The organism is Microbacterium zouquanmingi (genome assembly GCF_052266695.1).
Taxonomy (GTDB): domain Bacteria; phylum Actinomycetota; class Actinomycetes; order Actinomycetales; family Microbacteriaceae; genus Microbacterium.
This window is the reverse complement of record NZ_JBQPQZ010000002.1, coordinates 453,126-567,938: the sequence shown is the minus strand read 5'-3', so window position 1 is coordinate 567,938 and position 114,813 is coordinate 453,126. Positions and strand designations below refer to the sequence as shown.

The following is a 114,813-nucleotide window of genomic DNA, read 5'->3' as shown; positions in this document are numbered from 1 at the left end:
CAGCTCGTGCGTCATGCTGACATCGCCCGTATCGCGCGCCTCGGTCTTGCCGCGAGCATTCAGCCTCAGCACGCTCTGGATGACCGAGATCTCGTCGACGGATACTGGGCGGATCAGACCGCAGTGGGCTACCCGATGGCCGCTCTCGCGCGCGCAGGCGTCGAGCTTCGGCTGGGGTCGGATGCTCCGGTGGCACCGCTTGACCCGTGGCAGGCGATCTCGGCCGCCGTGCACCGCACAGATGGCGACCATGCTCCCTGGCATCCCGAAGAGCGGTTGAGCGTCGACGAAGCACTTTCGGCGAGCGTCCGAAGCGAGGTGCGTCCGGGGGACCGCGCAGATCTCGTCATCTGCTCGGCCGACCCGCGTACGACTTCAGCTGCGACTCTGCGTCGGATGCCTGTTCTCGCTACGCTGCTCGACGGACGTGTGACGCACCTGGAGTGACCCGCAGTCGGTGTGGGTTCACGGCTTCGGCGGCACAGAAGGTACCGTCATAAGGTGACATCTGCCCCAGAGACTCCCTTGCCTTCTCGCGCCCAATTGCGCCGTGAGCGGTCACCGGAGCACGCCACTGCCACACGATTCATTCCGCACGTGCAGGGACTGCGTGCGATCGCCGTCCTCTTCGTGGTGCTGTATCACTTCTGGCCGGGTCGCCTGAGCGGCGGCTACGTCGGTGTCGACATCTTCTTCGTGATCTCCGGCTTCCTGATCACGGGACACCTCGCTCGCGAGCTGTCGTCGACGGGGCGCGTGAATCTTGGTCAGTTCTGGGCCCGACGCGCACGGCGACTCCTGCCGGCATCGCTGCTCGTGCTGCTGTTCTGCGCGATCGTCTCGGCGCTGCCCTTCCTCACACCGACCTCGGCTCTGCCCGCGGAGATGCGTGAGATCATCGCCGCCACGTTCTATGTCGAGAACTGGTATCTCGCCTTCAACTCTGCTGACTATCTCGCTCTCGCGGGCGATCCGACCACCGTGCAGCACTACTGGTCGCTGTCGCTCGAAGAGCAGTTCTACGTCATCTGGCCGCTGCTCATGCTGCTTGCGGCATGGGTCGCCGTGAAGTGGTTCCGTGGATCGCGCCTGCGCGCCGCGGCCATTGCGATCGGCATCGTCTCGGTCGCCTCATTCATCTTCTGCGTCGTCTACACGATGACCGACCCCGCACCCGCGTACTTCGTGACGTTCGGCCGAATGTGGCAGTTCGGCGTCGGTGCACTCATCGCTCTGGTTCCAAGGCTGCGTGTGAGCAATGCCGCGCTGAGCTTCCTGCTCGGCTGGGCGGGCATCCTGGTGCTGCTCTACACCGCGGTGTCCTTCGGCCGCGAGACCGTGTTCCCCGGCTACATGGCGCTCCTGCCGACGCTGGGGGCCGCGGCGATCATCGCAGCGTCCAACACCGAGCGCTGGTGGTATCCGACCCGACTCCTGTCGATCCGTCCGATGCGGTTCACCGGTGACATCTCGTACAGCCTCTACCTCTGGCACTGGCCGCTGATCGTCATCGCACCGTCGGTGCCGTTCTGGGGACTCACGATCTACCACCGCGTGGCGCTGCTGTGCATCTGCTTCATCCTCGCGTGGCTGACGAAGAAGTTCGTCGAAGACCCGATGAGGGCGTGGAAGCCGTTGACCTCACGTCGACCGCGGGTGACGCTGTGGGCGTCGTTGGGCGCGATGGTCCTGGTCGCCGCCACAGCTCTTGGCGGATGGGCCGCGAATGCGCCGGCGTACCAGCAGGGTGTTCAGGCGATCCAAGACGTGCGTGAGAACCCGCCGGCCTGCTTCGGAGCGGCGAGCATTCTCGAGGAGGCGTGTGCAGGCCAGGCGCCCGACACCATCCTCCCCGCCCCCGGATTCGCCGGCGCGGACAGTCCTGACGAGCCGCAGTGCTTCATTCAGCTGAACGACTCGCGCCCGGTCTCGTGCGATTTCGGCTCTGATGCCCCGGACGCTCCGCGCGTCGCCCTGGTCGGAGACAGCCACGCGTACCAGTACCTCGCGACGTTCGCGGCGATCGCCGATCGAGAAGGCTGGAACCTGACGACGTATTTCAAGGGCGCGTGCCCGTGGAACACCACGCCTCTTGCCACAGCCGGATCATTCGGCGAGGCCTGCACCGACTGGCGAGAGGGCATCTCGGCTGCGCTGGCCGACAACGAGTTCGATGTCGTCTTCACCTCTGCGATCTCGAACACTCCGTACGCCTCGGCTGGATACGACTCGTCCTTCGATGCTGCAGTTGCGGGGTACCGTGACGCGTGGTCGACGATGACGGACCGAGGCATCCCCGTCGTGACTGTGGTGGACAACCCGGGGTGGGAGACCGACCCGAACAAGTGCCTGCGTACACGCGATGCGTCCGAATGTGTGAGCCCGCGCTCCGAGCGACTGCCGGAAAACGATGCGATTCAGGAAGCTGCGGAGGGTGTTTCCGGGGTGACACTGCTCGACTTCACTGACGTGTACTGCGACGCCGACACCTGCTTCCCGGTGATCGGCGGAGCGAACGCCTACCGCGATCAGGATCATCTGACGGTGACCTTCGCCAACACGCTGACACCTCAGATCACCGAAGCGCTGCAGAACGCGATCACCAGCGGCGTCGGCTGATTCTGTCGCACGCACGACGAAGGGCGCCGGGATGACCCCGGCGCCCTTCGTCGTGTCTGAGTGTCTTACTCGGCGATGTGCGCGAGCAGGAACCAGCGGTCCTTCTCAAGACCACGCATGATCTCGATTGCGACGTCCTGGCTCGTGAGGTCGACTTCATCGAGTCCGTCGATCGCGGCCTTGGTGTCGACGAGGATTGCGTCGATGTCGGCGATCACGTTGCGGATGAGATCGCGCGACTGCGCGAATCCCGCAGGGACGTCAGAGGCTGCGCCCTTCTCCGCAACAGCCTTCACGCGTGCATCGATGGGGAGTCCGAGAGCGACGATGCGCTCCGCGGCCGAATCGGCGAAGGCGCCGGCGTTCGCGACGATTGCGTCGAAGAGTTCGTGCACACCGACGAAGTTCGCACCGCGCACGTGCCAGTGCGCCTGCTTTCCGCTGATCGTCAGTGCCTGAAGACCCAGGACGACGGGGGAGAGGAACTGTGCGGTGGCTGCGGCAACGGTCGGGTCGCTCGCGGTGGTGGAAACGGTCTGCGATTTGCTCATTTTTCTTCCTCCAGAACGGCTTTCGGTGCCTGTCGAGTACAACGCTACTCAGCATCGAACATTCCGCAAGCAAGCTGAGGCTGGGCTTATCAGGCTGAATATCCGCGGAATCATGCGGAAGTCAGGATAGTCTCACCTCATGAGCATCTCGTCTTCTGCATCCGTCCTCGCCCTTGCAGGCAAGACTCCGAAGATCTCCGATGACGCATTCATCGCCGATGGTGCGCGCGTCATCGGCGAGGTCGTTCTGCAGTCGGGTTCGAGCGTCTGGTACAACGCGGTTCTCCGCGGGGATTCTGCGGGAATCGTGCTGGGCAAGGGCAGCAACGTGCAGGACAATGTGTCGGTCCACGTCGACAGTGGGCACAGCGTGCTCATCGGAGCGAACGTCTCGATCGGGCACAACGCTGTCGTCCACGGCTGCACGATCGGCGATGGATCACTGATCGGCATGGGCTCGGTGATTCTCAGCGGCGCGGTGATCGGCAAGGGTTGCCTGATCGCTGGCGGCGCCGTCGTTCTCGGCGGAACAGAGATTCCCGACGGCTCGCTGGTGGCAGGTGTGCCTGCGAAGGTGCGGCGTGCCCTTGACGATCAGGAGCGCGCGGACCTCATTCGTAACGCAGAGATCTACCACCAGCATCTGAAGACGCACGAGGATGCCGCATCGCTCCGATAGAGTTGAAGGCCTACGGGGCGGTGGCCAAGCTGGTGAAGGCAGTGGGCTCATAACCCAACGATCGCGGGTTCAAGTCCCGCCCGCCCTACCGTGATCCGCTAGAGCGGACGTGCCGTGATGGCCTCGTTGCCGAGGTCCTTCCGGGCGGTGCGCAGGCACTTGGTGCACAGAAGCTCGACCGTGCGCGGGTGATCCTCGCCGCACGTGCAATCGATCGTCACGCGCCACTTCGCACGACGACCGCACGGAGCGTACGCCTCTTCATCGCCGTGGTCGCATTCGCATTCCACGGGGGAGTCTTCACTCCACCCGAGGGTCAGCTCGTCGAATCTCAGGTCCACAGGAGCATTCTGCCGCATCACATCACATTCCCGATGTACGAGTACTTCACGAACACTTCCGCAGAGATGCCGGATTCGGCCAGGACACCCTGCACAGCGTTCATCATGTAGTTGGAGTCCCATCCCATATACAGGAAGTTGTCCTGGTCCAGCGCATCCCACTGGCCCTTCCACGCCATCTCCGAGTAGATCGGTCCGCCGTGGGCGGCGCAGTAGGCGAGTGCTGCAGGGCGATCATCTGTCCATGCCCGGCGAAAGACGCGGTTGAACAGCGCGCGGACGTCCTTGACCTCCCAGTGCTCCCCGCGGTACTCGACATAGTCGAACTCGCGATCCCAGCCCACGGGCCAGCCGCGGCGACGCACCGCATCGAGCACAGGAGTCAGTCCGTCATCGTCGATCTCGGGGAGCGCAGGACGGGCCCAGATCTGCAGGAGGGATGCTGCAAGGCGCACAGTACGCGTGGTGATCGCGGCGGTGTTCCAGACCGGCAGTTCGGCGAGCATCCTGGTCTCAGCAACATCGCTTCGCGCGTACGCCTGCGTCTGCTTGTCGGGGAAGGGCGCGCCGAACACGCGTTCTGTGAGCGGCGCTTCGAGTAGCGTGAGGTTTCCGAGCGTGGGGGCGAGCGCGCGGTGGCTGTTCTGCTTGTCCTCGGAGTACTCGCTCCATGGCCTCGTGCCGTCACCAGACCAGGTTTCGCTCGGCATCAGCGGCACGATGTGCTCGATGTCGTAGTCGCGCGGGTTGCTGACATCCTCGAGACGACCGAGCACGTACGCGGCGTGCGGAAGCTCTACGTACTTCAGTACGGCACTCACCCGTTCGTCAGACGGAGTGATCCGCGCGAAGGCTCGCATGAGCGACTCGCGTCCTTCGGAGCGCGCACGGCACAGCCGCGCGATGAGGCGTTCGATCGGGAGTCCCACCAGAGCGCGGCGCAGGAACAGCGCCTGCGTCCACTCGAGAGTCTCGATGAATTCGGTGCGTGAAATGCGCCCACGAGCATGATCGCTGTAGGCGCTCATCGCGAGTGGATAGGCCGCACGGCCGAAAGTGTTGAGGTATTCGAGCTGTCGACGAACCTCGGCATCATTCTCTGCCGAGGGGTCGAGCAGGACGCCGTAGATCTCGGCGTAGTGACGCCAGGTCTCAGCGTCGGACTGAAGGTGCTGCGCATCGACATTCGGGAACGACCGGCGGAATGCGGCGTAGACGCCGTGCTCACCGTCGACCGTGACCTCGCGGCCAGTCGTCATCACCAAGAAATGGCGCCAGAACGCTCCGATCATCTCGCCGGTGTGGCGCTCGATCGGCAGCCAGAAGCGAGCTTCGACGTCGAGCTGCTCGGCGTGCGTGAGCCCCATCAGGATGTAGTTGTGGATCAATTCATGGTCGCGCAGGGGCTCGCCGGTGGAGTTCAGGCTCTCGAAGATCTGCTGTGCATTCGCCGCCGCACCCAGAGTGATCGAGACGTGCTCGAGCCGCTGAAGCCCGCGCCAGATCGAGGACGCCTCGTCAGCGTGCACCTGGCTGCGGAAGAACGCGTAGTTGTCATCGAACCGCGACTCGCGGTCGGAAGCATCCGGATGGTCCAGCACGACAGACTCGTACAGATGAGCCCACGCATCGTGGGGGCGCAGCTTCGTGCGCGTCGCGTCGTCATCCCGGACGAGCACCCGCGCGAGCTCGGCGGCCATCACCGGATCGCTTTCACGCACTGCGTGGTGGAGAGCTGCGACCAGCAGCATGATCGTCGTGATGCGCTGCTGACCGTCGATGAGGATCAGATCGGTTTCGGACGAGTCCTGGGCGGAGAGGATCGACCCGATGAAGTGCCGGTGGCTGTCGTCCTCATCAGTGACGGCGCGGATGTCGGCGAGGAGGCGCTCGCATCCGCCGATGTCCCACCGGTACTGCCGCTGATAGACAGGAACAACAATCGTGGTGCCGGGAGTCGACAGCCAATCGATCGTATTGACAGCCTTGGCGTCGACGTTCGTGGCGATTGCCATGGTGTTCGCTTCTGCTCCTCACACGGGGGCGGCACCGAAATTTCCGCCTGCTACGAGTCTAATGGGCGAGCGATTTTCACGGCCGCGTCCCGGGGCGGGTGCAGGGCGCGCTGTTAGGCTTGCCTTATCAGGGCCTGTTAAAACGTGCTGGCCCCCGATGAGAGGATCTGGCTCAGATCATGGCATACATCAAATCCGCTGCCCTCGAGGAAAAGGGATTCGTCGTCCTCGACAGCTACAACCAGGCGCTCGACCCCAGGGAATGGCTCGACATCGAGTACAACGACTGGAAGTCGTCTGGTGACACGCGCTTCGCGCCGCTGGCCAGCGCCAAGGGCGAGATCGAGTGCAACGGCTTCTGGAACCACAAGCCGCCGCGCACCGACAAAGACGGTGTGTGGATCCCCTCGCAGACCGAAAAAGCCCCGATCCTCACGCGTCGCGCACAGGAGCCCGGTGCGAACGTTGGCCGCTGCCGCGTCATCGAGCTGCAGCCGACTCCGTATGGCGAGTGCCTCTACAACCTCCACCAGGACGACAACAACCGTCTGAACCCGGACGGAACCGGCTGGGTCGTGCGCGGCTTCTTCAACCTCACCGACGACAAGGACAGCTTCTTCGTCCTCCGCGAGAACCGCACTGACCCCGCAGGCGAGGTGCGCATCGCTCTTCCGGCCGGCGCGCAGCTCATCGTGGACACGCAGCGTCTGTGGCACGCAGCAACCCACACGGGTTCTGAGCCGCGCTACAACCTGATCACGTCGTGGACCTCTGGTCCTGAGCTCGATGCCTACATCGAGAAGTACCACGGCACCGATGACATCGAGAACTACGAAGTCCCGCAGGACGTTCTCGAGGCCGGCTACGCCGAGCAGGCGCGAAAGGATGCTGCCCGCGCGGCGTACTACGCAGCCAAGGGGCAGCAGGCCAAGATCGCAATGAGCGAGGCCTGAGCCCCAAAGAAATGCCCCGGCTTCGGCCGGGGCATTTCTTGTCTGAATCACACGCTTGTCATTTCGCTCGAAGTCAGCGATAATCGCCGTATAACCGCATAGAAGCGCCACTCTCGTGGAACAGGTCGTTGGGGAAGACGCACCTGATGAAACGGAGAGATCATGGCAACGGCTTACGCACGCGGAGTGGTGTACATCCACTCTGCACCTCGCGCGCTCTGCCCGCACCTCGAATGGGCGGTGGGACGTGCTATCGGTCGTGCAGTGAACTTCGACTGGGCAGATCAGCCCGTGCTCGAAGGGTCTCGTCGCGCCGAGTTCTACTGGGATGGTCCGGTCGGCACCGGGGCTGCTCTCGCCACGGCGATCCGCGGGTGGGAGCACTTGCGCTTCGAGGTCACCGAAGACCCGACGCCGCGCAGCGACGGCGGACGCTGGCTGCACACTCCCGACCTCGGCATCCACTATGCCCAGACGGATGCCGCCGGCAACATCGTCATCGGCGAAGACCGAATCCGCTACGCGATGGAGATCGCAGCTGGCAGCGCACTTGAGCTGCAGCGCGAACTCGACATCGCACTCGGCTCCAGCTGGGATGAGGAGCTCGAGCCCTTCCGTCACGCCAGCGACGACTCCAGCGTCGTCTGGCTCCACAAGGTGGGTTAGCCCGAACGGCGACCACAACGAATCGGGGCGTCGGGAGGCGTCGGTATCGGAAGCCGGTGATGATCCCGGCGGCTGAGAACGCGAATCCCGCGCCCTGGAGGACGAAAGCCTCGCTCCGAGAGAATCGGAGACGAGGCCTTCGTCACGTGCGGGTTCCTGAATCGTGCTCAGTCGTGGAAGACGAGTTCGAATCGTTCGCACACCACTGGCATGTCCGCAGCGAAGCCCGGCTCTGAGTACTCTCCCCAGAAGCGCTCATGCACCTCGCGCCAGTCCTTCAGCGTGCGGTCGCCCTCACCTTCTGCGAAGGCGTGCTCCGCTGATACCTGGTCGAACGGCACGATCTGGATCTCGGTCGTTCGCAGCACTGCACGCGGGGCTTCCGCGCCATCCAGGATGATGCTGAGGTCTCCCACGGCCGGCACTGGTTCCTGCTCGTTCTCGTAGTCCCGGAGGGATGACGCCGTGCCGGTCTTGGTGCCCGCCAGCACGAGCGCGAGGAGACCGTCCGCATGCTCTGGTGTGGCGCCGAACGCCCAGCCCTCGGGAGGGGTCTCAGGCAGCTCCGGGTGCTCCGCTCGGGCAGCGCTCCAGAAGGCATCGATCGCGGTGACCATCTGAACCGATCTCAGTCGTCGTACGACGTGAACGCGACGACGGCGTTGTGGCCGCCGAACCCGAACGAGTTGCTGATCGCGAGTTGAGGGCCGTCGCCGAGGGGCTGCGCGTCGCCCGACACCAGCAGGGGGATCTCGGGATCCTGTGTCGTGATGTTGATCGTCGGGGGAGCGATGCGATCGCGGATCGCGAGCACCGTGAACATCGCCTCGAGCGCGCCGGTTCCACCGAGCAGGTGCCCTGTGGATGCTTTCGTCGCCGACACCGGGATCTCGTGAACGCGATCGCCGATGACGCTGCGCAGCGCTGCGTACTCGTTGGGGTCGCCGACAGGAGTGGATGTGGCGTGTGCGTTGACGTGTGTGATTTCGTCCGGCGTACGGCCGGCGGACTCCAGCGCGAGCTTCACGGCACGAGCCGCACCTTCTGGCGCGTTGGCGGTGATGTGGTACGCGTCTGCTGTGACGCCACCGCCGACGAGCTCGGCGTAGATCTTCGCCCCGCGTGCCTTGGCGTGCTCCTCGGTCTCGAGGATGAGAACGGCCGCTCCTTCGCCCATGACGAAGCCGTCGCGGTCTTCGGAGTAGGGACGAGAAGCGGTCGCAGGGTCGTCGTTGCGGCGAGAGAGTGCCTGCATCGATGCGAACGAAGCAATGGTGATCGGGTGGATGGCTGATTCGGTGCCACCTGCGATCACGACGTCTGCGAGGCCGGCCTGCAGGTGCTCGTAGGCGTTCACGAGCGACTCTGTGCTCGAGGCGCACGCGGACGCAACCGTCCGGGCGAACGCGCGGGCGGTGAAGTGAAGTGAGAGGTTGCCGGCAGCAGAGTTCGGCATGAGCATGGGAACCGTCATCGGCATGACGCGACGAGGACCCTTCTCGCGCAGGGTGTCCCACGCATCCAGCAGCGTCCAGACGCCACCGATACCTGTCGCGAAGTCGACGCCGAGACGCTCGGGATCTACATCCGGGGCTCCCGCGTCTTCCCATGCCTCCATCGCGGCGATGAGCGCGAACTGCGACGAAGGGTCGAGGCGCTTGGCGACGGGGCGTGCCAGCACCTCTTCTGGGCGAACGATGGCCTCCGCCGCGAAGGTGACGGGAAGCTCGAGTTCTGCGACCCAGTCTTGCTCAAGGGAGCGGCCGCCGGACATCCCGGCCAGCAGGTTGGTCCAGTTCTCCGGTGCCGTGCCGCCGATGGCGGAGGTGGCACCGATACCGGTGACGACGATGCGCTTGGTCATATCCTGGGGTTCCTTGCTGGGACGGGATCGGGGGAGCCGGACAACACCGACAGAGGATGCCACGCCCTGCAGGTGGCAGGGGTGGCATCCGTCAGATCTGTTACTCCTGGCCTGCGACGATGAAGTTCACAGCGTCGCCGACGGTCTTGAGGTTCTTGACCTCGTCGTCGGGGATGGTGACGCCGAACTTCTCCTCGGCGTTGACGACGATCGTCATCATGGAGATCGAGTCGATGTCGAGGTCGTCGGTGAAGGACTTCTCGAGTGCGACCTCGGAGCTGTCGATGCCGGTCTCGTCGGTGATGAGCTCAGCGAGGCCGGAAAGGACCTCATCGTTGGTGAAAGCCATGTGGTTTTCCTCTTTCTTGCGGGTTGTGTTCGGAACCGTTGCCCATTCTAGAGAACGGTGTGCGGAGTTCAGGGCAGGACGACGACCTGCGCGGCAAAGACAAGACCGGCGCCGAAGCCGATCTGCAGTGCCAGGCCGCCGGAGAGCTCGGGGTGTTCCTCGAGCAGTCGGTGCGTTGCGAGCGGGATCGATGCGGCTGAGGTGTTGCCGGTGGTCTCGATATCGCGAGCGATGACCGTCGTCTCGGGGAGCTTCAGCTGCTTGGCGAACTCATCGATGATGCGCATGTTCGCCTGATGCGGAATGAATGCTGCGAGATCGGATGCTTCGATACCCGCCACCTCAAGCGCCTCACGGGCGACCTTCGCCATCTCCCACACCGCCCAGCGGAAGACTGCAGGGCCTTCCTGGCGGAGGGTCGGCCACGGTATGTCGCCGTTGCCATCGCGGTACTCGACGAGCGTGTGGTTCATGCTGACCACATCGGCCTTGGAGCCGTCAGAACCCCAGACGACAGGTGAGATCGCCGGAGTGTCGCTGGGGCCGATGACGGCTGCTCCTGCGCCGTCGCCGAGTAGGAACGAGATGCTGCGATCGGTGGGATCGACGACGTTCGAGAGCTTCTCCGCGCCGATCACGAGGGCGTAGCGGGCAGCTCCCGCACGAATCAGCGCGTCCGCCTGAGCGATGCTGTAGGCGTACCCAGCGCAGGCAGCGTTCGAATCGTAGGCGGCAGCCGGGTTCGCGCCGACTCGATCTGCGACGACAGCGGCAGCCGATGGCGTCTGGCGCATGTTGCTGATGGTGGCGACGATGACGAGGTCGATCTCGGATGCCGGGATACCGGACTTCTCGATGGCCTCAGCCCCGGCGATCGCGGCGAGGTCCACCGCGCTGGTCTCGCTGTTCGCACGAGTGCGCGTGATGATCCCGGTGCGCTGGCGGATCCACTCGTCGCTGGAATCGATCGGGCCGACGAGATCGTCGTTGGGAACCGGATTCTCGCCGCGTGCCGCGCCGAAGGCGAGGATGCGGGTGTATTGCGGGCCGGTCGCCTGCTTGAGGGTTGCGGGCATCATGCGGCTCCGTTCAGCAGCGCGGCGGCTGCATCGAGATCATCTGGCGTTTTGACTGCGACGACGGGTGTTCCGCGCAGTCCTCGTTTGGCAAGGCCCGCGAGTGCACCTGCGGGCGTGAGCTCGATCATGCCAGTGATGCCCGCCTCAGCGAAGGCCGACATGCACAGATCCCAGCGCACGGGCGAGGAGACCTGATTGACGATGAGATCGAGAGCCTGCGCTCCGGAGGAGACGACGGAACCGTCGTGATTGGTCCAGAGGGTCAGATCCGGGTCGTTCGGTGCAAGATCCGCGACGGAGGCGCGCAGTGCGTCGACGGCAGGTGACATGTAGGAGGTGTGGAAGGCGCCAGCAACCTGCAGCGGGATGACGCGCGTGCCGCGCAGCGGCATCTCGGCGAGCGAAGCCAGTGCAGGCAGAGCGCCTGCGGCGACGATCTGGCCGCCACCGTTGTAGTTGGCCGGCGTCAGATCGAGTTCCGCAAGACGGTCGAGGACTGCCTGCTCGTCTCCCCCGATGACCGCGCTCATGCCGGTGGGAGCCTGAGCGGCGGCATCCGCCATCGCCCGCCCGCGGATGCCGACAAGGCGCATCGTCTGTTCTGCGGAGATCACTCCGGTGCCGACGATGGCTGCGAGCTCGCCCACAGAGTGGCCGGCGACGCCATCGGGGCGCCGACCCGCACGCTCGGCGAGCGCGTGCGCTGCGATCAACGATGCGGCAACAATGAGGGGCTGAGCAATGCGCGTGTCGCGGATCGTTTCAGCATCCGACTCGGTGCCGTGCGCGATGAGATCGACCTCGGCGGCTTCGGAATACCGAGCGAGGCGGTCAGCCACGCCGTCGAGTTCGAGCCAAGGGGCAAGGAAGCCCGGGGTCTGTGAGCCCTGTCCCGGGCAAGCGACGACAATCACCCGTCTAGTCTGCCAACGATCATCGCCAAACGGTGGATGTACCCTCACAAGATTCGCGAGATCGTTTGTGCGTGGCGCACAGTCCGGCGCTATCGCGGGCGGCGAGTGGCCGTTCGACGGCGCCCAGGTTCTGCCGTGCCGACGGATCCGAGGATCAGAGCGGTCTGCAGGATCAGCGCTTCGCGAGGACCAGTGGCATCCCAGCCGATGACTTCGCTGACGCGCTTCAAGCGGTATCGGACGGTATTCGGGTGCACGAAGAGCTCACGCGCTGTTGCTTCAAGCGAGCGCCCGTTGTCGAGATAGCTCCAGAGCGTCGTGACCAAGTCGGTCGAGTGCGCGTGCAGAGGCCGATAGATGCGGTCGATCAGCGTCTGCTTCGCCAGCGGGTCGCCAGCGAGCGCGCGTTCGGGGAGCAGGTCGTCGGCCTCGACAGGGCGAGGGGCGGTGCGCCACGCGCGCGCGACAGCGAATCCTGCCAATGCGGCCCGTGCGCTCTGTCCGGCATCTACCAGTGCGGTCACGGGAGGGCCGAGGACCACATAGCCAGGGCCGAAGAAGGGCTCGAGCCGCGTGGCGATCTCATCGAAGGCGAGCTCGTCGCCTTCTTCTTCGCGGCCGGGCACCTGGGCGCGACCGAGAACGAGCACCAGCCGTGAACCCTGTACGCCGATGAGCACGTCGACTGCGAGCTTGCGGGCCGTACGGCGAACGTGATCGACGTCGAACTGCGGCGGCGTCGTTCCGACGAGTACGCACACCTCGCCGTGGCCGTGCCAGCCGAGTGCCGCGATACGACTGGGGAGCTCCTCGTCGGCCTCGCCGGTGAGGATGGAATCCACCACGAGCGCTTCGAGCCGGGCATCCCACAGCCCGCGCGCCTCGGCGGCGCGAGCGTAGACGTCCGCCGCGGCGAACGCGACATCACGGGAGTACAGCAGGATCGCCTCGCGCAGCATCTCGCCCTTGCCGGCGATGCGCTCTTCAGTGATCTCGACCGTGACGCGGATGAGCTGAAGCGTCTGTGTGAGGCTCACGCTGCGCAGCAGCTCTCGAGGCGCGGCTGCGAAGATATCGGCGGCGATCCACGGAGTGGAGGTCGGATCATCGAACCACTGGATGAACGAAGTGATGCCCGCCTGGGCCACCAGCCCCACCGCAGAGCGGCGGGCTGGTGGCATGTCGGCGTACCAGGGGAGCGTATCTTCGAGGCGCTGGATCGTCGCGGTTGCGAGGTCGCCGGATATCCGACGCAGCCAGGCGAGCGTCGACGCCTTATCCATGGCGGCGGGAGACGATGCGGTCACACGCGACTCAGCTTTCGCCGCCGGCGCTTCCGCTTGCACCCGCGTTGACGTTGTGCAGGTCGTACTTCGCGATCGCCTGTGCAATCACGGCGCGGTCGACCTTGCCCTGGTCAGCGAGGCCCTGGAGCGCACGAACCACCATCGACGGACCGTCGATCTTGAAGAAGCGACGTGCTGCGGCACGAGTATCGGCGAACCCGAATCCGTCGGCGCCGAGCGTGTAGTAGTCGCCCGGAACCCACTGGCGGATCTGGTCCTGTACCGCGTGCATGAAGTCGCTCGTGGCGATGAACGGACCAGTTGTGCCCTGCAGCTTCTGCGTCAGGTACGGCACCTTGGGCTCTTCTTCAGGGTGCAGGAAGTTGTGCTCGTCGGCGGCGAGGCCGTCGCGACGCAGTTCGTTCCAGCTCGTGACCGACCAGACATCCGAAGCGATGCCCCAGTCGTTCGCAAGCAGCTCCTGTGCCTCGATCGCCCACGGCACGCCGACACCGGATGCGAGCAGCTGGACGCGGGGTCCATCACCTGAGCCTTCGGAGACACGGTGCAGACCCTTGAGGATGCCCTCGACGTCGACGTTCTCCGGCTCAGCGGGCTGCTTGAGCGGCTCGTTGTAGACCGTGAGGTAGTACATGACGTCGGGATCCGGGTGCGTACCGCCGTACATGCGGTCGATACCGGCCTGCACGATGTGCGCGACCTCATAGCCGTAGGCCGGGTCGTAGCTGATCGTGGCGGGGTTGGTCGAAGCGAGCAGCGGCGAGTGGCCGTCTGCGTGCTGCGTGCCCTCGCCCGCAAGCGTCGTGCGTCCAGCGGTCGCACCGATCACGAATCCGCGGACCATCTGGTCGCCGGCGGCCCAGAAGGCGTCACCCGTGCGCTGGTATCCGAACATCGAGTAGAAGATGTAGATCGGGATCAGCGGCTCGCCGTGCGTCGAGTACGAGCTTCCCGTTGCCGTGAGTGCTGCCGTTGCGCCGGCCTCGTTGATGCCGACGTGCATGATCTGGCCCTGCGGACTCTCCTTGTAGGCGAGGAGAAGCTCACGGTCGACCGCGGTGTAGTTCTGGCCGTTCGGGTTGTAGATCTTGGCGGTCGGGAAGTACGCGTCGATACCGAACGTGCGCGCCTCATCCGGGATGATCGGCACGATGCGCTCGCCGAAGCCCTTGACCCGCATGAGGTCTTTGAGCATGCGGACGAACGCCATGGTCGTGGCGACTTCCTGGTTGCCGGAGCCCTTCTTCGGGAAGGCGTAGTCCTTGTCCTCCGGCAGGTTGAGAGCAACGTGAGTGGTACGGCGCTCTGGGAGGAAACCACCGAGATCGCGGCGGCGGTCCAGCATGTACTGGATCGTCTCGTCCTGAGCGCCCGGGTGGTAGTACGGCGGACGGTACGGGTCAGCCTCGAGCTGCGCGTCCGTGATCGGGATCTGCATCGTGTCGCGGAACAGCTTGAGGTCGTCAAGCGTCATCTTCTTCATCTGGTGGGTCGCGTTGCGGCCTTCGAAGTGCGGTCCGAGACCGTAACCCTTGACGGTCTTGGCGAGGATGACAGTCGGCTGGCCCTTGTGCTCCATGGCCGCCTTGTAGGCCGCGTACACCTTGCGGTAGTCGTGGCCGCCGCGACGGAGCTTCCAGATCTGGTCGTCGGTGTAGTCCTTGACCAGAGCGGCTGCACGCTCGTCGCGACCGAAGAAGTTCTCGCGCACGAACGCGCCGCTCTCGGCCTTGTAGGTCTGGTAGTCGCCATCGGGGGTGACATTCATGAGGTTCAGCAGAGCGCCCTCAGAGTCATGTGCGAGCAGGTCGTCCCACTCACGGCCCCAGACGACCTTGATGACGTTCCAGCCCGCGCCGCGGAAGTAGGACTCGAGTTCCTGAATGATCTTTCCGTTACCGCGCACAGGCCCGTCGAGGCGCTGCAGGTTGCAGTTGATCACGAAAGTGAGGTTGTCCAGACCCTCGTTGGCTGCGACCTGCAGCTGTCCGCGGGACTCGACCTCGTCCATCTCGCCATCGCCGAGGAACGCCCACACGTGCGAGTCGGCGACGTCCTTGATGCCACGGTTGGCGAGATACTTGTTCGTCATCGCCTGATAGATGGCGTTGATCGGGCCGAGACCCATCGACACGGTCGGGAACTGCCAGAAGTCCGACATCATGCGCGGGTGCGGGTACGAGGGGATGCCGTTCGGCGCGCCGGACTTCTCCTGACGGAATGCGTCGAGCTGGCTTTCGCTCAGGCGGCCCTCGAGGAAGGCACGTGCGTACATTCCGGGGGAGGCGTGACCCTGGTAGAAGATCTGGTCGCCACCAGAAGCGTGATCCTGGCCGCGGAAGAAGTGGTTGTGGCCGACCTCGTACAGTGATGCTGCCGAGGCATAGGTGGAGATGTGACCGCCGACACCGATGCCGGGGCGCTGTGCGCGGTGCACCGTGATCGCTGCGTTCCAGCGGATCCAGTGGCGGTAGCGGCGCTCGAGCTCTTCATCGCCCGGGAATGCTGCCTCGTTCTCCGCGGCGATCGTGTTGATGTAGTCGGTGGTCGGAACCATCGGCACGTTCAGATGCAGCTCTTTGGAGCGCTTAAGCATGCTGAGCATGATCTCGCGGCCACGGCCGGGGCCCTTGACGTCGACGAGCTCGTCGAGCGACTGCTGCCATTCGCCTGTCTCGTCCGGATCACTGTCGAGGGGGCCCTGAGAGTACGGATCCTGGTCGTGAACGGTCACGTGGAACCTTTCGTCATGCTGGCAGGTCATGCCAAGGAAACGGGAAGCGACGCGGGAAGCCTTGTCGGCTTTGCACAACGCGCGCCGTATTCAGCCTAGCCGTCTTCCGCGATTACGTCGCGCATCCGAGAGGTCGTTAGAATAGATCCACCAGGGCCTTTAGCTCAGCTGGTAGAGCGCCACGTTTACACCGTGGATGTCATCGGTTCGATCCCGGTAGGGCCCACCAAGCAGTCGGGGCTTCACGGGACGTGCGCGGCTCGCATTCTGGGCGGTCCGCTCCGTCGGCTCATGTGTTCCGGATGAATCGGTCATGGACTCCGCATCTCCAGCGTGTTACGCGCGAGTATGGACGAGGTTCGCACGTCGCGCACCGGATGGAGCATGAACCGGCAAGACGCTCGGGTGCTGCTGCATCGCTACCTCAGACGTTTCGGAGACCGGCGCACGATGGGCTCCGATCTCAAAGCCGGGGTCGTCCTCGGCATGCACAGACGATGATTGAACAGCATCCCAGAATCGAAGGGCCTCCCATGACCGACAACTCCACCGTCGTCACATTCCTGAACTTCGCGCGCATCGAGACGCTTCGAATGTTCACGGCGATCAGCGCGAGCGCAGGCGGCGCCAACCGCTGGAACCACTACCGGGTCCCGACTCCCATCGACCAGCAGACCGTGATCCGCATGAACCGGGACACCCTCTACAGCGCTGCCATCATCGACGTATCCCAAGGCGCGACAATCACGGTGCCCGACACCGGCGGCCGATATCTGTCGGTGATGCTCGTCAACGAGGACCACTTCATCAACCGTGTGCTCCATGAGCCCGGTGAACACCGTCTCACGGCGGAAGAGCTGGGCTCCGAGTTCGTGCTCGCGGCCGTGCGCATCCTTGTCGACTCGGAGGACGAGAACGACGTCGCGATCGTCAACGCACTGCAGGCCCAGCTGGCGCTGTCCTCCGTCGCCGGGCGCGAACTTCCCGCTCTCGAGTACGACGCCGAATCCTTCGCCCAGACGCGTGACGCCGTGCTCACACTGGCGAAAGGGATGCCCGACTTCGATCGGGCCTTCGGGCGTGCGGACGCGGTCGATCCGATCCGCCACCTGCTGGGAACGGCATCCGGGTGGGGTGGGCTGCCCGAGCAGGAGGCGTTCTACGTGAATGTCGAGCCGGGGCTCGCTGTCAGCGAGTACACACTCTCGGTCGGTGAGGTGCCCGTCGACGGATTCTGGTCGATCTCCCTGTACAACGCCGACGGCTACTTCGCGCACAACGACGCGGGCCGGTACAGCGTCAACAACGTCACGGGATTCCGAGACGATGACGGCAGCATCACCGTCCGCTTCGGAGGCGACCCGTCCGCGCCGAACGCCCTCCCGTTGAGCGAGGGATGGAACTACCTCGTCCGCCTGTACCGACCGCGACCTGAGATCCTCGACGGCTCGTGGACGTTCCCGACCATCGGCTGAATCCGGTGACCGCCGCGTCGGACGCCGGGGGCACTCAAGTTCGGCGCCATCGAGCTCTTCATCGTCACCTTCGAAGGCAATGAACCGGATGCGGGCGTCGGTCGGTGCTGCAGGCGCTCAACGGGATCCCTTCGTGGCTGACGGACAACAACGCGGTCATCATGACCGTGCTGCTCGTCGTCATCGGGTTCAACGTGATCGGCAAGGGCCTCGGGATGTTGGTCTGAGGTCGATCCCGGTTGCGGTTTAGGCTCGGTTTCATGACGAGTGTGCCATCCGCCGATCATCCGATGCTGCGCACCCATCGTGCGCTTCGACCAGGGTTCGGCACCGAGGCTGCGGTATACGGAACGATCCTCGTCAGCGGACTCATCGCGGTGTCTTCTGCACACGGTGAGACCTCGGCCGTGGTGCTGGTCACGGTCGCGGTGACGGTGCTCGTATTCTGGGCGGCCCACGTGTACTCGGGGGCCGTCGCACGGCTCGGTGCGGATGACGAGGCGCAGGTCGGAGTGCGCGTCGCCGTCGCCCGCTCGGTGCGTCATTCGCTGGGGATGCTGAGTTCCGCCGCGGTGCCGGCGCTTGTGCTCCTGGCCGGGACTACCCGACTGATCCCGGATGACGTGGCGAACGAGCTCGCGCTGTGGTCCGGCACGGCGATCCTCGCGTTCCTCGGCTACGTTGCCTTCCTGCGCCGGGGAAGCGGAATGATCGTGCGGATCGCCGGCTCGGTTGTGACCGCGTCGTTCGGTGCTGTGTTCGTCGTGCTCAAAGCAGTCGTCCACTAGACGTCAGGTGTCCTCCGCGACGCGGATGAGTACCTTCCCGATCGCGCCGCGCTGAACAGCGTCGTGAGCGGCGGCGGTCTCCTCTAGCGGAAACCAGGTGAGTGGGAGTCCAGCCTCCTCACCGACGGGAAGCGCGTCGTCCTTCAGTGCAGCCGTGATGTCTTCAACGGCTGCGGCGAGCGCCTCTTCGCCGACGGTGTAGAGAAGCAATCCCTGCCAGCGCGTGTTCTTGGCGAAGCTGGTGACGATGGGGACGGAGATCGTGTCGCCCTTGTCGTTCGCGTAGAACGCGATCGAGCCGTGATTGGCGATCACGGCGACATCGAGCGCGGCGTTCATCGCGGGGGAGACCTCGACGATGTGGTCGACGCCGGACGGGGCGACTTCGAGAATGCGTTCGGCCAGCAGATCATCGGGATACCGAAACACGTGGTGCGCGCCGGCGGCGCGGGCGAGGTTCTCCTTCTCCTGGCCGCTCACCGTCGTGAGCACTCTTGCTCCGGCCCACACGGCGAGCTGGATCGCCGCATGGCCCACAGCTCCCGCTCCGCCCTGTACGAGCACCGCCCGGCCGGAGAGTGCCCCGGGCGAGAGACGCGACGGCCCGAATTCGTTCACCGTCAGCGCGCGATGCGCGGTCATCGCCGGTACGCCGAGACTCGCGGCGACGTCGAACCCGATCTCATCCGGCAGACGTACAACGCGGACAGCCGGGACGACCGTGGCGTCCTGAGCGGTCCCGGTCGGACGCTCGTGCGCTGCGAGGTAGACCCACACCCGATCGCCGACCTGCAGATTCGTGACGCCGTCGCCCACGGCATCCACGACACCGGCACCGTCCTGATTCGGCACGATCTGTTCGAACGGCATCGGCGTGCCCGATGCGGCTCGAGCCTTCCAGTCGGTGGGGTTCACTCCCGAGGCGTGGATGCGCACGCGCACCTCGCCAGGGCCCGGCCGTCCTGTTTCGCGCTCGATCAACGTGAGCGTCTCAGAGCCGCCCTTGCCCGTGTACACGATTGCTCTCATGCCGGGTGCAAGTCGGATGGGCCCGCGGGTATTCCGAGGTGGCGTCAACTGTCGGAGCCGGGTCAGGACTCCTCGTGCGTCCTCGGGTCGGCGTCGAAGAGGCGACCGTCGGGGCGACCTAACGCCGTGATCGCGGCGACCTCGGCATCATCGAGGACGACGGATGCTGCGGCCAGGTTCGCACGCTGGTGCTCCACAGACGACGCCTTCGGAATCGCGACGCTCTGCCGCGCGACATGCCACGCGAGCACCGTCTGGACGGGAGTGATGCCGTGAGCCGCGGCGATCTCTATGATCAACGGCTCCTGCACCAGCGCCTTCGCCCGCCCGATCGGGCTCCATGCCTCGGTGATGATCCCGTGCTCTCGGTGGTACGCGAGCTGCTCGGTCTGCGGGAGATACGGGTGCACCTCGATCTGGTTCACCACCGGTCGCACACCCGTTTCGCGCTCGAGCCGCTCGAGGTGCTCGGGCAGGAAATTCGATACGCCGATCTGGCGAACCGTGCCGCGTTCTTGCGCGTCGATGAGCGCGCTCCAGGCCTGTACATATTCGCCCTGGATCGGGTTAGGCCAGTGGATGAGATGCAGGTCCGTGGCATCCAGCCCGAGACGATCGCGACTCTCCTCGATGCTCCAGCGTGCCTTCTCCGACGGATGGTGCCGTCCGGGAAGCTTCGTCGTCACGATTACTTCAGAGCGTGCCGTCATAGCTTCCGCAACGCCTCGCCCGACTGCGCCTTCGTTCTCATAGTTGAACGCAGAGTCCACGAGTCGGTAACCGGCATCGATTGCGCTTGCGACGGCAGCGGCACCTGCGCTGCCGTTGAGGCGATAAGTGCCGAAACCGAGGGCAGGGAGCGTGAAGCCGTTGTGCGCTGTGCGGACGGGAAGTGCAGTCATCAAGGTCTCCTTCGAGAGTCGTGCCCCAGCGTACGCGGCATGATGGAGAGATGCGCTGCCCCTGCACCTCCGGTGACACATATGACGCGTGCTGCGGTCCGATCCTCTCCGGAACGATCGCCGCACCGACTGCTGAGCGGCTGATGCGGTCTCGATTCACCGCGTTCGCTACGGGAGACGCACCTTATCTTCTGCGGTCGTGGCATCCGTCCACGCGTCCTGCAGAACTCGAGCTCGACGACGACATCACCTGGACTCGCCTCGACATTCTCGACACCGTCGCGGGTGGCCCTTTCGATGCTCAGGGCGTCGTGGCGTTCGACGCTCACTTCCGCGGTGCGGACGGAGTGCGTGACTCCATGCGGGAACGCAGCCGCTTCCTCCGCGAGGATCGCGTGTGGACGTATCTCGACGGGGCGGCATACTGACGCATCGGATGTCGGCTGCCCCAGGTAGATTGGATATGTGAACGCCAGTCCCGAGCAGCAGCGAGTCCTTCTCGACATCGCAGACCTTGACCGCCGCCTCCAGCAGGCCGAACGTCAGCGCACGACGCCGGCCGAGGGACCGCGTATCAACGAGCTCGCCAAAGAACGCCAGGAACAGCTGCGCGAACTCACCAGGCTGACAGGCATCCGTGACGATGTCCGCACGGAGCTTGCTCGCGTGGAATCCGACGTGAAGGTCACCGAGCAGCGCCGCACGCGAGACAGCGACCGGCTCGCAACATCCACGAACTCGAAGGACGCACAGGCGTTCGAGCGTGAACTCGTCAGCCTTGCAATGCGCATCAGTGCTCTCGAGGACCAGCAGCTCGAGGTGATGGATCGCGCTGAGCAGGCGGAGTCCGATCTGGCCACGCAGCAGGCGCTCATCGACGCGACCACGGCTGAGGGCAGCGAGCTCACCGCTCGCGCCAAAGCCTCTATCGCGGCCGCTGCGACCGAGATAGCGCACCTCACTCGTGATCGTGAGGCGATCAGCGCCGATGTGCCGCCCGCGCTTCTTGACGAGTACACGCGCAGGGCGTCCCGGGGCATCGGCGTCGGCCTGCTGCGCCGAGGCACGTGCGAAGGGTGCCGCATGATGCTCTCCGGCACGCACCTCAACGAGGTTCGCCACGCTGCGCCAGATGCAGTGATCTCGTGCCCCGAGTGCGGTGCGATCCTGGTGCGTACCGACGAATCAGGACTGTGAGTCGTCGGGCGGCAGGCGATTCCCGAATCCTGCTGGCCCTCACCGACTCGGAGGGTGCTGTCGCGATCCGCGTGGACTCCGTCGGCTCCGAACTCGAGCGATTCGACCTCACATCGCGCGAGTTCTTCGACTGGATCCGTGCTGTCGAAGAAGCAGAGCGGCCACGCTGGGTGATCCGCAGTGCAAGGGATGTCTACCCGCGATTTCTCGCTGCCGGCGTGCAGCTGACGCGCGCACATGACCTGATGCTCTGCCATGCGATCCTCCGCGATACGGACGTCGTTGCCAGACCGCTCGCACCGTCTGCCGACTGGATTCCGGGCGAACCCGAAGCGGGCGAACCCGCACTCTTCGACACCGACGAGCGTTCTGGCGCGGCCACCGCGGCAGAACTCCAGGCGCAGCTTCAAGAGCAGTTGCGCGTGATCGCCTCAGATCGCACCGGCCGACTCGGGCTGCTGTGCGCCGCTGAATCCGGCGGAGGACTGATCGCAGAAGAGATGCGTGCTGCTGGACTCCCGTGGGATGCCGCCGAGCACGATCGCATCCTCACCGAGACGCTCGGCGCGCGCACTGCGGGCGGCGTGCCGTCGCGCATGGCGGAACTCGCCAGTGAGGTTCGCTTTCACCTGGGCGATGATCAGCTGCACCTCGACAGCCACGTGAAGCTGCTGCGCGCACTGCACCGGGTCGGCGTGAACGTCGAGTCGACGAGTCAGTGGGAGCTGAGCGAGATCGCGCACCCGGTGATCGCTCCCCTTCTGGCCTACAAGAAGCTCTCTCGACTGATGAGCGCCAATGGCTGGGCGTGGCTGGCGGAGTGGGTGAGAGACGGGCGCTTTCGCCCCGTGTATATTCCCGGCGGCGTTGTCACCGGGCGCTGGGCGTCGGCGGGCGGAGGAGCCCTGCAGTTGCCGCGGATGCTTCGTCCGGCCGTACGCGCGGACGCTGGGTGGACGCTGGTCGTCGCTGACGTCGCGCAGCTGGAGCCACGGATGCTCGCCGCGATGTCACAGGACCTCGCCATGGCTGAAGCCGCACGCGGCCAGGATCTGTACGCGGGTGTGGTGGCATCGGGAGCCGTCGCCACTCGCGAAGAGGCGAAGTACGCCGTGCTCGGCGCGATGTATGGCGCGACCACCGGAGATAGCGGACGACTCGTCCCGCGCCTGCGCAAGGTCTATCCCCGCGCGATGCATCGTGTGGATGCTGCCGCCAGAGAGGGAGAGAGCGGCGGCGTGGTCTCGACGAGCCTCGGTCGCTCTTCGCCTCGCCCCGATGCCGCATGGCAGAGCCAGCAATCAGACGCGCGGGAGTCCGGCGCCGACGGTGCGGCAGCGAAGATCGCCAAGCAGCGCGCCAGAGAGCGCGGCCGTTTCACCCGCAACTTCATCGTGCAGGGCACCGCAGCGGAGTGGGCGCTGATCTGGCTGGCGGAGATACGTCATCGCTTGAGGCAGCTTCCTGAAGCGCCAACGGTTGCCCCGGCATCCGGACCTTTCGCCCGAAGGGCGCACTTGGCGTTCTTCTTGCATGACGAGGTGATTCTGCACGTCCCGCAGGAGCAGGCGGATGCTGCGGCCGACGCCGTCCGTGAGGCCGCGGCCGTTGCGACGCGACGTCTCTTCGGATCATTCCCCATCGACGTCCCTCTCGACCTGCAGGTCGTGCAGACAGCAGAGAAGTAGACTGGGCACGCGAATGGGTCGGCCAGACGGTCGCGTTGCGGGAGACCGCACCGAGGAACGTCCGGGCTCCACAGGGCAGGATGGTGGGTAACACCCACCCGGAGCAATCCGCGAGACAGTGCCACAGAGAGCAGACCGCCGCGATCCCCGCTCGTCGGTGAACGCGGTAAGGGTGAAAGGGTGGTGTAAGAGACCACCGGGGGTCATGGCGACATGACCTGCCAGGTAAACCTCGTCCGGAGCAAGGTCAGACAGAGGATGTTGACGCGGCTCGCCGAGTCCTCGGGTAGACCGCTGGAGCGGCGCGGCAACGCGTCGCGTAGATAGATGACCGTCGAAGGGAGCCCCGAGAGGGGCCCTGGAACAGAACCCGGCGTATCGGCTGGCCCATTCGCCCCACGCCTGCACCGAAACTGCAAAACCACGCCGAGACAGCGTTGTATCGCTGCTGTCTCGGCGTGGTTTTGCAGTTTTGCGAAGGAGGGAAGCGGCTCAGTCCGCGGCGAGCGAGGCCGCGCCGATGATCCCGGAGTTGTTGCGGTGGATTGCCGGAATGATCGGAGTGTTCAGCTCGAGCAGCGGAAGGAAGTCGTCTGCGTTCTTCGAAACGCCGCCGCCGACGACGAAGAGGTCGGGGCTGAAGAGGAACTCGACGTGCGTGTAGAACGCCTGCAGACGCTCTGCCCACTCGGCCCAGGTCAGGTTCTCGCGCTCGCGAGCCGAGGTAGCGGCCCACTTCTCCACCGAGTCGAACTCACGGAAGTTCAGGTGACCGAGCTCGGAGTTCGGCACCAGAACGCCGTCGTAGAGGAACGCGGAGCCGATGCCGGTTCCGAGGGTGGTCAGGATGGTCAGACCCTGCACATCGCGCGCGGCGCCGTGGCGTGCTTCTGCGACACCGGCAGCATCCGCGTCGTTGACGAACACGATGTTGCGGTTCAGGCCATCACGGAAGAAGCGCTCGGCGTCGAAGTCGAGCCATTCCTTCGAGACATTCGCCGCGGACATCGTCTTGCCGCGCTTGACGATCGCCGGAAACGCGACGCCGAGGGGGAGTGCGGAGTCCTCGACCTCCAGCGTCTTCAGTACGCTCTGGACGGCTGCGAGCACGTCCTGCGGGGATGCGCCCTCAGGGGTGGGGACGCGAACCCGGTCCGACGCCATCGTGCCGTGGGAGAGGTCGACGAGTCCTGCTTTGATGCCTGTGCCGCCGATGTCGACGCCGATCGCTTTTGCCATGAGTAATAGCCTAGCGAGAGTGCGCGGCGCCACTAGGATCGTGACAAAGCCTTACGAAGGGATGAGCCATGTCTCGCGGAGAAGATTCGTACATGTCCAATGGTGAGCGAAAGTACTGGTACAACACCGAAACGGGTGAGGTCGAGTACGGCTATGTCTCGCCCGCTGTCGACCGGGTAGGGCCCTTCGATACGGCTGAAGCCGCGTCGCACGCGGTGCAGACTCTGCGCGAGCGGTCCGAAGCGTGGGCGGTCGAAGAGGCCATCGATGAGGACTGGCGCAAAGTGACCGACACGGACGGGAAGTAACTCACCGTATGAGCATGGACAAGCAGCGCGATTTCGTGTTGCGCACCATCGAAGAGCGGGGCGTGAAGTTCGTGCGCCTGTGGTTCACCGACGTCATCGGCACGCTCAAGTCTGTTGCGATCGCACCTGCCGAGGTCGAGGGCGCCTTCGCCGAGGGCATCGGCTTCGACGGATCCGCGATCGAAGGCCTCACGCGCACTCACGAGTCCGATCTGCTCGCGCAGCCCGATCCGACGACCTTCCAGATCCTGCCCTGGCGCGGAGAGATCGACCCCACCGCGCGCATGTTCTGCGACCTCACCATGCCTGATGGTGAACCCGCGGTTGCGGATCCTCGCAACGTGCTCAAGCGCACCCTCGCACGGGCGGCGGATGCCGGCTTCACGTTCTACACGCACCCCGAGATCGAGTTCTATCTGCTCAAGTCGTCGGTGATCGGACCAGAAGGCCCGGTCCCGGTTGACTCCGCGGGGTACTTCGATAACGTCCCCGGCGGCACGGCGCACGACTTCCGTCGTCGTTCGGTGCGGATGCTGGAGGACTTGGGCATCTCCGTCGAGTACAGCCACCATGAGGGCGGCCCCGGCCAGAACGAGATCGACCTCCGCTATGCGGATGCCCTCGCGACTGCCGACAACATCATGACCTTCCGCACTGTGGTGAAGGAGGTCGCGATCGAGCAGGGTGTCTACGCAACGTTCATGCCGAAGCCGATGAGCGATCAGCCAGGCAGTGGCATGCACACGCACATGTCGCTGTTCGAGGGCGATCAGAACGCCTTCTGGGAAGAGGGCGCGAAGTATCAGCTCTCGAAGACCGGTCGCCACTTCATCGCGGGTCTTCTCAAGCACGCCAATGAGATCGCTGCGGTCACGAATCAGTTCGTGAACTCGTACAAGCGTCTCTGGGGCGGCGACGAGGCACCGAGCTTCGTGACGTGGGGCCACGCCAACCGCTCGGCACTCGTGCGCGTTCCGATGTACAAGCCGAATAAGAGCCAGTCCTCGCGCGTCGAGTACCGCGGCCTCGATTCGGCTGCGAACCCTTACCTTGCCTACGCGCTGCTGCTTGCTGCTGGGCTGAAGGGCATCGAAGAGGAGTATGAGCTGCCTGCAGAGGCGGAGAACAACGTCTGGTCGCTGAGCGATGCGGAACGTCGCGCGCTCGGCTACTCGTCCTTGCCGGCGAGCCTCGACCACGCACTCGAGCTGATGCAGGACTCGGAGCTCGTAGCGGAGACGCTTGGCGAGCAGGTGTTCAACTACGTGCTGCTCAACAAGCGCAAGGAGTGGGAGGCCTACCGCGGCCAGGTCACTCCGTTCGAGCTGAAGAGCAACCTCGAACTGCTCTGATCGATGGCCCGGTCAGAATCCGCGCTTTCGCGCTCGGCACTGGCACGATTCGGCTTCACTGATCTGACCTCGAGTGCGGCAGCGGTGCAAGAGCTGTCCGAGCTGGTCGGGCTCGACGGCGCGCTGCTCCTGAACGGCGCGGTGGCCGCCGACCCTGATTCCGCGGCGGAGGGGATGCTGCGGGTTGCGCGGCGCGATCCAGCGATCTTGCGATCACTTCTGGACGATCCAGAGACGCGGAAGATCGTTTGGCGAGTGTTCGGAGCATCCACTGGGCTTGCTGACTTCTTTCTGCGGCATCCGGAGCAGTTGTCGATACTGACCGATACCGGGCCGCTCGTGCCCAGCTCGGCGACGCTGCGCGAGCGGCTGCTCGACGCCGTCGGCGCGGTCGACGGCGTCGCTGCACACAGCGACGAGACGGCTTGGGTCGCGTTGCGGATCGCATACCGCCGATCCCTTGCGGAGATCGCAGCGATCGATCTGACGACCCCCGAACCCGCAACACGCATCGCGGCGATCTCCGCTGCCCTCGCTGATGCGGCTGGAGCGGCGCTCGAGGCCTCGCTCGCCGTGGCCAGGGCGAAGGTCGCGGAGACTGTGCCTGCCGAGCAGGTGGTGCTCACCCAGCTTGCGATCATCGGCATGGGCAAGGCGGGGGCAAGGGAGCTCAACTACGTCAGCGATGTCGATGTGATCTTCGTCGGCGGGTCGCTGGATGAGGACGTTCTCGAAGAGGGACGCGCAATCGACATCGCGACCCGCCTGGCCAGGGAGACCATCCAGGGTATCTCCGGCATCGAGGTAGAGCCGCCGCTGTGGGAGGTCGATGCGAACCTCCGCCCCGAGGGCAAACAAGGTGCGCTCGTCCGCTCGCTCGCCTCCCACCTCGCGTACTACGATCGCTGGGCGCAAAGCTGGGAGTTCCAAGCGCTCCTGAAAGCACGGCAGATCGCCGGCGATGAGGCGCTGGGCGAGGCATACCTGGAAGCCGTGCAGCCGAAGATTTGGTCGAGCGCCGCACGGGAGAACTTCGTCGACAGCGTGCAGCGGATGCGGGAGCGCGTCACCGAGCACGTCGATCCGGAGGATGCTCCGTACCAGCTGAAGCTCGGCGTCGGCGGCCTTCGGGACATCGAGTTCACCGTGCAGCTGCTGCAGCTCGTGCACGGCCTCACAGATCCAGACATCCGCACGCGCGGTACGCTGGAGAGCCTTGACGCTCTGGTGGCCGGTGGATACATCGGACGAGCGGATGCTGCGATCTTCGCCGCCGACTACCGGACGCTCAGACTGCTCGAGCACCGGCTGCAGCTGAAAGACCTGACCCGCACTCACCTCATGCCGCGAACGAACGAGGAGCTGCGCGTCCTGGCACGCGCGACGGGACTCGCAGACAGCGCCAAGGGCGTGTGGGAGCTCTGGGAGCGCGTGCGACGTGAAGTGCGCGACATCCACACCAGGCTCTTCTATCGGCCGCTCCTGAGCGCCGTTGCGGGCCTTCCCGAAGAGGAGCGCACACTCTCCACGGAGCAGGCGAGAGATCGCCTGGCAGCGATCGGCTTCCGCGATCCTGCCGGTGCTCTGCGCCATATCGGCGCACTGACCTCCGGCATCAGCCGCAAGGCGACGATCCAGCGGCACCTGATGCCGATCATGGTGAGCTGGTTCGGCGACGGCAGCGACCCCGACTACGGTCTGCTCTCGTTTCGCCGCATCAGCGAGCGTCTCGGTGACACCTCCTGGTTCCTGCGGATGCTGCGCGACTCTGCCGGAGCGGCCGAGCACCTGACCACTCTGCTGTCTTCATCGCGCTACGTCGGCGAACTGCTCGAGTGGATCCCGGAGTCGGTGGCATGGCTGGACGAGATGTCTCGGCTGCGTCCCCGCGGAGCAGACAAGCTCGACGAAGAGGCCAGGGCGATCCAGACTCGTCATGGGTCGGTGACCTCCGCGCTGAAGGCCGTACGGGCGCTGCGGCGCCGCGAACTGCTGCGCACGGCGATGGGCGCGGTGCTCGATGTTCTGAGCATCGAGGAGCTCGCGGCGGCGCTGAGCACCATCACGGACATCACGATCCAGGCCGCTCTGCGAGCAGTGCGCCGAGAAGTCGTTCCTGCGGAGGAAGATGATTTCGAGTTCGCCATCATCGGCATGGGAAGATTCGGCGGGGCAGAGCTCGGTTTCGGCTCCGACGCCGACATCCTCTACGTGTACGACGCGAATGGCGTCGACCCTGAGCGTGCCCAGACTCTCGCGAAGCAGCTGGTAGCAGGTCTGCGTGAACACCTGACCGACAACAAGGTTCCGCTCGACCTCGACGCTGATCTCCGCCCTGAGGGCCGCAATGGGCCGCTCGTGCGCTCTCTTGCCGCGTACACCGAGTACTACCGCCGTTGGTCGGTGTCGTGGGAGGCGCAGGCGCTGCTGCGCGCCAGAGGCGTAGCCGGCAGCCCCGGCTTGACCGCACGCTTCATGACTCTTGCTGACAGCATCCGCTACCCGGTCGACGTCGAAGAGCAGGGCCTGCGTGAGATCAAGAGGATCAAGGCGCGCATCGAGGGCGAGCGGCTGCCGCGGGGCGCGGACCCGCACCGGCACCTCAAGCTCGGGCCCGGCGGGCTCAGCGATGTCGAATGGCTCGTACAGTTGCTTCAGCTGCAGCACGCGCACGCGGTGCCAGAGTTGCGCACGACCTCGACGCTGGAGGCGCTGCACGCCGCGTCTGATGCAGAGCTTCTCACCGAGGAAGATGCGGAACTGCTGCGCGAAGCCTGGCTGCTGGCCAGCAGGCTGCGGTCCGCGATCACGCTGCGCACCGGACAGACCACCGATGTGCTGCCGTGGGACCGCCATGAGCTCGACGCCATCGGACGCCTGCTGGACTATCCCGATCGTTCGGCGAACGACGTCGAAGAGGACTACCTCGGCACGACTCGTCGTGCTCGTCGCGTGTTCGAGAATCTCTTCTACGGCTGAGGCTTCCGCGCCCAGTTGCAGATTTGTCGGCTCTAGCTCAGGCTGAGCACATGACTGGGACGTACGGCATCATCTGGAATCCTTCGAAGATCGACGAGGACACGCTGCGCAGCGCGGTGGCTGCGGGCCTCGGCGACGACGTGCGCTGGTGGAAGACCAGCGAGGACGACCCGGGCCGTGGGATGGCGCAGGAGGCTGTGGATGCCGGCTGCGGCACGGTGATCGCCGTCGGCGGCGATGGGACCGTGAGAGCGGTAGCCGAGGCTCTTGCCGGCACCGATGTCGTTGTGGGCATCGTTCCGCAGGGCACTGGCAATCTGCTGGCCCGCAATCTGGCAGTTCCGCTGGACGACATTCCTGCGGCTTTGGAGCGGATTCGCGCTGGCGTAGATCGGCGCATAGATCTCGGCTGGGTGCGCTTCGACGATGAGGACGAGCGTGCTTTTGCGGTCATGGTGGGTTTCGGAGTAGACGCGCAGATGCTCGTCGAGACCGATGACGATCTCAAGGATCGCGCAGGCTGGCTCGCCTACGTTGAGGCGATGGGACGCGCGATGGCGGGCACCGAGATGACCGATGTGACGCTCACGATCGATGACGGCGAGCCGCAGGAAATTCGCGGACATACCCTCCTCATCGGCAATTGCGGCATGGTGCAGGGCGGTGTGCGTCTGCTTCCGGATGCGGTTCTCGACGATGGGCGTCTGGATCTGCTGCTGGTGAGCTCGGAAGGCGCGCTGCAGTGGCTCGATACCGTGCGCTCCGTGGTCTGGGACAACGGTATCCGCCGTCTGCTCACGCGGGGTGAGGAAGCCATCAGCACCGATTCGACAGATCATCTGAGCGCGGAGCGCATTCGAGTGGGATTGAGCTCGCCCCTGGCGTTCGAGGTGGACGGCGAAGAAGTCGGCGAGGTCTCATCGTTTGAAGTACGGGTGCAGGCCGGTGCACTCCGGGTGCTCTGAGTGTGGTGAACCCAAAAGTGCCGGACCTCGCTGTGGGCGAGAGCCGGCACTTTCTTCTGTGGGGGGAGCTGACGGTCAGACGCCGTAGTAGAGCTCGAACTCGAACGGGTGCGGTCGCTGAGCGATCGGCAGGATCTCGTTCTCCATCTTGTACGAGATCCAGGTCTCGATGAGCTCTTCGGTGAACACGCCGCCCTCGAGGAGGAACTGGTGGTCTGCACGCAGGTCCTCGAGCGAGTCGAGCAGCGAGTTGGGGACCTGCGGGATGTTCTTCGCTTCCTCTGGGGGAAGCTCGTACAGGTCCTTGTCGATCGGCGCGAGCGGTTCGATGCGGTTCTTGATGCCGTCGAGTCCTGCCATCAGCTGAGCAGCGAAGGCAAGGTACGGGTTGCTCGAAGCATCCGGGACGCGGAACTCGATGCGCTTGGCCTTCGGGTTCGATCCCGTCAGCGGGATGCGGATCGCCGCTGAGCGGTTGCCGGCGGAGTACGCGAGGTTGACCGGTGCTTCGAAGCCCTTCACCAGGCGGTGGTAGCTGTTCAGTGAGGGGTTCGTGAACGCGAGGACGGCGTTGGCGTGCTTGAGCAGACCACCGATGTACCAGCGGGCGATGTCGCTGAGCTGACCGTAGCCAGCCTCGTCATAGAACAACGGCTTGCCCTCGCTCCACAGCGACTGGTGCGTGTGCATTCCCGAGCCGTTGTCGCCGTACAGAGGCTTGGGCATGAACGTGACTGTCTTGCCCCACTGCTCGGCGGTGTTCTTGATGATGTACTTGAACTTCAGGATGTCGTCCGCTGCGTGGACCATCGTGTCGAAGCGGTAGTTGATCTCCTGCTGACCACCGGTGCCGACCTCGTGGTGCGAGCGCTCGAGAGCGAAGCCCGCCTCGATGAGGTTGAGAGTCATCTCATCGCGCAGATCTGCGGTTTTGTCGACGGGGGCGACGGGGAAGTAGCCGCCCTTGTACGGCGTCTTGTTGCCGAGGTTTCCGCCCTCTTCTTCACGGGCGGTGTTCCACGCGCCCTCTTCGGAGTCGACGCTGTAGGAGCTGGTGTTCGAGGTCACCGAGTAGCGGACGTCGTCGAAGATGTAGAACTCGGCCTCAGGGGCGAAGAACGCGGTGTCGGCGATGCCGGTCGACGCGAGGTACTTCTCGGCCTTCTTGGCCACCTGACGCGGGTCCTTCGAGTAGATCTCACCGGTGCGCGGGTTGTAGATGTCGAACAGCATCACGAGCGTCTTGGCCTCGCGGAACTGGTCGAGGTAGGCCGTGGTGACATCTGGAATGAGCTGCATGTCGGACTCGTGAATGCTGGCGAATCCGCGGATGGACGACCCGTCGAAGAGCTGTCCATCGGTGAAGAATGCCTCGTCGACGGTCGATGCCGGGATGTTGAAGTGCTGCTGCACACCTGGCAGGTCGGTGAAGCGGATGTCAAGGAACTTGACGTCGTTCTCCTTGATGTAGCTCAGTACTTCGGACGAATCGGTGAACATGTATCACTCCTGGATGATTCGGGTTGTTGGTCTTGAGACCTTCACGAAGACTATGGGCGAGGCATTACTCCGCCGTGTCCTCTTTGTTTCAGCCATGTTACAGACCCTCGGTAGACTGACTCGGTGACCGAAGAACGCAATTCATACCCAGGTGAGCGTCTCGGCCTCCCCGAAACCGGCCACGGCAGCATCGGCAGAGCCGGTCGCCGCATTGGCGCACTCGTCATCGACTACCTCGCGGCAACACTGATCGCCACAGGGTTCTTCGGCTACGACCAGTTCGCCCTGCCCGACGAGGCGGGGCTCACCCTGTTCGCTCCGATGATGGTCTTCGCGGCTCTTCAGATCATTTTCATCCCGACTCTGGGCGGAAGCCCTGGACACCGCATTCTCGGGATGCGCGTGGTGCGTATGGGCGGTGGATGGGTAGGGCTCTGGCGCCCGATCGTACGAACGCTCCTCTTGGTGATCGTCGTTCCCGCGGTGATATGGGACGCCGACCAGCGCGGACTTCATGACAAGGCCGCGGGAACGATCCTGATCCGCGGTTAGGCGCGGCCGCGATTGCGTCTTCGTGCTGCCTTGGGCGCACGAACGCCGAGGAAAGAGCGCGCCGGGTCGACGATGAATCCTCGCCGCAAGGCCTCCCGGCCGATCAGCATCCGAAACCCCATCTCGTCTCTTCTGCTGAGAGTCACTTCCGCGATGATGGGTTGATCAACGAGGCGGATGGCCAGCAGAACCACCAGTCGCTGCTGCGCATGTCCTGAAGAACTGCGCACCTCACGACGATCGTGGATCGGGCATTCCACGATCGTGGCATCCGCATCGGTGTCCTGCCATGGATTCACGCGGAACCGCACCCAGTCTTCACCCTCGCGATCGAACTCTACGATGTCGAACGCATGCAGAGAAGAAGTCCGTGCACCGGTGTCGATCTTGGCCTTGATCCAATCGACGCCGACATCCGGCAGGCTCACCCATTCACGCCACCCGATAAGAGTGTTTGAATGGGATGTCATAACCACGCGATACATCTTGGCAGGAAATCTACGTGAAGATCGCCGTCCTCTCCCGTGCACCGCAGGCATACTCCACCCAGCGTCTACGCGCGGCTGCACAACAACGCGGCCACGACGTCAAAGTGCTCAACACTCTGAAGTTCGCCATCGACCTCACCGGTGACGAACCAGACCTGCACTTCCGCGGAAAACAGCTGAGCGACTACGACGCGATCCTTCCGAGGATCGGCAGTTCGATCACCTATTTCGGCACCGCTGTGGTGCGCCAGTTCGAGCAGATGGACGTCTACACGCCCAATACGGCCAACGGCATCTCCAGTGCGCGTGACAAGCTGCGCGCGAGCCAGATCCTCTCGAGGCATGGCATCGCGATGCCGGCGACGGCATTCGTGCGCAATCGCGCTGATGTACGTCCGGCGATCGAGCGCGTCGGCGGCGCCCCCGTGGTGATCAAGCTGCTCGAGGGAACCCAGGGCATCGGCGTCATCCTCGCGCCTCAGGTGAAGGTCGCCGAGGCGATCATCGAGACACTGCATTCCACGCGGCAGAACGTGCTGATCCAGAAGTTCATCGCCGAGAGCCGCGGCCGTGATATCCGTGCGCTCGTCGTCGGGGATCGTGTCGTTGCGGCGATGCGTCGAGTCGCCGCTGGTGACGAGTTCCGATCGAACGTTCACCGCGGCGGCAGCGTCGAGGCCGTGCAGCTCGACCCGGCGTACGAGGCGGTTGCCGTGCGATCGGCGCAGATCATGGGATTGCGGGTCGCGGGTGTCGACATGCTCGAGGGCGACGACGGGCCGCTGGTGATGGAAGTGAACTCTTCACCGGGTCTGCAGGGAATCGAGCAGGCGACGAAGCTCGACGTCGCGGGCGCGATCATCGACTACATCGCCGCGCAGGTCGCGTTCCCCGAGATCGACGTACGGCAGCGCCTGACGGTGTCCACCGGCTACGGGGTGGCGGAGCTGAGTGTGCACCACGCCGCAGAGCTCGTGGGCAAGACTCTGGGGGAGTCAGGGCTGTGGGAGCGAGATATCACCGTGCTGACGCTGCACCGCGGCGTGAGCGTGATCCCCAACCCCCGCAAGAACTTCGTGCTCGAGGCCGATGACAGGCTGCTCTGCTTCGGAAAGCTCGACGAGATGCGATCGATGATCCCCGAACGACGCCGACGCCGTGCGAAGGTGCGCAAGCTCCCGAAGGCGCCGCTCATCTGACGATGCGTGCGCAGCGTTCCCGCACCCTCAGGCTCAGCGCGGGCGCTGTGCCCGCATCTTCGTCGGGTCGATCCCCTTCGGGATCGGCAACGACGCGACAGACTGCGAGACGGAGTCGATCCGGCGGATCACGGCAGCGAGCGTGGTCTTGTTGATCGCGTTGGGAAGCTTCTTGATGGTCTTGGCGAGATCGGAGATCGCGACGTCGTCATCGCCGTGGCCGACGTAGAAGACGTTGACCGGCACGCCGTGTGCGACACGCTGAGCCTTCGTGCGCTCCTCGTTGATCAGGCGCGTGAGTCGTCCCCGCGAGCCCTCGCCGACGATCACAATGCCGCCGCGGCCGATCGCGCGGTAGACCGCTTCCTGCGTCTTCGGGTTGATGCCGACCGGAGTGTCAGACGCCTGCCACTTGCGGCCGAGACTGCTGCTGAGGATGTGACCGGTCGCACCGGGCATTCCGTCGATCTTCTGGTACATCGCCGTCGTCGATAGACGCGTCATCAGGAACAGCGCACCCAGCACACCGAGCATGAGGCCGGTGACGCCCCAGAGCACGAGCGACCAGATCTGGAATGGCGGGATGAGGTAGCCGATGACAAGACCGATCAGCACACCCGCAACGAGGATTGCGATCTGCGCCCACGGCAACCACCCATACACCTCGCGTGTGAACCGGAAGAGGGACTTGATCTGGGAGAAGAACCCCGGACGCTTTTCGGGTTCAGGAGCACGCTTAGCCATACCCACCAGAATACCGATTCAACGCAGTGTTGAAGTTCGCGTTCGCGGGGGGCGCACTTGTCATGCACATTGTCGTAGGTTGACGGATCTCTCCACATTCACGTCGCTGCCGGCGCGGAGCGGTGATCGGATGCGATGTGATGAGGCGATGACCGAGATTGCAGCCCCCTCTGATTCCTCTGCTCTGGTGCCCGGCGTCCATCGTCGGGTCCGCACAGTGGATGGAGGCGAGGGGCCGTTCTCCGGCGCGCTGGTGGTCTACGAAGACAGCGTCGCTGTCTGCATCGATACGCAGGAGCTTTCAGAATGGGGCGGATGGGCATACTCCGACACCGAGCATGTGTGCGGGATCCTCGATGTTCGTCGCCGGAGGGACGGACACGACGCGCTTCTGCCGTGGTGCACGCAGCGAGTGGAGACCTTTCTGGGGCGAAGGCGCGCCGCGAATGCACTGCTCGCACCGGGCGAGCTCGCCACGCTCACTGCCAGTTTCCTCCGAGGTCTGCGCGAACTCGGTGATGCGGCGTCGGACGGAATCGGCGACTGGTGGCTGACAGGCGACGGGCGTCCTCTTTTCGTCCACGGTGACGGGGGTGCCGCTCGTTCGCGCACCGGAGGCCTCGTCGAGAGGCTCACCGCACACACGAATGATCGCGCCACCCTGCGAATACTGGACGAAATGCAGAGTGCACTTCGTGAACGCCGACACCATCACGATGACGACGTGCGCTGGGAGGGTGAGCTGTTCGCGATCGCTGCGCCCCGCGCGCTGCGAACGGACATCTTCGCTCCGGAGAAGGCTTCAGATGTGCAATCAAGGCGTGCGCTGCGCCCCGGAACGGAGATGCGACGACCGTTGCGGCGATCGCTGCGCGAATCACGCACGTCTCAGCGCGCATGGCGAAAGCTGCTCACCACCCTGCGTGGGCTCGCCGGCTCATCGCACGACGGCGCGATGTCGCTCCTGCACCGACGCACTGAAGGGAAACCGCGTGGTGCGGCTGCGACACCTCGTACCGGACCACCACCCACGCGCAAGCGGGCGCTGATCGTCGCGGGAGCGCTGGCGGGGCTCGTCCTCGTCGTCGGTCTGATGTGGCCGGAAGGGCAGGATCCTGAGGCGGCGCAGGCATCGCAATCGACGCCGAAGAGCACACCGGATGCTGAGGTCCCACCTCCGGCAGCAGAGGAACAGGGCGGCGCGGAGACGGAAGAACCGCAGGAAGAGCCCTCACCAGCAGTGGAGGAGCAGGCGCTCGACGCAGTGCCAGCGATGCTCCAGAGCATCGCTGCGTGTGCCGAAGCGCGTCTCGAGTCCTGTCCGCAAGCGCTGTCAGCTGGTGTCGCTGTGCCGGCCGCCGGTCCCGTATCTCACGGCCCAGATGGCAGCACGGCTGAGCTCGTCGATGACTACGGTGACGTCGCTGTCGTCAGGCTCACGCCGATCGACGCGAACGCGGAGTCGTCGGGGCAGATTCTCGTGCTTGAGCGCGACAGACAGAAATGGCTGGTGCGCGACATCTACGACGTCGCGCACCAGCCAGATTAGTTCGAACCGCTATCAGGCTCCGAGGTCGGCTGCGAAGTTCGCTGCCTCGAGGCGAGCCTTGACCGCTCCGAGGAAGCGCGCCGCGTCGGCACCGTCCACGATGCGGTGGTCGTACGAGATCGCGAGATATGCGTAGGAACGCACAGCGATCGCGTCGATGCCGTCGACGGTCACGACGCCGGGGCGCTTGAAGACCGTGCCGGTGCCGAGGATCGCCGACTGCGGCAGGAATACGAGCGGAGTGTCGAACAGCGCGCCACGCGAACCGGTGTTGGTGATGGTGAACGTGCCACCGGCCAGCTCGTCGGGTTTCAGCTTGTTGTCACGAGTGCGCGCTGCGAGGTCTGCGATGTCGTGAGCGAGCTGAGCGAGGTTCTTCGTCGCAGCGTCACGAACGACCGGCGTGAGAAGACCGCGCTCGGTGTCGACCGCGATGGAGATGTTCTCGGTCGCCGGGTAGACGATGTTCTCACCGTCCACCGTTGCGTTGATGATCGGGAACGCCTGCAGAGCCTCAGCTGCCGCGAGCGTGAAGAACGGGAGGAAGGAGAGCTTGTCGCCCGTCTTCTTCAGGAACTCGTCCTTGACGCTGTTGCGGTAGTTGGCCAGGGCCGTGACATCGACCTCGACGAAGGTCGTCAGCTGAGCGGTCTGCTGCAGGGATGCGACGGCGCGCTCGGCGACGACCTTGCGCAGACGAGACATCTTCTGCGTCGTTCCGCGCAGCGGCGAGACCTCGACAGGCGCAGCGGCAGGGGCTGCAGCTGCAGCCGGAGCTGCGCTCTTGGATTCTGCGGCCTTGAGGACATCTTCCTTGCGGATGCGTCCGCCGACACCGGAACCGGTGACGGTTGCCAGGTCGATGCCCTGCTGCGAAGCCAGACGGCGCACGAGCGGGGTCACGTAGAGCGAGTCCTTAGCGCCGTCAGCAGGAGCCGGTGCAGCGGCAGGAGCCGGAGCTGCCGGTGCTGCAGCAGGTGCGGGGGCCGCCGGAGCTGCTTCGGGAGCCGGAGCTGCCGCAGGAGGAGCTGCTGCTGCAGGAGCAGGAGCAGGAGCCTCCGCAGGAGCAGCAGGTGCTGCGGCCGGAGCGCCAGAGCCGACGCGGGCAAGAACACCGCCGACCTCGACGGTTTCGTCCTCTGCAGCAACGATCTCCTGCAGAACACCAGCGACCGGCGAGGGGATCTCGGTGTCGACCTTGTCTGTGGAGATCTCCAGCAGAGGCTCATCGACCGCGACCTCGTCACCGATCTGCTTCAGCCAGCGAGTGACCGTGCCCTCGGTGACACTCTCACCGAGTTCAGGGAGTCGGATGTCGGTCGCGTCTGCGGATGCCGTAGGCGCAGCCTCGGCAGCCGGAGCGGGCTCAGCCGCCGGGGCCGCTTCGGCCGGAGCGGGCTCCGCAGCTGCCGGAGCAGCCTCAGCGGGGGCCTCTGCAGCGGCAGCACCGCTGCCATCGCCGATGCGGGCAAGCAAGGCGCCGACCTCTACGGTCTCGTCTTCGGCCACGAGGATCTCCTCGATGACGCCGCTGACCGGCGAAGGAATCTCGGTATCGACCTTGTCGGTCGAGATCTCGAGCAGGCCTTCGTCCGCCTGAACGGTGTCTCCCACCTGCTTCAGCCAGCGGGTGACCGTACCCTCTGTGACGCTCTCTCCGAGAGCGGGGAGGACCACGGATGTGCTCATGACGGAGTCTCCTTCAAGAATGTGTATGACATATTCAGCTTAGTGACCCTGACACCGGTTGGTGTTCAGAGGGCGTGCAATGGTTTTCCGGCGAGTGCGAGGAAAGCCTCGCCGAGTGCCTCGCTCTGGGTCGGATGCGCGTGGATGAGAGGCGCGATGTCTTCGGGATGCGCTTCCCACGCGACGGCGAGTTGCCCTTCGGTGATGAGCTCGCCCACGCGATCGCCGAGCAGGTGAACACCCAACACAGGGCCATCCTTGAGGCGGACGACCTTCACGAGACCGCTCGTGCCGATGATCTCGCTCTTGCCGTTCCCGGCGAGGCTGTACTCGTAGGAGATGACGCCAGCGGATCCGTGCGCTGCGATAGCGGCGTCTTCGGTGATTCCGACTGACGCGACCTCTGGGTTGCAGTATGTGATCTTGGGAATCTGCGACTCGGCAATCGGCGCAGGGGAGAGCCCTGCGATCCGCTCTGCAACGGCAATGCCCTGCAGGAACCCGCGGTGAGCGAGCTGGAGCCCCGGCACGATGTCGCCGACAGCCCAGACATGAGGCGCCGACGTGCGCAGTTCCTCATCTGCGGTGACGAAACCGCGCTCGAGAGTTACCCCGGCCTCTTCGAAACCGAGGTCAGAAGTGACCGGCCCTCGCCCGACCGCGACCAGCAGATAGTCGCCGGTGAAGGACGTGCCGTCCTCGAGAGTGACGGTCACACTCGTGTCATCCTGCTCGGCTGTCTGGAAGCGGGTGCCCAACGAATACTTGATGCCGCGGCGGCGGAAAGCACGCTCGAGGCCCTTGCTCAGGGCGATGTCCTCGTTGGGCACGAGGTGGTGCAGTGCCTCGATGATCGTCACCTCGGCGCCGAAGGAGCGCCAGACGCTCGCGAACTCGACTCCGATGACCCCGCCGCCGAGCACGAGAACACGCTCGGGAACGACGTCCAGTGCGAGGGCCTGCTCACTGGTCAGAACGCGCCCGCCGATTTCGAGCCCTGGCAGGGACCGGCTGTACGAACCGGTCGCGAGGATGACATCGGTACCCGTATACACGTCGTCGCCGACCGAAACCGTGCGGTCGGGATTCAGCCGACCAGTGCCGCTCACGGTCGTGATGCCGCGTGCCTTGATCAGGCCCTCGAGGCCCTTGTACTTCTTGGCGACGATGTTCTCGCGATACGTGCGGACGCCAGCAGCATCCACACCGCCGAAGGTCGCGCTGACGCCGACGGATGCCGCATCACGGACGTGATCTGCGACCTCGGCGGCGTGGAGGAGCGCCTTGGTCGGGATGCAGCCGCGGTGCAGGCAGGTGCCGCCGACTTTGTCCTTCTCGATCAGGGCGACGCTTTTGCCCAGCTCGGCGGCCCGGAGAGCCGCGGCATAGCCGCCGCTTCCACCCCCGAGGATGACGATGTCGAAGGTGTGCGCGGTCATCGGCCCTCCGTGGCTCGTGCTTCAGCGAAGCTCACGAGCGAGCGCACAGTTGCGCCGGTCGCGCCCTTATCGGTGAATCCATACGCTGCGCTGCCGTTCTCCGAAGAGCCCGCGATGTCGAGGTGCACCCAGGGAATGCGATCAGCGTCTGCCTCACCGGAGACCCGGCCGACGAAGCGCTGCAGGAACAGTCCAGCGAACATGGAGCCACCGGCGCGGTCGCCCATGTTGGCGTTGATCATGTCGGCGATGGGGGAGTCGAGCGAATCCTCCATGTAGCTGGGCAGCGGAAGTGCCCAGGCGAGCTCGTCGGCGGTCTCGGTGGCCGCAAGGTACTCCCTGACAGCGTCGTCGTCACCCATCACACCGGTGTGCCGGTGGCCGAGTGCGACGAGGATCGCTCCGGTGAGGGTTGCGACATCGAAGATGACATCCGGGTTCTCACGACTTGCCGAAACGAGGCCGTCTGCGAGGACCAGTCGTCCCTCGGCATCCGTGTTGAGCACCTCGACCGTCTGCCCATCCAGCATCCGGAGGACATCTCCCGGGCGTGTCGCGCTGCCAGAAGGCATGTTGTCGGTGATGCACATCCAGGCTGTGACGCGGACGGGCAGCTTGAGTTCGGCGATCGCGCGCAGCGCGGCGAGGACGGTGGCCGAGCCGGCCATGTCGAACTTCATGCCGACCATGGAGGCAGCCGGCTTGAGCGAGAGCCCACCGGTGTCGAAGGTGATGCCCTTGCCGACCAGCGCGATGTGGCTCGTGGCGCCCTCAGGCGAGTAGTCCAGGTGCACCACGCGCGGCGGGCGGTCCGAGCCCTGTGCCACGCCGAGGACGCCGCCGAAACCCTGTTCGGCGAGCGCCTGCTCGTCGAGGACCTCGACCGAAACGTCGAGGTCGGCGACAGCATCCACTGCGCTCTGCGCAAGATCTGTCGGGCTCTGCCACTCGGCGGGAACCGAGACGAGGTCCTTGACCAGTGCGAGAGCGTCGCCCAGCACGCGGGCGCGGTTGGCTTCTTCATCGGTGATCGTCGAGCTGTGCACGCTGACGGCATCCGCTCGGCTTTTGCCGGCCTTGGCGCGGTATCCCTCGAAGCGATAGCCGCCGTAGACGGCGCCTTCTGCGGCGGCCGCAGCGAACTCGTCGAGCGGGCCGGCGAGAGCAAGTGCAACACTGCCGAAGCCGGTGAGTGTGCGGAGCGCGGTTCCGGACGCATCGCGGACGGCGGCTGCGCTCAGCTCCTTGCCGGCACCGACCACCGCGAAGGGAAGCTCGGTGAGCGAAGGCAGATGAACCCGTGCGAATGCAGAAGCAGAGCCGGTGAAGCCGATGGCGACCAGCACGTCCTTCAATCCTGGATAGGCATCCAGGGCATCTGGGTACGCCTCGAGATCAGGGACGAGGAGCACTGCGGCGTCTGCAGCGCTTCCGGGAAATGGATCAGTTGTGTGCGAGAGCGCAGGAAGCGTCATGCCTCCATCCTAGGCACCGGAAGCCACGAGCACTCCAGGCATGTTCGCTGTGAGCGAGACCACTGCGCCCCTCCCGACTGCGGTGACTCGTAGCATGGAAGCATGCCCGTCCCCGGAGAGCTGTACGAACGCGTCTCGAACGCACCCGCCGTCCCGCAGGGACTCCCGCTGGTCATTCTGATCACCGGCTTCACAGACGCGGGCAACGCGGTATCCGGATTGATCGAGCATCTGCGCGATGTGACAGATCCGCAGCCGATCGCGATCTACGACAACGATGTTCTGCTCGACTATCGGGCTCGTCGCCCTGTCTTCGTGTTCGAGCAGGACCATTTGACTGAGTACCGTCCTGCGCGACTGGAGCTGTCGATCGCGCATGACACGCTCGGCCAGCAGTTCCTCCTGCTCTCAGGCTACGAGCCGGACTTCGCCTGGAATGCGTTCACACAGTCCGTGATGGATTTCGTGGACGAGTTCGCGATCTCGGGCATCACGTGGGTGCATTCGATCGCCATGCCGGTTCCGCACACAAGGCCTATCAGCACAACAGTGAGCGGCAACCGCAAGGAGATCACCGCGAGCCTCTCGGTATGGCGTCCGCGGACCCAGGTTCCGGGAACCGTGGGGCACCTGCTCGAGTACCGCTTCGCCGAGCGGGGAGACCGGGTCGTCGGCTTCGTCCTCCTCGTGCCGCATTACCTGGCAGAGACCGAGTATCCCGAGGCCGTCATCGCGGCAGCGGACCGGGTGATGGGCTCGACGGGAATCGTGCTGGCGCTCGACGATCTGCGCGAGAGCCGCGAGGAGTATCTCGCCAAGGTCAACGATCAGGTGGCAGGCAACGACGAGCTTCGGCAGATGATCCACACACTCGAGAACCGCTACGACTCCTACATGGCGGGACGGGACCCCGAAGATGTCGACCGCTTCGATGACGGCGGATTCGACGAGCGCGACCTGCCGAGCGCTGATGAGCTGGCCGCTGAGCTCGAGCGGTACCTCGCCACCAGGCCGCCGGGCGATGACGACAAGCGTTCACGGTCCTGAACTTCTTCATCGCACGTTGCATCCGGCACGCAATTCATGTGAGATACTGGTAATCCGACCCGTTGTCAATCGTCCGCGCTCGCGTGGAAGACTTGACAAGGGTCTTACTAGTGTCCGAAATGTCCCGGGGCGGGCGCGCCGCTCCGTGAAAGGCGAAACGTGACTCCTGCCGCGACCAAGAACTCCCGGACGACCAAGACGAAGGCCACCGCTGAGGCCGACGCCGTTGAGACGGATGAGACCGTGACCTCGACGGCGAAGAAGACTGCAGTTGCTAAGAAGCCTGCGGCGAAGAAGCCCGCGGCCGCTAAGCCTGCTGCGAAGAAGGCTCCCGCGAAGCGCAAGAAGGCCGACGATCCCGTCGCCGAGGCGCAGGCTTCCGAAGACATCGTCGAAGAGCCCGAAGAAGAAGAGAACAAGAAGCCGGCTTTCACCGAGCCGCTGCCTACCGGCGCCATCGTCCTCACATCGAAGGACGAAGACGACGTTCCGGTCTACTCGACGCAGATCACCGGTGCGACCGCTGACCCCGTCAAGGACTACCTGAAGCAGATCGGTAAGGTCGCCCTGCTGAACGCGGCCGAAGAAGTCGAGCTCGCGATGCGCATCGAGGCCGGACTGTTCGCCGAAGAGAAGCTGTCGGCGATGTCGGCAGCTGAGAAGACCGGTCAGCTGGGCCTCGACCTGCAGTGGGTCGCCCGTGACGGCCAGCGCGCGAAGAGCCACCTGCTCGGCGCCAACCTTCGCCTGGTCGTCTCTCTCGCCAAGCGCTACACCGGCCGCGGCATGCAGTTCCTGGACCTGATCCAGGAGGGCAACCTCGGTCTCATCCGCGCCGTCGAGAAGTTCGACTACACCAAGGGCTTCAAGTTCTCGACCTACGCCACGTGGTGGATCCGCCAGGCGATCACCCGCGCGATGGCTGACCAGGCCCGCACCATCCGTATTCCGGTGCACATGGTCGAGGTCATCAACAAGCTTGCGCGTGTTCAGCGGCAGATGCTGCAGGATCTGGGCCGTGAGCCCACTCCTGAAGAGCTCAGTCGTGAGCTCGACATGACGCCTGAGAAGGTCGTCGAGGTGCAGAAGTACGGCCGTGAGCCCATCTCGCTGCACACGCCTCTCGGTGAGGACGGCGACAGCGAGTTCGGTGACCTCATCGAGGACACCGAGGCGGTCGTGCCGGCGGATGCCGTCGGCTTCACGATGCTGCAGCGTCAGCTCGAGCAGCTGCTCGACTCGCTCTCCGAGCGTGAGGCTGGCGTGATCCGCATGCGCTTCGGCCTCGGCGACGGCCAGCCCAAGACTCTCGATCAGATCGGCGACACCTTCGGTGTCACGCGTGAGCGCATCCGCCAGATCGAGTCGAAGACCATGGCGAAGCTGCGCCACCCGAGCCGTTCGCAGTCGCTGCGGGACTATCTCGAATGAGCCAGGAGAACGCCGGCACCGCGAACGAGGGCAAGGCGCTCGAGACGACGATCGAAGGCACGACCTACGCGCGCATCCCGCTGCGGACGCGCGTGGTCATGCCTGAGGACGATCTGGATGCGGTGATCACTGAGTACGCGGCATCCGCCGTGCTGCCCGGTGATCTGCTCTTCGTGACCGAGAAGATCGTGGCGATCACGCAGGGCCGGTCCTACCGCATCGACGAGATCAAGCCCCGAAAGCTCGCCCTGTTCCTGTCGAAGTACGTCACCCGCACACCGTACGGCATTGGCCTCGGCATGCCCGAGACCATGGAGATGGCGCTCCGGGAGTGCGGCACACCGCGGATTCTTCTCGCGGCGGCCGTCGCAGCGGTGACCAAGGCATTCGGCCGCAAGGGCGACTTCTACCGGATCGCCGGCGACAAGGCGCGTGCCATCGATGGCCCGACCAAGCACACGATTCCCCCGTACAACGAGGCCGTCGTGCTCGGACCTGTGCACCCCCGCCAGGTATCGGCGCATCTTCAGGCGCTCATCGGCGGAAAGGCCGATGTCGCGGTCGTCGACATCAACGATCTGGGCGGGAACATCCTGGGCTCGACCCTCGATCGCGCCGGCGAGCAGCGTCTTCTTCGCATTCTGAAGGACAACCCGCTGGGGCAGGGACGCGAGTCCACCCCGATGGGCATCATCCGGACGGTCTGAGAGTCACGCATGGGACTGGGTCGCGCCAGTGCGATGATCGCGGCGGGCACGCTCACCTCCCGTCTGACGGGACTGCTGCGCACTGTCGTCCTCGTCATCGCGATCAACTCGTTCGGCGAGGCTCCCGACGCCTTCGCGATTGCCAACCAGCTGCCCAACAGCATCTACATGGTGATCTCCGCGGGCGTTCTGACCGGTGTGATCGTGCCGCAGGTGGTGCGGGTCAGCGCCCAGCGCGACGGCGGGCACGCCTTCCTCGCGAAACTGCTCACTCTCGGCGCGCTGATCATGGGCGTCGTGACAGTGATTGCGACGCTCTGCGCGCCGCTGCTGATCGATCTCTACTCGAACTTCAAGTCACCTGAGCAGTTCGCTCTCGCGTCGCAGTTCGCCTACTGGTGCATCCCGCAGCTGTTCTTCTACGGCATGTTCGCGCTGCTCGGCGAGATCCTGAACGCGCGGAAGATCTTCGCCCCCTACGCGTGGGCGCCTATCGTCAACAACGTCGTCTCCATCGCCGGATTCGTGCTCTTTATCGTGCTGTTCGGTCAGAACCGGAACACGCTCGATGGCTGGGACTCGTCGATGGTGCTCACGCTGGCAGGAACCGCCACCCTGGGCGTTATCGCTCAGCTGATCGTTCTGGTCTTCTTCTGGCGCAAAGCGGGTATTCCGCTCAAGCTCGACTTCCGCTGGCGAGGCATGGGCCTCAGCCGCATGGGCAAGCTTGCGACCTGGACGTTCCTCACGACCCTCATCGGTCAGGGGGTCGGCATCGTGCAGTCGCTCACGGTGACCACGGCATCGGGAGAGTACGCGTCGGCGGCAGCCTCGCAGTACGCCTGGCTGGTCTACATGCTTCCGTACTCGATGATCATCCTCGCGATCGGGACGCCCTACTTCACGCGGATCAGCGAGCACTCCGCTGCTGAACGACACGACGAGCTGCGTGCGGATATCGGGCAGTCGATCCGGATCCTCGGCGTCTTCACCGTGATCGCCGTCGCCGCCGTGTCGGCAGCTGCGATCCCCGCGTCACGCGTGTTCAGCAACACTCCGTCTGACGCGAGTGCGATGGCTCCCGTCCTCATCGCATATCTGGTGAGCCTCATCCCGATGGGTGTGCTCTTCATCGTCCAACGCACGTTCTACGCCTATGGCGATGCCCGCACGCCCTTCGTCTTCACGGTGATCCAGGGGTCTCTGGTCCTCGTGGGGACGCTCGCGGTCGCAGCGACGGTCCCACTCGCGCATCTCGCAGCAGCGGTGGCCCTCGTGCAGTCGCTCGTCGGAATCGTGCAGACGATCATCGCCACCGTGCTGCTGCGCCGCAAGATCGGCCCGCTCGGGCTCGGCTCGACGTGGTGGGCGATGGTGCGCTTCGTCCTCGCGGCGGTTCCCGCGGGCGCTGCCGGCTGGGGAATCTTCCTGCTCGCGGGAGGGATCGACGGCTGGATGCTTCAGGGCATGCTCCAGGGAGCAGCTGGCGCCGTAATCATCGGCATCGTGAGCGTGCTGGTCTACGTCGGCCTGCTCGCGCTCTTCCGTGCTCCGGAACTCACCGTCGCGGTGAGCGCCGTGCGCCGCCGGCGCGGCTGACGCTCAGCGCCGGTTGTCGACGATGTCCGCACCGATCGCGTCGCGGTAGCGGTAGAGGAGCCCGGTCCGGATGCCGGATGCCGAAGGCTTCATCTGGAACACGCTGGAGTTGTGGTTCGCCTCGATGAGGGCAGGACCGTCCGGCGTGATGGCGATGTCCCAGCCGACGTACGGCACGGTGGGCAGGCGCCTGGACGCCTCAGCGATCATCGTGACGACCTCGGGGTAGAACGGAACCTTCGTCCCCTTGATCGTCGTCCCGGTGACCGGGTGCTGCTCGAAGATGTTCGACTGCTTGTCGACGCCGGGGTACAGGGCAACGCCTTCGTCGTCGAGCATCGTGAACATGCCGCCGGAAGCGAAGTTGTCGATCACGGCGCCGTTGCCGATGCGGAGCACTGAGGCGATCACGTGCAGTTCGCCCTGCGGGTCGCGGTAGGTGATCATGCGCACGGTGTTGACGCTGTCCGGATAGACCGCGTTGAGGTCATCGTGCTGAGTGAGCACCTGCTCGAGGAGGGTCTGGTCCGACGCGATGCGCTCGGCCTGCCAGGCGGCCACGTCATCGATGTCCGCGGTCTCGAAGATCGCGATGCCTGCTCCGCCTTCTCCGGCGGCCGGCTTCGCGATGACGCGGGGGTGACGAGCGAGGAATGCACCCAGATCGACGACGCTTGCAGTCGCTGCATCCATCCACTCGCGACCGACGAGGTCGGAGAAGTCGGTGAGGAAGCGCGCCTTGTCGCCGAGGATGATCCTCGAGTCAGGACCGTTGAGCGTCTTGTTCAGCCGGAAGGCTTTGGGATGCGTCATCCAGGTGGCGCGCTCTCGTGCGTTGAGGACGCGGATGTCCCATACGACGTAGTCGCGGAATCCCATCTCGTAGCGCACTGAGCACCACAGCATGTCACCGATGATGACGGGGATGGGCGCTTTGGAGACTCGCTTCACCTGACGGGCGAGTTCAATCAACTGCGTCGGATTCAGTCGCCGTGCCCGGTCGAAGAGATACCGAACGCGCAAACGCTTCTGATCCACTCCTCCACCTTAACATGCGGGCTCCCACGGACCTTGCGGGTCAGCCGACTACGATGGGGTGCTGGACCGTCCATCTCGAAAGGGTTGTTTTGTCTCGAGACGTCGCGCTTGCTGCGCGCATGAAGTACATGCTCAAACGACTGAAATCGTTCGATGTCCGCCGAGTGTGGACCTTCGCGTCCCAGATCGGGCAGGAGCAGGGCAAGTGGACCCCGCGGATCTTCGTCGACATGCTCATCTGGGCGGCCTTTCACGACACGGCGTACATCGACTACTACGAGGCCGATTTCGCCCTTCTCACGAAGGCCGAGCGCAAGACGTTCATGACGTCCCTGGTGCAGCACCATCTGGCTCAGGCGGTCAACGATCGCACCGATGTGCTGCAGTTCGAGAACAAGCTCACGTTCAACAAGCGCTTCGCAGAGTATCTGGGGCGCGATTGGCTCGACCTTGACGAGACGGACGCCGAGGGCTTTCGCGCATTCGCCGAGAAGAATCCGGTCTTCATCGCGAAGACTCCCGTCGGACGTGAGGGCAAGGGCGTCTTCCGCTACGACGCCGCAGATGTCACGGACTGGAATGCCTTCCGCGATGAGCTTCGCGACAAGGGCCAGCGGCTCATCGAGCAGCGCATCGTGCAGCATCCGTATCTGTCTGAGTACTGCGCAGGCACGGTCAACACGACGCGTGTGGCGACCTTCTTCGACGGCGACAAGGTGCACGTGCTCATGGCTGCCCAGAAGTTCGGACGCGGCGCGGTCAGCGATCAGTTCACGTGGGGCGGCTTCTTCACGATGATCGATGAGAACGGCAAGTCCTTCGGCCCGGGCCATACCGGCAAGCACAAGTCACGCTACGAGACCCACCCCGACTCCGGGAAGTCGATCGTCGACTTCCAGGTGCCGATGTGGGATCAGGTCGTCGACCTGGTCACCAGGGCAGCCAAGGAGGTGCCCACTGTGCCGTACATCGGCTGGGACGTCGCAGTGACCCCTGACGGTCCGGTGCTCATCGAGGGCAACTGGACACCTGGGCTCTACGAGACGCGCGTCAGTGCCACCGGCATCCGCACTGGCAGCCGTGCGCGGCACCGTTCTGTGATCGAGGCCAGCAGGAAGTGACGGTATCCGGCAGCCTTCCGCGCGCGATCATCTCCCGTGTCGCGCTCCGTGCGAACGCACGGGCGGCGGTGGGCGCCGGGGGATCGGTCGCCGATCTGCGCGGGGATGCGTTCGGACACGGCGTGCTGAACACTGCGCGGATCGTGCATGACGCGGGCGTCGAGCGACTCCTCGTCGATGACTCGTCGATCGCCGCCACGCTGGTGGCGGAGGGAATCGATGCGGTGCTCGGTGCGCAGGCAGACATCAGCGCTGACGCGCTCTACGGGCTACCCGGCGCCGGAACGGCCCCTGTGATGTCTCTCACCGGGCGGATTCTCTCGCTCAAACCGCTGCGCGCCGGCGAGGCGGTCTCCTACGGCTATACGCACAGAGCTGAGAGAGACACGACGATCGCGCTCGTCACCGGTGGTTACGCGCAAGGGATCGTGCGGGCACTCGGCAATCACGCGGCCGTTGGGGTTGGGACGGTGCTTCGGCCGATTGTCGGACGAGTCGCCATGGATGTCTGTGTTGTCGATCTGCAGACCAGCGACGACGCTCAAGAACTGGGGGCGGAGATCGTCTACTTCGGTGCGGGGTCGGCTGTGGGTGAGCTCGCGACGTGGACCCGTGTGACCGGGATGCGTGCGACCGAGCTCGTCGCAGCAGCGGGTGCCAAGGCGGTGCGCGAATGGGCGAGCTGACAATACCGGTGCTCGAGCTCTCTGGCTCGCAGCTCGTGCAGAACGTCTCCGCGGTGCGTGCCCATATCGCTCCGTCGACGCTCATGTTCGCGATGAAGGACGACGCGTACGGCCACGGCATCGAATGGGCGCTGGACGCTCTTTCCGACGACACGGTGCTCGACCGCTTCGGCAGCTTCGACGTGCAGACCGGGTTGCGCATCCGATCCCGCCGCTCGCAGGCCCGCGTCTTCGCCTGGACGATCTCCGACGACGAAGAGATTGCCGCGGCGCTGGATGCTGCTCTCGAGCTCGGCATCGGCAGCGTTGAGTATCTCGAGCGGGTGGTGCGGATGGCACGTGCCACCGGGAACCCAGCCGCCGTGCATCTGAAGATCGACACCGGGTTGCATCGCAACGGCATCCGGCCGGAGGAGTGGTCTGCTTTCGCGTCCAGGGCAGCAAAGGCTCAGCGCGCAGGCCATCTGGACATCGTGGGCATCTGGAGTCACCTGGCCGAAGCGAGTGACCGCGAGGACGATGAAGCCGCAGCTGGATTCAGGGGCGCGCTCGACGAACTTCACCGCCAGGGCATCGAGCCCGTGGACACGCATCTGACCGCGTCTGCCGCATCATGGTGGCGACCGGAGCTTCGCGGCACCGTGTGTCGGATCGGCGCGTTCTGCTACGGCATCCGTTCCGCTGACGGTCCGCAGATTCCCGGCATCCGCCCGGTTGCGACCTTGCGTGCGCGCGTTCTGGACGTGCGTGACGACGGTGTCGACGTCGGGATCGGCGCGTTGCACGGCCTGCTCTCGACGTTGCGGGGCGCGACAGTCGGTACTCCCGCAGGGCCGCGCCCGATCACGGAGATCCGTGACGACCGATCGACCGTGACGGGGTGGGCAGGCGCAGCCGCCGGCGACGTCGTGAACATCTTCGGCGCGGGCGCTCAGGGCGAGGGAGATGCGACTGCTCTTGCCGAACATATCGATACCGTCGGCGAGGAAATTCTCACCCGGCTCACCCCGGCAGTGAGGAGAGTCGCGACCCGCTGATGAAGACGCGGGTCACGACTCTGAGTCAGTGCGTGGTCTGAGAACGGTCAGACTGCGTCGACGAGGCGGGCGGTCTCGTCGTGCCACGACGTGGCCATGCTGCGCAGCTTCTCTTCGTACTTGCGTCCGTGGTGTGCGCAGAACAACAGCTCGGAGCCGTTGACCTCAGCTGCGATATAGGCCTGCGCACCGCACGAGTCGCAACGGTCCGCAGCCGTCAGACGGTACTCGACAGTGGAGGTATCACGTTCGGTTGTAGCGTTCATCTCGGTGCCTCCTCGGGTATCGGCGTCGGTTCTTCGAATGTCCTCAATACAACCACGCCTCGCTGTATGTCATGCCCGGAAGGCGGCGTGTTTCGCTCACCGCGTACGCAACGCCGCAGGTACGCGGTGTCTGGGGAGTGTCTAGGCTCGGTCAGGCGGTATGGCGAATAGAATTGATCCTTGTGACCAGCGAGTATTCTGCCCATCATCTTCAGGTGCTTGAGGGGCTCGAAGCGGTCCGCAAACGCCCAGGAATGTACATCGGGTCCAACGGCTCACCCGGCCTCATGCACTGTCTGTGGGAGATCATCGACAACGCAGTCGATGAGGCTGTCGACGGCAACGGCACCAAGATCGATACCATCCTGCACCCCGACGGCAGCGTCGAGGTCCACGACCGCGGTCGTGGCATCCCGGTGGACATCGAGCCGCGCACGGGGCTGACGGGTGTCGAGGTCGTGTACACGAAGCTTCACGCCGGTGGAAAATTCGGTGGCGGCTCGTACGCGGCATCCGGTGGTCTGCACGGCGTCGGTGCGTCCGTCGTCAACGCGCTCTCCGAACGTCTCGATGTTGAAGTCGACCGCGGCGGGAAGACGTACGCGATGTCGTTCAGACGCGGCGAGCCGGGTCTTTTCGCAGACACGGGCGAGAAGCGGCCGGATGCACCGTTCACGCCGTTCGAGAAGAGCAGCGAACTGCGCGTGATCGGCAAGACCAAGCGCGGCGTCACCGGGACCCGCGTGCGGTACTGGGCGGACCGTCAGATCTTCACGAAGGACGCGGCCTTCCAGCTCGGTGAGCTCGAGAATCGCGCACGGCAGACAGCGTTCCTCGTTCCCGGCCTCGAACTGGTCGTTCGGGACGAGCGCGGCGAGGAGTCCAAAGAGACGTCTTACCTCTACCAGGGCGGCATCTCGGAATTCGTCGATTATCTCGCGATGGATGCTCCGATCACCGACACCTGGCGCATCCAGGGCTCCGGCACATTCAAGGAGACCGTGCCGGTACTGCAGCCGGACGGCCACATGGCATCGACCGAGGTCGAACGCGAATGCCGCGTTGACATCGCGATGCGGTGGGGAACCGGCTACGACACGGTGACCCGCTCATTCGTCAACATCATCGCCACGCCCAAGGGGGGCACGCACCAGCAGGGCTTCGAACAGGAGCTGCTCAAGGTTCTGCGTGCGCAGGTTGAGCAGAACTCGCGCCGATTGAAAGTCGGCAATGACAAGGTCGAGAAGGACGATGTGCTGGCGGGCCTGACAGCTGTGCTCACCGTCGAGGTCCCAGAGCCGCAATTCGAAGGCCAGACCAAAGAGGTTCTCGGCACCCCGGCGGTTCGCCAGATCGTCTCCCAAGTTCTGCGCAAGGAGCTCGGCGCCCGATTCTCCTCCACCAAGCGTGATGACAAGAGCGAGACGAGCCAGCTGCTCGACAAGGTCGTCTCTGAGATGAAGGCGCGGGTCTCCGCGCGCGCACACAAAGAGACCCAGCGACGCAAGAACGCGCTGGAGTCCTCGTCTCTTCCGGTGAAGCTCGTGGACTGCCGCTCGCACGATGTCGCACGCAGCGAGCTGTTCATCGTCGAGGGCGACTCTGCTCTCGGCACGGCTCGACGAGCTCGCGACAGCGAGGTGCAGGCGCTCCTGCCGATCCGAGGCAAGATCCTCAACGTCCAGCGCGCCTCTGTCGGTGACATGCTCTCCAACGCCGAATGCGCAGCGATCATCCAGACGATCGGTGCGGGTTCTGGTCGCACCTTCGACATCTCACAAGCGCGTTACGGCAAGGTCATCCTGATGAGCGATGCGGACGTTGACGGTGCGCATATCCGTACCCTTCTGCTCACGCTCTTCTTCCGTTACATGCGTCCCCTGATCGACGAGGGGCGGGTCTTCGCGGCGGTGCCTCCGCTGCACCGTGTGATCGTCATGAAGCCAGGCTCGAAGCCGAACGAGACGCGGTACACGTATTCAGAGCAGGAACTGCACACGCTGCTGGCGAAGCTGCGCAAGCAGAACAAGCGTTGGCATGAGCCGATTCAGCGGTACAAGGGCCTCGGTGAGATGGATGCCGACCAGCTCGCGAACACGACCATGGACAAATCCGGTCGTCTGCTGCGACGCGTGCGCATGGAAGACGCTGAGGAGGCCGGTCGGGTCTTCGAACTCCTGATGGGCAACGAGGTCGCGCCGCGCCGCGAGTTCATCGTCGAGTCTTCGGACCAGCTTTCGCGCGAAGCCATCGACGCCTGAGGCTGCGCTGTTCCCTGAGCCCGCCGAAGGGCTACGAGCCGAGGTGGGTTCCCACTGACCCGATGACGGTGTCGAGGGGCTGTCCCGATCCGTCGCGCTTCGCACCGGCTTCCGGAAGAGTCCTGGCAGCGCCATCTGTTCCGACGGCGAGTGCCTCCTGCGGACCGACCCACGCCAGGCGCAGCCGGTCTTCGCCCTTCAGGAACGAGTGTGCGCGAACACCGCCGGTCGCACGCCCCTTCGGAGGGAATTCTGAGAACAGCGAAGTCTTCGCGCGTCCAGCATCCGTCCCAGCGATCGTGCCGTCCGCACCTGAGATCGTCACAACGATCGCCGATTCCGGAGCAGAGACGACGGTGAACGAGATGACCTCCGCGCCGGCTCCGACCTTGACGCCCGCCATGCCGCCGGCAGCGCCACCTTGGGGACGCACGTTGGATGACGCGTAGTGCAGCAGCTGTGCATCAGAGGTGACGAACACGAGTTCGGCGTCGTCCGGCGCAGAGGCACCACCGACGACGACGTCGCGGGGCTTGAGGCCGATGACCTCGGCCTCAGGGCGCACAGGGAGGGCAGAGGGGATGACGCGCTTGACGACCCCTGAGCGGGTGCCCAGTGCGTATGGCGTGTCATCGTCGAAGCGCAGCATTCCAATGATGCGCTCGCTCTTATCCAGGAGGCCGACGTAGTCGCGCAGCGCGACTCCGGCCGACAGATGCACGGCCGACGACGGTGCCGACGGCAGGTCGACGGGGGAGAAGCGCAGCACTCGCCCTGCACTCGTCACCGCGCCGATCTCGCTCCTGGTCGTCGTCGTGAGCGTCGTGAGAACCGCGTCGTGCTTGCTCCGGCGGGCGGCGGGCTGCAGCAGCTGGCCTTCTTCCAGATCGACCCGAACGGCCTTGCCGGTCGTGGAGAGCACGACGACGGTCGGAGTATCGGCGATCTGAAGATCGACGGGTCCCTTGGTGCTGCGCGGTTTCGGAGGAGCAGCATTGAGCAGCATCGTGCGGCGAGGGGTGCCATGCGCTTCGGCCGCGGCATCCAACTCGAGTGCGACCTGCGCGCGCAGAAGCACCTCGCTGCCGAGCAGTTCGCGCAGCTCGGCGATCTCGGCCTGCAGCTTGTCGCGTTCGGCTTCGAGCTCGATGCGTGAGAACCTCGTCAGCCGTCGAAGGCGCAGCTCGAGGATGTACTCGGCCTGGAGCTCAGAGAGATCGAAGACGGTGCGCAGGCGCGTGCGCGCCTGTTCGGAGTCGTCCGAGGAGCGAATGACCTGGATGACTTCGTCGATATCGAGGATCGCGACGAGCAGACCTTCTACGAGGTGGAGGCGTTCTTCGCGACGCGCGAGACGGTACCGGCTGCGTCTGGTGATGACTTCGAGACGGTGGCCGACGTAGACGCTCAGCATCTCCTTGAGGCCGAGCGTGCGCGGCTGGCCCTCGACGAGAGCGACGTTGTTGATGCTGAAGGAGTCTTCCAGCGGCGTCAGACGGTACAGCTGCTCGAGCACCGCATTCGGGTCGAATCCCGTCTTGATACCGATCGCGACGCGCAGCCCGTGCTTCCGGTCGGTCAGGTCGTTGACGTCGCTGATGCCCTGCAGCTTCTTCGCCTGCACAGCATCCCGGATCTTCTCGATCAGGCGCTCCGGACCGACCATGTAGGGCAGCTCAGTGACGATGATTCCGGTGCGGCGGGGCCCGAGCGGCTCCACCGAGACCTTGCCGCGCACCCGCAGCGCGCCGCGACCGTTAGCGTACGCGTCTTTGACCCCGTCGAGACCCATCAGGATGCCGCCGGAGGGGAAGTCCGGTCCCGGCACGTACTCCATCAGCTCTTCGGTCGTGGCAGCCGGGTTGTCGAGCAGATGGATGGCAGCGGCGACGACCTCGATGAGATTGTGGGGCGCCATGTTGGTCGCCATGCCGACGGCGATGCCGCTCGCGCCGTTGACGAGCAGGTTAGGGAATGCCGCAGGCAGCACGGAAGGTTGCTGGAACTGGCCGTCGTAGTTCGGTACGAAGTCGACGACGTCTTCGTCGAGGCTCTCGGTGAGCGCGAGCGCTGAGGCAGCCAGGCGCGCCTCGGTGTAGCGGGACGCTGCGGGACCGTCGTCGAGAGAGCCGAAGTTTCCGTGCCCGTCGACGAGCGGCACCCGCAGTGCGAAGTCCTGGGAGAGACGCACGAGGGCGTCGTAGATCGCGGAATCGCCGTGCGGGTGGAGCTTTCCCATCACCTCGCCGACGACGCGCGCGCTTTTGACGTGACCGCGTTCTGGCCGCAGTCCCATCTCGGCCATCTGGTAGAGGATGCGGCGCTGGACGGGCTTGAGCCCATCACGAGCATCCGGAAGCGCACGCGAGTAGATCACCGAGTAGGCATATTCGAGGAACGAACCCTGCATCTCGCTGGACAGTTCGATGTCCTGGATGCGCTCCTCGGCGGGCTCGGCTGATTCAGTGCGGGGCATGTGCTTCCTGGGGCGTCGTCGGGCGCTGTGAAAGACTGGCCCGGATGTCTCTGATTCTACCGACCGCGCCGACGTCTGCGCGGATGCTCGACGGGGTGGCGGGCGACCTGATCGCTGTGCTGGAACTGGCGCCGGGTGCTCTCCCGCCTGCCCGATCGGTGGTGCTCGTCGTCGTCGATGGCCTCGGAGCGATCCAGTTGCGTGCTCATGCCGGTCACGCCAGGCACCTTGTGGCGGGGGTCGGGAAGAAGGATGTCGCATACTCGGTGTTCCCAACGACGACAGCGGCCGCGCTCACCTCGCTCGTGACCGGTGTGGCCCCTGGCATGCACGGGCTCGTCGGCTATCGTGTGCTCGACTCTTCGAGAGACCGTCTCGTGAACGTCCTCTCCGGCTGGGAGACCGATGGCATCGATCCGTTGATCTGGCAGCCTCAGCCGACGATCTTCGAACAGGCGACGGCGATGGGTCACCGTGCTTTTGCCGTCGGGATGCAGGAGTACGCCCGCAGCGGATTCACCCGCGCGACGCTGCGAGGAGCCGAGTTCTTCGGAGCACAATCGGCAGAGGAGCGCGTCAGGCTCGCATATCAACTGGCAGCGGATAACCCGGGCTCCCTGACGTACTGCTACCTGCCCGAAGCCGACAAGGCAGGTCACAGGCACGGCGTGGACTCGCGTGAGTGGATCGCTGCACTCGAAGAAGTCGATCACGCACTTGCGGTGGCGCCGCCGAAGCAGGTGGGGGTGCTCATCACCGCAGATCACGGGATGGTCGATGTGCCGGCTCACCGACACATCGTGCTGGACCATGGCGACGCGCGGTTGCACGGCGTCCGCCACATCGGTGGCGAACCCCGCATGCTCCACGTGTATCTCGAACCGGATGCCGCGGTGGAAGACGTGAGCCGCACGTGGCGCACCGCGAGCGAAGGGGATGCCGATGTGCTCACCGGTGCGGAAGCGATCTCGTCCGGGGTGTACGGGTCGGTTGTCACTCCGGATGCCGCGGCGCGTATCGGCGACCTCGTGGTCATCTCACGCGGCAACAAGGCCTTCTACGACGGCACTGCGAAGGATCAGCGCCCGCGGGGAATGATCGGCCAGCACGGAGCACTCACTCCCGAGGAGCGTCAAGTGCCGTACATCCGCCGGGGTGCATTCAGCACCACCGCTCCCTGAGCCCGTCGAGGCTCAGTCGTCGGTGCGGGCGCCGAAGACGATCTCGTCCCACGACGGCATGGCATTGCGTCGGCGTCGGCGTCCGCTGTTGTCCTGCGTGACATCCTGCGGCGATTGTGCAGACGTAGGCGCAGGGGACGGCTCCGGCTCGGGCTCATCATCCAGAGGCTCGTCGATGGAATCGAACAGTGCGATCGGGCTGCGGGGGGAGTCGAAGCTGTCTTCGTCGTGTTCGCTCGCCGATGGTGCGCTCTCGCGCTGTCCTCGCCGTCGACGCAGCGCCTCGAGGAGATCGGCGGTTTCGGCGCTCGTGGTCGACTGGTCGGGCGCGCGGTTCATCGCCGCAGCCTGTGCGGCCGGGTCTGAGCGCTCGGGGCCTCGGGGCTCGTCGAGGTCTGCTTCGGGAGCAGGGAGCCTGCGAGGACCGAAAGCTCCTGAGTCGAAACGGCTTTCGTCCTTGTACGGCGACTCGGGCCGGTCGCCCTCTACCGCCCGCAGCCGGGGGATTAGTCCCTCGGGGAGCGAACCCTGGCGAGACAGCTGGGTGGCATCGGCGTTCAACGGTGCGAGCGCGCTGCGACGCGGGTCGAAGCTCCACCGCGCATCGTGGGAGACCTCAGCGGCGGTGAACTCGAGCTTCACGATCCAGCCCGATTCGTCCTTCCAGCTGACCCACCGCTCAGCGCTTGCGCCGAGGTCGGCCAGCTTCGCCCGGATGGCGGCACCGAACGTCGGCTGTGCGTCCGGCTCGACGTCGCTGCCGATGAGAACGGGAACCGCAAGAGCCTGGCCGACGACATGCTCGCGTTCGGCGAGCACTGGACCCTCGAATTTCGCAACGTCGTCGACGCTGACTCCGAGCAGTTCGGCGGTCTCCGCGGCAGACAATCCGGCACGGATGTGCGCCTGGACTTCGCGCGGACTGATGGTGACTCGCGGAGCTTCGTCATCGTTGCGGCGGCGCGCACGACGAATCTCGCGTTGGAGCACATCGTCGATGGGGAGAGCGAATCTCGCGCCGGAACCGGTGGCGAGGATCAGCAGGTCGTCTTCGGTGCCGACGATCGTGACGTTTTCCATGCGAATGCCCCTCTGATGGCTGTTCAGACATGGTGTCACGGTGCACGCCAACGAGACGGGAATACCCTGGGCGCGCCGTGAGTTTGGTCTTGAATGCGCGAGGTCATTTGCTAAATGTCTTCGCGTCGTGCAAACTATGCCCGCCGCGTACCCGACGGCGAACCGCCCACTAGCACCATGAACGTGGAGATCTACCGCATGGCAACCGACTACGACGCCCCCCGAAAGAGCGAAGACGACTCCGAGTCGATCGAAGCCCTGAAGGAGCGTGTGCCGGACAAGCTGTCCGGCACTACCGGAGACGAAGACTCGGACAACCCCTCGAGTTTCGACCTCCCAGGAGCCGACCTTTCTGACCTCGAACTTGACGTCGTCGTGCTGCCCGCGCAGCAGGACGAGTTCACTTGCATGAGCTGTTTCCTCGTGAAGCACCGCTCGCAGCTCGACCACGAAGGCGCAGATGGCCTCATCTGCAAGGAGTGCGCTGCCTGATCGCAGACGCACTCACGTTCGTGCGCCCCGGCCTTTCGGTCAGGGGCGCATCGTCGTCTTGGGCCGCGGTTCGCGCGCCTCAGGCCGCGTCTGCTTCAGCCGCGCGGATCGCGGCGGCAAGACGATCAGGCGTGCGTGTGGAGATCGTCCAACTGGGGATCGGGTCGTCCGGGTCGGTGTTCTGCACGACCACGATCCCGTCGATTCCGCCACGAAGCAGGTGCCAGCCGCGAGCAGCCAGCTTCGGACCTCGCGCCGCGCGTGCCTCTTCGCCGGTGTACTCGACCACCTCGCCGAGCCAATGGGCATCGATCTTGGCGCGGCCCGCATAGAGCGTGGTGCCTTCGATTCGGATGCGGGGCGAGCCGAAGATCATCGCGAGGATGACCGCGAGCGCGAGCGCTGCGCCGATCAGCAGGCCTGGGAGCGCACCGATCGGCGTGAACACGAGCATCGCCATCGGTGCGACGACCGCGGCGGCCACCAGCATCCATAGGCTCGGTGAAAGACGCTCGCGGTAGCGAACGCGGGTGTCTGCGTCGTGGTTCTGCATTAGCCTCGTGGGGTGAGTGATTCCGTTGATCTTCCCATTATCGCGTCTGTCACCCCGCACTACGCCCACCCCGGCGATGCAGGTGCGGATCTCGTCGCAGCCGAGGCCGTGCGTCTGGGGCCAGGGGAGCGCGCTCTGGTTGCGACCGGCGTGCGCATCGCGCTGCCGGACGGTTACGCCGCGTTCGTCGTCCCGCGTAGTGGCCTGGCTGCCAAGCACGGCATCACGATCGTGAACTCTCCTGGTACCGTCGACGCCGGCTATCGCGGAGAGATCAAAGTGAGTCTGCTCAACACCGATAGCTCCAGCGCGTACGATGTGGCGGTCGGGGACCGGATCGCGCAGCTGATCATCATGCCGGTGACGCGAGTGAACTTCATCCCGGTAGATGAGCTCCCCGAAAGTGCACGCGGAGCAGATGGCTTCGGGTCCACGGGATATCAGGCGGCGCAGACCGCCGAACAGGCAGGAAAGACGAAATGACTGAAGAGATCACACAGCCCACATCGAAGTCGGCGCCTGCGAACCGTGCCACGGATGGGCCGTTCGACGAGTCAGAGGCGAACCCTGTTCGCCCGTACATCGACCTGGGCGGGATCAAGATCCTCCCGCGTGAGGGACTGAATCTGCGCCTCGAGGTGGAGGAGCAGTCCAAGCGCATCGTCGCCGTCGGTCTGGACTACGCGGATTCCTCGCTCCAGGTGCAGCCGTTCGCTGCTCCGCGGACGCTGGGACTCTGGCACGAGACGCGCATGCAGCTGGTCGACCAGGTCCGCCAGCAGGGTGGACGCGTCGAAGAACGCGAAGGGCCGCTCGGCAAGGAACTGCTGGCCGAGGTTCCCGCACCGGCCTCTGAGGGCTCCGGTCTCAACCTCGCGCGCTTCATCGGCGTGGATGGCCCCCGCTGGTTCCTGCGGGGAGTGATCGGTGGTGCAGCGGCATCCGACCCCGAAGCCGCCGCGAAGGTCGAAGACCTCTTCCGCTCGATCGTCGTGGTGCGCGGGGGATCCCCGATGCCGCCGCGGGATCTCATCCCGCTCAAGATGCCGGCAACGCCCGGGTCGGCGTGAGCGCCTCGGACTCACAGGGCCCGGATGCTGATCCCGATGTGGTCTCCACCGAGCCGGGGTCTGCCTCTGAGTTGATCGGCGCTGCCCTTGGCGGTGCCGCTCGGCGGGCGGGGCTCGATCCTGCTGAGGATTCCCGCACGCACAAGGTCGTCTGGTCGGCGATCGGCGGGTGGCGCGGCATCCTCGAATCCGTCCTGCCGAGCCTCGCTTTCGTGATCCTGTTCACGATCAAGCCAGACCCGCTCTTTCTTTCGCTCGGTGTTTCTGTCGGTCTCGCGGCCGTCTTCACGATCGTCAGACTGCTGCAGAAGTCGCCCCCGTCTGCGGCGATCGGCGGTCTCGTCGCGGCCGGCGCTGCGGCTGCCCTGGCGCTGTGGACGGGGCGAGGAGCAGACAACTTCGTCCCCGGGCTCGTCACGAACGCCGTCTACGGGACGGTCTTCCTCGTCTCCGCCCTCATTGGCTGGTCTCTGATCGGAATCGCCGCAGGCTTCCTGATGGGCGACGCGATGGGCTGGCGTGCCGACAAGCGCAAGCGTCGCGCGTTTTTGTGGCTCGGCATCGCGTGGGCGGGATTGTTCTTCGCCCGCTTAGCCGTACAGCTGCCGCTCTATCTCACCGATCAGGTGACGGCGCTCGGCACGTTGAAGCTGATCATGGGGCTTCCGCTGTTCGCTCCGATGGTCGCTGTCTCCTGGCTCGTCGTGCGCGCCCTGTATCCGCGCGAGTCGCCGCAGGAGAACACTTCTGACGCATGATAGATTTATCTTGACATCAAGATAAATCTCGACCTTTCGCCGAGAGCAGGACAGGCGCACACTGTTAGGTGCGCCTTGCTGGCAGCCGGCGGGAGAGGCGAGCAAGATGGAAGCGCCTGTCGCTCCCCTCAGACTAGAAGGAGACGGATTCGTGTCCACGGTGAACAGCTTCGGTGCCAAGAGCACCCTGACAGTCGGCAGTACCGACTATGAGATCTTCCGGATTGACACGGTTCCAGGCTTTGAAAAGCTGCCGTTCAGCCTGAAGGTGCTCCTTGAGAACCTGCTTCGCACTGAAGACGGTGCGAACGTGACTAAGGCGCAGATCGAGGCGCTCGGGTCGTGGGATGCTGCGGCAGAACCTAACACCGAGATCCAGTTCTCGCCTGCGCGCGTCGTGATGCAGGACTTCACCGGCGTGCCATGCATCGTCGACCTCGCCACGATGCGTGAGGCAGTCACCGCTCTCGGCGGCGACCCGAACAAGATCAACCCGCTCTCGCCCGCTGAGATGGTCATCGACCACTCGGTGATCGCCGACCTGTTCGGTTCCGAGAACGCTCTCGAGCGCAACGTCGAGATCGAGTACGAGCGCAACGGTGAGCGCTACCAGTTCCTGCGCTGGGGCCAGACCGCGTTCAACGACTTCAAGGTCGTTCCCCCTGGCACCGGCATCGTTCACCAGGTGAACATCGAGCACCTCGCGAAGGTCATCTATGACCGCACCAACGGCGGCGCGCTGCAGGCCTACCCCGACACCTGTGTCGGAACCGACTCGCACACCACGATGGTCAACGGTCTCGGCGTGCTCGGCTGGGGCGTCGGCGGTATCGAGGCAGAGGCTGCCATGCTCGGCCAGCCCGTTTCGATGCTGATCCCGCGCGTCGTTGGCTTCAAGCTGACCGGTGAGATCCCCGCCGGTGTGACCGCGACGGACGTCGTGCTCACGATCACCGACATGCTCCGCAAACACGGCGTCGTCGGAAAGTTCGTCGAGTTCTACGGTGCCGGTGTGGCATCTGTGCCGCTCGCCAACCGCGCCACCATCGGAAACATGTCGCCGGAGTTCGGTTCGACCGCCGCGATGTTCCCGATCGATGACGTCACCACCGACTACTTGCGTCTGACCGGACGCGACGAGCAGGCCATCGCCCTCGTCGAGGCGTACGCGAAGCTGCAGGGCCTGTGGCACGACGCGGCCAAGGAGCCGGTCTTCAGCGAGTACATGGAACTCGATCTCAGCACCGTCGTGCCGTCGATCGCCGGTCCGAAGCGTCCGCAGGATCGCATTCTCCTCTCTGAGGCGAAGACGCAGTTCGAGCAGGACATCCTCAACTACGCAGGCGCCAGCACGAGCGACGACATCGTCGATCTTGAATCGAAGCACTCCTTCCCGGCATCCGACCCCGGTTCGGTACCCGGTGAAGAGGACCACGACACGCGGCCCGTGCACATCTCCAGCGGAGTCAACGGCTCGTCCAAGCCGGTTCCGGTGACCACGCCCGACGGCGAGAGCTACATTCTTGACCATGGCGCGGTGACGCTGGCGGCAATCACGTCGTGCACGAACACGTCGAACCCGTCGGTGATGATGGCCGCTGGTCTTCTCGCCCGCAAGGCACGGGAGAAGGGCCTCAAGCAGAAGCCCTGGGTCAAGACGACGCTCGGCCCCGGTTCCAAGGTCGTCACCGACTATTACGAGAAGTCCGGTCTCGACAAGGACCTTGAGGGCCTTGGCTTCTACACCGTCGGCTATGGCTGCACGATCTGCATCGGAAACTCCGGTCCGCTGATCGAGGAGGTATCCGCTGCGGTCAACGACCACGACCTCGCGGTCACGGCCGTTCTCTCGGGCAACCGCAACTTCGAAGGCCGTATCAGCCCCGACGTGAAGATGAACTACCTCGCATCGCCCCCGCTCGTGGTCGCGTACGCACTGGCCGGTTCCATGCACTTCGACTTCGAGACGGATGCGCTGGGCAAGGACAGCGATGGCAACGATGTCTTCCTGAAGGACATCTGGCCCACGCCCGCCGAAATCCAGGAAGTCATCGACTCGTCGATCTCGCGCGAGCAGTTCATCAAGCAGTACGCCACGGTCTTCGACGGTGACGAGCGCTGGACGAGCCTGCCGACTCCGACTGGTCCGATCTTCGAGTGGGACGACAAGTCGACCTACGTGCGTCGCCCTCCATACTTCGAGGGCATGACGATGGAGCTGACCCCCGTATCGGACATCACCGGTGCGCGTGTCATGGCAACCCTGGGTGACTCGGTCACCACTGACCACATCAGCCCTGCGGGAAACATCAAGATCGGTACGCCTGCCGCGAAGTACCTCGAGGAGCACGGAGTCCGTCAGAAGGACTTCAACTCCTTCGGCTCGCGCCGTGGCAACCACGAAGTGATGATCCGCGGAACCTTCGCCAACATCCGTCTGAGGAACCAGCTGGTTCGCGCAGTCAACGACGGCGCTGAGATCGAGGGTGGATTCACCCGCGACTTCACGAAGGCGGATGCTCCGCAGTCGTACATCTTCGACGCATGCCAGAACTACGAGGCTGCGGGCACTCCGCTGGTCGTGTTCGGTGGCAAGGAGTACGGTTCGGGTTCCTCCCGTGACTGGGCGGCCAAGGGCACGAGCCTCCTGGGCGTCAAGGCTGTCATCACCGAGAGCTTCGAGCGCATCCACCGCTCGAACCTGATCGGCATGGGCGTCGTCCCGCTGCAGTTCCCCGCTGGCGAGAGCTGGGAGTCGCTGGGCCTCGACGGCACCGAGATCGTCTCGATCACGGGCCTGGAAGAGCTCAACAACGGCACCACGCCCAAGACTGTGCGCGTCACGGCTGCGCCGAGCGAGCACTCGCCCGAGGGCAAGCAGACGGTCGAGTTCGATGCAGTGGTTCGCATCGACACCCCCGGTGAGGCCGACTACTACCGCAACGGCGGCATCCTGCAGTACGTGCTTCGTTCGCTGGTGTAATTCCTCACCAGTAAAGCGCCCGCTCCGATCGAATCGGGGCGGGCGCTCCGCGTTCACTCGGCGTCTGCTCGGGCGATTCCCTGGACCCGGCAGTAGTATCGAGAGGGTCGTCCTTCTCACTCACGAGGGCAAATGACGAACACGTTCAGGAGGTGCTGATGCTCATTCTTCCCGGCATCACCGGACCGCGAGATCTCGACAACCTGAGCCCATCTCAGCTGACCCAACTCGCTGGCGAGGTTCGAACGTTCCTCGTGGAGAACGTTTCGCGGACCGGTGGTCACCTCGGTCCCAACCTGGGAGTCGTCGAGCTGACGATCGCTCTGCACCGTGTGTTCGAATCTCCCGAAGACCCGATCATCTTCGACACCGGCCACCAGTCGTATGTGCACAAGCTGCTCACCGGACGCCAGGACTTCTCCGGACTGAGGGTGCGCGGAGGGTTAGCCGGTTACCCGCAGCGCGGCGAGAGTGCACATGACGTCGTCGAGTCGTCACACGCGTCGAGCTCCCTGAGCTGGGCCGATGGCATCTCGCGCGCCTTCGCGGCAACAGGAAGAGACGACCGACACGTGATCGCGGTGGTCGGTGACGGTGCTCTCACTGGAGGGATGACCTGGGAAGCGCTCAACAACATCTCCGATGACAACGATCGCAACCTCGTGATCATCGTCAACGACAACGGCCGCTCCTATGCTCCGACGATCGGTGGAATGTCGCGCTATCTGAACCGTGTTCGCACGGCAGGTGCGTATCGCGACCTGCACCACCGCTCTGATCGGTTCTTCCGCGCCTTTGGCCCCGTTGGCCGTGCAGTGTTCCGTGGCGTCCGCGGCGGTACGCACGGATTCCTCTCTCGCTTCACGAACAACGTCGCGCTGTATTCCAATCTCGACATCAAGTACCTGGGGCCGGTCGACGGTCACGACATCTCAGCTCTGATGGAGACGCTCGAGCTCGCGAAGTCGTACGGGGCGCCGGTGATCGTGCACGCGATCACCGAGAAGGGGCGCGGCTACCAGCCTGCGCGTGATGACGAAGCGGATCAGTTCCACGCCGTCAACCGCATCGATCCCACGACTGGTGAGCCGCTGGGGTCGAGCAAGACAGGCTGGACCGATGTCTTTTCCGATTCCCTTGTGCGCGTCGGAGAGCGCGACCCGCGCGTCATCGCCATGACCGCTGCCATGCTGCGTCCCACCGGACTTGCACCCTTCGCTGAGCGCTTCCCGGAACGCGTCTATGACGTCGGTATCGCCGAGCAGCATGCGGTGACGGCGGCTGCCGGCCTTGCATATGGCGGGCTTCACCCTGTCGTCGCCCTGTACGCGACGTTCATGGGTCGTGCATTCGATCAGGTCCTCATGGATGTCGCGCTCCATAAGGCCGGCGTGACCTTCGTCCTTGATCGGGCAGGCGTGACGGGACCAGACGGCGCGAGCCATCACGGGATGTGGGATCTGGCCATGCTCCAGATCGTGCCGCACATTCGCATCTCAGCCCCCCGCGACGGCGCGCGGCTTGCCGAGGCTCTGGATGAAGCGGTGGCAGTCGATGACGCACCAACCGTGATCCGATATCCGAAGGGTGCGGTCGCCGAAGACATCGAGGCGATCGAGCGGCTTGCCGATGGCGTCGATGTGCTCGCACGCGATGAGAGCGAAGATGTCCTCATCGTGGGCATCGGACCCTTCGCATCTCTCGCAATGGATGTCGCTGCGCGTCTGCGCGCCCAGGGAATCGGTGCGACGGTCGTCGACCCGCGTTGGGCCATTCCGGTGCAGCCGTCCATCATCGAACTCGCAGGGCGCCATCGCCTGGTCATCACTCTTGAGGACGGCATCCGGGTCGGCGGTATCGGAACGCGTGTGCGGCAGGTTCTGCGTGAGGCGGGGGTCGATACAGCAGTCGACGAACTCGGCCTTCCGGATGAGTTCATCGATCACGCTTCGCGTGATGAGATCCTGGCGGATGCCGGGCTCACAGCGTCCAAGATCGCCCAGGACGTCGTCGCCCAGGTTCTCGGGACCCGGATCCCCGTCGCGCGGAACGCAGGGGAGACCGGTGCGATCGATCTGCCGCTGCACGAGCGCCGCTGAGTCCTAGACAGCTGTGTCGTGGCGTGCGACGGGCGCACGGTGACGCGGGACGCGCTTGTGACGCCTTGCTGTCCAGGCCCAGCCTGACACCACACTCAGGGCGCACACTGCGGCCACCATCGCGGGGAACCACGTCGAGAAGACATAGGCGAAGCTACCGCGGGTGATGAGCGCACCTACGCTGAGGACGACAAGACCCACCAACGCACCGAAGGTCGCGTACACGGCGACGTGCACGATGATTCGTGCGGTTCGTGCCAGGCGTCGCGCGATCAGCCGCAGGACAGGCGCCGCGATGAGCGTGACGACCGCTGACACCACGCCGCCGACTGGGATCCCGAACATCAAATACAACGTGATCATGGCCACAGGCGGGCCCCATGGAAGGCCGGAGTTCAGCACCGCCGTCACGATGAGCATCGCGACGAGCAGAATCATGAACGAGATCCATGCGGCGAAGGCGCCCTGACGGAACTCCCCGTCAGTGAACGCCATCGGTTCTTCAACGGTCCGCGGGGAGGCTTCGGTCATGCTCGCACCTCGCCGATCAGGGTGAGCAGCTCGCTCGTCGCCTTGCGGATTCCTGGGACTCTGGCGAACGGAAGCGCGAGTGCCAGAGTCCGCAGCCCGCTATCGAGCAGACGCCTCGTGCTGCGCTGCCCAGGGGTGCTGTCATACGTCCACCGCAGCACGAGCGCAAGATAGGCAACGAACAGGGCCTGCGGCATTCGCTCTGCGATCTCTTCCGGCAGTCGATGCTGCGCGCCGGAGACGGCTGACCGAAACAGATTCAGGGTCATCTCGCGCGCGGGCCCGGACTCATCGGCAAGCGGGTTGAGCGGAGAGTCCGGAGGGATCATCGCGGTCAGGAACCCCGGCGCGACGTGCTGGTAGGGGAGCACTGCGCTCAGGCCCGTCTCGAACACGATCCGCAGGCGGTCGACGAGCCCAGGAACCCCTTCGAGCTGAGGAAGCGCGAGGGCCGCATGTTCACGCTGGACGCGGACGTAGAGCTCCTGCACCAGATGGGTTTTGGACGGGAAGTAGTAGTACGCGTTGCCGACAGAGACGCCTGCTGTCTCAGCGATCGCGCGCATCGTCGTGTCGGCGTACCCGTGCTCGATGAACGAGGTGAGTGCCGCATCCCGGATCTTCACCCGGGTGCGTTCGCTCTTGGTGACCGCCGTCTCGTCAGTTTCGAACATGTTCAAAACGTAGCATGAAGGAGGGGCCGCATCCGAAGATGCGGCCCCTCCTTCTACTGCCGATTACTCGCTCAACTCCCGATCCCGCGTACCGGCGGAGTGTGGAACGTCGAGCCGAAGACGCGCTCGGATGCTCCCTCGCGGTCGAGATACGGCGACGCGCCGCCATCGATGAATGGCCAACCCGCACCGAGGATGAGGCACAGGTCGATGTCCTCGACCTCCGGCACCACGCCCTCGTCGAGCATGAGCTTGATCTCTTGGGCGAGACCGTCCTGCACGCGCTGGAGGATCGTGGCAGCAGACGCCGGCGCGGTGCCGATGTTGCCCTTGAGAGCCTTCTCCGCAGCCTTGGTCCACCCGACGACACGGCCGCCCTTGTCTTTCTCGACGACCTTCTCGAGCTCAGCGAGAGCGTGGAAGTTCTCGTTCGCGTAGAACCGTTCGGGGAAGTGCCCCACCATCGTGTCCTGCACGTGGGCGGCGACCTTCCAGCCGACCAGGTCGATCAGCTGGAACGGGCCCATCGGAAGACCGAGTGGACCGAACGCCTTCTCAACGTCTGCGATCGGCGTGCCTTCATAGACCGCACGTGCTGCCTCGCCCATGACCTTGGCGAGCAGACGGTTGACGACGAAGCCGGGCGCATCAGCGGTGAGCACCGCGTTCTTGCCCAGCCCCTTGGCGACAACGAATGCCGTCGACAGGCTCTGCTCGTTCGTCACAGGCGTCTTGACGATCTCGATCAGCGGCATGACGGCGACCGGGTTGAAGAAGTGGAAGCCGACCAGTCGCTCCGGGTGAGCGAGCTGCGAACCGATCTCCTCAACCGACAGCGAGGAGGTGTTCGTCGCGAGGATGGCATCCTCCGCGATGATCTTCTCGATGTCGCCGAAGACCTGCTGCTTGACGCCGACCTCTTCGAAGACAGCCTCGATCACGAAGTCGCAGTCCGCGTACTCGCTCTTGTCGACTGTGCCGTGCAGGAGGGCGCGCAGCTTGTTCGCTCCGTCGGAGTCGAGACGGCCCTTCGCCTCGAGCTTGCTGATCTCGTCGTTGATGTACGCCAAGCCCTTGTCAACGCGCGCCTGATCGATGTCGGTGATGAGCACCGGCACCTGCAGACGACGCAAAAACAGCAGCGCGAACTGGCTGGCCATAAGACCTGCACCGATGATGCCGACCTTGGTGACCTTCTTCGCCAGCGCCTTGTCGGGCGCGCCGACGGGGCGCTTGGCACGCTTCTGCACCAGATCGAATGCATACATGGATGCCGCGAACTGATCGCCGACGACGAGTTCGGAGAGAGCCTCGTCTTCACGGGCGAAGCCCTCTGCCTTCGTGCCGCTCTTGGCCTTGTCGAGCAGGTCGAGTGCGACGTACGGCGACTTCGGAACGGTGCCGATCTTCGACTCGAGCATTCCGCGAGCCATCTTGATCGCGATCGGCCACTTGGTGAGCCGCTCGATCTTGCCGGGCTCGTTCTTGCGCTCGACCTTCTTGCCGCCGAGAACCGCATCCGCCCAGGCGAGGGAGTTCTCGAGATAGTTCGCGGCGGGGAAGATCGCGTCCATGATGCCGAGGTCGAAGGCCTGCTGCGGCTTCAGCATGCGGTTCTGCTTGAGCGGGTTCGAGATGACTACCTCGAGGGCGTTCTCGATGCCGATGAGGTTCGGCAGTAGGTACGCGCCGCCCCAGCCGGGGATCAGCCCGAGGAAGACCTCGGGCAGTGCAACTGCTGCCGCTGAGGCATCCACCGTGCGATAGGTCGAGTTCAGGGCGATCTCGAGCCCGCCGCCGAGCGCGAGGCCGTTGACGAAGGCGAACGAAGGTACGCCGAGATCACCGATCGAACCGAACACCTTGTGTCCGAGCTGGGCGATCATGCGCGCGTCATCCTTGGAGGTGACCTTCGAGATGTCCGAGAGATCAGCGCCCGCCGCGAGGATGTACTGCTTTCCTGTGATTCCGACGGCCTGGATCTCGCCGGCCTTCGCACGAGCCTTGAGTGTGGCAAGTGTCTCACCGAGTACAGCGAGCGTCTTCGGTCCCAGGGTGTTCGGGCGCGTGTGATCGCGGCCGTTGTCGAGGGTGATGAGCGCGAGCACCTTGCCCGAAGGCAGGCGCACGTCGCGTGCGACGGAATGCGTCACGACCTCGTCGTCACCGGCGAGGTTGATGATGGGGGAGAAGTCGATCTTTTCGTAGTCAGTCATCTCTGCATCCCTCACTTGCGCTTCTTACCGTCGTAGAACGGGTTCTCCCAGATGACGCTGCCGCCTTGGCCAAGACCCACGCACATGGCCGTCAAGCCATAGCGAACGTCGGGGCGCTCGGCGAACTGGGCCGCGAGCTGGATCATCAGACGAACACCGGATGCTGCCAGCGGGTGACCGACGGCAATGGCTCCACCCCACTGGTTGACGCGCGGGTCGTCATCAGCAATGCCGAAGTGATCGAGCAGGGAGATCACCTGGATCGCGAACGCCTCGTTCAACTCGAACAGGCCGATGTCGGAGATCGCGAGTCCGGCCTTCTTCAGCGCCTTCTCGGTCGAAGGGATCGGACCGATGCCCATGATCTCGGGCTGCACGCCCGCGAAGGCGAACGAGACCATCTTCATCTTCGGCTGCAGGCCGAATTCCTTGACAGCGCCACCGCCCGCGAGCAGCGACATCGTCGCGCCGTCGGTCAGCGGAGAAGAGGTACCTGCCGTGACGCGCCCGTGTGGGCGGAACGGCGTCTTGAGGGCGGCGAGGTCTTCCATCGTCGTCTGCGGACGGCGACCTTCGTCTTCTGTCGCGAGGCCCCAGGAGCCTGCGGCATCCTTCACGGCGACCGGAACGAGATCGGGCTGAATCCTGCCAGCGTCGTACGCGGCCTGCACCTTGTGCTGGCTGAGCATGCCGAAACGGTCGGAGCGCTCTTTGGTGAGGTGCGGGAACCGATCGAAGATACGCTCGGCAGTGACACCCATGTTGAGGGCCCCGGGGTCAACCATCTTCTCAGCGACGAAGCGGGGGTTCGGGTCGGCATTGGCGCCGATCGGGTGGTGGCCCATGTGCTCGACGCCGCCCGCGAGGGCGAAGTCGTACATGCCGATACCGATCGATGCAGCCATCGTGGTGACGCTGGTCATCGCGCCGGCGCACATGCGCTCGACAGCGAGGCCGGGCACCGTGTTGGGAAGACCAGCCAGGATCGCAACGGATCGACCGAGGGTCAGACCCTGGTCGCCGGTCTGCGACGTCGCGGCAATCGCGACATCATCGATGCGGTCCGCAGGCACGGCGGAGTTGCGCTCCATCAGACCGATCGTCGCCTTGACAGCGAGGTCGTCTGCGCGGGTGTTCCAGTACATGCCTTTTTCGCCGGCGCGTCCAAACGGGGTACGCATGCCATCGACGAAGTAGACGTCCGAGATCTCGGCCACTCTGCCTCCAAAGTTAGGGATGGCTTCAGCCTAGGAGTCGCGGAGAGAGCGTGGGGAATCGGTTGGATTGAACCTACGACTCGGAGGCGAGACCCTGATCGGGCGTTTGCCCGGCTTCTACAAAGGCATCCGCGATCTTCTGTGCAGTCTGCTCAATCTGCCAGGGGCGAGCCCCCAGGGCTGCGAGCGCTGCGGCCACTGCATCGGTGCTCAGCTCCGGCGGCGTCCACGCCACGCGCCGCAGCATATCCGGCTTCAGAAGGTTCTCGGTCGGCATGTGCAGCTCTTCAGCGACGGTTTCGACCGCGGGGCGAGCAAGCTTCAGCCGAGCATCCGCTTCGGGGTTCCGCTCCGCCCAGGCACGGGCCGGGGGAAGGGCGTCGCTGCTGACCCGCGCACGAGGGAGATCGTCCGACTCGCGACCGCGCACGATTGCTTCCCACCAGCGATCGAGCTCTGAGCGGCTTGCGCGTCCGTTGAACGCCTGAACGCCGGCGAGCGCGTGCTTCGATTGCGGATTCGCCAGTACCGCGGCGACGAGCGACCGGTCCGGCACGAGCCGGCCAGGTGAGGTGTCCTGCTGCTGGGCGTACTGTTCTCTGGCCTCCCAGAGCGCGCGCGCGACCGCGAGGTTACGGGCGCCCTTGACCTGATGCAGACCGCTGAGGCGACGCCACGGGTCATCGCGTGGAGGGCGCGGTGGCTGAGCGAGAGTTGCGGCGAACTCCTGAGCGGCGAACTCCGTCTTGCCCGCTTCTTCGAGTTCTTCTGCGAGCCGATCGCGGACATCGACGAGGTAGAGCACGTCGAGTGCCGCATAGTCGAGCCAGGAGTCGGGGAGTGGCCGTGTCGACCAGTCTGCAGCGGAATGCTCCTTCTTGAGAGTGATTTCAAGGACGTCTTCCACGACTGCAGCGAGTCCGACGCGATCGTGCCCGAGCAACCGTGATGCGAGTTCGGTGTCGAACAGCGTGTGGGGCTCGAGATCGAGCTCTCTTAGGGAAGGCAGGTCCTGGCTCGCGGCATGGAAGACCCATTCGACATCGCCGATCGCTGCCTGCAACGGTGCGAAATCACCGAGTGCGGGCGGATCGAAGAGGAAGACGCCCGCATCACGGCGGAACACCTGCACGAGATATGCGCGCTGCGAATAGCGAAAACCGGATGCTCGCTCCACGTCGACAGCGACTGGCCCCGTGCCGGCGGCAAGAGCCGCACACGCAGCCTGGAAATCATTGGGATCGTCGATGACGGAGTACTCAGTCACGACCTGCCTTTCGCGCGCCGAACACGGCGATGTTCTCTGAGCCGGGCGGGAGGCCGGCAAGCATGCCGACCAGTTCGGCCCATGCTTCCACGTGCGGCCGGAATGGCTCTTCCGGCGTCCAAGAAGAGCGTAGTTCGATCTGCGCTCCATCGCCTTCTGCAGCCAATGCCCCGAAGCCCTTCGAGATGGTCTTCGTCGAGGTTCCAGAGGCCGAGTGATAGACCGCACCGCGCGAATCAAGCGCATCGACGAGCCACGACCAGGTGACATCTGCCAACAGCGGATCCGTGCCGATCTCCGGCTCCAAAGGTGCCTGCGCAAAGGCGACGATTCGCCAGGAGCCGCCCCATGCAGCAGGCTCGTCTGGATCGTAGAGCAGAACGAACCGGCCGGTGCCGTAGATCGACTCTCCGTGGCCATCGGGGCGGACGTCGGCTGCCAGTGCGATGGAGAAGGGCGCGAGCCCCTGTGGCGAGGCGATCTCGCGCACCACGATGTCATCGCGGAACGCCGTTTCTCGCAGTTCGGCGCAGACGCGCGCGAACTCAGTTCCGGCGTCAGGGTGTGCGCTCACGGTGACAGGCTAGAGTCAGGAAGCGATGAAGAGTCTCAGGCACGCCGTTGCGCTGCTGGTACCCGCCCTATTCGCGCTGTGCGCCGGGGTTGCCTTTTTGGTGTTCTCGATCGGTCGACGCGTCGTAACGCCGGCGGCGAGAGCAGCGGACACCGAAATCCTTGCGGTGGACACCGGCGCGCAGACAATCGAACTCGCCCGCACACCCGACACGGAGCTGCCTGGCCGCTACGGTCTGTTCACGACGGGCACCTACGGCTACGTCAAGCTGGGCGCGATTTTGAGTTCCGACGCGAAGCATGTGCGTCGCAAGCTCCTCACCCAGGTCGATTCGGGTGCGCGGATCGACCGCCCTGCGGGCTTCAACGGCTGGTACTACTCGTCGCCGACAGAATTGCACCTGCCGTGGGAGCCGGTGCTGATCGGCTCTCCAGCGGGACCGTGCCCTGCTTGGCTGTTCCCCGCAGAGTCGTCGACCTGGGTGATCCAGATCCACGGCAGAGGCGCCACTAGGGCAGAGTGCCTCCGCGCTGTCCCCGTCCTGCGTTCGATGGGCTTGCCGAATCTGGTCGTCTCTTATCGCAACGATGGCGAGGCCCCTCGCAGCCGAGGTGGCTCGTATGCGCTCGGTGCGACCGAGTGGCAAGACGTCGACGCTGCGATCTCGTACGCGCTGCGCCACGGCGCTGAGCGAGTGGTGCTGATGGGGTGGTCGATGGGAGGTGCAATCGCACTCCAGGCCGCAGTGTCTTCAGCGAACCGCCTGGCGATCGCAGGCCTGGTGCTGGACTCTCCGGTCGTGGACTGGCGCACAGTCCTCCGATTCCAGGCTCGCGAGACCGGCATCATCGATCCACTGCCGACGCTCGCGATGAACGCGCTGTCATCGCCATTGACTGCGCGGATCAGCGGGGCAGAAGAAGCGATACCCTTCGACCGTCTCGACATGGTGGCGCGAGCCGAGGAGCTCGCGGTCCCGATCCTCATCCTGCACAGCGACGACGACGGTTTTGTGCCGGTGGATTCTTCTCGCGCTCTCGCAGAGGCGCGTCCAGACATCGTGACGATGCCGCACTTCACCGTGGCGCGGCACACCAAGATCTGGAACTACGATCAGACCGATTGGAATGCCGCGATCACGGCATGGCTGCGCGAGAACCGCTTCAGCGCTTCAGAGTGACCTGACGCTTCACTCGCATCAGCATCCCGGTCATCCCGCCGATTCGCAGCGGTGACACGGCACGCGTGAGACCGATCGACTGCGGATAGTCATCCGGGATCGCGAGGACCTCGTCGGCCGAAAGGCCGGTGATGCCCTGCACGAGGATGCTGGCGAAACCGCGCGTCGTCGGCGCCTCTGGCGGCGCTGTGGCGTGCATGGTGACGACGTCGTCTACGACCTCGACGTAGATGTACACCGGTGACTGACATTCGGCGACACGCTCGTACATCTCGGGGTGGCCCGCGACTTCCTCGGACACCGCAGGCAGCTCCTGGGAGAACTCCAGCAGAAGCTGGAGACGCTCGCCCTCGGGGAGCTCGAGGAAGTCGCCGCGGATCTCCGCGAGGGTGTCGGGAACGTGCGTAGTGCTCATTCGAGCAATTCTCACATGCTCAGAGCGAGCCGGGCTCAGCGCCTGTGACGATCGGCACGCGCACCGCGCTGCCCCACTCGGTCCAGGACCCGTCATAGTTGCGCACGTTGTCGAAGCCGAGCAAGTGCTTCAGAACAAACCACGTGTGGCTCGAGCGCTCCCCGATGCGGCAGTATGCGACGATGTCATCGCCTTCGGTGATGCCGACACCGTCACGGTAGATGGCCTCGAGCTCGGCACGGGGACGGAAGCCGCCGTCTTCAGCGACAGCCTTGCCCCACGGCACGCTCTGCGCAGTCGGGATGTGTCCGGCCCGCAGGGTGCCTTCCTCGGGGTACGCCGGTGCGGTCGTGCGCTCACCGTTGTACTCCTCGGGGGAGCGGACGTCGATCAGCGGGCCCTTGCCGATGAAGGAGACGACGTCGTCCTTGTATGCACGAAGAGCCGAGTCATCCCGCTCGATCACCGGGTAGTTCGTCCGCACAGACTTGCTGGTCTCGGTGGTGATCTCTCGCCCCTCGGAGATCCAACGATCACGACCGCCGTCGAGCAGACGCACATCTTCGTGGCCGAACAGCGAGAACACCCAGAGCGCGTAGGCCGCCCACCAGTTGCTCTTGTCGCCGTAGATGACGACAGTGTCGTCGCGCGAGATGCCCTTGCGGCTGAGGAGCTCAGCGAAGCCCTCGCCATCGACGTAATCGCGCACGACAGGGTCGTTGAGTTCTGTGTGCCAGTCCACCTTCACAGCTCCCGGAATGTGACCGGTTTCGTAGAGCAGTACGTCTTCATCCGATTCGACCACCACAAGCCCGGGTTCTCCGAGGCGAGCTGCGAGCCACTCGGTGCTGACGAGGCGTCCAGGCTCGGAATACTCGGCGAACTTCGCGACGGTGGTGTCGAACTCAATGGTCATCTGGCGCTCCTGGGGTACTGGGCTCTCGGGTTGACGGCGTAATGTTGAGCCGCACCTTCGACCATAGAGCCGTTCGGCGCGCTTCGTCCCGGATCCGTAAGACTTCGACATAGGAAACGCATGACCGACACAGACAGTGCGACCATCGCGCACCTCACCGCGCGCGAGCCTGTCGTGACCGGGGCAGAGATGCTGGCAAGCCTCGTGCCGCCGCCGCAGTTCTCGACGGCGAGCTTCGACAGCTACCGCTCCGACGATGCGTTTCCCTCTCAGGCTGAGTCCAAAGAGCTGCTCGAGCGCTTCGCCGGTCGCGGCCCCGCTCCGAAGAAGTCCGGATTCTTCGGGCGTGGCAAGAAGAAGGAAGCCGACCTCAAACCCGGCGTCTATCTTGATGGCGGCTTCGGCGTGGGCAAGACGCACCTGCTCGCATCCATCTATCACGCGATGCCCGCTCGCCGGAAGTACTTCGGCTCGTTCATCGAGTACACCGCTCTCGTCGGTGCGCTGGGGTACAAGAACACAGTCGACCTGCTTCGCGGGGCGGATCTGCTCTGCATCGACGAGTTCGAGCTCGATGACCCGGGCGACACCATGGTGATGACCCGTCTGCTCGGCGAGCTCGTGGCCTCCGGCACGAAGCTCGCCGCAACCTCGAACACTCCGCCGAACGCACTGGGTGAGGGGCGTTTCGCAGCACAGGACTTCCTGCGTGAGATCCACGCCATGTCCGACAGCTTCGAGACGATCCGAATCGATGGCGTCGACTTCCGCCAGCGAGCGCTCGACGGCAAGGCCGTCGCAGTCTCGGATGCTGAATACGCGGCGCACATCGCCGGGGCAGTGGGTACGGCATCCGATGATCTGTTCATCGACGTCGTCCGGCACCTCGCCAAGGTGCATCCCTCTCGTTACATCCGGTTGATCGATGGCATCTCTCTCGTCGGACTTCGGGATGTCGAGGTGCTCACCGATCAGTCGGAGGCGCTGCGCTTCGTCGCATTCGTCGACCGCGTGTATGACGCCCAGGTGCCGATCATTGCGACCGGCGTGAGCCTTGATCAGGTGTTCGCAGAAGAAATGCTGGGCGGTGGATACCGTAAGAAATACTTGCGCGCCATCTCTCGCCTCAACGCCCTCACGCATTCCGCGCAATTGCAGAGCGCTTCGTAACACGATGTTCACACCGCGAACCCGGGTGTAACGCCGCCGAAACAGACCACGCGCATCCCCGAAATCGGGCCTCGCCACACTGAAGCTCTCAATTACTTCGGATGTGAGGTTTTCCTATGGATGCTCCCGGCAACATCTCGTGGGGTATTACCGCCACGGCGCTCGTGCTTCTGATGACCCCAGGCGTGGCGTTCTTCTACGGCGGTCTGGTCAAGGCGAAGAGCGTCGTGAGCATGATGATGATGAGCTTCGGCTCCATCGGTCTGGTCGCGGTGCTCTGGATTCTGTTCGGCTACTCGATGAGTGCCGTCGAGAACCCCGGTCAGTTCGCCGGTAACCCGTTCGCGGACTTCGGGCTCAGCTCGATGGCAGGCGGGGACTCGTCGAACGTCGCTCTGCTCGGTGTCGCCTACGGTGCCACCTTCGCGATCATCACGGTCGCCCTGATCTCCGGCGCCATCGCCGACCGGGCGAAGTTCGGCAGCTGGTTGATCTTCGCGGGAGTGTTCGCCACCGTCGGCTACTTCCCGATCGCAGCCTGGGTCTGGGGCGGTGGCTGGGTCATGAACCTCGGCACCATGCTCTTCGGCGAAAACAGCGGCATTCATGTCATCGACTACGCCGGCGGTACCGCGGTGCACATCACGGCAGGTGCAGCGGCTCTTGCGCTCGCTCTGGTTCTCGGCAAGCGCGTCGGCTTCCAGAAGGGCATCCTCAAGCCGCACAACGTGCCGCTCACGCTGCTCGGCGCTGCGATCCTCTGGTTCGGATGGTTCGGCTTTAACGCCGGCGCAGAGTGGAACTCCGAGGACATGGGCGGCGTCGGCCTCATCGGTATCAACACCCTCGGCGCCACTGCCGCTGCGATCCTCGGCTGGATCCTCATCGAGAAGATCAAGGACGGCAAGCCCACGTCGGTCGGAGCCGCATCGGGTGCTGTCGCCGGACTCGTCGCGATCACCCCGGCGTGCGCCAACCTGACGCCCGGCTGGGCATTGCTGCTCGGCGCACTCTCCGGTGTGTTGTGCGCACTCGCTGTGGAGCTGAAGTTCCGCCTCGGTTTCGATGACTCGCTCGACGTCGTCGGTATCCACCTCGTCGGCGGTGTGCTCGGCACGGTCTACCTCGGCTTCTTCGCGACCGAGCAGGGACTCTTCGTCGGGGGCGACGCGCGTCTGCTCGCTGTCCAGGTGATCGCCGTCATCGGAGTCATGCTGTACTCCTTCGTCGTCGCCTTCATCATCGGCATCGTGATTCAGAAGACGATCGGATTCCGCATCACCAATGAGGACGAGATCGCCGGAGTCGACTCAGTGGTCCACGGTGAGGAAGGCTACGCACTCATCGACGCGTGAGTGCGGCCCACGAAGGCGTGGGTAGTGTGGCGGGGTGAGTTCTTCCAGAAGCATCCTCCGCCAGCTTGCCGACATCGTCATCAGGGCGCTGTCGGATAGAACGTCCCGGACTTCTGAGAAGCCGGGACGTTCTGGTGTGACCGCACCGACTGCGCGCCTGCGTGATGCGGGTGAGGCGATCGAACCGGGGCGGGAGCAGGGGAGTGAGACCGTCCGGATCGATCCGGACCACATCCAGAACCTCAAGGTCGACTACTCGCCGTCGAAGGACGGTGCTCCGGATTCCGGCGAGGTCATCTGGACGTGGGTCCCTTACGAAGAGAATGACGGACGCGGCAAGGACCGCCCCGTCCTCGTGATCGGCCGCCATTCCGCTGCGCGCGTGTACGCTGTGCGGATGACGAGCAAGGCTCACGACCGCGATCGCGACTACCTGTCGATCGGCACCGGGGAGTGGGACTCGCAGGGACGCGAGTCTTGGGTCGACATCGAGCAGCTCTACAGCGTGCACGAGAAGGGGATGCGTCGTGAGGCTGCCATCCTCGATCGAAAGCGCTACGACCGGGTGGTGGCGACGCTCGCCGCGCGATACGGGTGGGCGCGGCGCTGACTGCAACCGGCTGAGCAGCCGGTTGCACGCCGCTCCGGGTCAGACGCGCTCGGAGGCCGCCGCTGCACGCAGTACGGGGAAAGCCGTCAGCACCATGTCGGCCAACTCGCTCAGCGGGCGGGTCAGCGGATCTGTCGCAGGTACGCCGATCTCCAGTTCGATCGCGTCGATCGCGTCGCCGATCTGCGTGGTGGAAAGACTCTCGTGGTTGACCGTCACACCGATCACACGTGTTTCTGCAAAAGCCTCGATGAGTGCCACCTCACTCGCAACAGTGGGCATCGGCATCATCGGGAAGTCGCCGAGAACCTGTCTGCCCGGCGCGTGCTGCACAATGACGCCGGCAGGTCTGCTGCCTCGCAGGATGTGCGCGGAAGTGAGGTACGCGGGGTGGCTCAGCGCCCCCTGTCCCTCTACGATGATGATGTCGGGGTCCTCTGCTTCAAAGGCTGAGACGACCTGGTTCTCGACCTCGCCGGAGCAGAACTGCGGTACCAGAGCATCCAGCGCCACGCCGTAGCGACCGCCCTGGATGATCGTCGTCTGCCCTGTGCCGACCATGACCGCGTGGATGCCGCGGTCGTTGAGGGCTTGGACGAGGAGCGTTGCGGTCGTTCGTTTGCCGATCGCGCCGTCGGTGCCGAGTACGGCGATCCGAGGGCACGTGACGTCGAAGATGCGACCCGAGAACAGGTGAAGATCCTTCTTTTCCTTCGGGCGTCGTACGTCGGTTATGGTCACGCCCGAGAGAAGCGCGGCAGCGACGAACTCCGCATCGTCGTTCAGGAACTCGTGCAGACCGTTGATGATGTGCATGCCGTGGGCGATGCCGTCCAGCAGAACGACCCGCTGCGCGTCGGAGAGCAGACCGTCAGCGGGTGCCACACCGCAGATCAGGTAGTCCGGCGTCGTACCTGCGTGCGCGATGGCCGCTGTGAGACTCGCGAGGATCGGGATGCCGTTAGCCGTGCCGTCGAGCAGGGCACCCGCGTCCGCGCCGGTATGGCGGCTGTCGATGACGCTGAGGATGTCGTACTTCTCGGAGTGACGGACCAGACCGTTGGCCGTCTTGCCATCCTGTTCGCCGAACTGTGCTTCGCAGTAGACGATCGCGGACGAGCCGACCGGAAGCACGGGGAGGGCGGTCGATGCGTCATCGGTGCGAGGATCAGTGGAATGGGTATACGGGTGCACGGAAATCGGGTCTCCTCGAGATGGTCCAGAGGAGGCGACGGAGAACGAAGTGGCCAGTGCGGCCCGTTGGTCGACAAGAAGTCTTCCCTGACGCCGGCAAGATGCCGACTTCGCTCACCGTATCAGTGAAAACTGCGGGTCAGCCCGGAATTGCTCTGTCTACGGGAAACGCCCTAGCCTTGCTGGCCGTAAACACGGAAGGACAGGCGATGTCCGGCGATGGGATGACCAGCGAAGCGAAGCGTCACGACCAGCTCACGAGCGCCCGAGGCGACCGAGGCGGGTGCTGCTGCGCGCATCGAGGTGGCGGAGTATGACGCGGACTCCTACGTGCTTTCCCGAGTGACGACCCTGCCGGTGACACGGCGTATACCGGGGTCGACCGGGCCTTGCATCGAGGCGAACAACAGCTCAGCGGCTTCCCGGCCCAGTTGTTCGAGGTTGAGATCGATGCTGGTGAGCGTCGGCGAGGAGCCGGTGGTCATGGCTTCCCAGTTGTCGACACCGATCACGCCCACGTCGCGCGGGACGCTGCGTCCTCCCGCGTGCAGGGCATCGAGCACGCCGCGCGCGATCTGATCGTTGCCGCAGACGACACCGTCGAAATCTTCGCCCTGTTCGAGCAGCCGGGTGATCGCGGTTCGCCCCCACTGTTCGGTCCACGCGCCGAACAGCGGCCGGCCGCCCACCAGGGACAACTGCTGGCGCTGAAGCTCCGCGGCGATACCGGTTGAGCGCTCTTGGGCGGCGGTGTAGTCGGGATCGCCCGAGATATGCACGACGCGTCGCCGCCCTGTACTCACGAGGTGCGTGACGGCCAGCGCGCCAGCATCCGTGTCGTCGGGAATCACCGACAGATCCGACTCGTTCTGGCTCGGGGCGTACGCGTACACGACCGGCACCGGCAGTGAACCGGGAAGCGGAGCGCGCGGGTTGGTGCGGTACCCCACGACGATGATGCCGTCGACATTGCGACGCAGCAGCGCATCGAGGTGATACTTCTCGCGAATCGCGTCACCGCGCGCGTCGCACAGAAAGATCGAGACTCGACCTGCTCCGAACGCGTCCTCGGCGCCCATCAGAATCGGGAGGCTGAACCGGCCCTCCAAGTCGCCCGTGATGAGCCCCACGGTACCCGTCTGGCCCATGAGCAGGCTGCGTGCAGCCTCGTTCGGTGAGAAGTTGAGCGTTTCGGCCGCCTGGCGAACCTTGTCCCGGGTCGCCGCCTTCACGTGCTGTCGCCCGTTCAGCGCCTTCGATGCCGTCGCCAGCGATACACCGGCTAGATCCGCGACATCACGAAGGGTGGCGCGTTTCGCCGCGCTGTGTGCCATGACGCCTCGCTCTCGTGTGTTCATCCCTGGCTCATCAGATCCCATAACAAGCCGATTCAGGCGTACATCCGGCGAATTGTGGTGAACGTCATCATCCACGGTTTCGGAAACTCATGCAAGTCGAGAGCTTCATCCGACGAGTTGACGGCCAGAAAACCGGTAGATAGTATTCAGAAAACCTTTTAGGAAGTTTCCGAAGGAACGGCACCGTGCACCAGCCGGCACCGCATGCATCAAAGAAGATGAGGAGCAGTTTCCAAGATGATCAGCAAAACTCGCGTGGGCGCCCGTGCCGCGCTCGTATCCACCGCGGCGCTCGCGCTCGTGCTCACGGGTTGCACCCCCAGCGCGCAGAGCGACGCCGGTGGAGCGACCGCAGGTGGCAGCGACACACTCACCGTCTGGCACTACTTCAGTGACGACAACCAGGTGAAGGTCATGGACGACTACAAAGCCAAGTTCGAAGCCGAGAACGACGGCGTCACCGTCGAGAACGTCTTCGTGCCGTACGACCAGCTGAACCCGCGACTCATCTCGGCAGCCTCCACCGAAACCGGGCCCGACGTGGTCGTTTTCAACGGCGCGGATGCCTCCACCCTCGCACTCGGTGGCGTGCTCGCCCCGCTTGACGACTATTGGGGATCCTTCGCGGATGCTGAGGAGTTTCCGGATTCCGTGATCCACAGCGTCGATGACGTCACCTACGCGGTGCAGGGCTACGTGAACCTGCTCGGCCTCTGGTACAACGCCGACATCCTCACCGAGATCGGCGTCGAAGCGCCCACGACCCTCGACGAACTCAGCGCAGCACTCGATGCGGCCGTCGCCGCCGGTCAGGGCGGCATCACTCTCTCGGGCCTGCCGAACTCGCAGGGCGAGTGGCAGGGATACCCGTGGCTTTCGTCGTACGGCTTCACCTACGATGACCCACAGCGCGAGCCCCTCGTCGAGGCGTTCACCATGATCCAGCAGTGGACCGAGTCGGGCGCCCTGACCCGCGAAGCATCCACCTGGGACCAGACTGTTCCGTTCCAGACGTTCGCCGCCGGCGGTCACGCCTTCGCCGAAAATGGCAACTGGCAGATGGGAACGGCCGAATCCACCGCGCAGTTCGAGTACGGCGTCGTTGCGCTGCCGGTCGGCGCAGACGGCGGGGTGTACCTCGGCGGTGAAGGCGAGGGCATCGGTGCGTTCAGCGCCAATCCCGACCTCGCCTGGGCGTACCTCGAGAGCACGTACTTCAGCGAAGAGGGCGGTGTGATCGCAGCCGAGACCGTCGGCAGCATCCCGGCACGCGCCGACGCCGCTGCAAGCGACGCCGTCACCTCGAACACGCTCATGGCGCCGTTCGCCGAGTCGATCGCCTCCCACGGCGCCAATTACCCGGATGCTGCCATCCCGCCGGCAGCTGTCGCCGACGTGCAGCTCGCAGTCGGGCAAGCCTGGAGCGGCGTGATCAGCGGACAGTTGACTCCGGATGCTGCCGCCGACCAGGTGCTCGCAGCACTCGACGGCCTGCTGTAACCCACCGGCCTTGCCCATCCGATCAATGACGTCTGGAGCACAATGTCGAAGCTGACAGTCGCCGCACACGCCGCGCGCGCCGACGACCCGACGCCATCGGGCGGGCAAGGCCGCCCCCGCCGCCGATTGAAGCCCGCGGCCGGCTCGCGCAGCACGCTGCTCTTCGTGCTGCCGGCCGCGCTCTTCCTGCTGGTCTTCGCCGTCTACCCGCTCACGCAGCTCCTGCGCATGAGCGTCAGCGACGTCAAGGTCTCGAACCTGCGCGGCGATTGGCCCTTCATCGGCCTCGACAACGTGATCCGCAATTTCGGTGACGGCGCATTCGGCAGCGTGATCCTCAACACCGTCGTGTTCGTCGGCATCGTCACGGTACTCGGACTCGTCGGCGGGCTCGCCGCGGCCATTCTGCTGGCTCCCACCGGAAAGTGGACTGCCATCATCCTCGCGATCCTCGTGTTCGTGTGGGCACTCCCGCCTGTGGTGAACGGCAGCGTCTGGAAGTTCCTCCTCGGCAGCCAAGGCCTCTTCAACACCGTGTTCATGGACATCGGCCTCACCTCGGACGCGGTGCCGTTTCTCTACGACGACCGCCTGGCGCTCGTCTCGGTGGCCCTCGTGAACTCGTGGGTTGTGATCCCTTTCAACGCGCTCGTCTACCGCGCGGCGATGCTCGGCATCCCGGCCGAACTGTTCGAAGCATCCCGGGTCGATGGCGCCTCACGCTGGCAGGAAATTCACCACATCATCATCCCTTCGGTGCGATCGACCACCATGATCCTCGCCGTGCTGACGGTGGTCTACGGCTTCCGCTCGTTCGACTTCATCTACGTCATGACCTTCGGCGGCCCGGGCACGGCCACCACCACCCTGCCGTTCCTCGGCTACCTGCAAGCGTTCGTGCGCTTCGACTACGGCCTGGGCGCATCATCCGCCGTCATCGCCGTGCTGCTGGTGCTGGTGCTCGCGGTGTTCTACGCCCGAGGCGTGCGAAACGAGGAGAAGTGATGTCTGCAACCTCCACCCTGCTCACCGGCTCCGCGTCCCCGCTCCGTCGGCGTCGCAAGTTGCCGTTCGCCCCCGTCGCGGGCCCGCTTCGCGGTGTGCTGTTCCTCATCTACGCGATTCCGCTTTTGTGGATCCTGCTCACCTCGCTGAAGGCACCGGGCGACGTCATCGGGTCGCAGTCGTCGTTTTTCTTCACCCCAACGCTCGATGCCTACGTCGCGGCGCTGTCGAACGCGGGTCTCTACACCGCCATGCAGCAGTCGCTCGTGATCGCAGCCGGCACCACGGCGCTGTCGCTCGCGATCGCCATTCCTGCTGGCTATGGACTCGCCCGCTACGACGCGCGCATCACCACGATCATGCTCGGCGCGATGATCGTGCTGCAGATGCTGCCGCAGACGGCGAACGTCATCCCGCTGTTCCAGATCTTCGGCGGCTGGGGCCTGCTCGACTCCAACCTCGGCCTCATCCTCGCCGACACGGCATTGCTCACCCCATTCGCGATTCTGCTGCTGCGACCGTTCTTCCGCGCGGTGCCGATCGCGATCGAAGAGGCGGCGTCGCTCGACGGCGCATCGACCCTGCGCGTGTTCTTCTCCGTCATGCTCCCGCTCGCCCGAAACGGCATCGCCACCACCGGCACCCTCGTGTTCCTGCTCGCGTGGGGAGAGTTCCTCTATGCGGTGAACTTCTTCCTCTCGCCGGTGAACTACCCGCTCAGCGCCCTGCTCGCAGCCCAGGTGTCGGCGTTCGGCATCAACTGGCCAGGCCTCATGGCGCTCGCTGTGATCACGTCGGTGCCGATCCTCGTGCTCTTCTTCTTCACCTACCGACTTCTGCGCGAGGGACTCACCCTCGGCGCGGTCAAGTGACCCACCTCTGCCTCCGGAAGGTACCTCTGTGACTCTCGTTTTCTCCCGCTCCACGCCCGCGCACCAGATCGATGCTCCTGTCGTTCCGTCCAGTGGCGCGCTCAGCCCCATCGGCTTGCACGCCGCGCGCATCACCGACGGATTCTGGGCCGATCTGCAGCGACTCAATGGCAGCGCCATCCTCGCGCACTGCGAAGGCTGGATGGAACGCCTCGGCTGGATCGGCAACTTCGACGACGCTGTCTCGGGAAACCTCGCCGACACCCGTACCGGGCGCGAGTTCAGCGACTCCGACGTGTACAAGCTCATCGAGGCGATGGCGTGGGAGATCGGCAGGACCCAGGATGCTGCGCTCGAAGCGCGCTACCAGGCGCTCATCGCCCGCATCGTTCCCGCCCAGGAAAGCGACGGATACCTCAATACGAAGTTCGGGCGTGAGGGCCAGCTTCCGCGCTACTCCGACCTCGAGTGGGGGCACGAGCTCTACTGCTACGGGCACCTGTTTCAGGCGGCGGTCGCGCGGCTCCGGACCCACGGCGAAGATGACCTCGTGCGGGCGGCGCTGAGGGCGGCCGACCACGTGTGCGAGACCTTCGGTGACTCCGGCATCGCTTCGGTCTGCGGTCACGCCGAGGTGGAGCCCGCCCTCGTCGAGCTCGCCCGCGCCACCGGCAACCAGCGCTACCTCGAACAGGCGCGCCTTTTCATCGAACGCCGCGGTACCGCCACGCTCGACGATATCGAGTTCGGGCGTGAGTACTTTCAGGACGACGTGCCCGTGCGCGATGCCGATGTACTGCGCGGTCATGCCGTGCGTGCCACTTACCTTGCGGCCGGAGCCATCGACCAGGCGGTCGAGTCGGGTGACGACGACCTGCTGGGCGCGATCCGCCAGCAGCTTGAGCACACTCTCGCCCGCCGAACATATCTGACCGGTGGCATGGGCGCGCACCACGAGGGCGAGTCGTTCGGCGACGACTGGGAGTTGCCCTCCGAACGTGCGTACAGCGAAACCTGTGCGGGCGTCGGGTCGATCATGGCGCACCATCGGATGCTGCTCGCCACCGGCGACGCGCACTGGGCAGATGTCGTCGAACGCACGCTCTACAACGTGGTCGCTACCTCGCCGTCGGTCGACGGCACGTCGTTCTTCTACACGAACACGCTGCACCGCCGCTCACCCGGCATCGTGCCCTCGACGGACTCCGTGTCTCCCCGCGCGGCGGCTTCGATGCGCGCGCCGTGGTTCGCCGTGTCGTGCTGCCCGCCGAACGTGGCACGCACGCTCGCCTCGCTGGGCGGGTATGTCGCGGCAGTATCCGCCGACGCCGTCCACGTGCTGCAGTACGCCAACGGAACGATCGACGCGCAGTTCGATGCCGGCGCCGTGCGTCTCGATGTGCAGACCGCCTACCCCCAAGATGGATTTGTTCGGGTCACCGTTGTCGATGCTCCGGCGGTCGGCACGAATGTCGTGCTACGCGTGCCGGGGTGGGCGACTTCGGGAGCAACGATCGACGGACGCAACGTCGAGCCCGGTTGGGTCTCTGTTGCCGTCGCACAGGACCAGGTCATCGAGCTTGTGCTGCCGATGCAGCCCCGGGTCGTGCACCCGGATGCTCGCATCGACGCACTCCGCGGTCAGATGGCCGTCGAACGCGGCCCGCTGGTGATGTGTCTCGAACGCGCCGCTGATGCGGAGTACTCGGTGGAGCAGCTGCGCGTCGCGGGGGAGCCCCGGATCGACGGCGACCGCGTCGTGGTGCCGATGGTGCCGATCACGTATCCGGCGCGCGACTGGCCGTTCGGCGGTGCGGATGCTGCAATTGTCGGTGACACACCCGTCGACGTCGAGCTGATTGCCTACAACGCCTGGGGAAACCATGGGCCCTCCACCATGCGGGTGTGGATGCCCACCGTGTGACGTCGACTGATCGCGCGCCTGCTGACGCTCAGTTCAGCCCACCGGAGACCACTTGACAGCAATAGGAGCATCCACGCCAGGGGACGTCACCGGATCTGGACCCTGGATGGGTCACTGGACAAATTGGTTGTCGTGGCTTTGCGTCAGGCGAGGATTCCGCTTTGGATCGCTTTGAGGACGGCATTGGTTCTGTCTCGGGTTCCGAGTTTTGTCAGGATTGAGGAGAGGTGGTTCTTGACGGTGCCCTCAGCGAGGAACAGTGCGTCGGCGATCTGACGATTTCCGTACCCCTGAGCGACGAGACGGAGAACTTCGATCTCGCGGTCGGTGAGCTCCTGAGCAGGAAGCGCATCGCGGTCAGGGAGGACGCCCCCTGAGCGGACGGCGCGAATTACGCGTTCGGTGATCGCAGGCGAGATCAGTGTGTTGCCGGCAGCGAGAGTGGTCACCGCGTGCGTGAGCTGGTCGAGGGTGACGTCCTTGAGGATGTACCCGCGTGCGCCCGCTTGGATCGCGTCGAGAATGACGTCATCGTCGCCGAAAGTGGTCAGCACGAGAACAGCGACTGTGGATTGCAGTTCACGGAGGCGACGCAGCGTCCAGAGACCGTCGAACCGAGGCATTCGCACATCTAGTAGCACCACGTCCGGTTCGGTGGACTGAATCAGTTCGACTGCGATACGTCCGTCTTCGGCTTCGCCGATGACGTCGATCCCGGCGACCGCGAGCAGACTTCGGATGCCTTGCCGCACGAGCGTCTGGTCATCGACGACCACCACCCGCGTCATGGATGCGCTACCCGTGCGGTGACGCGAAACCCGGAGGACCCGTCGATCTCAAAGGTGCCGCCGAGTTCCCCGAAGCGTTCCCTGAGGCCCCGCAGGCCGTTGCCAAGCACAGGCTTCGCCGTGCCATGTCCATCGTCGTGTGCGACGAAGGTTGTGTACCGGTCGTCGGATGTGATCTCGATCCAGATCTCTTTCGCGTCGGCGTGACGAACGGCGTTGGTGATCACCTCCTGCGTCGCGCGCACGAAAGCGGTGCTCGCATGCTCGTCAGCCCGAACGCCATCGGCAACGTGGACCGTGACAGTGAGCCCGGGAATGCCGTCACCGATCCGTCCTAGTTCCTTCGAAAGGTCTGGCGCGTGCGCGCGAAGCTGGGTCACCGTGGCACGCACGTCACGGAGCAACTCGCGTGCGACCATGTCGGCATTGTCGATGTGGCTGCGAACGGCAGCTCCGTCCACGTGTCTTGCGGTTTCGAGCTGCAGGGTGAGCGCGGTGAGCTGGTGCCCGATGAGGTCGTGCAGGTCGCGGGAGATTCGCAGTCGCTCGGCGGTTCGAGCGGATTCCGAGAGCAGGACGCTTGCCACTTGCAACTCGACATGCGCGACGGTTAGCTGTGCGCGGAGTTGCTGTTCTCGAACCAGCGTTGCGGAGCTGAAAAGGCTGGCGAGCTGGATCAGTAGGTAGAAGCCGATCATCATGATGACGTCGAGCAGCGGTTGCTCCTTTTGGGAGTACGTGACCCCGACCGCGACGGTGTTCAGAGCAACGACGAGCAGCCCGCCCCACAACGGCACGATGTAGACACTGATCGCCGCGGTAACTACCAGAAGGATGAGCACGAGCCCCATGTCGGCCGTGATTACCAGGACCCAAGCTGCGACGACGCCAGCGCCGTACCCGATGAATCGAAGCACTGAATTGGCCATCACGGCGCAGAGCACTCCCACGCCGAACATCACGAGGACGCCCGCCCAGACCGGGCGAGGGATGCTCGTGTCGGCAGCCCCGAAAAGTGCGGGGGAAGAAACTCCGAGCGCCGCGGCGACCATTACGAGGCCCGCCCATCCTTCGGTTCCCAGTCGACGCATGTTTTTCAGGATATCGGCGGCAGGGTACTGCCTGCCCCTGCCAGAAGTCACGGGCGCTGGTGGTGACTTCTGGCACATGCGCGATCGCGTGGTGGTTTCTTAGCGTTGGAGCATGACTGATAGCGAACCAGCGATTCTCGCCGAGCGATTGGCAAAGAGTTACCAGGGAAAGGTCGCCGTCGCGGATGTGAGTCTGCGTGTTGAGCAGGGTGAGACTTTCGGCATTCTGGGAACGAACGGAGCGGGCAAGACGACGACCGTGGAGATTCTGGCCGGGTTGCGCAAGCCCGATCAGGGCACGGTGCGAATTCTCGGGCTGGATCCCCGTTCTGACCGTGCTCGCGTCCGCCAGCTCCTCGGTGTCCAGCTGCAGCACGCTCACCTGCACAACGCGTTGCGTACTTCGGAGCTCATTGATCTCTACCGGAGCTTCTACCCGACCCCACGACCAGCGGCGGAGCTGCTGGAGATGGTCGATCTCCAAGAGCAGGCGCGAGTCAGCTTCGAGAAACTATCCGGCGGGCAGCAGCAGCGTCTCTCGATCGCCCTCGCCCTCGCTGGACGCCCTCGGGTCGTGATCCTCGACGAGCTCACGACGGGGCTGGACCCCAAGGCGCGCAGGCGCATGTGGGGAACGGTCGAACGGCTCCAGGAGGAAGGCGTATCGATCCTGCTGGTCAGTCATGCAATGGAGGAGGTCGAGCGCCTGTGCGACCACGTCGCACTGATCGATGGTGGCCGTGTGGTCGCGCTCGACACTCCGCGCGGTCTCGTTGCGCACGCAGGTACCGAAAGCCTTGACGACGCGTTCGTGGCCCTCACTGGCCGAGAGCTGGAGGAGATGGAATGACCACTGTGGTTGAAGATCGACGTCCTGGACTGCGGTCGTTACTGACGCTCATCGGCTGCGAGGCGAAGATGGTTATGCGGGATACGGCCGGATTGATCGTTCCGCTCGGGCTACCCCTCCTAATCATGTTGACCAGCGCCTCGGCGGCGGGAGTCGAAGTGATCGTTAACGGTCTCACCGCCCTGGACCTGTACGTCATGCCGCTCGTGTTCGTCATGGTCATGGCTGCGATCAGCATCATCAACATGCCCAGCTACCTCGCCTACTACCGCCGCTCCGGAATCCTGCGGCGACTGGGAGTAACACCAGCATCCCCCTTCATGGTGCTCTTCGCACAAGCCGTCGTGAGTATCGTGCAAGCGGCCATCGGGATCACGCTGGCCTTCCTCGTTGCCGTGGTCTTCTTCGGTGCGAACCTCCCCGTGAACATCGGCGTGACACTCGGTGTTCTCGCCCTGATTATGGCTGCGATGTATGGCGTCGGTATGGTCGTCGCCGCTCTCGCCCCGACCCCCAACTCGGCGGTCGCCATCGGCCTGGTGGCCTTCCTTGGCATCGGGGCGTTCGGCGGGATGTTCGGTGGGCGCGACGTGCTCCCTCCGGTGATCGCCGACATCGGAGGCTGGTTGCCGGTCGGCGCCGCCGTGGACGCACTGGGGGCCGCGTGGGCCGGAGTCGCGGTTGACCCGCTCACACTGATCAGCCTCGGCGTAGCGGTCCTCCTCGGCACCGGCACTGCGGCACTCTTCTTCCGCTGGGAATAAGAGTGTTCCGGCACCGACTGCCTGAACCCGTGTAGCGCTCCGCCCGAGTGCCTCATAATTATCCGCTCTCGAAACCCTAGGGCGGTAAGAGGGTATGTCAGTGTCCGAAGTCGACGACCCGGTCAATCACATAGTCCTGGACGTAGTGCAGACGACGAATGGCACCTGAGCGTCTGAAGTCCTGTACACAACCCTGAGGTCACATCCACGTTGAAAATAGTCGAGGAATCTGGACCTGCTCAAAGAAGAACAGGACCGCATCGCCAGACGCGCAGATCGACGCCGGTCAGATCGAGTATGACCAGGCCAAAGCGCACCTGGAAGACTGCCTCGCGCTAGCCGGTGGCATGCACGATTCGCTCCTCGATCCGAACCTCCACACCGCAGCGCTGACCTCTGAGGCCAGGCTGTGTGTGGGGGAGGATGTCAAACCTGCGGACGTCGCAAGTTTGAACATCCAACATTGGGTGGACCTTCCCAAGCGATTCTCAAACAAGCATCCGGCATCGAGAACCCTGATTCACCGTGTTCTCAGGGGCGTTGAGGGGCGGGGGTCACGCCGTCGGGGCACGGGGAGAGGCGATACACAGGGTCCGGTGGCGAAAGCTCGAGCCGCGGTGCCGATGCGAATTCCAGGACTGAATACTGAAAAACATACGAGGTTATTGCGTACGAGCCGGGTACTTGCGGCCCAAACACCCGCTCACCAAACACCCGCTGATCAGGCTGCGGTGCCCTACGCCTGACGCGTGCGCCGCGCTCGCTGCCTGGCGAACAGCAGTGTCGCGCCCGCCGCAATCGTCAGCCCTCCGCTGAGGAGCCCAAGCGGCAACTCTGCCCCGGTAGCCGCAAGTTGCTTGGCAGAGGTGTCATTCTTCGCAGGATCCGGCTTGACGACCGGGGTCACCGGCACAGGCGCAGGTGCCGGATCGGGTGTTGGTGCCGGCTCAGGATCCGGCACCGCGGTCACCGTCAATGTCAGCGCAGCGAGCGACGTCGATGCTGCGTTGTTGAAATCTCCTCCGTAGGCTGCGGTGATCGAGTGAGTACCGACCGCGAGCGAGGCGGTGGTGAGGGTCGCGCTCGCCGTTGTGGCCGAGGCGCTGGCGGTTGTGGTTGCGCTGCCCAGTGAGATGCCATCGGCGAAGAACTCGACCGTGCCGGTGGGCGTCGCCCCCGTCACCTCGGCGTTGAAGGACACCTCAGTGCCGGCTTCCACAGACGCGTTGGCTGCAGTCACGACCGTCGTGGTCGCCGCTACTGGTGGTTCTACTTCGACAGTCACAGGCGCTGATATCGATGGTAAAACCCAAGTGTTGCCCGCATAGTGGGCGGTGATCTGGTGGGATCCGCTGGTCAAGGCCACGTTAGGGAGGGCAGCCTGGCCCGTCGCGGACACCGGAACCTCCCCGAGGCTGGTAGCACCATCGAAGAATTCGACATTGCCCTCGAAGTTCGCCGTAAACCCCGGGCGTGCAACCGTTGCAGTCAGGTCAACAGGGTCTCCCGCAGCGACCGTGCCACTGCTGGCGGTGAGCACGGTGGTGGCACCTAAGAGGGTGGTGGCGGTGCCAAAAATTCCGGGGCCCGAGGCGTGGTAGCTCACAGTGCCCGATTGGCCCCCGAACGCAGCGAGCACCATCGTGTACTCCACGTCAGCTTCGAGATTCACCAGCCCGAAGTCGTCAACCTCCGCAACACAGTTACTGACGTCATTTCGGTCGAAGGCTCCTTCAAATATTATGAATCGCCCATCCACCGGACTCTTTAAGTCACGGAAGGTGTACAGACCGGTTGCACTCACGACGGCCACCGAGGTGATCGCACGACGTCCACCGCCATCCCAAGCCGCCTCCGTTGAGCAGTCGCCGCCACTGGGCCAGGCGACGGTGCTCGGGCCTTCGTTAGTGACGGTGTATTTGAATTGGTAAGAGATGGGATCCGCGTAGGCGGGAGTGCTGATGAACAGGGCACCAGCGGCGAGTGCAACGACGGCGCTCGCGCTCAAAAATGATCGACGCATAATGCTCGATTTTAATGTGCATTGGGGGCGAACCCGGTGAACCGTTCGATTCGCTTCTTGATCCGAACCTCCACGCCGCAGCACTGGCCTACGAGGCCAGGCCGCGTGCGGGAGAGGACGTCAAACCTGCGGATGTCGCGAATTTAAACATCGAACATTGGGTGGGCGATGCGGGACTTGAACCCACGACCTCTTCCGTGTGAAGGAAGCGCGCTACCAGCTGCGCCAATCGCCCAAGACCCCGTGGGGTCAGGAATCGATACTACCGGACGGTCTCATCGGTTTTAGACCATTCGGGCGGACACGCGCGAGATCCGTATTGAGTTTTGCGACGCGGGAATCGTCGGCTATTGTTTTACAAGTGCCCGGGACGCCGGAACACGAAATGCGGATGTAGCGCAGTGGTAGCGCATCACCTTGCCAAGGTGAGGGTCGCGAGTTCGAATCTCGTCATCCGCTCGAGTGCAGAGAGTCTCGTTGAGAGGCTCACAGCACGTGGGGTCAATCCACACGGTGGCGTGGCCGAGCGGCTAGGCACCGGCCTGCAAAGCCGTTTACACGGGTTCGAATCCCGTCGCCACCTCACCGAAAACTGAACAGCCCCAACGGGCGCGATTGGCGCAGCGGTAGCGCGCTTCCCTGACACGGAAGAGGTCACTGGTTCGATCCCAGTATCGCGCACAGATGAAAACCCCTGATCATCAGGGGTTTTCTTGTGTCGGGACGCGCGAAAGTAGCGCTCCGTGGGGCCTGCGTGGGGCATCGTTTCGGCGTGCGGGGAATCATCGCCGATGTGCTGGCCGCGAAATCTCGCGTGTTTCCACGGTGTTCGTGGGCGCAACGGGCCGCGATTTGGTGTGGCTGCAGGGTCTATCCCAGTAATGCATTGAAGCTCCATCCATCCCTCATTCCTCATTCCTCATAGGCTCAGTGCCGGAGGACTGGCTGAACCAGTTTCTCCCCAGATTTTGAGCTCCGATGCTAACGGATAATGGTTCGCGCGCGGCTGCGGCCAATGCGAGCCCGCCGTGAGGCTCGGGCGGGAAGCGCCGCACGCGCCCCGCGGTACGTCGGATGCTCGCGCAAGCTGGGAGGATGTGACTGTGACCTTCCCTGAGCCAGCATGTGTCCTGGGCTACACGGAGAACCAGCTCGCCGACGTCTTGAACCCATACGTCGCCGGGTATCAAGCCTGGGCGGCAGGCAAGACTCGCGGGATGTGCCTGGGGAACACCGGCTGTGACGTCGCGCACGGCGAGATCCACTACGAGGACGACGTTCGCCGCTATCGGCGGCAGATCGTGAACGAGGACCCCGTTCGAACCTCCGAACGCCCGTTGATCTCGATCGCAGCGTCGACGCCGAGGAGCCCCGCGGCTTCTCAGTCACGGACTTCCTTTATTGAGCCGGACGGACGTCTCGCCGATGTTGTGCACCAATCTTTGGACTGTAGCGCGGCGCGAGTGTCGGTGGACTCTCTTAGTCCCGGCTCGACGGTATACGTCACGGGAGTGTCGTTCTCATCGACGGTTACTTCGCCGCGCGCGAAATCACGTGCGCCAAGATCCTGAAGGGTCTCTCTCTCCTTGTGCAACCGTTGTCGTATCCGCACACCTAAGACATGCCATTGCAGGTCTGCGGCTAGGTTGGTCCGGTCATCGACGTCCGCAGGGGGCTCGATGACCGCCGTCGGTTCTGGAGCCGTGGTCACCGGCTCTGCATCGTCGGGAGCCGCTGTGCACCCCGCAAGCATCGCGACGAGGACAGCGATGCCGGCCAGCGGAACTACTGCCTTCGTTCGCGCAGTCCGTGTTTTGCCCGAACGAACCACGAGCGGCTCTGAAGGCAGAGTATGACGCCGCCGACGGCTAGTCAGGGCCTGCCTAGCTCGCTACTCGGAACCCCGGCCAACCTTCGATCCATCTCGACAACCACGTTGTAGTAGTGGAAGTCTTTTCCCTTCGTGTAGCTCGTCAACAGATCACTTGGGGACGGAGCGGTTGCCGAACGCAGCAGTTGATCGAGCGCCTTCAGACGCAATTCGTTCCCCGGCGACCGCAGGAGACGAGTCAGGAGCGAATCGCTAAGCATTTTGCCCCTCTCGATGAGTACAGCCAGGCATGCGGTGGCGAGGTCGGTATTTTCCGACCTGAGTTCCTTGCGCAGACGGGTCACCGACAACCGCTTCGCGGTTTGGGTCAGGTATCTGGAAGGGCGTTGGTCCGTCATGGATAGTCCACGACCTAGGAGTAGGTCCAGGTCGTCATCTGATGCCACGTGGGCGAGGCTTTCCAGCGCGCGATACTGATACATCGCTTTACCATCTTCTGCGATCACCCGCAGGCGCTCTCTAGCAAACCGACGAACACCGGAGTCGTTCACGCTGGCCAGGTAGTCGAGTGCGTCGATGACGAAGGTCTCCTCGACGAACGAAACCGTTGACTCTTTCATCCCAACGTCTCTGAGTCCGTTGATGTAGCTAGTCACCGGCCCAGGTGCGCGCGACAGGACGGCCTTGGCCTCGTCGAGCAACTGTTTGGTGCCCCAGTGGCGCGAATACTTTGCCTCCATGTATTCAGTGCCAAACGTCCCAACCTGGAGAAGCTTGTCGAGCAGATTGGAGAACCTCGAATCATGACGAGCGAGGATCGCGAAGGCTCTCAGCATCTGATTCTGGTCGATGTCAGGCATCGCCTCACCCGACAACTGGGAGTCAGCGAGGCCCAACAGCATCAGCGTGAGATGCGGTTTCGGAGCACGGTTGAACAGAAGTTCCTCGACTGTCGCCAGCCATCCCGTTCGAACAAAGACCGCGGACGACCGCTTCTCCAGGGCCTTTCTAAGAAGTGATTCAGGCACGCTGTCCCGCTCCACCAGTTCCGACAGTGCCTTCGTGCGGAGACCCTCGGGAAGGTAGCCGCGCTCCAAAATACTCGTTAACTGCCCTGTGGCCATTTCAGCCACTGCGCCTCGCTCGAACAACTCATCTACAGCGGGCCACGTCGTTGCTGACGGCATCGCCCCCGCCAACTCTTCGATTCGCGGACGTCGGGCGAGCAAGCCGCAGAGCGCGCTGCCAAGCTCCGCAAGGCCTTTGTCGGGGGCTTGGGATAGCACCTTCGCGAGCTTGCGGTCGCTTCGCTTTCGAACCTTCAGCCAGTAATCCAACGCCAACTCGCGCGAAGTACCAGAGCCGAAGTGCTGCCAGAGATCCTGGACTGCGGCCTGACCCTCCGGCGTGTCGCTGTCCATGCTCCACAGATCTGAGGGTCGGAGCCGAAGCGCGGCAAGGGTGCGCGCAGTGCCGTCCCGAAGATTGGAATCCTCGGAACGCAAATAGCTCCGCGCATACGTCTCCAGATCGGCGCGTAGACGCTCTACTCCTCCGCCTGCGGTCACGTACGGCATCACCCTGTCAGCATCCGTAGCTGCGCGCCCCACGTCTTGTAGGTAAGCCTTCAGCCAGGTGACGCGCTCACCCTCCCAGAGAACAAGTTCATCGCGTCGCGCAAACATTCGATTGACCAAATGGACCGGTAGGTCATCGTCGTCTTTCGAAAGCGATATTGAAAAGAACTCCAGACGGTCGGCGTCGAGGGAGCTCTTGACCTCGCGCCCACCGAGGACATCACTGAAGGTCTGAAACACACGAGCCAATTGATCGTTGATCGGCTCGGCTGAAGGGTGGGCTTCGACTTCAGGGGGATCAGTAGCGACCGCGCCCGTTTCGCTACGAAGCGCAGTTACCCTGGCGTGCTCTGCAAGATCGGTAGCGAGCATCTGGGTTACCAGCTTGCCCAACTCGTCCGCGTTACTGAACTGGTTATAGAAGGCAGTGTGATTGTCTCGGATCTCTTTTTGAAACTGCAACACCTTAGCTAGCTGAGCACCGGGGTCGCTGAGGCTCTCGCGCTCGACATCCTTGAAGAAGAGAGCTATTCGAGGTCTTTGTCCCGCCTTCCATCGGTCTAGCGCGCGAGTGAACTCCTCGAAGAAACCGGAATCAAAGCCGTTGCCGGTCGGGTTTCCCCACCAACGATGGAGAATTCCAATGAAGAAGTCGCTTGTGTCGGCGCGTCCGTTGATCTGCTGCTGAGCATTGCCTGCGGCTCCTACCAACTGCTCATATCGGTGAGTGACGAGAACGGTCTCGTGTATGGTCGCCAGGTTTGCGTTGATCGCGTTCGCCGCTTGCTCTACCGCATCACGCTCTTCATCGAGGTTGCCCGACGACGCGATGAAGAGGTTCATGACCTTTGCCGTTTGTTCCATACGCACCAAGCCCTCCGACGTCTGACGCTACAAGAGGGTCCAGCATTCGTGCCACGGACCCGCCGCGCGGCGGAGCACTAAATGGGGTCTGATGTAGGAACTGGTGACAGTTCTGGTTAGGCCGCGAGGACCAGGTCGGTGTTCATGATGGTTTCGAACTCAATGGGCGTCAAACGGCCCAGGCGAGCCTGCCTGCGCCTGCGGTGATAGGGCCGCTCGATCCAGGTCCTGATTGCGATCCGCAGTTCCTCGCGGCACGCCGAACCGTGTGCCCGGGGGGCGTCCGCGAAACCGTGAGTGGGTAAAAGCGAGTCTGGGCCCGTGTCTACAAAATCTACAATTGCTGCCCCCATTGTGTAAAAAGGAGATATGGATGAGCTGATCGGCGTCGGAGAGGCAGCAAGACGGTTGGGCCTGCATGAGAACACTGTGCGGAACATGGCTAAGGACGGCCGGCTGCCACCGGCCAACATCCCTGGCTCAAAGCGACTGAAGTTTCGGGCGGAGGACATCGACCGAATCGCCGCAGATCGTGGAGAGGAGGTCTCATCAGTCGTGGCGCGAGCTCGGGAAGTTGAGCCGGAGCGAGTAACGGCGAACGATCTCGATGCCTGGGGAGGCAGGCTTGCGCAAGAGAAGGCACCGGAGATGCTCCGTCGTCTGCTCGACGCGACCCCAGGCGTCACGCAGGTATCGGCGCGGGCCGGCGATGGCGTTGCCCTTCGTGGGTGGGATGGCGTTGCGATATCCGAAGGACAGCAGGCCAGTTATCTTCCGGTTGGCCGCCTGCGCTTCGAACTCGGTACCGATCAGAAGGTCGCATCCAAGGCGGAAAGTGACTATCAGAACCGCTTGTCGCTCGACGAGGAAGAGCGCCTGCAGACTCACTTCGTCTTCGTTACGACGAGGCGGTGGTCCGGAAAAGGCGCCTGGGTGGACAGCAAATCTGCTGAGGGCAAATTCCTCAGTGTGTCAGCGCTCGACGCTGACGACCTTGAGGGGTGGCTGCAGAAGACACCTTCCGCCCACATTTGGCTGTCGGAGCTCCTTGGACGCCATCCGCGCGACGTGCAGACGATTGAGCGGTGGTGGGACGAGTTTCGGACGTCAACGCTGTTCTCGATGCCCGAGTCCTTGTTCTCGGCCAATCAGGAGCATGTGCGCGATCGACTCGAGAGTTTTCTGAGGTCGACTAACCCACGCAAGGTGCTCACGATTCATGGCCGGTCCACTGACGAAGCGCTCGCTGTGACCTATGCTGCCCTTCACGCGTGGGAGGATCGGCCGTCTGCGATTGTCGTAGAGAGCGACGAGGCATGGGCGCGACTGTCTGAGTACAGCGTTCCTCACCTCCTGATACCTACGTTCCGAGAGCCGTCAGTTGCCGCGGCTGCCGACCGAGGACATCTTGTCGTCCTGCTCGCGCACAACGGAACCGCTCTCCGGCCGGGTGCCGACGTGGTCGCGCTGGCTCTACCCGGGCGGAGTGAGACGTCACGGACTCTCCAGGAAGCAGGCATGGCAACGCCAGAGGCGGAGAAGATGGCGGCGCTCTACCGCCGGAGCCCGAAGGCATTCTTTCGTGCCTTCGCGCTCGACCCGCGTGCTCAGTCCGCACTCCCGGACTCGCATCGGCACGACAGGACAACGGTTGCGCGACTGGCGCTCGCTGGCCAATGGTCCGCGGGTGACGGAGACCATGTCCTCCTGGAGCGGCTAGTGGGTGTGGACTGGCCGAAGATTGAGTCCTTGGTGGTGGCACTGTCCCAGGGGGATGACCCCGTGTTCGTGCGGGCGGGCGACGCTTGGCGCGTGGCAGCGCCTGTTGAAGCTTCCCTTTCGTTCTTCCCGTCGTTGACGAGTTCGGACATGGGCGACTGGGCGAAGCATGTGGAAGAAGCGCTCTTCGAAGTGGATCCGTTGGATATCCCTGACACCGCCGAACGACTTGCTGCGCAGTTGCGCGGGCAGAAGCGGCCCCATTCGCGGGAACTCGAGGAGGGGCTCGCAGGTGGTGTGGCGTTGATGGCACTTGTGGAAAGGGAAGTCGCGGGCCGCCGAGGGTCAGAATGGGCCGAACAAGTAGTCAGTCGCGTGTTGTCGCGCGCTGCGAAGGCCGGGGCTTCAGGGTGGAAGCGCATTGCGCATATTCTGCCAACTCTGGCAGAAGCGGCTCCCGACATTGTCCTCGACGCGGTCTTGGATGACCTGGGAAGCGAATCGCCCAACCTCGGGAGCCTGTTCCCGGTCGCAGACCGGCAGTCTGACTTTCTTGCTCCCGCGTCGCCTCATGTACACCTCTTGTGGGCGCTGGAGGTGCTTGCGCGATCAGCCGAGTACTTCGCGAGCGCGACGACTGCTCTAGCGCAACTGACGGACTACGACCAGGGCCCGGACAGCTCCGGCAACACCGCGTTTCGAAGCCTCGTGAACATGCTCCTCCCGTGGGTCCAGTACACGGACGCCGGCAGCAAGGCGAAGATGGCGGCGATTGAGCGTCTCGTTGACCGACGGCCGGAGCTCGCATGGCGTCTGATGCTACGTCTGATCCCGAGTTCGAACGAGGTTTCGATGCATCCCAGCGCTCCAAAGTACCGTGATTGGGGTCCGGAGTCCTCGGAGGTCACTGTCGCCGAGTGGGGAGCCTTCGCAAGCGAGTTGATGCGGGCAATGATTGCGCTCGCTGGGAACGACCTCGGCCGCTGGGCGGACGTTGTCGCCGTGCTCGACGACCTTCACCCTCGCGACTATGACGAAGCGACGGAGGCAATGCTCAGCGCAGTTTCCGCGTCGGAGCCCGCTTCTCCGACTGCTCTGCTGTTGTGGGACTCGCTGAACACTGAGATCTTGCGTCACACCGAGTATGCAGATGCTCACTGGGCGCTGCCCGACGACAACCTGGAGAGGCTACAGCGCATCCTCGCGGAGCTTCCTGATCCGGGCAAGGCGTCCACTTATGCGCCGCTGTTCGGGTGGGACGCTGGCCGCGCGGGCTTGGACTCGGAAGATCCGGCGGCGATGGCCGAGTGGCCGAACAAGCAACGGGACGCGGTGGCAGAGATCGCTCAGATGGGGCGCGCGGAGCTCGAGCGTCTGATCGATAAGGTCGACAATCCTCACGCGGTAGGGATCACATTCGCTGGACTGTCCAACGATGAGTTCGATGCATGGGCCCTCGGCTGGCTGCTGGCGGAAGGACAGCCACGTCGACAAGCTGCACAGTCGTACTTCTCCGGCCGATCCCAGACAGACGGCGGCCGGGCCTGGATCGAGGCAAAGCTTCGAGAACTCCAGGACGCACCCGAGGACCGTCTGGCATTGGCGCTCACCCCGGAGCCAAATCCGTCCACCTGGGCGATGTTTGAGCGAATCGCTGAGGATCTCGTAGATGGTTACTGGAGGTCCGTGAATCCGTGGAGCATCAATGAAGGGGATCGGCTAAGGGCGTTCCAAGAACTCATTCACCGTCATCGTCCGGTTAGCGCGCTCCTCTTGTTCGATCTCGCGGTTATTCGGGGAGAGCAAGCGGAGTCGACCGAGATGGGGCCTACTGAGGCGATCGCGGCACTAGACGAGATCCTCAGCGGCAACTCCGCAGAGGAGATCAGAGGTTCGCACCGGATTGGGTCGGCGCTGGACTTCCTCGCGAGCAACGGTGTCGCCGACGATCAACTGGCACGATACGAGTTTCTCTTCTACCCCCTGCTCGGCCAGACCGCCCACCAGCCCACTGCGCTGTATCGCGTGCTTCGAACGAACCCGTCAGAGTTCGTCGGGCTGGTATGCCTCTCCACTCGACCCGCGAGTAGGGCCAAGGAAGAGTCAAAGGATCCAGCGGCCGTAGCTCTCGCATGGCGCGTGCTCCGCGATTGGAAACAGCTCCCCGGTACCGATGGCACGACGTGGGTTCCGGACGCGGAAGTGTTGAAGGAGTGGATCATCGAATGCCGATCGCTCTTTTCGGAACGCGATCGAGCGCAAGTAGGGGATGAGATGCTGGGTTCAGTTCTGGCGTACGGAGCAAATGAAGCTTCCGAGGGGTGGCCAGCGATCCCCGTGCGCGAGGTGCTGGAAACGTTCGGCTCTCAGGACATGGAGACAGGGTTCTACAGGGGAATCTTGGACGCTCGCCGCACTTGGACCAAAGGCATCTATGAGGGAGGGGAACAGGAGAGGGAACTCTCCGTGCGTTTCCAGGCTCGCGCCGAGGAGTGCCGCGATTGGCGACGCTCGAACCGCGCCCTCAAGGCAGTGGCCCGTTCATACGAGCGTGAGGCTCAGCGCGCCGATGCCGAGGCGAAGTGGGACGCCGACGGAGCATGAGCGCGAAGTCAGCGCCTGCGCAGGTCGGAACATCGTCCGAAATGCGCCGCCAATCTGGCGCGACTTGGTGGGTGGCTGATGCTGGGATGTCCGATACATGACTACCGGCCCTGCACAGTCGCCCACGGCATTATCAACTACGTGGGCCACGTGGAGCGCTTCCGCCGCCAACGCCAACTCTTGCTCAGCGCGACGTTCCCCTGCCGGGTGGTTGAGCACTCTTGAACATGACGCCGATGGGCCTGGGATGGAGTGTGGATCTATTCGTGTGACTGCTCTGGAGTGTCTAGTCTTACTCTGCAGATGCATCCGCTGCCTATCCGTGAATACCAGAGGACACATATTCCCGTGGGACCTGCGTGGGGCTGTGGACGCAGTTCGCGGCAGATTCCTGAAGATTCTCGCGACGACGAGTTCCGCTAACTTCCGCATTATTCCGGGCGAAACTCGTCTTTCCGCGGGTATCCGGAGTAGGGCCAGGAGTGGTTCGATCCCAGTATCGCGCACAGAATTAAACCCCCGGTAAGCCGGGGGTTTTCTCGTTCCTTGGCGCCTCGCCGGAAGTCCGTGTGAGCAGCTGATTCATGCCTTCCTCACTGACGGCAGCTGCCAACCTTCCGGAACGTACCCGATGAGGGCATCCAAGTCTTCCGCTTCGATCTCGGTGGGGGAGTCGAATCGGGAGAAGGCCCCGGTTACTCATGAGTGCGGACGGTACCGATCAGCATGCTCTCAGCCTACGCTTTCGGCATAGTCGCTGACCTGCGCAACCGCTCGAGGCGCACGGTGATCTTGTCCACCGTGAGAATGACCGCACAGATGATCGCGATGGTTCCGGGGATGAACACGAGCAGGTTGTCGATCGCCTCCCACGCGGCAGGACTCCACAACGCGACCCAGGTGAGCACGAGTGCAAGCGCCGTCATCACCTCACCGACGAGCGTCACGATCCCGAAGAACCAGGTCGCCCGGCGGTGCTTTGCCACACCTTTCGTCGAGAAGTGGAAGTCGATGCCGAAAGCGATCAGCAGCACCGCGAACACAGACAGCAGCAGTCCCAGGTCATCCGTCGTCAACTCACGCATGGCGTCAGGATCTCAGTTGCGCGTACGGAACTCCAGTGTCCTCTTCTTCGTGATCTGGTCGTCTGGTGAGGCTTGCGAGACGAGTAGCCTAGAAGGTGACCCAGATGGAGTGACCTGTGCCTGAAATCGACGAGCAGAACGCCGCGCCCCGCGACGGCTTCGCCCTGTTCTCTGACCGATCCGTCGTCGCGATGCGCGTGAACGGCGAACTGAAGGATCTCGCGACCACCGTCGCCGAGACAGACGAGGTCACTCCGGTGACGATCGAGAGCGAAGACGGACTCGCGATCCTGCGCCACTCCGCAGCCCACGTGCTCGCGCAGGCGGTGCAGCGTATCAACCCGCAAGCGAACCTCGGCATCGGCCCGCCCGTGACCGATGGCTTCTACTACGACTTCGGTGTTGACACCCCGTTCACGCCCGAGGACCTCAAGGCGATCTCCAAAGAGATGCAGCGGATCATCCGCGAGGGTCAGCGCTTCGTGCGCCGGGTCGTCACTGAAGAAGAGGCGCGCGCAGAACTCGCCGACGAGCCGTTCAAGCTCGAGCTGATCGACCTCGCCGGTGGCCCAGGCTCCGGAGCGAACGCCGCAGAGGGCGCCTCTGTCGAGGTCGGCGCCGGTGACCTGACGATCTATGACAACACCACCAAGGACGGCGAGGTCGCCTGGAAGGACCTCTGCCGCGGCCCTCACCTGCCCAGCACTCGCATGATCGGCAACGGCTGGGATCTCACCCGTATCGCTGCCGCCTATTGGCGTGGCAGCGAAAAGAACCCGCAGCTCCAGCGCATCTACGGCACGGCGTGGCCCACCAAGGAAGAGCTAAAGGCCTATAAGGACCGCCTCGCTGAAGCGGAGCGCCGTGATCACCGCAAACTCGGTGTCGAGATGGACCTGTTCTCCTTCCCCGACGAGATCGGCTCCGGACTTGCGGTCTTCCATCCCAAGGGCGGGATCATCCGCTACGAGATCGAAGAGAATCTGCGTCGCCACCTGCTGCGCAACGGCTACGAGGTCGTTAACTCGCCGCACATCACGAAGAAGGATCTGTTCCAGACTTCAGGTCACCTGCAGACCTACGCCGACGGAATGTTCCCTCCGATGCACCTCGACGAGGTCACCGACGAAGACGGCAACATCACCCGTCAGGGTCAGGACTACTACCTGAAGCCGATGAACTGCCCGTTCCACAACCTCATCTACCGCGCACGTGGACGCTCCTACCGCGAGCTGCCCCTGCGCCTGGCCGAGTTCGGAACTGTCTATCGCTACGAGAAGAGCGGAACGCTCTCTGGCCTCACTCGTGTGCGCGGTCTCACGCAGGATGACGCGCACATCTACGTCGCACAGGACCAGGTGCACGAAGAGCTGACCACGAACCTCAACCTCGTGCTGGCTCTTCTTCGCGACTACGGTCTGAATGATTTCTACCTCGAGCTGTCCACGAACGAGGAGGGTAACGACAAGTTCCTCGGCGAGCCGGAGCAGTGGAGCTCTGCTATCGCCACGCTGCGCGAGGTCGCCGTCGCATCCGGTCTTGAGCTCGTCGACGACCCTGGGGGAGCCGCGTTCTACGGACCGAAGATCTCTGTGCAGGCGCGCGACGCGATCGGGCGCACCTGGCAGATGTCGACGATTCAGCTCGATTTCAACCAGCCGGAGCGATTCGAGCTCGAGTACACCGGCGCGGACGGACAGAAGCACCAGCCGGTCATGATCCACCGTGCTCTGCTCGGCTCGGTCGAGCGCTTCTTCGCGATCCTGCTCGAGCACTACGCCGGTGACTTCCCGGTGTGGCTCGCTCCCGTGCAGGTCGTTGGCGTGCCCGTCGCCGAGCAATTCGGCGAGTACCTCGACGGGATCGTCGCGCAACTGCGCTCGCACGACGTGCGCGCAGAGGTCGATCACTCGGACGACCGGATGCAGAAGAAGATCCGCAACCACACCACCGGCAAGGTTCCGCTGATCCTGATCGCGGGGGAGAAAGACCGTGAAGCCGGCACAGTCTCCTTCCGCTTCCGCGATGGCACTCAGGAGAACGGCGTTCCGATCGCAGATGCTGTTGAGCGCATTCGTGCCGCCATCACGTCTCACGCGCTCGTCCACACTGTGGGAGATCTCGCGTGACGACCGGGGACGCCGTGGAGGATGCCGGGCATCTCGCCGGTGTCCCCGACGAGTTCCAGCGCCTGTGGACCCCGCACCGGATGGCATACATCCAAGCCGGCCCGGAGCCACTGCGCGAAGAGTGCCCGTTCTGTGAGGCTCCGAAGCATCCTGACGCTGAGCGTCTCATCGTCGCACGAGGAAAGACGGCCTACGTGCTGCTCAACCTCTTCCCGTACAACTCAGGGCACATGCTGGTGTGCCCGTATCGCCACGTCGCAACCTACGACCAGGCGACGCCAGAAGAAGTGGCGGAAATCGGAGAGCTGACCCAGATCGGGATGCGCGTGCTGCGCGAGGTCTCGAACTGCGACGGTTTCAACCTCGGCATGAATCAGGGCGCTGTGGCCGGCGCTGGTGTCGACGCGCACCTTCACCAGCACATCGTGCCCAGGTGGAAGTCCGACGCGAACTTCTTCCCGATCATCGCCAAGACGAAAGCGCTCCCGCAGCTTCTTGGCGAAGTGCGGGAGGCCATCGCGAACGCGTGGCCGTTCAGCGCACCTGACGCGCGCTGAACTGCATCTTCGGGTGCGCGTAGGATTCCTGGGCCTCGATGAGCTGGAGTTCGCGCTCACCTGAATCCAGCGTGAGCTGGAGCAGGTCAAACACACTCGAAGCGGTGCGCTCCAGTGCTGTCTGCGCGCTTCTGGTCGATACGTAGTGAGCGGTGAACAGCGCCGCCGTCACATCACCGGAACCGTTCGCCTTCATCGGCAAGAACGGCGTCTGCACGATCCACGCACCTGCGTCATCGACGGCGAGCATCTCGATCGTGCCCTCTTCGCGGTCTGGCCGCTCCACGCTCGTGACCAGCACGGTGCGGGGACCCATCGCGCGGGCGAGGGCGACGGATTCCAGGGTCGACTCCAGCGTGTCGGGCTCTGTGCGCGTGAGGAAGCCCAGTTCGAACTGGTTCGGCGTGATGATGTCGGCGACCGGCACGACCTTCTCGCGCAGCAGTTCCGGGATGGCGGGCGCGACGAAGCATCCGGATTTTGCATTTCCCATCACCGGATCGCAGGCGTACAGAGCGTTGGGGTTTGCCGCTTTCACGCGCGCAACGGCGTCGATGATGACCTCACCGATACCCTCGCCGCCCTGGTATCCCGACAGGATTGCGTCGACCTGCGGGAAGACCTCGCGCTCTTCGATGCCGATGATGACGTCACGGACGTCCTTCGGGTCGATAAGCGGGCCGCGCCATGCGCCGTACCCGGTGTGGTTCGAGAAATTCACCGTGTAAACCGGCAGCACATCGACGCCGATGCGCTGCAGCGGGAACACTGCGGCGGAGTTGCCGACATGTCCGTAGGCGACGGCAGACTGGATCGAGAGGATCTTCATCCCTCGATCTTCTCACTGTCGACGCCTCTCTCAGCGCACTGCGACAGCGATGTCTGCGACGAGCTGCTCTGCGTCGTCATCGCTCAGGTCATGCACGGTGAGTCGCAGATGGTGCGAGGGATCGGCGTTGTCGTCGAGGAGGAACTCGTCCCCGGTTCGTGCCAGCCAGCCACGGCGCATGAGCTGTTCCCTGACCGTGCGCGCGGGCTTCGGAAAGCGCACCCAGAGATTCATTCCGTCGGTGTACTCGGCATCGATGCCATGTTCGCGCAGTCGCCCTGCGAACACGCGATTGCGTTCCGCGTAGTGTGCTCCGGCTGCACGGATTCGTGCGTGCGCGTCTTCATCGGTCAGCATCCCCAGCGCGAGCCGCTGCAACAGGTGACTCACCCACGTGGTTCCAGGGCTCAATCGCATGGAGAGACGCTCTGCGGTCTCCGCATCCGTGGCGGCGATCGCGAGGCACATATCAGGGCCGAGGAATTTCGACACCGATCTCAGAAGCGCGAAGCGCTGGTGGTCGGGGCCGACCAGGCTCTCGTATCGCTGCTCGGACAGCATCGAGAAGTGATCGTCTTCGATGATCAAGACATAAGGATGCTGCGCAAGCAGTTCCCGGAGAGCGGCAGCACGCGCGGGGGACAGACTCGCCCCGGTCGGGTTCTGCGCGCGTGGGGTGGAGATGATCGCACGGACTCCCGCGTCCAATGCCTCGCGGAGGCCATCGACAGTCATGCCCTCGTCGTCGACGGGCACCGGCACGGCGCGATAGCCGCCGAGTCTGACCGTGTGGATGCTGGCGAGGAAGCACGGATCTTCGAGCGCCACCGCGTCATCGCGCATGAGCGCCTGAGCGAGCAGGCGTTCGACGGCGTCGACCGCTCCGCTCGTGACGGTGATGCGAAAGTCGGATGCCGCCAGGTCTGGCGCGATCCACTCGCGCGCCCATGTCTCAAGAGCGGGATCGATGACGGGTTCCCCGTAGAGCACGGGCCTTCCCACCACGCCGGCCAGCACCGCGGAGGGATCAGGGATGAGAGCGGGGTCGGGGTTTCCCGTGCCGATGTCACGGAGCACGGTGTTCGCGGCGTAACCCTCCTGGGCGACGGCATCGTGCTCGACGATCATCGTTCCGGCGCGGCCGCGACTGACCACGATGCCCGCTTGGGCGAGCTGTCGGTACGCCGCCACCGTGGTATTCCGATTGACCCCGAGGAGCGCCGCGAGCTCTCGCACTGGCGGCAGCAGGGTACCGGGGGAGAAGACACCTCGTTCGCGGAGTTCGCGCACGCTGCCGGCGATCTCAGCGGCGGTTCGGCCGGTGATCTGCTGGTTCAATGACGCCTCCTGACATCTGAGTCTACGATGCCCGAAGAGAGTGCTATCTTTTGGCATAGATCAAACACAGCTTTGGATGCACGGAAGGATCCACCATGGTCGCAGACGAGAATTCCACCACCGGATCGGTACGCGTCAAGCGCGGACTCGCCGAGATGCTCAAGGGCGGTGTCATCATGGACGTCGTCACCGCGGAGCAGGCGAAGATCGCCGAAGATGCCGGCGCAGTTGCGGTCATGGCGCTCGAGCGCGTTCCTGCCGATATTCGTGCCCAAGGCGGCGTCTCTCGCATGAGCGACCCGGACATGATCGACAGCATCATCAGTACCGTTTCGATTCCGGTCATGGCGAAGGCCCGCATCGGACACTTCGTCGAGGCGCAGGTGCTTCAGGAACTCGGTGTGGACTACATCGACGAGTCGGAGGTCCTCTCGCCCGCCGATTATGTGAATCACATCGACAAGTACGACTTCACCGTTCCCTTCGTGTGCGGTGCGACCAACCTCGGCGAAGCACTGCGCCGCATCAACGAAGGGGCGGCGATGATCCGCTCCAAGGGCGAAGCCGGCACCGGCGACGTGTCTGAAGCGATGAAGCACATCCGCAAGATCCGTGGCGAGATCGCCGCTCTCGCGGCTCTTCCGAAAGATGAGCTGTATGTCGCAGCCAAGGAACTGCAGGCACCCTACGAGCTCGTGGCGGAGATCGCAGAGACAGGAAAGCTGCCGGTCGTACTCTTCGTCGCAGGTGGCGTTGCCACCCCAGCGGATGCCGCGATGATGATGCAGCTCGGCGCCGACGGTGTCTTCGTCGGCTCCGGCATCTTCAAGTCGGGAAACCCCGCTGAGCGCGCTAAGGCGATCGTGAAGGCGACGACCTTCTACGACGACGCGAAGGTCATCGCCGAAGTCTCGCGTGGCCTCGGTGAGGCGATGGTCGGCATCAATGTCTCCGACCTTCCCGCGCCGCACCGCCTCGCCGAGCGTGGTTGGTAACCCACGCATCGGCATCCTGTCCCTGCAGGGCGACGTGCTCGAGCACGAGAACGTCCTGCAGGGGCTCGGAGCCGATACGCTGCGCGTGCGGCGTCCATCCGAACTCGCTGAGGTCGACGCGCTGGTGATTCCCGGTGGCGAGTCGACGGTCATCGACAAGCTCTCGCGTTCCTTCGGCCTGCAGGAACCGATCCGTCAGGCGATCAGAGACGGGATGCCGATGCTCGGCACCTGCGCAGGGCTCATCATGCTCGCAGATGCCCTGACCGACGCGGCGGAGGGGCAGCAGACCTTCGGCGGACTCGATGCCACAGTGCAGCGCAACGCGTTCGGGCGCCAGACGGAATCCTTCGAGGTCGTCTTGGTCGTGCCAGTGCTCGGCGGAGAACCCGTCCGGGCAGCCTTCATCCGGGGGCCGGCGATCACGGCGGTGGGTCCCGGCGTCACGACACTCGCCGCGCTGCCGGATGGTCGCGTCGTCGCCGTGGAACAGGGGGCCCTCATCGGGATCAGTTTTCATCCGGAGATCACCGGCGAGACCCGCTTCCACGAAAGGCTCTTGGCCTCGGTGACATCGCGGTAGCGTGGCGGGATGCGATTGCCGATCGGATCCACGGATGTCTCAGAGAGCGGTGGCACCGTCACCCTGATCGGCCGTCGAGCTAACGGCTGGCGATCGATCGCTTCGACCGAGAAGCCACTGGATGAGGCCGTCGCCCTGCTGGAGAAGCAAGCCCACGCGCATGAGGATCCTGCGTTCGAAGAAGCTGTCCTCTCGTCGGATGCAGATGCTCCTCGGTACGTGCCCGGCCAGTCGATTCTCTGGCGGTACGGCCGCCACATCGAGGCAGTGCGGGTGATCCGGGACGACGAGCGGGGACTCGTCATCTGGATTCCCCCGGGATCTTCGCGTCTCGAGCCGGGCCCAGCCGATGGCAGGCGTCATCGGGATGTTCCCTTGGATGAGCGTTTCCTCGAGCCCTGGGTGATGCGCGAGAAGACATGGACCGGACAGGGGGTCGTCCGTGTCGCGCCGACCGGCAAACCGTGGTCAGTGTGGTTCTTCCGGCGTGCGGACGGCTCCCCGGCCGGCGTGTACGTCAACCTCGAGCTCCCGCACCGGCGCGGGACGGGCGAGACCTCGAGCGTCTTCTCGAATGACCTCGTTCTCGACATCTGGATCGATGCGGAACACGTCGGGTCCGAGGACGTCTGGCTGAAAGACGCCGATGAGCTCGAAGCTGTCGTTAGACAAGGGCGCTTCACCGCGGAGCAGGCCGAGGCGGTGCGCGTGCTCGCCGATCACGCCGGTCACGATTTCATCGTGGATGGCGCGTGGCCCCTTGACGAGGATTGGGCGCATTGGACGCCCGATGCCGAAATGGATGTGCCTGTCGCTCTGCCTCCCACGCCCCTGATCGAGTCCGCGAGGCGCCGATCAGGCCCGAACAGCCTCGGGGGCTGAGCACTCGCGCGGAACCATTGCCAGGAACCGCGTAGAATGAGGGCGCTAAAAGCGCGAGACGAGCGGAGATATATGTCCGGGCATTCCAAGTGGGCGACGACGAAGCACAAGAAGGCCGTCATCGATTCGAGGCGCGCGAAGTCGTGGGCCAAGCTCATCAAGAACATCGAAGTAGCGGCGAAGCTCGGCGGCGCCGATATGGCGGGCAACCCGACGCTCTACGACGCCGTCTTCAAAGCGAAGAAGATGTCGGTCCCGAAGGACAACATCGATCGCGCAGTGAAGCGCGGTGCCGGTATCGGCGGCGAGGCTGTCGAGTACCTCTCGATCATGTACGAAGGCTACGGACCCAACGGTGTCGCCCTCATGATCGAGTGTCTGACCGACAACAAGAACCGCGCAGCCGCAGAGGTTCGGACGGCCCTGACCCGCAACGGCGGCACACTCGCTGATCCAGGCAGCGTCGCGTACAACTTCGAGCGCAAGGGCGTCATTGTGGTCGGTTCCGAGGGAACCACCGAAGACGACGTGATGGAGGCCGTACTCGAGGCCGGTGCTGAAGAGATCGAGCCGCACGGCGACGACTACGGGGTCATCACCGAGGCCACTGACCTGGTGACCGTCCGCACTGCTCTGCAGGATGCGGGGATCGACTATGAATCCGCCGACGTGGAGTTCGTGCCGAACGTCAAGGTCGAGGTGGACGCAGCGACTGCCCGCAAGGTGTTCCGTCTCATCGATGCCCTTGAAGACAGCGAAGACGTGCAGAACGTCTACAGCAACTTGGACCTCACCCCAGAGGTGCAGGCCGAACTCGAGGACGACGAAGAAGAAGACTGAGGCGAGCCTGCCGAGCCGTCACCTCCCCCACGCATAGCCTGGGGGAGTGGCGGCTTCTTCTCTGCGCGTGCTCGGGATCGACCCCGGCCTTACCCGGTGCGGTGTCGGCATCGTCGATGTCGACCGCTCGCGACGCGGGACTCTGGTGCACGTCGGCGTCATTCGCACTCCGCCGGACGCTCCCATTGGAGAGCGATTGGCGGCGGTCGCCGCGGGAATCCGCGATGTCCTCGGTGAACACAAACCGGATGCTGTCGCCGTGGAGCGCGTCTTCGCCCAGCACAACAGCCACACCGTGATGGGTACCGCCCAGGCCAGCGGCGTCGCTCTCTTGATCGCTGCCGAAGCGGGGTTGCCCGCCGCGACCCATACACCGAGTGAAGTGAAGGCTGCGGTGACTGGTTACGGCTCGGCGGATAAGAAGCAGGTGCAGGCAATGATCGCCCGTATTCTGCGACTGGATGAGCCGCCTCAGCCGGCTGATGCGGCTGACGCCCTTGCGATCGCACTGTGTCATGCGTGGCGGCGCGGTGGGGCCACCGCTGGTGCGCCTGAGTCGCTGACGCCCGCACAGCGGGCGTGGGCGGACGCCGAGCGTGTCGCTCGAACATACATACGATGAAGATCGTAGGCTGGAGCAATGATCTCCTCGCTCCACGGCACGGTTCTGTCCACGGGGGTGCCGCCCACCGGCGCTGACCATGTCGTGATCGATGTCGGAGGAGTGGGCTTCTTCGTCTCTGTACCTGGCGACGTCGCACACACAGCGCGCGTCGGCGAGAAGCTGCGGCTCTATACAAATCTCATCGTGCGTGAGGATGCCCTGAGTCTGTATGGATTCGCCGAGCCTCTCGAGCTGGAAGTGTTCACGCAGCTGCTGAGCGTGACCGGAGTCGGCCCCAAGTCGGCCCTCGGCGTACTCGGACATCTCACGGTCGATCAGATCGCCGCTGCCGTCGCAGATGACGACGACGCTCCGTTCCGTCGGGTGTCGGGGATCGGCCCCAAGACTGCGAAGCTGATCGTCGTGCAGCTCGCAGGCAAGCTTCAGCCTCCTGCCGCGGCCGCGGGACGCGCAGCGCCCGCAGGCGATGTGGTCGTCACTCAGGTGACCGCCGCACTGATCGGTCTGGGCTGGTCAGAGAAGGTCGCGATCGAGGCCGCCGCAGAGACCGCAGAAGCCGCGAGCGACGCTGACCGCGCATCAGTGTCTGCGCTGCTGCGGCAGGCGCTCGCGGCTCTGGGCCCGGCGAAGGCCGGTGGCGCACGTGGCTGAGGAGCACTTCGAGGGCCGCGATCCCGCTGAGCCGGTCGACGAGACCGAGCTGGCAATCGAAGGCGCGCTCCGCCCGGAGAGCCTCGGCGAGTTCGTCGGGCAGCCCAAGGTCCGCGGTCAGCTTCAGCTGCTCCTGGATGCTGCGCGCATCCAGAATCGTCCTCCTGACCACATCCTGCTTGCAGGACCTCCCGGGCTCGGCAAGACCACGCTCGCAATGATCGTCGCCCACGAGAGCGAACGTCCGCTCCGTCTCTCGAGCGGGCCGGCGATTCAGCACGCCGGCGACCTCGCTGCGCTGCTGTCGAGCCTCGTTCCCGGTGAGGTGCTCTTCATCGACGAAATCCATCGCATGGCGCGCTCCGCCGAGGAGATGCTCTACCTGGCGATGGAAGACTTCCGCATCGACATCATGGTCGGTAAGGGGGCAGGGGCCACCAGCATTCCGCTTGATCTGGCTCCCTTCACGCTCGTCGGTGCGACGACACGGTCAGGGCTGCTCCCCAACCCTCTGCGCGACAGGTTCGGTTTCACCGGACATCTGGAGTTCTATGACGATGCCGACCTCGAGAAGGTGATCGAGAGATCATCGCTCGTGCTCGATGTGGGCGTGCCGGTCGACGCGCGTCATGAGATCGCTCGCCGTTCGCGGGGCACCCCACGCATCGCCAATCGGCTTCTGCGTCGAGTGCGCGACTACGCGCTCGTCCATGGCGAACGCGGTGGCGCGACGCTCGGTGATGTCAACGCGGCGCTCGAGCTCTACGACGTCGACCCGATCGGATTGGACCGTTTGGACCGCGCGGTTCTCGAAGCGCTCGTGCACCGTTTCCGCGGAGGCCCCGTAGGACTCAGCACCCTCGCTGTCGCCGTCGGCGAAGAAGCAGAAACAGTGGAGAGCGTGGTCGAGCCCTTCCTCGTGCGCATCGGCTTCCTCGGCCGCACCCCGCGCGGGCGGGTCGCGATGCCAGAGGCGTATGCGCACCTCGGGCTGTCGCATCCCGAAAGCGCCGCATTGCTCGATGACCTATAATCGCTGAAGACTTCACCCCTGACCCCCGGCACGTCCGACCCTCGGCGTGCACATTTTGAAAGGCTCTGCCTGATGGAAATCGTCCTCTTCGGCCTCCTCGCCGTCCTTCTCGTCTTCATGTTCTTCAACACGCGCAAGCGGCAGAAGGCGCTGAAGGCCGAACAGGAAGAGAAGGCCACCAAGACGGTTCCCGGCGTGAAGGTCCTGCTCCAGGGGGGCCTCTACGGCACGATCGTCGCGTACGACCCCAATGACCTCGACACGCCCGCACTCGTCGAGATCGCACCGGGAACGATCATCGAGGTCCACAGCCAGGCGATCCTCCGCATCGTCGAGCCGAAGGATGCTGTCGCAGACTTCGAGTCCGACGCGGACGTTCACGACCACGTGATCGAAGAGATCGAGGTCGACTCGACTCCGGAGACGCCCGAGCAGACCCGTGCCCGCCTGGAGCGCGACTCCGACGGCAACTGATCGCCATCGTCGAGTAGTAGTCTCTTCGCTGGCCCTGTCCGGTCCACTCGGTAACGCAGAAAGCTGAACATCCGTGGCTTCATCCTCTCCTGTCCGCCATGCGTGGAAGGTCCTCCTCGGCCTTCTCCTCGTGACGGCCGCTCTGTTCGGCATCAATGCACTGGGTGTCTACGGATTCCAGAAGAGCTCTTGGACTCCTGAGCTCGCCCTCGACCTGCAGGGTGGCACGCAGATCGTCCTGAGCGCCGTCACCGAAGACGGGTCGAACCCCTCGACGGAGCAGCTCGACCAGGCGGTCTCGATCATCCGTCAGCGTGTCGACGCCTCCGGTGTGGCTGAAGCCGACATCACGACCGAGGGCGGACGCAACATCGTCGTCCAGATTCCCGGTGTCGCCGATGAGGAGACCCGCGCTCGCATCCAGGCCAGCGCACAGCTCGAGTTCCGCTCGGTGATCTTCGCGGGCGACCCTGCGACCGAGTTCGTCGGCGAGGATGGCAACAGCACACCCTACCCTTCGCCCGATCCCTCGGCCAACGCGGTGCCGACGGCGACGCCTACCGACGGCAGTGACATGGCCTGGGTGACCGAGAAGCTGCAGGGAGAGTTCCTCGCTTTCGACTGCGCGAACCCGGAGAACACTGCCTCGAGTGCTCCCTCTGATGAGCCGCTGATCACGTGTGATGACACCGGCATGGTGAAGTACATCCTCGGTCCGATGGAGCTTTCGGGTGACGCGATCGATGACGCCACCAGCGGTCGCGACCCGCAGTCGGGCGCATGGACCGTGCAGCTCACCCTCGACAGCCACGGCACCAAGGTCTTCGGCGAGATCAGCCAGCGTCTCTACCAGAACAAGCTCGACGGTCTGAGCCCGCGCGACCAGTTCGCGTTCGTTCTGGATGGCAAGGTCATCTCGGCTCCTCAGATGAACGCGCAGATCCTCAACGGAAAGCCGAGCATCTCCGGGTCGTTCACTCAGGAGACCGCTGAGACGCTCGCCAACCAGCTCAAGTACGGTGCTCTGCCGCTCAGCTTCACCACCGAGAGCTCAGACACGATCTCGGCAACGCTCGGAACCCAGCAGCTCCAGGTCGGCCTCATCGCCGGTCTGATCGGACTCGCGCTCGTCGCGGTCTACTCGCTGATCAGCTACCGCGCACTCGGTACGGTCATCATCGCCTCGATCGCGGTGATGGGTGTGCTGACCTACATCATCATCTGCATCTTGGCGTGGCGCCTCGGCTTCCGCCTTTCGCTGGCAGGTGTCGCGGGCCTCATCGTGTCGATCGGATTCACGGCCGACTCGTTCATCGTGTACTTCGAGCGAATACGCGATGAGTTGCGAGACGGAAAGTCGATCACCGGCGCCGTTGAAGACGGTTGGGGGCGCGCGAAGCGAACCATCTACATCTCGAAATCGATCAACATCCTCGCCGCTGTCGTGCTGTACGTCCTCGCCGACTCGACGGTGAAGGGCTTCGCCTTTACGCTGGGTCTGACGACCCTCATCGACGTGTTCATCTTCGTGATCTTCACGCATCCGGTCATGCAGATCCTTGCTCGCACTCGCTTCTTCGGCGGCGGACACAAGCTGTCGGGTCTTGACCCTGATGCGCTCGGTGCGGTCTATCACGCCCGCTCGCAGTTCCGCGAGGTCGCGCAGACCACGGTCGGTCGTGCAGCAAAGAACAGCCGCTCGCGCGGCGAAGCGGAACGGCGACAGACGATCGCCGAGCGCAAGAGAGAACAGTCGCTCACTTCGAGCAGATCCACGGACTCGGGAAGCGAGGGAGAGCGCTGATGGCCTCCATGAATGAGTTCGGCAACAACCTTTACACGGGAAAGACCTCCTTCCCGTTCGTCGGCAAGCGTCGTTTGTGGTTCATCATCGCGATCGTCCTTGTCGTGGCATCCGCCCTTGTACCCCTTCTGCGCCCGGTGCAGTTCTCGATCGAGTTCACCGGTGGATCGCAGTTCACGGTGGTCGCGCCGGAATCCACTGATCAGGCGACTGCGACGACAGCTGTGCAGTCGGTCGTTCCAGAATCGACTGCGAAGGTCGCGATCGTGGGCGGTACAGATGTGCGGGTGCAGACCTCGCAGATGTCGGCAGAGGATACTCAGGCTGTCGCCCACGCACTGGCAGAGGCGTACAACGTCGCCCCGGAAGAGATCACCTCATCCTTCATCGGCCCGCAGTGGGGTGAGAGCGTCACCCGACAGTCCCTGTGGGGTCTGGCGATCTTCCTCGCGCTGACGTTCCTGATCCTTGCGATCTACTTCCGCACCTGGAAAATGTCGGCGGCAGCCATCATCGGCCTGCTCGACGTGCTCGTCATCACGGTCGGCGTGTACGCGCTGGCAGGATTCGAGATCTCGCCGGCAGCCGTCATCGGCTTCCTCACGATCCTCGCGTACTCGCTGTACGACACGACGGTGGTGTTCGATAAAGTCCGTGAGAACACCACGGAAGACGGTGAGAACTCCTCTCGAACCTTCGGAGAATCGGTGAACCTCGCGGTGAACCAGACCCTCGTGCGTTCGATCAACACGTCGATCGTCGCGGCTCTGCCTGTCGGCGCGATCCTCTTCATCGGAGCTTTCTGGCTCGGTGCTGAAACCCTCACGGACATCTCGCTGTCGATCTTCGTCGGAATCCTCGTCGCCACATATTCGACGCTCTTCGTCGCAGCCCCGCTGTACTCGTTGTTCCGCGAGAAGGAGCCGAACATCGTGGAGGGCGATCGCCGCGTGCTCGAGCTTCGTGCTCGCGCTGCAGTCGACGCCTGAGGCGGCTGACCGCCACCGGGCCCGAACACCGGCAGGCGCGTAAGATGTTGTGACCCGGAGGTGAAGCGATGTCGGAGGCGACCACGCAGGCGCAGGGCTCGAGCCTGAGACGACTCGTCCCTCGCATCTTCTCGCGCGCGCCTCGGATCAACGATCTCGACAACCTCATCCGCTCAGTGCGGGTGAACCACCCCAAAGGTGATCTCGCGATCATCGAGCGGGCGTACAAGGTTGCCAAAGAGAAGCACGAGGGGCAGAAGCGTCGCAGCGGCGAGCCGTACATCACTCACCCGCTGGCTGTTGCGCAGATTCTCGCCGAGATGGGGCTGGGGCCCCGCGCAATCGCGGCGGCCCTCCTGCATGACACCGTCGAAGACACCGGGTACGCGCTCTCAGAGCTGACGGACACGTTCGGCGATGAAGTGGCGATGCTCGTCGATGGCGTCACCAAGCTCGACAAGGTCAAGTACGGCGAGAGTGCTCAGGCCGAGACCGTCCGCAAGATGATCGTGGCGATGTCCAAGGACATCCGAGTGCTTCTGATCAAGCTCGCCGACCGCCTCCACAATGCGCGCACGTGGGGCTTCGTACCACCCGAGAAGGCTGCGCCGAAGGCCAGAGAGACTCTGGAGATCTACGCGCCGCTGGCTAATCGACTCGGCATTCAGACGATCAAGTCGGAACTGGAAGACCTTTCGTTCGCTGTGCTGCATCCGAAGATTTACGCCGAGATCAACAGCCTGATCGCTCAGCGGACTCCTCAACGCGAGAAGTATCTCAAGCAGGTCATCGAATCGATAGGCGAAGACCTGCACGACCTCCGTATCAAGGGGCAGGTGGGGGGACGCCCGAAGCAGTTGTACTCGGTGTACCAGAAGATGGTGCTGCGAGGGCGTGAGTTCGACGACATCTACGACCTGATCGGCATCCGCGTGCTGGTGGGCTCGGTTCGCGACTGCTACGCCGTGCTCGGCGCCATTCACGCGCGCTGGACACCGCTGCCCGGTCGCTTCAAGGACTACATCGCCACGCCCAAGTTCAACCTCTATCAGTCGCTGCACACGACGGTCATCGGTCCCAGCGGTCGTACCGTCGAGATCCAGATCCGCACGCACGAGATGCACCAGCAGGCGGAGTTCGGTGTTGCAGCGCATTGGATGTACAAAGAGCGGATGAACGGCGGGAAGTCCGTCGATGGTCCGAGCGACACGGACATGACCTGGCTGGCGCACATCTCGGACTGGCAGGCCGAGACAGCAGACCCGAGTGAGTTCCTCGACTCTCTCCGCTTCGAGATCGGTGCGAAAGAGGTCTACGTCTTCACGCCCAAGGGGCGAGTGATCGGGCTGCCATCCGGTGCGACGACAGTAGATTTCGCGTATGCCGTGCACACCGAG

General features: G+C 64.3%; 98 protein-coding genes, 6 tRNA genes, 1 other RNA gene and 1 pseudogene (2 of these 106 running past the window's edge). 63 read left to right on the top strand and 43 right to left on the bottom strand.

Annotation, left to right across the window (positions count from 1 at the left end; translation table 11 throughout):
- Positions 1-447, top strand: the 3' portion of a protein-coding gene (locus tag ACTU6U_RS06890; RefSeq protein ID WP_443468403.1) for an amidohydrolase. 1,032 nt of this gene lie to the left of the window's left edge; the window shows 447 of its 1,479 coding nt (coding positions 1,033-1,479); the start codon falls outside the window, past its left edge; its stop codon occupies positions 445-447.
- 54 nt (positions 448-501) lie between these two features.
- Positions 502-2,619 (top strand): acyltransferase family protein, encoded by a 2,118-nt coding sequence (locus ACTU6U_RS06885; RefSeq protein WP_443468402.1) that lies wholly within the window; start codon positions 502-504, stop codon positions 2,617-2,619.
- A 65-nt stretch (positions 2,620-2,684) separates the two neighbouring features.
- Here the strand turns inward: ACTU6U_RS06885 and ACTU6U_RS06880 are convergent, their stop codons facing one another.
- Positions 2,685-3,170: a Dps family protein gene (locus ACTU6U_RS06880; protein ID WP_443468401.1), complete on the bottom strand. Its 486-nt coding sequence runs from the start codon at positions 3,168-3,170 to the stop codon at positions 2,685-2,687.
- Between the two features lie 139 nt (positions 3,171-3,309).
- Between ACTU6U_RS06880 and ACTU6U_RS06875 the strand changes: the two genes are divergently transcribed.
- Both ACTU6U_RS06875 and ACTU6U_RS06870 read left to right on the top strand, forming a co-directional pair.
- Complete coding sequence (locus ACTU6U_RS06875) at positions 3,310-3,849, top strand: gamma carbonic anhydrase family protein (RefSeq protein WP_443468400.1); 540 nt, start codon at positions 3,310-3,312, stop codon at positions 3,847-3,849.
- Between the two features lie 14 nt (positions 3,850-3,863).
- A tRNA-Ile gene (locus ACTU6U_RS06870) sits at positions 3,864-3,937 on the top strand.
- Between the two features lie 10 nt (positions 3,938-3,947).
- Here the strand turns inward: ACTU6U_RS06870 and ACTU6U_RS06865 are convergent.
- Positions 3,948-4,190 (bottom strand): hypothetical protein, encoded by a 243-nt coding sequence (locus ACTU6U_RS06865; protein WP_443468399.1) that lies wholly within the window; start codon positions 4,188-4,190, stop codon positions 3,948-3,950.
- Positions 4,191-4,207: 17 nt separating this feature from the next.
- Positions 4,208-6,205: a DUF262 domain-containing protein gene (locus ACTU6U_RS06860; protein WP_443468398.1), complete on the bottom strand. Its 1,998-nt coding sequence runs from the start codon at positions 6,203-6,205 to the stop codon at positions 4,208-4,210.
- Positions 6,206-6,384: 179 nt separating this feature from the next.
- Between ACTU6U_RS06860 and ACTU6U_RS06855 the strand changes: the two genes are divergently transcribed.
- Positions 6,385-7,158 carry a hypothetical protein gene (locus tag ACTU6U_RS06855; RefSeq protein ID WP_443468397.1) on the top strand — a complete coding sequence of 258 codons (774 nt, stop codon included), beginning with the start codon at positions 6,385-6,387 and terminating at the stop codon, positions 7,156-7,158.
- 162 nt (positions 7,159-7,320) lie between these two features.
- Positions 7,321-7,824 (top strand): DUF3145 domain-containing protein, encoded by a 504-nt coding sequence (locus ACTU6U_RS06850; RefSeq protein WP_443468396.1) that lies wholly within the window; start codon positions 7,321-7,323, stop codon positions 7,822-7,824.
- Positions 7,825-7,991: 167 nt separating this feature from the next.
- Here ACTU6U_RS06850 and ACTU6U_RS06845 read toward each other — a convergent pair whose 3' ends face one another.
- The 7 genes from ACTU6U_RS06845 to aceE form a co-directional block, all read right to left on the bottom strand.
- Positions 7,992-8,441, bottom strand: coding sequence for an ASCH domain-containing protein (locus ACTU6U_RS06845; RefSeq protein WP_443468395.1), 450 nt, complete (start codon positions 8,439-8,441; stop codon positions 7,992-7,994).
- Between the two features lie 11 nt (positions 8,442-8,452).
- Entirely contained in the window at positions 8,453-9,688 is a 1,236-nt protein-coding gene (locus tag ACTU6U_RS06840; RefSeq protein WP_443468394.1) for a beta-ketoacyl-[acyl-carrier-protein] synthase family protein, read from the bottom strand.
- Between the two features lie 100 nt (positions 9,689-9,788).
- A complete protein-coding gene (locus ACTU6U_RS06835; protein ID WP_417511664.1) occupies positions 9,789-10,037 on the bottom strand; it encodes an acyl carrier protein in 249 nt (82 codons plus the stop codon).
- Positions 10,038-10,105: 68 nt separating this feature from the next.
- Positions 10,106-11,116, bottom strand: coding sequence for a beta-ketoacyl-ACP synthase III (locus ACTU6U_RS06830; RefSeq protein WP_443468393.1), 1,011 nt, complete (start codon positions 11,114-11,116; stop codon positions 10,106-10,108).
- Positions 11,113-12,030, bottom strand: coding sequence for an ACP S-malonyltransferase (locus ACTU6U_RS06825; protein WP_443468392.1), 918 nt, complete (start codon positions 12,028-12,030; stop codon positions 11,113-11,115). Before ACTU6U_RS06825 ends, ACTU6U_RS06830 begins: the two co-directional genes overlap by 4 nt.
- Before the next feature lie 89 nt (positions 12,031-12,119).
- The gene (locus ACTU6U_RS06820) at positions 12,120-13,313 is read right to left on the bottom strand and encodes a PucR family transcriptional regulator (protein ID WP_443468438.1); all 1,194 of its coding nucleotides are present in this window, start codon (positions 13,311-13,313) and stop codon (positions 12,120-12,122) included.
- Positions 13,314-13,344: 31 nt separating this feature from the next.
- Entirely contained in the window at positions 13,345-16,071 is a 2,727-nt protein-coding gene (aceE, locus tag ACTU6U_RS06815) for a pyruvate dehydrogenase (acetyl-transferring), homodimeric type (protein ID WP_443468391.1), read from the bottom strand.
- 153 nt (positions 16,072-16,224) lie between these two features.
- Between aceE and ACTU6U_RS06810 the strand changes: the two genes are divergently transcribed.
- From ACTU6U_RS06810 to ACTU6U_RS06795, 4 genes are all read left to right on the top strand, one after another.
- Positions 16,225-16,300 (top strand) — tRNA-Val (locus tag ACTU6U_RS06810).
- 304 nt (positions 16,301-16,604) lie between these two features.
- Positions 16,605-17,546 (top strand): DUF1214 domain-containing protein, encoded by a 942-nt coding sequence (locus ACTU6U_RS06805; protein ID WP_443468390.1) that lies wholly within the window; start codon positions 16,605-16,607, stop codon positions 17,544-17,546.
- A gap of 104 nt (positions 17,547-17,650) precedes the next feature.
- On the top strand, positions 17,651-17,773 hold the full coding sequence (locus tag ACTU6U_RS06800) for a hypothetical protein (protein WP_443468389.1): 123 nt from the start codon (positions 17,651-17,653) through the stop codon (positions 17,771-17,773).
- A gap of 33 nt (positions 17,774-17,806) precedes the next feature.
- Positions 17,807-18,334 carry a hypothetical protein gene (locus ACTU6U_RS06795; protein ID WP_443468388.1) on the top strand — a complete coding sequence of 176 codons (528 nt, stop codon included), beginning with the start codon at positions 17,807-17,809 and terminating at the stop codon, positions 18,332-18,334.
- 3 nt (positions 18,335-18,337) lie between these two features.
- On the opposite strand, the gene ACTU6U_RS06790 is transcribed toward ACTU6U_RS06795, so the two are convergent.
- Both ACTU6U_RS06790 and ACTU6U_RS06785 read right to left on the bottom strand, forming a co-directional pair.
- The gene (locus ACTU6U_RS06790; RefSeq protein WP_443468387.1) at positions 18,338-19,363 is read right to left on the bottom strand and encodes an NADPH:quinone reductase; all 1,026 of its coding nucleotides are present in this window, start codon (positions 19,361-19,363) and stop codon (positions 18,338-18,340) included.
- A 62-nt stretch (positions 19,364-19,425) separates the two neighbouring features.
- Positions 19,426-20,265: an aldo/keto reductase gene (locus ACTU6U_RS06785; RefSeq protein ID WP_443468386.1), complete on the bottom strand. Its 840-nt coding sequence runs from the start codon at positions 20,263-20,265 to the stop codon at positions 19,426-19,428.
- A gap of 50 nt (positions 20,266-20,315) precedes the next feature.
- Here ACTU6U_RS06785 and ACTU6U_RS06780 point away from each other — a divergent pair, with 50 nt between their 5' ends.
- From ACTU6U_RS06780 to rnpB, 4 genes are all read left to right on the top strand, one after another.
- Positions 20,316-20,693 (top strand): YchJ family protein, encoded by a 378-nt coding sequence (locus ACTU6U_RS06780; RefSeq protein ID WP_443468385.1) that lies wholly within the window; start codon positions 20,316-20,318, stop codon positions 20,691-20,693.
- A 37-nt stretch (positions 20,694-20,730) separates the two neighbouring features.
- Positions 20,731-21,462 carry a zinc ribbon domain-containing protein gene (locus tag ACTU6U_RS06775; RefSeq protein ID WP_443468384.1) on the top strand — a complete coding sequence of 244 codons (732 nt, stop codon included), beginning with the start codon at positions 20,731-20,733 and terminating at the stop codon, positions 21,460-21,462.
- Entirely contained in the window at positions 21,459-23,150 is a 1,692-nt protein-coding gene (locus ACTU6U_RS06770; RefSeq protein WP_443468383.1) for a bifunctional 3'-5' exonuclease/DNA polymerase, read from the top strand. Before ACTU6U_RS06775 ends, ACTU6U_RS06770 begins: the two co-directional genes overlap by 4 nt.
- A gap of 14 nt (positions 23,151-23,164) precedes the next feature.
- An RNA gene (gene rnpB, locus ACTU6U_RS06765) (RNase P RNA component class A) lies at positions 23,165-23,544 on the top strand.
- A 98-nt stretch (positions 23,545-23,642) separates the two neighbouring features.
- Here the strand turns inward: rnpB and ppgK are convergent.
- Complete coding sequence (ppgK, locus tag ACTU6U_RS06760) at positions 23,643-24,389, bottom strand: polyphosphate--glucose phosphotransferase (protein ID WP_443468382.1); 747 nt, start codon at positions 24,387-24,389, stop codon at positions 23,643-23,645.
- Between the two features lie 68 nt (positions 24,390-24,457).
- Here ppgK and ACTU6U_RS06755 point away from each other — a divergent pair, with 68 nt between their 5' ends.
- From ACTU6U_RS06755 to ACTU6U_RS06740, 4 genes are read left to right on the top strand one after another with little or no spacing between them, the layout of a single operon-like run.
- Positions 24,458-24,697, top strand: a complete 240-nt coding sequence (locus tag ACTU6U_RS06755; protein ID WP_443468381.1) for an SPOR domain-containing protein — start codon at positions 24,458-24,460, stop codon at positions 24,695-24,697.
- A gap of 14 nt (positions 24,698-24,711) precedes the next feature.
- Positions 24,712-26,049, top strand: a complete 1,338-nt coding sequence (locus ACTU6U_RS06750) for a glutamine synthetase family protein (protein WP_417512067.1) — start codon at positions 24,712-24,714, stop codon at positions 26,047-26,049.
- A 3-nt stretch (positions 26,050-26,052) separates the two neighbouring features.
- On the top strand, positions 26,053-29,028 hold the full coding sequence (locus ACTU6U_RS06745) for a bifunctional [glutamine synthetase] adenylyltransferase/[glutamine synthetase]-adenylyl-L-tyrosine phosphorylase (protein ID WP_443468380.1): 2,976 nt from the start codon (positions 26,053-26,055) through the stop codon (positions 29,026-29,028).
- 50 nt (positions 29,029-29,078) lie between these two features.
- Entirely contained in the window at positions 29,079-29,993 is a 915-nt protein-coding gene (locus tag ACTU6U_RS06740; protein ID WP_443468379.1) for a diacylglycerol/lipid kinase family protein, read from the top strand.
- A gap of 75 nt (positions 29,994-30,068) precedes the next feature.
- Here ACTU6U_RS06740 and glnA read toward each other — a convergent pair whose 3' ends face one another.
- A complete protein-coding gene (gene glnA / locus ACTU6U_RS06735) occupies positions 30,069-31,493 on the bottom strand; it encodes a type I glutamate--ammonia ligase (protein WP_443468378.1) in 1,425 nt (474 codons plus the stop codon).
- A gap of 123 nt (positions 31,494-31,616) precedes the next feature.
- Here glnA and ACTU6U_RS06730 point away from each other — a divergent pair, with 123 nt between their 5' ends.
- On the top strand, positions 31,617-32,045 hold the full coding sequence (locus tag ACTU6U_RS06730) for an RDD family protein (protein ID WP_443468377.1): 429 nt from the start codon (positions 31,617-31,619) through the stop codon (positions 32,043-32,045).
- Here ACTU6U_RS06730 and ACTU6U_RS06725 read toward each other — a convergent pair.
- Positions 32,042-32,530, bottom strand: coding sequence for an ATP-dependent zinc protease family protein (locus ACTU6U_RS06725; protein ID WP_443468437.1), 489 nt, complete (start codon positions 32,528-32,530; stop codon positions 32,042-32,044). The genes ACTU6U_RS06730 and ACTU6U_RS06725 overlap by 4 nt on opposite strands.
- Before the next feature lie 17 nt (positions 32,531-32,547).
- Between ACTU6U_RS06725 and ACTU6U_RS06720 the strand changes: the two genes are divergently transcribed.
- Complete coding sequence (locus tag ACTU6U_RS06720; RefSeq protein WP_443468376.1) at positions 32,548-33,732, top strand: RimK family alpha-L-glutamate ligase; 1,185 nt, start codon at positions 32,548-32,550, stop codon at positions 33,730-33,732.
- Positions 33,733-33,765: 33 nt separating this feature from the next.
- Here the strand turns inward: ACTU6U_RS06720 and ACTU6U_RS06715 are convergent, their stop codons facing one another.
- A complete protein-coding gene (locus ACTU6U_RS06715; RefSeq protein WP_443468375.1) occupies positions 33,766-34,476 on the bottom strand; it encodes a DUF4191 domain-containing protein in 711 nt (236 codons plus the stop codon).
- 148 nt (positions 34,477-34,624) lie between these two features.
- On the opposite strand from ACTU6U_RS06715, the gene ACTU6U_RS06710 reads away from it, so the two are divergent.
- Positions 34,625-36,025 carry a hypothetical protein gene (locus ACTU6U_RS06710; protein ID WP_443468374.1) on the top strand — a complete coding sequence of 467 codons (1,401 nt, stop codon included), beginning with the start codon at positions 34,625-34,627 and terminating at the stop codon, positions 36,023-36,025.
- Between the two features lie 12 nt (positions 36,026-36,037).
- Here the strand turns inward: ACTU6U_RS06710 and sucB are convergent, their stop codons facing one another.
- The 3 genes from sucB to ACTU6U_RS06695 form a co-directional block, all read right to left on the bottom strand.
- Positions 36,038-37,714, bottom strand: coding sequence for a 2-oxoglutarate dehydrogenase, E2 component, dihydrolipoamide succinyltransferase (sucB, locus tag ACTU6U_RS06705; protein WP_443468373.1), 1,677 nt, complete (start codon positions 37,712-37,714; stop codon positions 36,038-36,040).
- 65 nt (positions 37,715-37,779) lie between these two features.
- Positions 37,780-39,153 (bottom strand): dihydrolipoyl dehydrogenase, encoded by a 1,374-nt coding sequence (gene lpdA, locus ACTU6U_RS06700; RefSeq protein WP_443468372.1) that lies wholly within the window; start codon positions 39,151-39,153, stop codon positions 37,780-37,782.
- Entirely contained in the window at positions 39,150-40,628 is a 1,479-nt protein-coding gene (locus ACTU6U_RS06695) for a leucyl aminopeptidase (protein ID WP_443468371.1), read from the bottom strand. Before ACTU6U_RS06695 ends, lpdA begins: the two co-directional genes overlap by 4 nt.
- Positions 40,629-40,730: 102 nt before the next feature.
- On the opposite strand from ACTU6U_RS06695, the gene ACTU6U_RS06690 reads away from it, so the two are divergent.
- The 4 genes from ACTU6U_RS06690 (at position 40,731) to murJ (ending at position 45,412) form a co-directional block, all read left to right on the top strand.
- Positions 40,731-41,675, top strand: coding sequence for a proteasome assembly chaperone family protein (locus tag ACTU6U_RS06690; RefSeq protein WP_443468370.1), 945 nt, complete (start codon positions 40,731-40,733; stop codon positions 41,673-41,675).
- 159 nt (positions 41,676-41,834) lie between these two features.
- Positions 41,835-43,106, top strand: a complete 1,272-nt coding sequence (locus ACTU6U_RS06685) for an RNA polymerase sigma factor (RefSeq protein ID WP_443468369.1) — start codon at positions 41,835-41,837, stop codon at positions 43,104-43,106.
- Positions 43,103-43,813, top strand: coding sequence for a coenzyme F420-0:L-glutamate ligase (locus ACTU6U_RS06680; RefSeq protein ID WP_443468368.1), 711 nt, complete (start codon positions 43,103-43,105; stop codon positions 43,811-43,813). Before ACTU6U_RS06685 ends, ACTU6U_RS06680 begins: the two co-directional genes overlap by 4 nt.
- A gap of 9 nt (positions 43,814-43,822) precedes the next feature.
- Positions 43,823-45,412, top strand: a complete 1,590-nt coding sequence (gene murJ, locus ACTU6U_RS06675; protein WP_443468367.1) for a murein biosynthesis integral membrane protein MurJ — start codon at positions 43,823-43,825, stop codon at positions 45,410-45,412.
- 3 nt (positions 45,413-45,415) lie between these two features.
- On the opposite strand, the gene ACTU6U_RS06670 is transcribed toward murJ, so the two are convergent.
- Entirely contained in the window at positions 45,416-46,450 is a 1,035-nt protein-coding gene (locus ACTU6U_RS06670) for a sugar-transfer associated ATP-grasp domain-containing protein (protein ID WP_443468366.1), read from the bottom strand.
- Positions 46,451-46,539: 89 nt separating this feature from the next.
- On the opposite strand from ACTU6U_RS06670, the gene ACTU6U_RS06665 reads away from it, so the two are divergent.
- The 3 genes from ACTU6U_RS06665 to ACTU6U_RS06655 are packed head-to-tail and all read left to right on the top strand — an operon-like array spanning position 46,540 to position 49,294.
- Positions 46,540-47,571, top strand: a complete 1,032-nt coding sequence (locus ACTU6U_RS06665; protein WP_443468365.1) for a sugar-transfer associated ATP-grasp domain-containing protein — start codon at positions 46,540-46,542, stop codon at positions 47,569-47,571.
- Positions 47,568-48,257 carry an alanine racemase gene (locus tag ACTU6U_RS06660; RefSeq protein WP_443468364.1) on the top strand — a complete coding sequence of 230 codons (690 nt, stop codon included), beginning with the start codon at positions 47,568-47,570 and terminating at the stop codon, positions 48,255-48,257. Before ACTU6U_RS06665 ends, ACTU6U_RS06660 begins: the two co-directional genes overlap by 4 nt.
- Positions 48,245-49,294, top strand: coding sequence for an alanine racemase (locus ACTU6U_RS06655; RefSeq protein ID WP_443468363.1), 1,050 nt, complete (start codon positions 48,245-48,247; stop codon positions 49,292-49,294). Before ACTU6U_RS06660 ends, ACTU6U_RS06655 begins: the two co-directional genes overlap by 13 nt.
- Before the next feature lie 47 nt (positions 49,295-49,341).
- Here ACTU6U_RS06655 and ACTU6U_RS06650 read toward each other — a convergent pair whose 3' ends face one another.
- Positions 49,342-49,560 (bottom strand): DUF7455 domain-containing protein, encoded by a 219-nt coding sequence (locus tag ACTU6U_RS06650; protein WP_443468362.1) that lies wholly within the window; start codon positions 49,558-49,560, stop codon positions 49,342-49,344.
- Between the two features lie 182 nt (positions 49,561-49,742).
- Between ACTU6U_RS06650 and ACTU6U_RS06645 the strand changes: the two genes are divergently transcribed.
- Positions 49,743-51,821: a DNA gyrase/topoisomerase IV subunit B gene (locus ACTU6U_RS06645; RefSeq protein ID WP_443468361.1), complete on the top strand. Its 2,079-nt coding sequence runs from the start codon at positions 49,743-49,745 to the stop codon at positions 51,819-51,821.
- 31 nt (positions 51,822-51,852) lie between these two features.
- Here ACTU6U_RS06645 and ACTU6U_RS06640 read toward each other — a convergent pair whose 3' ends face one another.
- Positions 51,853-54,297 carry a DNA gyrase/topoisomerase IV subunit A gene (locus tag ACTU6U_RS06640; RefSeq protein WP_443468360.1) on the bottom strand — a complete coding sequence of 815 codons (2,445 nt, stop codon included), beginning with the start codon at positions 54,295-54,297 and terminating at the stop codon, positions 51,853-51,855.
- A gap of 44 nt (positions 54,298-54,341) precedes the next feature.
- Between ACTU6U_RS06640 and ACTU6U_RS06635 the strand changes: the two genes are divergently transcribed.
- Positions 54,342-55,478: an alkaline phosphatase family protein gene (locus ACTU6U_RS06635; RefSeq protein WP_443468359.1), complete on the top strand. Its 1,137-nt coding sequence runs from the start codon at positions 54,342-54,344 to the stop codon at positions 55,476-55,478.
- Between the two features lie 12 nt (positions 55,479-55,490).
- Here the strand turns inward: ACTU6U_RS06635 and sepH are convergent, their stop codons facing one another.
- On the bottom strand, positions 55,491-56,558 hold the full coding sequence (gene sepH, locus ACTU6U_RS06630) for a septation protein SepH (protein WP_443468358.1): 1,068 nt from the start codon (positions 56,556-56,558) through the stop codon (positions 55,491-55,493).
- 198 nt (positions 56,559-56,756) lie between these two features.
- Between sepH and ACTU6U_RS06625 the strand changes: the two genes are divergently transcribed.
- Positions 56,757-57,050 (top strand): DUF4193 domain-containing protein, encoded by a 294-nt coding sequence (locus tag ACTU6U_RS06625; RefSeq protein WP_417512106.1) that lies wholly within the window; start codon positions 56,757-56,759, stop codon positions 57,048-57,050.
- A gap of 79 nt (positions 57,051-57,129) precedes the next feature.
- On the opposite strand, the gene ACTU6U_RS06620 is transcribed toward ACTU6U_RS06625, so the two are convergent.
- Positions 57,130-57,603 carry a DUF3093 domain-containing protein gene (locus ACTU6U_RS06620; protein WP_443468357.1) on the bottom strand — a complete coding sequence of 158 codons (474 nt, stop codon included), beginning with the start codon at positions 57,601-57,603 and terminating at the stop codon, positions 57,130-57,132.
- A 12-nt stretch (positions 57,604-57,615) separates the two neighbouring features.
- Here ACTU6U_RS06620 and dut point away from each other — a divergent pair, with 12 nt between their 5' ends.
- From dut to dxs, 5 genes are all read left to right on the top strand, one after another.
- On the top strand, positions 57,616-58,086 hold the full coding sequence (gene dut, locus ACTU6U_RS06615; protein ID WP_443468356.1) for a dUTP diphosphatase: 471 nt from the start codon (positions 57,616-57,618) through the stop codon (positions 58,084-58,086).
- Positions 58,083-58,673: a DUF3710 domain-containing protein gene (locus tag ACTU6U_RS06610; RefSeq protein ID WP_417512013.1), complete on the top strand. Its 591-nt coding sequence runs from the start codon at positions 58,083-58,085 to the stop codon at positions 58,671-58,673. Before dut ends, ACTU6U_RS06610 begins: the two co-directional genes overlap by 4 nt.
- Positions 58,670-59,431, top strand: a complete 762-nt coding sequence (locus ACTU6U_RS06605; RefSeq protein ID WP_443468355.1) for a DUF3159 domain-containing protein — start codon at positions 58,670-58,672, stop codon at positions 59,429-59,431. The genes ACTU6U_RS06610 and ACTU6U_RS06605 overlap by 4 nt, the downstream gene beginning before the upstream one ends.
- A 106-nt stretch (positions 59,432-59,537) precedes the next feature.
- Entirely contained in the window at positions 59,538-62,414 is a 2,877-nt protein-coding gene (locus tag ACTU6U_RS06600; RefSeq protein ID WP_443468354.1) for an aconitate hydratase, read from the top strand.
- A gap of 158 nt (positions 62,415-62,572) precedes the next feature.
- Positions 62,573-64,513 (top strand): 1-deoxy-D-xylulose-5-phosphate synthase, encoded by a 1,941-nt coding sequence (gene dxs / locus ACTU6U_RS06595; protein ID WP_443468353.1) that lies wholly within the window; start codon positions 62,573-62,575, stop codon positions 64,511-64,513.
- A 3-nt stretch (positions 64,514-64,516) separates the two neighbouring features.
- Here dxs and ACTU6U_RS06590 read toward each other — a convergent pair whose 3' ends face one another.
- From ACTU6U_RS06590 to ACTU6U_RS06565, 6 genes are all read right to left on the bottom strand, one after another.
- A complete protein-coding gene (locus ACTU6U_RS06590) occupies positions 64,517-65,044 on the bottom strand; it encodes a hypothetical protein (protein ID WP_443468352.1) in 528 nt (175 codons plus the stop codon).
- On the bottom strand, positions 65,041-65,718 hold the full coding sequence (locus ACTU6U_RS06585; protein WP_443468351.1) for a TetR/AcrR family transcriptional regulator: 678 nt from the start codon (positions 65,716-65,718) through the stop codon (positions 65,041-65,043). The genes ACTU6U_RS06590 and ACTU6U_RS06585 overlap by 4 nt, the downstream gene beginning before the upstream one ends.
- Before the next feature lie 71 nt (positions 65,719-65,789).
- Positions 65,790-67,934 carry a 3-hydroxyacyl-CoA dehydrogenase NAD-binding domain-containing protein gene (locus tag ACTU6U_RS06580; RefSeq protein ID WP_443468350.1) on the bottom strand — a complete coding sequence of 715 codons (2,145 nt, stop codon included), beginning with the start codon at positions 67,932-67,934 and terminating at the stop codon, positions 65,790-65,792.
- An 11-nt stretch (positions 67,935-67,945) separates the two neighbouring features.
- Complete coding sequence (locus ACTU6U_RS06575) at positions 67,946-69,151, bottom strand: thiolase family protein (protein WP_443468349.1); 1,206 nt, start codon at positions 69,149-69,151, stop codon at positions 67,946-67,948.
- A gap of 73 nt (positions 69,152-69,224) precedes the next feature.
- Positions 69,225-70,418, bottom strand: coding sequence for an HRDC domain-containing protein (locus ACTU6U_RS06570; RefSeq protein WP_443468348.1), 1,194 nt, complete (start codon positions 70,416-70,418; stop codon positions 69,225-69,227).
- Entirely contained in the window at positions 70,411-70,992 is a 582-nt protein-coding gene (locus tag ACTU6U_RS06565) for a DUF3000 domain-containing protein (RefSeq protein WP_443468347.1), read from the bottom strand. Before ACTU6U_RS06565 ends, ACTU6U_RS06570 begins: the two co-directional genes overlap by 8 nt.
- A 25-nt stretch (positions 70,993-71,017) precedes the next feature.
- On the opposite strand from ACTU6U_RS06565, the gene ACTU6U_RS06560 reads away from it, so the two are divergent.
- Positions 71,018-72,172, top strand: a complete 1,155-nt coding sequence (locus ACTU6U_RS06560; protein ID WP_443468346.1) for an alpha/beta hydrolase family protein — start codon at positions 71,018-71,020, stop codon at positions 72,170-72,172.
- Here the strand turns inward: ACTU6U_RS06560 and ACTU6U_RS06555 are convergent.
- Entirely contained in the window at positions 72,156-72,587 is a 432-nt protein-coding gene (locus tag ACTU6U_RS06555) for a SufE family protein (protein WP_443468345.1), read from the bottom strand. The genes ACTU6U_RS06560 and ACTU6U_RS06555 overlap by 17 nt on opposite strands.
- Positions 72,588-72,606: 19 nt before the next feature.
- Positions 72,607-73,503 carry a sulfurtransferase gene (locus tag ACTU6U_RS06550; RefSeq protein WP_443468344.1) on the bottom strand — a complete coding sequence of 299 codons (897 nt, stop codon included), beginning with the start codon at positions 73,501-73,503 and terminating at the stop codon, positions 72,607-72,609.
- A 120-nt stretch (positions 73,504-73,623) separates the two neighbouring features.
- Here ACTU6U_RS06550 and zapE point away from each other — a divergent pair, with 120 nt between their 5' ends.
- The 3 genes from zapE (at position 73,624) to ACTU6U_RS06535 (ending at position 76,638) form a co-directional block, all read left to right on the top strand.
- Complete coding sequence (gene zapE, locus ACTU6U_RS06545) at positions 73,624-74,673, top strand: cell division protein ZapE (protein ID WP_443468343.1); 1,050 nt, start codon at positions 73,624-73,626, stop codon at positions 74,671-74,673.
- Positions 74,674-74,789: 116 nt separating this feature from the next.
- Complete coding sequence (locus ACTU6U_RS06540) at positions 74,790-76,028, top strand: ammonium transporter (protein ID WP_443468342.1); 1,239 nt, start codon at positions 74,790-74,792, stop codon at positions 76,026-76,028.
- 34 nt (positions 76,029-76,062) lie between these two features.
- Positions 76,063-76,638 carry a type II toxin-antitoxin system PemK/MazF family toxin gene (locus ACTU6U_RS06535; RefSeq protein ID WP_443468341.1) on the top strand — a complete coding sequence of 192 codons (576 nt, stop codon included), beginning with the start codon at positions 76,063-76,065 and terminating at the stop codon, positions 76,636-76,638.
- A 39-nt stretch (positions 76,639-76,677) separates the two neighbouring features.
- Here ACTU6U_RS06535 and ACTU6U_RS06530 read toward each other — a convergent pair whose 3' ends face one another.
- A complete protein-coding gene (locus ACTU6U_RS06530; RefSeq protein WP_443468340.1) occupies positions 76,678-77,832 on the bottom strand; it encodes an N-acetyltransferase DgcN family protein in 1,155 nt (384 codons plus the stop codon).
- Positions 77,833-78,158: 326 nt separating this feature from the next.
- Positions 78,159-79,190 (bottom strand): LacI family DNA-binding transcriptional regulator, encoded by a 1,032-nt coding sequence (locus ACTU6U_RS06525; protein ID WP_443468339.1) that lies wholly within the window; start codon positions 79,188-79,190, stop codon positions 78,159-78,161.
- A 237-nt stretch (positions 79,191-79,427) separates the two neighbouring features.
- Here ACTU6U_RS06525 and ACTU6U_RS06520 point away from each other — a divergent pair, with 237 nt between their 5' ends.
- From ACTU6U_RS06520 to ACTU6U_RS06505, 4 genes are read left to right on the top strand one after another with little or no spacing between them, the layout of a single operon-like run.
- Positions 79,428-80,690 carry a sugar ABC transporter substrate-binding protein gene (locus tag ACTU6U_RS06520; RefSeq protein WP_443468338.1) on the top strand — a complete coding sequence of 421 codons (1,263 nt, stop codon included), beginning with the start codon at positions 79,428-79,430 and terminating at the stop codon, positions 80,688-80,690.
- 42 nt (positions 80,691-80,732) lie between these two features.
- Positions 80,733-81,695 (top strand): carbohydrate ABC transporter permease, encoded by a 963-nt coding sequence (locus tag ACTU6U_RS06515; protein WP_443468337.1) that lies wholly within the window; start codon positions 80,733-80,735, stop codon positions 81,693-81,695.
- Positions 81,695-82,567 (top strand): carbohydrate ABC transporter permease, encoded by an 873-nt coding sequence (locus ACTU6U_RS06510; RefSeq protein ID WP_443468336.1) that lies wholly within the window; start codon positions 81,695-81,697, stop codon positions 82,565-82,567. The genes ACTU6U_RS06515 and ACTU6U_RS06510 overlap by 1 nt, the downstream gene beginning before the upstream one ends.
- A 28-nt stretch (positions 82,568-82,595) precedes the next feature.
- On the top strand, positions 82,596-84,491 hold the full coding sequence (locus tag ACTU6U_RS06505) for a glycoside hydrolase family 127 protein (protein ID WP_443468335.1): 1,896 nt from the start codon (positions 82,596-82,598) through the stop codon (positions 84,489-84,491).
- A gap of 143 nt (positions 84,492-84,634) precedes the next feature.
- On the opposite strand, the gene ACTU6U_RS06500 is transcribed toward ACTU6U_RS06505, so the two are convergent.
- Both ACTU6U_RS06500 and ACTU6U_RS06495 read right to left on the bottom strand, forming a co-directional pair.
- The gene (locus ACTU6U_RS06500) at positions 84,635-85,279 is read right to left on the bottom strand and encodes a response regulator (RefSeq protein ID WP_443468334.1); all 645 of its coding nucleotides are present in this window, start codon (positions 85,277-85,279) and stop codon (positions 84,635-84,637) included.
- Positions 85,276-86,370: a sensor histidine kinase gene (locus tag ACTU6U_RS06495; RefSeq protein ID WP_443468333.1), complete on the bottom strand. Its 1,095-nt coding sequence runs from the start codon at positions 86,368-86,370 to the stop codon at positions 85,276-85,278. The genes ACTU6U_RS06500 and ACTU6U_RS06495 overlap by 4 nt, the downstream gene beginning before the upstream one ends.
- A gap of 112 nt (positions 86,371-86,482) precedes the next feature.
- Here ACTU6U_RS06495 and ACTU6U_RS06490 point away from each other — a divergent pair, with 112 nt between their 5' ends.
- Positions 86,483-87,220, top strand: coding sequence for an ABC transporter ATP-binding protein (locus ACTU6U_RS06490; RefSeq protein ID WP_443468332.1), 738 nt, complete (start codon positions 86,483-86,485; stop codon positions 87,218-87,220).
- Complete coding sequence (locus tag ACTU6U_RS06485; RefSeq protein ID WP_443468331.1) at positions 87,217-87,984, top strand: ABC transporter permease; 768 nt, start codon at positions 87,217-87,219, stop codon at positions 87,982-87,984. Before ACTU6U_RS06490 ends, ACTU6U_RS06485 begins: the two co-directional genes overlap by 4 nt.
- Positions 87,985-88,720: 736 nt before the next feature.
- Here ACTU6U_RS06485 and ACTU6U_RS06480 read toward each other — a convergent pair.
- The gene (locus tag ACTU6U_RS06480) at positions 88,721-90,007 is read right to left on the bottom strand and encodes an Ig-like domain-containing protein (protein WP_443468330.1); all 1,287 of its coding nucleotides are present in this window, start codon (positions 90,005-90,007) and stop codon (positions 88,721-88,723) included.
- Between the two features lie 162 nt (positions 90,008-90,169).
- Positions 90,170-90,242 (bottom strand) — tRNA-Val (locus ACTU6U_RS06475).
- A gap of 152 nt (positions 90,243-90,394) precedes the next feature.
- Between ACTU6U_RS06475 and ACTU6U_RS06470 the strand changes: the two genes are divergently transcribed.
- From ACTU6U_RS06470 to ACTU6U_RS06460, 3 genes are all read left to right on the top strand, one after another.
- A tRNA-Gly gene (locus tag ACTU6U_RS06470) sits at positions 90,395-90,466 on the top strand.
- A 53-nt stretch (positions 90,467-90,519) separates the two neighbouring features.
- Positions 90,520-90,590 (top strand) — tRNA-Cys (locus ACTU6U_RS06465).
- Between the two features lie 26 nt (positions 90,591-90,616).
- Positions 90,617-90,688: transfer RNA gene (locus ACTU6U_RS06460), tRNA-Val, on the top strand.
- Between the two features lie 1,191 nt (positions 90,689-91,879).
- Here ACTU6U_RS06460 and ACTU6U_RS06455 read toward each other — a convergent pair.
- Positions 91,880-94,258: a DUF4062 domain-containing protein gene (locus ACTU6U_RS06455; protein ID WP_443468329.1), complete on the bottom strand. Its 2,379-nt coding sequence runs from the start codon at positions 94,256-94,258 to the stop codon at positions 91,880-91,882.
- Positions 94,259-94,395: 137 nt separating this feature from the next.
- A pseudogene (locus tag ACTU6U_RS06450) lies at positions 94,396-94,533 on the bottom strand (IS3 family transposase); the annotation flags it as partial.
- 115 nt (positions 94,534-94,648) lie between these two features.
- Between ACTU6U_RS06450 and ACTU6U_RS06445 the strand changes: the two are divergent.
- Positions 94,649-98,602 carry a helix-turn-helix domain-containing protein gene (locus tag ACTU6U_RS06445; RefSeq protein WP_443468328.1) on the top strand — a complete coding sequence of 1,318 codons (3,954 nt, stop codon included), beginning with the start codon at positions 94,649-94,651 and terminating at the stop codon, positions 98,600-98,602.
- A gap of 737 nt (positions 98,603-99,339) precedes the next feature.
- On the opposite strand, the gene ACTU6U_RS06440 is transcribed toward ACTU6U_RS06445, so the two are convergent.
- The gene (locus tag ACTU6U_RS06440) at positions 99,340-99,687 is read right to left on the bottom strand and encodes a hypothetical protein (RefSeq protein WP_443468327.1); all 348 of its coding nucleotides are present in this window, start codon (positions 99,685-99,687) and stop codon (positions 99,340-99,342) included.
- 191 nt (positions 99,688-99,878) lie between these two features.
- Between ACTU6U_RS06440 and thrS the strand changes: the two genes are divergently transcribed.
- Positions 99,879-101,816, top strand: coding sequence for a threonine--tRNA ligase (thrS, locus tag ACTU6U_RS06435; protein WP_443468436.1), 1,938 nt, complete (start codon positions 99,879-99,881; stop codon positions 101,814-101,816).
- On the top strand, positions 101,813-102,373 hold the full coding sequence (locus ACTU6U_RS06430; RefSeq protein WP_443468326.1) for an HIT family protein: 561 nt from the start codon (positions 101,813-101,815) through the stop codon (positions 102,371-102,373). The genes thrS and ACTU6U_RS06430 overlap by 4 nt, the downstream gene beginning before the upstream one ends.
- Here the strand turns inward: ACTU6U_RS06430 and pdxY are convergent.
- Positions 102,351-103,202 carry a pyridoxal kinase PdxY gene (pdxY, locus tag ACTU6U_RS06425; protein WP_443468325.1) on the bottom strand — a complete coding sequence of 284 codons (852 nt, stop codon included), beginning with the start codon at positions 103,200-103,202 and terminating at the stop codon, positions 102,351-102,353. The genes ACTU6U_RS06430 and pdxY overlap by 23 nt on opposite strands.
- Before the next feature lie 30 nt (positions 103,203-103,232).
- Positions 103,233-104,540, bottom strand: coding sequence for an aminotransferase class I/II-fold pyridoxal phosphate-dependent enzyme (locus ACTU6U_RS06420; protein ID WP_443468324.1), 1,308 nt, complete (start codon positions 104,538-104,540; stop codon positions 103,233-103,235).
- 95 nt (positions 104,541-104,635) lie between these two features.
- On the opposite strand from ACTU6U_RS06420, the gene pdxS reads away from it, so the two are divergent.
- The 11 genes from pdxS to ACTU6U_RS06365 all read left to right on the top strand — a co-directional run.
- Positions 104,636-105,535 (top strand): pyridoxal 5'-phosphate synthase lyase subunit PdxS, encoded by a 900-nt coding sequence (gene pdxS, locus ACTU6U_RS06415; RefSeq protein WP_443468323.1) that lies wholly within the window; start codon positions 104,636-104,638, stop codon positions 105,533-105,535.
- Entirely contained in the window at positions 105,486-106,118 is a 633-nt protein-coding gene (gene pdxT, locus ACTU6U_RS06410) for a pyridoxal 5'-phosphate synthase glutaminase subunit PdxT (protein ID WP_443468322.1), read from the top strand. The genes pdxS and pdxT overlap by 50 nt, the downstream gene beginning before the upstream one ends.
- A gap of 9 nt (positions 106,119-106,127) precedes the next feature.
- Complete coding sequence (locus ACTU6U_RS06405; protein ID WP_443468321.1) at positions 106,128-107,000, top strand: DUF402 domain-containing protein; 873 nt, start codon at positions 106,128-106,130, stop codon at positions 106,998-107,000.
- A gap of 72 nt (positions 107,001-107,072) precedes the next feature.
- Positions 107,073-107,840 (top strand): YebC/PmpR family DNA-binding transcriptional regulator, encoded by a 768-nt coding sequence (locus tag ACTU6U_RS06400; protein ID WP_443468320.1) that lies wholly within the window; start codon positions 107,073-107,075, stop codon positions 107,838-107,840.
- Between the two features lie 46 nt (positions 107,841-107,886).
- Complete coding sequence (ruvC, locus tag ACTU6U_RS06395) at positions 107,887-108,462, top strand: crossover junction endodeoxyribonuclease RuvC (protein WP_443468319.1); 576 nt, start codon at positions 107,887-107,889, stop codon at positions 108,460-108,462.
- An 18-nt stretch (positions 108,463-108,480) separates the two neighbouring features.
- The gene (gene ruvA, locus ACTU6U_RS06390) at positions 108,481-109,116 is read left to right on the top strand and encodes a Holliday junction branch migration protein RuvA (protein ID WP_443468318.1); all 636 of its coding nucleotides are present in this window, start codon (positions 108,481-108,483) and stop codon (positions 109,114-109,116) included.
- On the top strand, positions 109,109-110,149 hold the full coding sequence (ruvB, locus tag ACTU6U_RS06385) for a Holliday junction branch migration DNA helicase RuvB (RefSeq protein ID WP_443468317.1): 1,041 nt from the start codon (positions 109,109-109,111) through the stop codon (positions 110,147-110,149). Before ruvA ends, ruvB begins: the two co-directional genes overlap by 8 nt.
- Before the next feature lie 72 nt (positions 110,150-110,221).
- Entirely contained in the window at positions 110,222-110,623 is a 402-nt protein-coding gene (locus tag ACTU6U_RS06380; protein ID WP_443468316.1) for a preprotein translocase subunit YajC, read from the top strand.
- A gap of 73 nt (positions 110,624-110,696) precedes the next feature.
- Positions 110,697-112,427, top strand: coding sequence for a protein translocase subunit SecD (secD, locus tag ACTU6U_RS06375; RefSeq protein ID WP_443468315.1), 1,731 nt, complete (start codon positions 110,697-110,699; stop codon positions 112,425-112,427).
- A complete protein-coding gene (gene secF / locus ACTU6U_RS06370; protein WP_443468314.1) occupies positions 112,427-113,416 on the top strand; it encodes a protein translocase subunit SecF in 990 nt (329 codons plus the stop codon). The genes secD and secF overlap by 1 nt, the downstream gene beginning before the upstream one ends.
- Before the next feature lie 68 nt (positions 113,417-113,484).
- Positions 113,485-114,813, top strand: the 5' portion of a protein-coding gene (locus ACTU6U_RS06365) for a RelA/SpoT family protein (RefSeq protein WP_443468313.1). It continues 921 nt past the right edge of the window; only the first 1,329 of its 2,250 coding nucleotides appear in the window; the start codon lies at positions 113,485-113,487; its stop codon lies off the right edge, out of view.

What these genes read in the sequence shown, in the direction of transcription:
- ACTU6U_RS06880 (WP_443468401.1), bottom strand. Translation starts at nt 3,170, where the DNA reads ATGAGCAAATCGCAGACCGTTTCCACCACCGCGAGCGACCCGACCGTT.
- ACTU6U_RS06875 (WP_443468400.1), top strand. Translation starts at nt 3,310, where the DNA reads ATGAGCATCTCGTCTTCTGCATCCGTCCTCGCCCTTGCAGGCAAGACT.
- ACTU6U_RS06860 (WP_443468398.1), bottom strand. Translation starts at nt 6,205, where the DNA reads ATGGCAATCGCCACGAACGTCGACGCCAAGGCTGTCAATACGATCGAT.
- ACTU6U_RS06855 (WP_443468397.1), top strand. Translation starts at nt 6,385, where the DNA reads ATGGCATACATCAAATCCGCTGCCCTCGAGGAAAAGGGATTCGTCGTC.
- ACTU6U_RS06850 (WP_443468396.1), top strand. Translation starts at nt 7,321, where the DNA reads ATGGCAACGGCTTACGCACGCGGAGTGGTGTACATCCACTCTGCACCT.
- ACTU6U_RS06845 (WP_443468395.1), bottom strand. Translation starts at nt 8,441, where the DNA reads ATGGTCACCGCGATCGATGCCTTCTGGAGCGCTGCCCGAGCGGAGCAC.
- ACTU6U_RS06840 (WP_443468394.1), bottom strand. Translation starts at nt 9,688, where the DNA reads ATGACCAAGCGCATCGTCGTCACCGGTATCGGTGCCACCTCCGCCATC.
- ACTU6U_RS06835 (WP_417511664.1), bottom strand. Translation starts at nt 10,037, where the DNA reads ATGGCTTTCACCAACGATGAGGTCCTTTCCGGCCTCGCTGAGCTCATC.
- ACTU6U_RS06830 (WP_443468393.1), bottom strand. Translation starts at nt 11,116, where the DNA reads ATGATGCCCGCAACCCTCAAGCAGGCGACCGGCCCGCAATACACCCGC.
- ACTU6U_RS06820 (WP_443468438.1), bottom strand. Translation starts at nt 13,313, where the DNA reads ATGGATAAGGCGTCGACGCTCGCCTGGCTGCGTCGGATATCCGGCGAC.
- ACTU6U_RS06805 (WP_443468390.1), top strand. Translation starts at nt 16,605, where the DNA reads ATGACCGACAACTCCACCGTCGTCACATTCCTGAACTTCGCGCGCATC.
- ACTU6U_RS06795 (WP_443468388.1), top strand. Translation starts at nt 17,807, where the DNA reads ATGACGAGTGTGCCATCCGCCGATCATCCGATGCTGCGCACCCATCGT.
- ACTU6U_RS06790 (WP_443468387.1), bottom strand. Translation starts at nt 19,363, where the DNA reads ATGAGAGCAATCGTGTACACGGGCAAGGGCGGCTCTGAGACGCTCACG.
- ACTU6U_RS06785 (WP_443468386.1), bottom strand. Translation starts at nt 20,265, where the DNA reads ATGACTGCACTTCCCGTCCGCACAGCGCACAACGGCTTCACGCTCCCT.
- ACTU6U_RS06780 (WP_443468385.1), top strand. Translation starts at nt 20,316, where the DNA reads ATGCGCTGCCCCTGCACCTCCGGTGACACATATGACGCGTGCTGCGGT.
- ppgK (WP_443468382.1), bottom strand. Translation starts at nt 24,389, where the DNA reads ATGGCAAAAGCGATCGGCGTCGACATCGGCGGCACAGGCATCAAAGCA.
- ACTU6U_RS06755 (WP_443468381.1), top strand. Translation starts at nt 24,458, where the DNA reads ATGTCTCGCGGAGAAGATTCGTACATGTCCAATGGTGAGCGAAAGTAC.
- ACTU6U_RS06750 (WP_417512067.1), top strand. Translation starts at nt 24,712, where the DNA reads ATGGACAAGCAGCGCGATTTCGTGTTGCGCACCATCGAAGAGCGGGGC.
- ACTU6U_RS06745 (WP_443468380.1), top strand. Translation starts at nt 26,053, where the DNA reads ATGGCCCGGTCAGAATCCGCGCTTTCGCGCTCGGCACTGGCACGATTC.
- ACTU6U_RS06740 (WP_443468379.1), top strand. Translation starts at nt 29,079, where the DNA reads ATGACTGGGACGTACGGCATCATCTGGAATCCTTCGAAGATCGACGAG.
- glnA (WP_443468378.1), bottom strand. Translation starts at nt 31,493, where the DNA reads ATGTTCACCGATTCGTCCGAAGTACTGAGCTACATCAAGGAGAACGAC.
- ACTU6U_RS06725 (WP_443468437.1), bottom strand. Translation starts at nt 32,530, where the DNA reads ATGTATCGCGTGGTTATGACATCCCATTCAAACACTCTTATCGGGTGG.
- ACTU6U_RS06715 (WP_443468375.1), bottom strand. Translation starts at nt 34,476, where the DNA reads ATGGCTAAGCGTGCTCCTGAACCCGAAAAGCGTCCGGGGTTCTTCTCC.
- ACTU6U_RS06710 (WP_443468374.1), top strand. Translation starts at nt 34,625, where the DNA reads ATGACCGAGATTGCAGCCCCCTCTGATTCCTCTGCTCTGGTGCCCGGC.
- sucB (WP_443468373.1), bottom strand. Translation starts at nt 37,714, where the DNA reads ATGAGCACATCCGTGGTCCTCCCCGCTCTCGGAGAGAGCGTCACAGAG.
- lpdA (WP_443468372.1), bottom strand. Translation starts at nt 39,153, where the DNA reads ATGACCGCGCACACCTTCGACATCGTCATCCTCGGGGGTGGAAGCGGC.
- ACTU6U_RS06695 (WP_443468371.1), bottom strand. Translation starts at nt 40,628, where the DNA reads ATGACGCTTCCTGCGCTCTCGCACACAACTGATCCATTTCCCGGAAGC.
- ACTU6U_RS06690 (WP_443468370.1), top strand. Translation starts at nt 40,731, where the DNA reads ATGCCCGTCCCCGGAGAGCTGTACGAACGCGTCTCGAACGCACCCGCC.
- ACTU6U_RS06680 (WP_443468368.1), top strand. Translation starts at nt 43,103, where the DNA reads ATGAGCCAGGAGAACGCCGGCACCGCGAACGAGGGCAAGGCGCTCGAG.
- murJ (WP_443468367.1), top strand. Translation starts at nt 43,823, where the DNA reads ATGGGACTGGGTCGCGCCAGTGCGATGATCGCGGCGGGCACGCTCACC.
- ACTU6U_RS06655 (WP_443468363.1), top strand. Translation starts at nt 48,245, where the DNA reads ATGGGCGAGCTGACAATACCGGTGCTCGAGCTCTCTGGCTCGCAGCTC.
- ACTU6U_RS06650 (WP_443468362.1), bottom strand. Translation starts at nt 49,560, where the DNA reads ATGAACGCTACAACCGAACGTGATACCTCCACTGTCGAGTACCGTCTG.
- ACTU6U_RS06640 (WP_443468360.1), bottom strand. Translation starts at nt 54,297, where the DNA reads ATGCCCCGCACTGAATCAGCCGAGCCCGCCGAGGAGCGCATCCAGGAC.
- ACTU6U_RS06635 (WP_443468359.1), top strand. Translation starts at nt 54,342, where the DNA reads ATGTCTCTGATTCTACCGACCGCGCCGACGTCTGCGCGGATGCTCGAC.
- sepH (WP_443468358.1), bottom strand. Translation starts at nt 56,558, where the DNA reads ATGGAAAACGTCACGATCGTCGGCACCGAAGACGACCTGCTGATCCTC.
- ACTU6U_RS06625 (WP_417512106.1), top strand. Translation starts at nt 56,757, where the DNA reads ATGGCAACCGACTACGACGCCCCCCGAAAGAGCGAAGACGACTCCGAG.
- ACTU6U_RS06620 (WP_443468357.1), bottom strand. Translation starts at nt 57,603, where the DNA reads ATGCAGAACCACGACGCAGACACCCGCGTTCGCTACCGCGAGCGTCTT.
- ACTU6U_RS06610 (WP_417512013.1), top strand. Translation starts at nt 58,083, where the DNA reads ATGACTGAAGAGATCACACAGCCCACATCGAAGTCGGCGCCTGCGAAC.
- ACTU6U_RS06600 (WP_443468354.1), top strand. Translation starts at nt 59,538, where the DNA reads ATGGAAGCGCCTGTCGCTCCCCTCAGACTAGAAGGAGACGGATTCGTG.
- dxs (WP_443468353.1), top strand. Translation starts at nt 62,573, where the DNA reads ATGCTCATTCTTCCCGGCATCACCGGACCGCGAGATCTCGACAACCTG.
- ACTU6U_RS06590 (WP_443468352.1), bottom strand. Translation starts at nt 65,044, where the DNA reads ATGACCGAAGCCTCCCCGCGGACCGTTGAAGAACCGATGGCGTTCACT.
- ACTU6U_RS06585 (WP_443468351.1), bottom strand. Translation starts at nt 65,718, where the DNA reads ATGTTCGAAACTGACGAGACGGCGGTCACCAAGAGCGAACGCACCCGG.
- ACTU6U_RS06580 (WP_443468350.1), bottom strand. Translation starts at nt 67,934, where the DNA reads ATGACTGACTACGAAAAGATCGACTTCTCCCCCATCATCAACCTCGCC.
- ACTU6U_RS06560 (WP_443468346.1), top strand. Translation starts at nt 71,018, where the DNA reads ATGAAGAGTCTCAGGCACGCCGTTGCGCTGCTGGTACCCGCCCTATTC.
- ACTU6U_RS06555 (WP_443468345.1), bottom strand. Translation starts at nt 72,587, where the DNA reads ATGAGCACTACGCACGTTCCCGACACCCTCGCGGAGATCCGCGGCGAC.
- ACTU6U_RS06550 (WP_443468344.1), bottom strand. Translation starts at nt 73,503, where the DNA reads ATGACCATTGAGTTCGACACCACCGTCGCGAAGTTCGCCGAGTATTCC.
- zapE (WP_443468343.1), top strand. Translation starts at nt 73,624, where the DNA reads ATGACCGACACAGACAGTGCGACCATCGCGCACCTCACCGCGCGCGAG.
- ACTU6U_RS06540 (WP_443468342.1), top strand. Translation starts at nt 74,790, where the DNA reads ATGGATGCTCCCGGCAACATCTCGTGGGGTATTACCGCCACGGCGCTC.
- ACTU6U_RS06525 (WP_443468339.1), bottom strand. Translation starts at nt 79,190, where the DNA reads ATGAACACACGAGAGCGAGGCGTCATGGCACACAGCGCGGCGAAACGC.
- ACTU6U_RS06520 (WP_443468338.1), top strand. Translation starts at nt 79,428, where the DNA reads ATGATCAGCAAAACTCGCGTGGGCGCCCGTGCCGCGCTCGTATCCACC.
- ACTU6U_RS06515 (WP_443468337.1), top strand. Translation starts at nt 80,733, where the DNA reads ATGTCGAAGCTGACAGTCGCCGCACACGCCGCGCGCGCCGACGACCCG.
- ACTU6U_RS06510 (WP_443468336.1), top strand. Translation starts at nt 81,695, where the DNA reads ATGTCTGCAACCTCCACCCTGCTCACCGGCTCCGCGTCCCCGCTCCGT.
- ACTU6U_RS06500 (WP_443468334.1), bottom strand. Translation starts at nt 85,279, where the DNA reads ATGACGCGGGTGGTGGTCGTCGATGACCAGACGCTCGTGCGGCAAGGC.
- ACTU6U_RS06495 (WP_443468333.1), bottom strand. Translation starts at nt 86,370, where the DNA reads ATGCGTCGACTGGGAACCGAAGGATGGGCGGGCCTCGTAATGGTCGCC.
- ACTU6U_RS06490 (WP_443468332.1), top strand. Translation starts at nt 86,483, where the DNA reads ATGACTGATAGCGAACCAGCGATTCTCGCCGAGCGATTGGCAAAGAGT.
- ACTU6U_RS06485 (WP_443468331.1), top strand. Translation starts at nt 87,217, where the DNA reads ATGACCACTGTGGTTGAAGATCGACGTCCTGGACTGCGGTCGTTACTG.
- ACTU6U_RS06480 (WP_443468330.1), bottom strand. Translation starts at nt 90,007, where the DNA reads ATGCGTCGATCATTTTTGAGCGCGAGCGCCGTCGTTGCACTCGCCGCT.
- ACTU6U_RS06455 (WP_443468329.1), bottom strand. Translation starts at nt 94,258, where the DNA reads ATGAACCTCTTCATCGCGTCGTCGGGCAACCTCGATGAAGAGCGTGAT.
- ACTU6U_RS06445 (WP_443468328.1), top strand. Translation starts at nt 94,649, where the DNA reads ATGGATGAGCTGATCGGCGTCGGAGAGGCAGCAAGACGGTTGGGCCTG.
- ACTU6U_RS06440 (WP_443468327.1), bottom strand. Translation starts at nt 99,687, where the DNA reads ATGCGTGAGTTGACGACGGATGACCTGGGACTGCTGCTGTCTGTGTTC.
- thrS (WP_443468436.1), top strand. Translation starts at nt 99,879, where the DNA reads ATGCGCGTGAACGGCGAACTGAAGGATCTCGCGACCACCGTCGCCGAG.
- pdxY (WP_443468325.1), bottom strand. Translation starts at nt 103,202, where the DNA reads ATGAAGATCCTCTCGATCCAGTCTGCCGTCGCCTACGGACATGTCGGC.
- pdxS (WP_443468323.1), top strand. Translation starts at nt 104,636, where the DNA reads ATGGTCGCAGACGAGAATTCCACCACCGGATCGGTACGCGTCAAGCGC.
- pdxT (WP_443468322.1), top strand. Translation starts at nt 105,486, where the DNA reads ATGTCTCCGACCTTCCCGCGCCGCACCGCCTCGCCGAGCGTGGTTGGT.
- ACTU6U_RS06405 (WP_443468321.1), top strand. Translation starts at nt 106,128, where the DNA reads ATGCGATTGCCGATCGGATCCACGGATGTCTCAGAGAGCGGTGGCACC.
- ACTU6U_RS06400 (WP_443468320.1), top strand. Translation starts at nt 107,073, where the DNA reads ATGTCCGGGCATTCCAAGTGGGCGACGACGAAGCACAAGAAGGCCGTC.
- ruvA (WP_443468318.1), top strand. Translation starts at nt 108,481, where the DNA reads ATGATCTCCTCGCTCCACGGCACGGTTCTGTCCACGGGGGTGCCGCCC.
- ACTU6U_RS06380 (WP_443468316.1), top strand. Translation starts at nt 110,222, where the DNA reads ATGGAAATCGTCCTCTTCGGCCTCCTCGCCGTCCTTCTCGTCTTCATG.
- secF (WP_443468314.1), top strand. Translation starts at nt 112,427, where the DNA reads ATGGCCTCCATGAATGAGTTCGGCAACAACCTTTACACGGGAAAGACC.